The following is a 111,945-nucleotide window of genomic DNA, read 5'->3' as shown; positions in this document are numbered from 1 at the left end:
CACGTCGAGGTGTGCGCGGCTCGCTCCGGCACGGTTCGGCCTGGTGGGGTTCGGTCTGCTCTGCGATCGGCGGGTTCGCGCGAGCCGGACCGGTTTTGCCCGATCCCGGTGTCTTCGAGTTGGGTGAGGTGGCCTCGCTCGGCGCGCTGTACGCGCTGGCCGGCGCGGCTTCTTCTGTCGAATTCGCCACGGGCGGACCGGGATCGGGCATATCCCGGCGACCGTACACGGCGACGAGGTCGGTGTAGCGGCGCTGCTCGTCGTAGTAGGAGCTGCTCCAGTCGGTCAGCGGTGACGGCGGGCGGTAACGGTCGAGGCGGAAGGCTTCGTCGTTGCGGTACGGGGCGTACCGGCGGAGGAAGTAGCCGAAGGCGATGAGGGCGAGGAGAGCGGCGAGGGCAGTCATAACGGATAGCCTGCACCCAACTGGCCTTGCCATTGAATATCCACTCGGTGAATACTGGACCGTATGGCGACGAGAGTGATCGGTGCGAGCAGTCTGGCTCGGGATCTGGGCAGCTGGCGCACGGTCGGCGAGGGCGGCGAATCCGGTGAGCACCGCAAGCCGTCGCGCCCGGCGTATCTCGCACTGGCCGAAGGAATTCGGCTGCTCATCCACGACGGCCGCGCCCCGCTCGGCGTCGCCCTGCCGAGCGAACGGGATCTGGCGACCATGCTCGGGGTCAGCCGGACCACCATCACCTCCACCTACGCGCTGCTGCGTGAGCACGGCTATCTGATCAGCCGTCAGGGCTCGCGCAGCACCGTCGCGCTGCCCGCCGCGCTGCCGAACGACGGCAACCGGCCTGCCAGGGGCATCATGGCGACGATGCCACAGTCCGAGCTGCCGACCATCGATATGACCTATGCCGCGATGGCCGCTCCGATGGAGATGCAGGACGCGTATTCCGCTGCACTGGAAGGGATTCCGGCCTACCTAGGCACCCACGGCATGGACCCGGTCGGTGTGCTCGCGCTGCGCGAGGCGCTGGCCCGCCGCTATACCGAGCGCGGCCTGCCCACCGATCCCGATCAGATCCTGGTCACCCTCGGCGCCCAGCACGGCCTGCGGCTGCTGCTCAATGTGCTCACCGCTCCGGCCGCCCGCGTGCTCATCGATCATCCGAGCTATCCGAACGCGATCGAGGCGATCCGCGATGTCGGCGCGCGCCCCGTCCCGGTGCCGCTGCGCCCGGAGACGCCGGATTCGGGCTGGGATCTGGACGGAATCCGCAGCGCCGCAAGGCAAACCGCGGCAACGCTGGCCTATCTCGTACCCGACTACAACAACCCGACCGGGCTGCTGCTCGACGATAGCGGCCGCGCCGAACTGGCCGCCATCGCCCGCGACACCAGGATGACCATCGTGATCGATGAATCGATGGCCGATCTGCACCTGACCGACAACCCGGCACCGCTGCCGGCGGCGTCGTTCGCCAGGGGCGCCGAGATCGTCACCATCGGCTCGGCCTCGAAATCCTTCTGGGGCGGCCTGCGCGTCGGCTGGATCCGCACCAACCAGTCGTTGATCACCAAGCTGCTCGGCATCCGCGCCACCGTCGACCTCGGCACGCCGGTGATGGACCAGCTGGCAACGGTTTTCCTGCTCGAGCACGCCGACACCATCCTCGCCCGGCGCCGCGAGCAGTTGCGCGATCAGCGCGCCGCGCTGCTGTCGGCGCTGGCCGAGCAGCTGCCGGACTGGCGGGTCAGCGATAGCGCGGGCGGCATGTCACTGTGGGCACAGCTGCCCGCCCCTGTCTCCACCGCGCTGGCCGCGACCGCGCCCAACCACGGCGTATTGCTCGCCGCCGGACCACGTTTCGGTGTTCAGGGCGCCTTCGAACGGTTCCTGCGCCTGCCGTTCACCCATCAGGAGCACGATCTGCGCCTCGCGGTCAAGGCGATCGCCGCCGCCTACGAGGGCCTCACGCCGCGTGCCGCCGACCCGCTGATGTCGCGAACGTTGTACTGAGCGTTCACATTCCGCTGCGCCGTCCGACGCCGTTGAGCAGTGTGTCGATGACCCGGCTCGCGAGGATATCCGGGTCGGTGAGGTCGTCGGCGGTGCGGCCGTGCACGGATTCGGCGATCAGCGCCAGGTAGACGCGGCGGACCCAGGCCAGGTCGGCGTCCGCGCCGATGCTGCCCGCGGCCTGCGCTCGGGCGAGCACCGCATCGCATTTCGCGAAGACATCCGCCTGTAGTCGGACGAGTTCGCCGTCCTCGGGGTCGGCGCGGTCGAGGGCGAAGGCGGCGCCGTATTTGATCTCGATGACGTTCGCCGTTGCCTGATGCAGCGCGACCAGTGGCGGCGCGGTCTGCGGCCGGGCCGCGTCGACCGCGGCGTCGATGCGCCGCCAGCTGGAGATCGCCATGGTGCGCACCAGATCCTCGCGGTTGGCGAAGCGCCGGTGCACCGTCGTCCTGGCGACGCCCGCGGCCTCGGCGATCTGTTCGAGTGTGGCGCTGGGATTTTCGCCGAGTACCCGTTCCGCCGCGTCGAGGATGGCGCGCACGGTGCGTTCGGCGTCGGCGCGCAGCGGGCGCCCTGAGGTGGTCGGCATGGATGTCCTCTTCGTCGCGATCGTAGAGACATAGTACATCGGGCGAGCTATTTCAGAACTAACCGCTACATGACTGTTGCAGTTATCGAAAATTGAGCTACTCTTGTGTTGCACACCAACCGAAGGAGCTCACCATGACCCACTCCGGCAAGACCGCACTCGTCACCGGCGCATCCGGCGGAATCGGCGCCGAATTCGCCAAGGCGCTGGCCGCGCGCGGCGACAATCTTGTGCTGGTGGCGCGTTCCGTCTCGCGCCTGGAATCCCTTGCCGCACAACTGCGTACCGAACACGGCGTGCGGGTGGAGGTGATCGCGCACGATCTCAGCGCCCCCGACGCCGCCGCCGGCGTGATGAACGAGCTCGCCGCCAGGGAACTTTCGATCGACACCCTGGTCAACAACGCGGGCTTCGGCAGCGCGGGCCGCTTCGAGGAGCTGGACGCGGACCGCGAACAGGATCAGCTGATGGTGAATGTCGTTGCGCTGGCGGCACTGACCCGCCGCATCGTCCCCGGCATGCTGGCTCGCGGTGGCGGCGAGATCGTCAACGTCGCCTCCACCGCGGCATTCCAGCCGTCCCCCTACTTCGCGACGTACGCCGCGGGCAAGACCTTCGTCCTGAATTTCAGCCTGGCCCTGTGGAGCGAATACCACGACCGCGGCATCAAGGTCCTCGCCCTCTGCCCCGGACCGACCGAAACCGAATTCTTCGACGTCGTCGGCACCCGCGCCGCGGGCATCGGCGGCAAATTCGGCACCCCGGCCGCCGTGGTGGACACCGCCCTGCGCGCCCTCGCGCGCAACAAGGGCTACGTCGTCGCTGGCCCCAACACCTTCGCCGCCGCCCACCTGATGCCACGCCGCCCCCGCACCCTGGTGGCCCGCATGGCGAAAATGGTCACCCGCACCGTCGCCGACGCCGCGAGCCCGACGCCCGCCGCGGTCTGAGGATCCGTGGACGAGGTGAACTCGGTGGACTGCGCAGGCGGGTGTGATGGCTCGCATTCGACGACGAGCTCGGCAGGTGTTCGCCCCACACAGGTTTCGTGCGGGTGGTAACGACGGCGCGCCGATATCGACCGGCGCGCCGTCGGAAGGTCAATCCGCCCAGACGGATTCGATGGGGGTGGCGACCTCGGGGGGTGGGGTCGGGGTACCGGCCGGGGTGCGGGAGAAGCGGGGGGCCGGTGCGTGCTGGATGACGCCGTCGATATCGATGAGGCCGGTGCGGGCGACGATGTGGGGGTTCTGCTCGGCCTCGGTGAAGGTCAGGACCGGGGTGGTGCATGCGTCGGTGCCCTCGAAGATCGCGGTCCACTCGTCGCGGGTCTTGGTCTTGAACTTCTCGGTGAACAGCTTCTTCAGGTGATCCTGGCCCGCCGGATCGATCTGCATCGGCAGGCCGTCGGGATCGATCTCCAGGCCCTTCAGCAGTTCGGCGTAGAACTGCGGTTCGATCGCGCCGACCGCCATGTACTTGCCGTCGGCGGTCTCGTAGGTGTCGTAGAACGCCATACCGGTGTCGAGCAGGTTGGTGCCGCGCTCGTCCGACCACAGGCCGACGCCGCGCATCCCCCAGATCATGTGCGAAAGGGCAAGTGCGCCATCGATCATCGCGCTATCGATGACCTGGCCCTTACCGGAGTTCTGCCGTTCGACGAGCGCGGCGAGCACGCCGAACACCAGGAACATCGAACCACCGCCGAAGTCGCCGACCATGTTCAGCGGCGGCACCGGCCGCTCGCCCTTGCGGCCGATCGCGTTGAGCACGCCGGTCAGCGAGATGTAGTTGATGTCGTGTCCGGCACGGTCGGCCAGCGGGCCGTGCTGGCCCCAGCCGGTCATCCGTCCGTACACCAGCCGCGGATTGCGGGCCAGCGCCGCCTCCGGACCGAGCCCCATCCGCTCGGTGACGCCGGGCCGGAAGCCCTCGATCAGCACATCGGCCTTCTCGATCAGCCCGAGCACCTTCTCGACATCCGCCGGATCCTTGAGGTTCGCCTCGACGATGGTGCGGCCGCGCCACTGCGGGCGCTCCATGAAGCCGGGCAGCATATTCGCCCGCTGTACCCGCACCACATCGGCGCCGAGGTCGGCGAGCAGCAGTGCCGCGTGCGGGCCGGGGCCGATGCCGGCCAGCTCGACGACCTTGATGCCCGCGAGCGGGCCCTGCTTGGCGGTGGATGGTGTGCTCACGCCTACCTCGGTTCCTCAGGTGATTTCGCGCACCGGCCGGAGCCGGTGTTGACAGTATGACAATAGCGAACGGCCACTAACATCCGGCCCGCGCGCATGCCTGGTCCGTGCGCCGGACCCGCGGATGCGCCAGAATTCGAGCAGCGGATACGAGCGGAGGAGCCGTTAAGTGAATACGTGGGGCGAGGTCGTCGTCGGCCTGGTAATTCTCGTCGGTCTGCTCGGCGTCATCGTGCCGATCCTGCCCGGCGTCATCCTGATCTTCGGCGCGATCCTGGTCTGGGCGATCATGACCGGCGGCGCCACGGCGTGGACCGTATTCGCCATCAGCACAGCGCTTCTCGTGCTCTCCGGCGTCGTCAAGTACACCTGGCCCGGGAAGAACATGAAGGAAGCAGGTGTCTCCAACCGAGCGCTGTTCTTCGGCGCGGTGCTCGGCATCGTCGGCTTCTTCGTGATCCCCGTGGTCGGGCTGTTCCTGGGATTCGTTCTCGGCGTTTATGTTTCGGAACTGCACCGGCTGCGCGCGCACAATCAGGCCTGGCCCGCGACCGTGCACGCGCTCAAAGGCGTCGGTCTGTCCATGCTGATCGAACTGTTCGGCGCCCTGCTCGCCACCGGTGTCTGGGTGGCGGGCGCGCTCATCACCTGAGCTATTCGATGGCCGGGAACGGAATAGTATCCGTCACTTCGACTTTCGGCAGCTGATCGCGGCGCAGCGGTAGCGTCGGCTGGTCGGCGCCGCGCAACGGGAGGGTGGGCCGCGGATCGGCGGGGACCGGCCGTTCGCGGACCGGCAGCCGATAGCAGGCGCGCGCGTTGTCCTCGAGCACGGCGAACATATCGCTGCCGACGACATCGCAGATCAGATCGACATCGGAGTCACGGAACGGACGGCCCGCCCTGGTGCCCGGCAGATCCGTACCGAACATGAGCGCGCCGGGATTGACCGCGTGAATCCGGCGGATGGTGTCCGCGACGTTCATCGACACCCGCCCGAAACCCGTTGCCTTGACCCGGGTTCCGCGATCGACCAGATCCAGCAGATAGGGCAGGCCCTCATCGGACATGCCGAGATGATCGATGGTCAGCGCGGGCAGTTTCGAGATCACCGGCTGCAACGACGCGAGCATCTGGCCGTCGATGTACAGCTCGACATGCCAGCCTGCCAGCTCATGGGCGCGCAGCGCGAGCAGCGTCATGCCGGTGATGTCGGCGGCCGCGCGCTTGAGGTTGAACCGCATCGCGCGCACGCCGACCCGGTCCAGCTCGGCGATCTCCTCGTCGGTCGCGTCCAGGTGCAGATTCGTCACCCCGACCCAGTCCGTGCCCAGCTCGGCCAGCGCCGCCTTCAGGTAGCTCTGATCGGTGCCCTGGAAGGAGCCGCTGACCACCGCGCCACCGACAACGTCGAAGCGCGACATGCGCTTTCGGTAATCGGCCAGGGTGTAGGGCTCCGGCAGGTATCCGTCGTTCTCGACCAGCGGGAACCGCGGATCGATGATGTGGACATGGGCATCGAACACTTGTACAGAATGCCACGGTGTGCGGTCTGCCGCTCCCTCGTCGCGGCGTGTTCGCCGCCCCGGGAGTGGTGCGTCAGACCTTGTGCGGCTCGCTGGCGCGCAGCATGTCTTCGCGCTCCACGACCTTGACCCGCTCGCGGCCCTCCGGCTCGCCGAGCGCGCGCTCGTGCGCGTCCAGGCGGTACCAGCCGTCCCAGGTGGTGAACGGAATGCCCTTGGACTCCAGGAATTCGGTGACGGCCTCGAGTTCGGGCTTCGGCGCCGGGGTGAAGTTCGCGCTGTCGTCGAGCAGGCAGGCCACCGTCTCGTTGGCGTCGCCCTTGGTGTGGCCGATCAGGCCGACCGGGCCGCGCTTGATCCAGCCGGTGACGTAGGTGGCGGGCATGTAGCGTGCCGCGCCGTCGGCGTCCTCGTCGCCGATCACGCGACCGGCCTCGTTCGGCACGGTGCCCGCCTGCTCGTCGAACGGCAGGTTGGTGATGTTCTGCGACAGGTAGCCGACCGCGCGGTACACGGCCTGGATATCCCACTCCTTGAAAACGCCTGTGCCCTTGACGTTTCCGGTGCCGTCGAGCTGGGTGCGCTCGGTGCGCAGGCCGACGACCTTGCCGTCCGCGCCGAGCACCTCGGCGGGCGACTCGAAGAAGTGCAGGTACAGCTTGTGCGGCCGGTTGCCCGCATCGCGAATCGCCCACTGCTCCAGCGTGTTGGCGACCATGTCGACCTGCTTGGAGTGGCGGCGCGCTGCCTCGGAGCCCTCGTCGTAATCGATGTCCTCGGGGTCGACGATGACCTCGATGGTCGGCGAGTGGTCGAGCTCGCGCAGTTCCAGCGGGGTGAACTTGGCCTGCGCGGGACCGCGGCGGCCGAACACGTGCACCTCGAGCGCCTTGTTGGCCTTGAGGCCCGCGTAGACGTTCGGCGGGATCTCGGTGGGCAGCAGTTCGTCACCGGTCTTGGCCAGCACGCGCGCGACGTCGAGCGCGACGTTGCCGACGCCGAGCACCGCGACCTTCTCGGCCTCGAGCGGCCACTCGCGCGGCACGTCCGGGTGGCCGTCGTACCAGGAGACGAAATCGGCGGCGCCGTGGCTGCCGTCCAGGTCGATGCCCGGGATGTCGAGTGCGCGGTCGGCGTTCGCGCCGGTCGAGAAGATCACCGCGTCGTAGAACGTGCGCAGGTCGTCGAGGGTGATGTCGACGCCGTAGTCGATATTGCCGAGCAGGCGGACCTGCGGCTTGTCGAGCACCTTGTGCAGTGCGGTGATGATGCCCTTGATGCGCGGGTGGTCCGGTGCGACGCCGTAGCGGATCAGGCCGAACGGCGCGGGCATGCGCTCGTACAGGTCGATGCTCACCTCGGCGTCGGACTTCATCAGAGCGTCGGCGGCGTAGATACCGGCCGGGCCTGCGCCGACAATCGCGATGCGGAGCGGTCGGGTCCCTGCGGTCTGTTCGGTCATCTTTTACGCGCACCCTTATGGTCGAGAAAGTTAATGGCGTCCGTCTTAGCTTAGGCTAAGTTGGCGCACCGCTTGCTTGCACCTGACGATGCGGACGCTGGTGAATGCTGGCTCGTGGCTACGGTCCCAGGTCGCCGCGGTTGTGAGCTGTCGTTATGGCTATGACAGCAGGCCGTGGTCTCGCGATTCTATCGGTGGTGTCACATACCTACTACCGCGGTGCGGTGAACTGGGTGGATGCCATGCGCCATCATCGACGCATGACCGAGCAGCAGCCGACCCCCGAGGACGACGAAGTCATCACCGTCGACCAGACCGACAAGCGCAGTATCGTGCCGTTCATCGCCGCCGCGGTGCTCGCCGTGGTCGTGCTCGGCGCCATCGTGGCGGGCGGGCTGCTCTCGCCCGCTGAGAAAAATGTCACAGAATCGGACAAGATCACCGCCGCGGTGCGGAATTTCGTCGAGGGCAGCAATACGACCGACCTGGTGCCGCCGCCCGGCACCGGCTGCCAGGGCTTCGATCCGAAGCGTTCACCGCTGGCCGGGCGGCCTGCCGGAAAGACCGTCGAGATCACGAAATTGGAGAATCCGGCGGTCGACGGCAATCGGGGGAAGGCCACCGTCACCGTGAAGATCGATGGCGCGGAGACCACCTCGACCTGGAATCTGACGCGCTCGGGCGACAAGTGGCTGGTCTGCAACTGAGTATTCCCGCACTTTGAGAGGGCGTTTGACACGGCGGCACTCGTCGTTGCAATCTCAACCGAAGGTCATGAGTGCCAGTTCCAAGCCCCGGCTAGCTGGTCGGCAACCCTCCTCCGCGGTGGGGTGCTCCGGGTGACGACCTGGCCGTGCGCCGAACCCGGGCGCGGCAAGTGCGGATTCCACAGGAGGTCCACATGAGTGACCATTACACACTCCTCGCTTACTCGTCTCGAACCATCAAATGCACGCCTTCGACGCAAGGCGAGTCGCGTCTCAAGGAGGTCGTGCAGTGAGTTATGCCGGTGACATCACCCCGCAGCAGGCCTGGGAGCTATTGCGGGACAACCAGGAAGCCGTCCTCGTCGACGTGCGCACCGAGGCGGAATGGCGCTTCGTCGGCGTGCCCGACACCAGCTCGATCGAGCGGCCCACCGTGCTGATCGAATGGGTGGACGGCACCGGAACGCGCAACGGCGCGTTCGCCGAGCAGCTCAGCGAGGCGCTCGACGGCCGCGACAAGGAGGCGCCCGTCGTCTTCCTGTGTCGTTCCGGTCAGCGCTCCCAGGGGGCGGCCACCGTCGCGACCGGGCTCGGATTCGGCCACTCCTACAACGTGCTAGAGGGTTTCGAAGGCGGACTCGACGCCTCCGGGCACCGCGGCGGCACGGGCTGGCGCGCCATCGGGCTGCCGTGGCGGCAGTCATGAGCAACGTGTGCTGTTCGTGCTCGGCCGATAGGAGCCAATCGTGATTACCGGTGGTGCGTTCGACAAGCCGCTGCCCGAAGGCGTCGGCCCGGCGACGCTCGGCGTCCGAGGCGGCTTGCGCCGCTCCGGATTCGAGGAGACCGGCGAGGCGCTGTACCTGACCTCCGGCTTCGTCTACGAGAGCGCCGAGGCGGCCGAGGCCGCGTTCACCGGCGAGATCGAGCATTTCGTCTACTCCCGCTACGGCAACCCGACGGTGGCCATGTTCGAGGAGCGGCTGCGCCTGATCGACGGCGCCGAAGCCTGTTTCGCGACGGCGAGCGGTATGTCGGCCGTATTCACCGCGCTCGGTGCGCTTTTGGGCGCGGGCGATCGACTTGTCGCCGCGCGCAGCCTGTTCGGCTCGTGCTTCGTGGTCTGCAACGAGATCCTGCCCCGGTGGGGAGTCGAGACCGTCTTCGTCGACGGTGACGATCTGGACCAGTGGGAGCAGGCGCTTTCGGTGCCGACCCAGGCCGTGTTCTTCGAGACGCCCGCCAACCCGATGCAGACACTCGTCGACGTCCGCCGGGTGACCGAGCTGGCCCATGCCGCGGGCGCGAAAGTGGTGCTGGACAACGTCTTCGCCACGCCATTGCTGCAGCGCGGCTTCGAGCTCGGCGCGGATGTCGTCGTCTACTCGGGCACCAAGCACATCGACGGCCAGGGCCGGGTGCTCGGTGGCGCGATCCTCGGCGCGCAGGACTACATCGACGGTCCGGTGAAACAGCTGATGCGCCATACCGGTCCGGCGCTGAGCCCGTTCAACGCGTGGACCTTGCTCAAGGGCTTGGAAACCATGCCGCTGCGGGTGCGCCATGCCACCGACTCCGCGCTGCGCGTCGCGCAGTTCCTGGAGGGCAACGACGCGGTCTCCTGGGTGAAATACCCGTTCCTGGAATCACATCCGCAATACGACCTGGCCACCAGCCAGATGAGCGGCGGCGGCACCGTGGTCACCTTCGAGCTGAACGCGCCTGCGGACGAGGCCAAGAAGCGTGCCTTCGAGGTGCTCAACCGGCTGCGGATCGTCGACATCTCCAACAATCTCGGCGACTCCAAAACCTTGATCACCCACCCGGCCACCACGACGCACCGCGCCATGGGCCCGGAGGGTCGCGCCACCATCGGTCTCACCGACGGCGTCGTCCGCATCTCGATCGGCCTGGAAGACGTCGAGGACCTCCTCGGCGACCTCGACCACGCTCTGAGCTAGCCACCGGTTTCGTCGAAGGCGCGGGTTCCCTCGGGGCCCGCGCCTTTCGCGTCCTGCTGGAATCGCGCCGATTACCCTTGTGACATGCGGATATCGGTAGCTGTGGACGAGCGAGTCGGGGTGGCCGAGGAACTGGTCGCCGAACTCGGCAAGCGCGGGCACGAGGCGGTGTTGCACGGTGCGCTGTCCGAGGACGAGCGCGACGATTGGGCCTGGGCCAGTGCGGCGGCGGCGCGCGATGTCGCCGAGGGGCGGGCCGAGCAGGGGATCGTCTGCTGCTGGACGGGTACCGGCGCCTCGATCGCGGCGAACAAGGTCGCGGGTATTCGCGCCGCGCTGTGCGCCGATGCCGCCACCGCCGCGGGCGCTCGCAAATGGAACGACGCGAATGTGCTAGCCCTGAGCCTGCGTTCGACTTCCAGCGCCGAACTCACCGAAATCCTCGACGCCTGGTTCACCACAGCCCCGAGCTCGGATGCGGACGATCAAGCCAACATCACCCACCTCGCCGACCTCGAGCGCTAGCCCGTCGCCCGATCATTGACAGCATGCTGTCGAATATGACAGGATGCTGTCATGATGAAAACGGTGCACATGGCGGTTTACGACACGCTCGCGGATTGGGAGGTCGGTGCGGCGGTCGCGCACATCAACAATCGGGCTTGGCAGCGGGAGCCGGGGGCGTTCCAGGTCAGGACGGTTGGGTTGACCTTGGATCCGGTGGTGACGATGGGTGGGGTTCGCATCGTGCCGGATCTGGCGGTGGCCGATCTGGCGCCGGAGGACAGCGTGATGCTGATTCTGGCGGGGGCGGAAACGTGGATGGGCGAGGAGCTGGTTCCGTTCGCGCGTAAGGCGCGGGAGTTCGTCGAGGCCGGTGTGCCGGTTGCCGGAATGTGCGGCGCCACTTTCGGTCTGGCGAAGGAGGGGCTGCTCGACGAGCGCAGGCACACCAGCAATGTCGCCGAGTATCTGCAGTACAGCGGGTATGCGGGCGGTGCGAACTACGTAGACGAGCCCGCGGTCACCGACGGTGACGTGATCACGGCAAGCGGCACAGCGCCTTTCGACTTCGCGCGCGAGGTGCTCGGCAGGCTCGGCGTCTACGAATCGCATGTGCTCGACGGCTGGTACCGGCTCTACGCGAACTCCGATCCGGCGGGGTACGCGGTGCTGGCGGAGTACGAGGCGCGGCAGCTGGCGGCCGCGCAGTGAGGCGCGGACCTGTGTGGTATTCGACGATCGCGGCCATGGATCATTGCGGCATGAGCGAATCGGCAACGGAGCGCGGCCGTGAGTGACGCCCGCGAACAGGAGCTGTTCAGTACGGCGGCGATCACCTCATTCCGGCTCAACGGCCAATTCCTCGCCATCGCAGAGGAATTGGCCGCTCCGGCCGGCCTGACCGCCGCCTGGTGGCAGGTGCTCGGCGCGGTATTGCGCGAGCCGCTGCCGGTCTCCGGCATCGCCCGCGCGATGGGCATCACCCGCCAAAGCGTCCAGCGCATCGCGGACCTGCTGGTGGACAAGGGCCTTGCCGAATACCACCCCAATCCGGCCCACCGCCGCGCCAAACTCGTCGCCCCCACCGCGGCGGGCCGCGAAGCCATCGCCCGCATCGACCCCCAGCACGCCGTCGTCGCACAGCGTTTGGCGAAGGAGCTCGGCCCCGAGCAACTGGCCCGTACCGCGGCAGCACTCACCACCCTGTCGGCCGCGCTCGACGCCATCACCGCCGACCCGAGGCTGACCGGCTAGAACAATGCAGGCGGCGCAGACCGGAGCCGCCACCCCTCGGGGCCTGGTGCCGCACACCATAGACGTTGGCGCGGACAGGTTTTGGGCTGCTATCCACTGGTCCCAGATAGTCGGGGCGTGGGTTACTTACCGAAGGGGGCTTCGGTGCGGCCGACGAGGTCGGCGACCGAATCGACCACCAGGGTCGGGCGGTACGGGTACTGCTCGACGGAGCCGAGGGTGGAGATGCCGGAGGTGACGAGGATGGTGCGCATGCCCGCCTCCAGGCCGGCGACGATATCGGTGTCCATGCGGTCGCCGATCATCACGGTGGACTGGGAGTGCGCGCCGATACGACGCAGGGCCGAGCGCATCATCAACGGGTTCGGCTTGCCGACGTAGTACGGGTCGCGGCCGGTGGCGCGGGTGATCAGCGCGGCCACCGAGCCGGTCGCGGGCAGTAGGCCGTCGCGCGACGGGCCGGTCGGGTCGGGGTTGGTGGCGATGAAGCGGGCGCCGCGCTCGACGAGGCGGATCGCGGTGGTGATCGCCTCGAAGGAATAGGTGCGGGTCTCGCCGAGCACCACGTAGTCCGGATCGCTGTCGGTGAGCACGTAGCCGATCTCGTGCAGCGCGGTGGTGAGCCCGGATTCGCCGACGACGTAGGCGGTTCCGTTGGGCCGCTGATCGTTGAGGAAGGTCGCGGTGGCCAGCGCCGAGGTCCAGATGGCCTCTTCCGGGATGTCGAGCCCGGTGTGGCGCAGCCTGGCCTGCAGGTCGCGCGGGGTGCGGATGGAGTTGTTGGTGAGCACCAGGAACGGCGTGCCGTTGTCGCGCAGTTCGGCGAGGAATTTGTCGGCGCCGGGGACCAGGTGGTCCTCGTGCACCAGGACGCCGTCCATATCGGTGAGGTAGGACAGGATCGGCTCGTTATCTGCGGTCACCAGCCAATTATCCGCTATCGAGTGAGTTGGGCGATCGTACAGTGTCACGGGGCGGCCGAATCGACTCGGCTACCCGGACACTTTCCGCCGCTATCGCCGGATTTCGGGGACAAACAGAGCGAAAAGTGTCCGTGGGGCAGCGGTCCTTACAGCGCCAGTGTCGCCGTCGACGGATCGACCGAACTCCGCGTCAGCGCCTTCGCCTTGGTCCGGATCAGCGCCTCGCGCGGCGCCCGGGCGATATCGCTCGTGACGGCGGCCAGTGCCGCGGGCAGCTCCGCCAACGGCACCACCTCGCTCACCAGGCCGAGCCGCAGTGCCTCCGCCGCATCGATCTCGCGCCCGGTCATGCACAGGTACCGCGCGGCGGCCCCGCCGATCAGATCGTGCAGCGGCCCGTACACCACATCGGCCCAGGAATGCTCGGGATGGCCGAATCGCGCTGTGTCACTGGCGATCCGGATGTCGCACAGCGTCGCGAGATCGAATCCGCCCGCCAGCGCCGGCCCGTTGATCGCGGCGACGACGGGCAGCGGGAAGCGCAGCACCGTGTGGTGGAATCGATCGCTGGACGGCCAGAGTGCCTGCTGCACTTCGGGATCCGACGAGCTGAACTCGCGCAGGTCGAAGCCCGCGCTGAATACCGCACCGGCGCCGGTCAATCCGACGACCTTCACCGATTCGTCGGCAGCCAGCGCGTCCAGCGCGTCGCTGAGCTGATCGCGCAACTCGATGGACAGGGCGTTCTTCTTCTCCGGCCGGTCGAGGGTCAGCGTGACGACGCCGTCGACGATGGCGGAGATGTCGATCATCTGCACCAGGGAATCTTCACTCGCCCAGCGGCGGTTGGCTAGTCTCGGAAAGTAAAAGCTGCTGTGGCGGACGAACCTCGAGGAGCAAGCATATGGGCGTACTGAAGCTCGGATACAAGGCATCGGCGGAGCAGTTCGGCCCGCGTGAGCTGGTCGAGATCGCAGTGTCGGCCGAGGAGCACGGCCTGGACAGCGCGACCGTGAGCGATCACTTCCAGCCGTGGCGGCACAAGGGCGGGCACGCGCCGTTCTCGCTGGCCTGGATGGCCGCGGTCGGCGAGCGCACCAAGCGCATCCAGCTCGGCACCTCCGTGCTCACCCCGACCTTCCGCTACAACCCCGCGGTGATCGCGCAGGCCTTCGCCACCATGGGTGTGCTGTACCCGAACCGGGTGATGCTCGGCGTCGGCAGCGGTGAGGCGCTGAACGAGATCGCCACCGGCTACACCGGCGAATGGCCGGAATTCAAGGAGCGGTTCGCGCGGCTGCGCGAATCCGTCGACCTGATGCGTGCCCTGTGGACCGGCGAGCGCACCGATTTCGACGGCCAGTACTACCGCACCGTCGGCGCCTCGATCTACGACGTGCCCAAGGACGGCATTCCGGTCTACATCGCCGCGGGCGGTCCGCTGGTGGCCCGCTACGCGGGTCGCGTGGGTGACGGTTTCATCTGCACCTCGGGCAAGGGCATGGACCTCTACACCGAGAAGTTGATGCCCGCGGTCGTCGAGGGCGCGGCGAAGGCGGGCCGCACGCTCGACGATATCGACCGGATGATCGAGATCAAGATCTCCTACGACACCGATCCCGAACTGGCGCTGGAGAATACGCGCTTCTGGGCGCCGCTGTCGCTGACCGCGGAGCAGAAGCATTCGATCACCGACCCGATCGAGATGGAGGCGGCCGCCGACGCGCTGCCGATCGAGCAGATCGCCAAGCGCTGGATCGTCGCCAGCGATCCGGACGAGGCCGTCGCGCAGATCAAGCCCTATCTCGACGCGGGCCTCAACCACCTGGTCTTCCACGCGCCCGGCCATGATCAGAACCGGTTCCTCGACCTCTTCCAGCGGGATCTGGCGCCGCGGCTGCGCGCGCTGGGGTAAAGGCGTCTTTGCAGTGCCCTGAGGTTTGACGGCCCCGAAGGTGTTGTGCTGGAGGGGCATCCGGGGAAAGATCCGGTCGTGTGATCAACAGACGAGTTCACGGAGTCATGCTGCTCGCCGCGTCCGCGGCCGCGGCGGCGTTCATTCCCGTCACCGCCGCGCCCGCCGGCGCGGCGACGACGTTCAAGGTCCCCGAGGTCAGCTTCGCGGGCACCGCGGCGGGCACGGTGACCGCGACCCTGCGCAATCCGAACGACCGCGGCCGCTGCTGGGCCGAGGCCGGTATCGGCCCCGACAACAACCACCGGTTCTTCGGTGACGGCAGCCCCGATTCGCTGGCCAATCCCGGCCAGACCATCAAGATCTCGATGACCGGCCTCGAGCCGGGCACCACGATCACCGCGCGCGGCGGCTGTGCCAACGACGCTCCCGGCGAGTACCTGCTCGGCGACACCGTCACCGTCACCGTGCCCAAGGACAAGCCGGCCACCGGCAGCTTCGGCTTCTGATCCGAAGGGCGACATGATCAGTAAACGAATGCCGGGAGCCCTGCTCGTCGTGTCCGCCGCGGCGGTGCTGTTCGCCCCGGCCGCCAACGCGATCGAGGACGGCGCGACGAACCCGCTGCAGACCCCCGAGGTCAGCTTCGCCGGTGCCGGACCGGGCGCCGTCACGGCCACGGTCCGCAACCCGAACGACCGCGGCGTGTGCTGGGCGCTCGCCGAGAACGGCCAGATCTTCGGCGGCGACCAGTCGCTGGCCGGTCCCGGCGCGACCATCAAGGCCACGCTCGAGGGCCTGAAGCCGGGCAGCACCATCCAGGCCACCGGCATCTGCGCCTACCGCTATCCGGTCGAAAAGGCCGACTACTCATGGTCGCTGGCGCCCATCACCGTCAACGTCCCCGACAAGAAGCCCGCCACCGGCAGCTTCGGCTGACCTGTTCAGACCTCGACCGGCGTCAATGTCCAGCTGCCGCCGCCGTCGAGCTCGAGCCGCTGCGTGTGGTGCCGATCGACCGTGCTGCGATGCGCGACGCTGACCAGCACGGTCTTCGGCGTTTCGGTGCGGACCAGGTGATACAGGGTGTATTCGAGGCCCTCGTCGACCGAGGATGTCGCCTCGTCGAGAAACGCCAATTTCGGTGCGAGCAGCAGGATTCGGGCGAACGCGACGCGTTGCTGCTCACCGGGCGACAGGGTGGCCGCCCAGTCGGCCTCCTCGGCGAGCCGGTCGGTCAGGTGCCCGAGGTTGACCTTGATCAGCGTGTCGCGCAAGGCGTCCTCGGTGACGATGTCGGGTGCGGCCGGATAGGTGATGGCGGTGCGCAGATCGCCGAGCGGCAGATACGGCCGCTGCGACAGGAACAGCGTGTCGTTGCCGAGCGGGCGGCGCACCTGCCCCTCGGTGTAGGGCCACAGCTCGCCGATACTGCGCAGCAGTGTCGTCTTCCCGACGCCCGAATCTCCTTTCACCACAAGCGCATCGCCCGGTGTGAGCCGCAGGTGCAGGTCCGTGATGAGCGGGGTGCCGTCGGGTTTGCTCACCCGGACACTGTCGAGTTCGAGCCCCTCGGCGAGCTCGCTGGTCGAAATCGTGGGCAGCTCCCTGGACTGCCGGTCGGCCTTCAACATGCCGTCGAGCCGGACCAGTGTCGATCGGTAATAGGTGAACGCGTCGAACGACATCTGCGGCATCGACAGTGCGTTCTGCACCTGGGTGAACGCACTCGCGGCCTGCTGCAGATCGCCGATGGTCGTGGTGCCGGTGAACACCCGGGGGCCGAGCAGCAGCACCGTGAAGATGGCGGCGGTCTGATTGGTCACCAGATTCCAGCCGTAGAACTTCAGCAGCCGGTACACCCGGGCCCACATATTGGCGATGACCGCGCCGAACCTGGCGAACAGCCCGGCCCGTTCGACCTGCTCGCCGTGATAGAACGCGACGCTCTCGGCGTTCTCGCGCAACCGGACCAGCGCGTAGCGATAGTTCGCCGTGAAGCGCTGGAACAGGAAGTTCAACTTGATCAGCGGGTACACGATCCAGAACGCCATCCCGGTGGCGAAGGCGATCCACAGGAATGCCGCGAATACCAGCGCCTTCGGGACCTCCCAGTCGAATAGGTGCAGCGGGCCGGACAGCCGCCACAGGATCGGGGTGAACGACACCAGCCCGAGCCCGCTGCCGATGACGCCGTTGCCGCTGACCGAATACGGGCCGACATTGCCGCCGAAGCACAGCGCGAACGAGCCGTTCACGAAATCCTGCGCGTCCTGCTGAATGCGCTGATCGGCGTTATCGATGGTGGTGTCGATGAAGCGGCCCCGGTAGTAGGCCTTTCCGGCGGTCCAGTCGTCCAGCAGGCGGTTGTTGACCCAAGTCCACCAATGGATTTGGAAGGCGTTGTTGAGCCAGTAGGTCACCATGCCCATGACCACGGTGATCGTCGCGAGCACCCCGAAGACCCGCAGGCTGTGCCAGAACATCGCCTCGGCATGCGCGGTGGCCTCGCTGCCCTTGTTCTCCACCAGCGCCTGCACGCCGAGCTGTAGCGAGGTGTACAGATCGTTGTAGAAGTAGGTGACCAGCACCGTCATTCGCACGCTGTACACCGCGAGCAGCAGGACAACGGCGAACAATGCCCAAGCCCGCCAGCTCTGCCTGCCGACGAAGTACCCGCCGGTGATCCGCCAGAACATCCGCCCCCACTCGGTGAACCGCAGAATCCCCGCGGTAACCACCAGGAAGACCAATGCCGTGATGACAAAGGCCTTCCCGATCCACCACGCGCTGAGTACGGTCTCGTTCCCCCAATCGAGCCCGGCAGCCACCACCATGCGCGGAGTCTAAGCGCAACCCACCGGCAACCCGCCGGCCGAAACGCCGGAATACCAGCCGATATCGGCCGAGCCAACCGGCGCGCCATGGAGTTGTGTCCTGTAATGGCAGGCCATGGACGGCCGATCTCACGATTGAGCGACCCAGCGCTGGCTGGGCGTCGAACATCGGAGTGCACAGTGCCATCCCGGATCGGCTTTCTGACTTCCGCCGTCATCGGTGCGAGCGCGCTGTCCCTGGTCCTCGGCGGTTGTGCAGCGCCGCGGGAATCTCAGACCGATTCTGCCGCAACAACACTCGGTTCTACCGCGCCCATAACCGCAACACCCTCGGTGACTTCGGCACCTTCGACGAACACCGCGCCCGCGACCAACACCGCATCGACGACGAACGCGGGACCTCCAGCAAACGCGGCGTCGTGGGCGACGATGCGTCCCGCTGCCGCGCACACCGCGGTCCCGTCACCGACCCGGCTCCGGCACCGTCGCCCGCTCCGGCGCAGCCCGCGCCCACTGCACCCGCACCGCTGGCCGTTCCGCCACCGGCTGCCCCGCCACCGGCGGCCGACCCGGCGCCCTCCTGCGGACCGGACTCCTACATCAACTCCGATGGCGTCTGTGTCCATCGCCCCGCGCAGGCTCCCGGCCCGCCGTCCGGCGCCACCGCCAAATGCCGGGATGGCACCTATTCGTTCAGCCAGCACCGCAGCGGCACGTGTTCGGGCCACGGTGGTGTCGCCGCCTGGCTGTAGACCTGCTCAGGCGCGGGTGAGGGTGAAGATGCGGAGGTCGCGGGTGGTGCGGGAGCGGTAGGCGTCGTAGGCGCCGGTGATTTCCACGAAGCGGCTGAAGAGGGCGGCCTTTTCGGTGGGGTCTTCGATTCTGGTCGCGGTGACGGCGATGCGCTGGCCCGCGATGGCGACCGTGGCGGCCGGGTTGGCCAGGAGGTTCGCGGTCCAGGCGGGGTGTTTGGCCTGGCCGAAATTGCTGCCGATGACGTGCAGTTTGTCGCCGTCGTGCACGTAGAGCAGCGGCTGGGTGCGCGGTTCGCCGGATTTGCGGCCGATGCTGGTCAGCAGGATGACCGGGGCGCCGATCGGGCCGAGCACGGTGTACTTGGCATCGGTGCGTTCGAGTACCGCGCGATCCAGCGGAGTCAGCTTGCGAACGACCCAGGAGCCGGGTTTGGTCGCCGCGAACTTGTTCGCCACGCGGGAAAGGACATTCGTGCGCGAACCCCAGATCTGGTTCGGGAACTGCTCGGCCATGCACCGAACTATAGGCGGCGGCTCTGCGCCGCGCGCCGAGATCACACCCCGTCCCTACTCCGCGGTAACCGGTTGCTAACTAAGCTCTCGGATATGGCCGATCATGCTCCGTCCACCGTGTACATCGCATCGCCCGAGGGTGACACCGGCAAATCGACGGTTGCGCTCGGTGTGCTGCAGATGCTGTGCGCGACCACCGCGCGGGTCGGGGTGTTCCGGCCCATCACCCGCTCGACCACCGAACCCGACTACATCCTCGAACTGCTGCTCGAGCACAGCACCGCCGATATCGACTACGCACAGGCCGTCGGCGTCACCTACGAGGACGTGCACGCCGACCCGGACGCCGCGATCAGCGAGATCGTGATGCGCTTCCACGAGGTGGCCAAGGTCTGCGACGCGGTGGTGGTGATCGGCACCGACTACACCGATGTGGCCAGCCCGAGCGAACTGCGCTACAACGCCCGCATCGCGGTGAACCTCGGCGCGCCGGTGCTGCTGGTGGTGCGCGGTTCGGGCCGCACGCCGGACGAGGTGCGCCATCTGACCGAATTGTGTGCGAGCGAACTGGCATTGGAGCACGCGCAGCTCGCTGCCATCATCGCGAACCGCTGCGACCCGGAGCAGCTGGACGAAGTCTGTTCCGCCCTCGGCGGTTTCGATGTTCCCTCGTGGACGCTGCCCGAGGTGCCGCTGCTGATCGCGCCGACCATGGCCGAGCTGTGCGGCGCCATCGACGGCGAAATGTACAGCGGTGACCCGGAACTGCTGCAGCGCGAGGCGCTGAAGATCATGGTCGGCGGCATGACCGCCGAGCACATCCTGGAGCGGCTGGTCGACGGCGTCGTGGTGATCGCGCCGGGTGACCGCTCGGACGTGCTGCTCAGCGTGGTGAATGCCCATGAGGCGGAAGGGTTTCCGTCGCTGTCGGGGATCATCATGAACGGCGGCATGCTGCCCCATCCCGCGGTGGCCAGGCTGATGACCGGCCTGAAGCCGAAGCTGCCCATCCTCACCACGGGCCTGGGTACCTACGACGCCGCGAGCGCCGCCTACCGCACCCGCGGCCGGATGTCGGCGGGCAGTCCGGTCAAGGTCGATACCGCGATCGCGGTGATGGAGCAGCGGGTGAACGCGGGGGAGCTGTTGCGCCGCTTCGCTGTTCCCCCGAGCAATGTGGTGACCCCGCAGATGTTCGAGTACCAGCTGATCGAGCGGGCGCGGTCGGACCGCAAGCGCATCGTGCTGCCGGAGGGCAACGACGACCGCATCCTGCGCGCGGCGGGCCGGGTACTGCAGCGCAAGATCGCCGATCTGGTCATTCTCGGCGATGAGGCGACGGTGCGCGCCCGCGCCGCCGAACTCGGTGTGGACATCGCCGACGCGCAGGTGCTCGATCCGCGCAACTCCGGCTACCTCGAGGACTTCGCCGCCGAATACACCGAGCTGCGCAAGCACAAGGGCATGACGCTGGAGCGGGCCCGCGAAACCGTCTCCGATATCTCGTATTTCGGCACCATGATGGTCTACAAGGGCATCGCCGACGGCATGGTGTCCGGCGCCGCGCACACCACCGCGCACACCATCCGGCCGTCGTTCGAGATCATCAAGACGGTGCCCGGCGTGAACACCGTCTCCAGCGTGTTCCTCATGTGCCTGGCCGATCGCGTGCTGGCCTATGGCGACTGCGCCGTCGTACCGGATCCGAGCTCGGAACAGCTTGCCGATATCGCCATTTCGTCGGCGGGCACCGCCGCCAGGTTCGGCATCGAGCCCAGGGTGGCGATGCTGTCCTACTCGACCGGCGAATCCGGCAGCGGCGCGGATGTGGACAAGGTGCGGGTGGCCACCAAGCTGGTCCGCGAGCGCGAGCCGGACCTGTTGGTGGAGGGCCCGATTCAGTACGACGCGGCGATCGAGCCGACCGTGGCCAACACCAAGCTGCCCGACTCGGAGGTGGCCGGTCGCGCGACGGTCTTCATCTTCCCCGACCTCAATACCGGCAACAACACCTACAAGGCCGTGCAGCGCAGCGCGGGCGCCATCGCGATCGGCCCGGTGCTGCAGGGCCTGCGCAAGCCGGTCAACGACCTGTCCCGCGGCGCGCTGGTCGCCGACATCGTGAACACGGTGGCCATCACCGCGATTCAGGCCCAGGGCGACTAGGTGAGTTACGAGACATGGGCGGCGTGATGCGGAACAAGCGCGCGACCGGCGCGGTTGCCGATCGTGTACGGATTACGGCTCTGAGCAGGGAGGCAGCATGAGCGAGGATCTGGTCCTTGTGATCAATTCCGGCTCGTCGTCGATCAAATACCAGCTGCTCGACCCGGAAACGAGCGCGGTCGCCGCCTCCGGGATGGTCGAGCGGATCGGCGAGGCCGAGGGCGGCATCGAGCACAAGGCCGACGGCAAGACCGTCGAGCATCGCGGGCCGATCGCCGATCACACCGCGGGGCTGCGCCTGGTCTTCGACATGTTCGCCGAGACCGGGCACGACCTGGCGAGCGAGGGCGTGCACGCGGTCGGGCACCGGGTGGTGCACGGCGGCGAGGTGTTCTACCGGCCGACGCTGATCGACGACGGAGTCGTCGAGGCCATCTCGGAGCTGTCTTCGCTTGCACCGCTGCATAATCCGGCCAATGTCGCGGGCATCGAGAGCGCGCGTGAGCTGCTACCGGGCGTGCCGCAGGTCGCGGTGTTCGACACCGCGTTCTTCCACGGACTGCCCGCCGCCGCCAAGACCTACGCGATCGACGCGAAAGTCGCCGCCGCGCACGGTATCCGGCGCTACGGCTTCCACGGCACCTCACACGAGTACGTCTCCGGCCAGGCCGCGGCGCTGCTCGGCCGCGATCCGGGTGCGCTGAATCAGATTGTCTTCCACCTGGGCAACGGCGCGTCGGCCTCGGCCATCCGCGGCGGCAACCCCGTCGACACCACCATGGGCCTGACCCCGTTGGAGGGCCTGGTGATGGGTACCAGATCCGGCGATATCGATCCCGGCATCGTGGCGCACCTGGTGCGCTCGGCGCGGATGGACATCGATCAGGTCGACGAACTGCTCAACCGCGATTCGGGCATCAAGGGCCTGTCCGGCGTCAACGACTTCCGCGAACTGCAGCGTCTCATCGATGCGGGCGATCCCGCGGCCCGCCTCGCCTACGACGTCTACATCCACCGCCTGCGCCGCTACCTCGGCGCGTACCTGATCGAATTGGGCGGTGTCGACGCCATCACCTTCACCGCGGGTGTCGGCGAGAACAGCCCGCAGGTCCGCGCCGACGCACTCGCCGGACTGACCCGATTCGGCATCGCGGTCGATCCGGACCGCAACACCGCGAAAGACCGCGCCGCCCGGCGCATCTCGCCGCTGGACGCCGAGGTCGCGGTGCTGGTGGTGCCGACCAACGAGGAGCTCGCGATCGCCCGCGCCGCGCGCGAGGTGGTCGCGGCGGGCTGACGCTTCACGAAATTTTCACGATGGCCGCGCCAAGATGGGTCATGGATCAGGTTCGCGGCGCACCGAAGACCATCGGGCCCAAACCATCCGCGCAGCACAGGATGACGATGACCCTCGCACGTCCGATGGTGCTGTCCCGGACTGCCCTCTGGACAGCCCGCGCGGATTCGATGGGGGAGCCCGCGGTGTGCCACTGCCTCAGCGACTGATCCACAGCCCCGGCCGGCCTCCCTCCCGGCCGGGGCTGTTCCGCCTCTCCGCGACTTGTGCCGGTCGTTGGCGGCGGGGTGGGTGCCGCGGCGGGACGGCGGCGTGTTGCCCGGTTGGGAATCCCGTGGTCGACCCGTGCGCCAGGTGATCAGACCCAGGTTTTCGCGCGGATGGTGTTGGCGAGGTCCACCAGCGCGTAGCGGTGTTTGCGGCCTGGGGCACTGCGTGCCAGGGCGCGCAGGCCCGCTTCGGTGCCGGTGCGGAGGTCGCGTTCGGTGAAGGGCTCGCCGAAGAGGGTGGCGTCCGGGCGTTTCGGGGTGTTGTCCGCCTGCAGCCAGGCCAGTGCGGCGCCGAGGACGAGGGTGCGCATCTGCGTCGCCCGGTGCTCACCGGCAGGCAGGCCTGCCACCCGGGACGCGGCGATATGCAGGGTGGATTCCTCCAGCTCGCCGACCGGCGCCGCGGTGAGCAGCAGCCATACGGCGGTCATCCGCGCCGTGGTGTAGTGGCGCGAGGTAGCGGGCACCTCGTCCAGCGCGTGCACCGCGTCGCCGACCCGGCCCGCCGCGGCGAGCTGCCTGGCCAGGCCGAAGGCGGCGCTGACGGCCGCGCGGTCGGTGCGCCACACGGTGTCGTAGAACCTCTCGGCGAAGCTGCGCCACTGTTCCGGATCGGCGGATTCCCAGTGCTGTAGTACGAGTTCCGCGGTCGCGGCGAGCGCCAGCTTGGGCGCGATCTCGCCGGGGAGCACGCGCAGCACCTCGTCGAAGCTGGCGTAGGCCTTCTCGTAATCCAATTCCAGCAGCCTGGCCTGGCCGTTGAACCAGTCGACCCGCCAATCGCGCTCGACCGGCATGCGCGAAAGCAGGTGCTGTACCGCGGCGGATTCGCCCATATCGAGCCGGATCCGCGCCTCGGCCAGTGTCAGCTCCAGATCCAGTGTCTCCGGGGCATTTTCCGGATCTGCCGCGGCGCGTTCGCGTGCCTCGCGCAGCGCGTCGAGCGCCTGTGCCGGTTCGGGAAGGACGGATGCGGCGAGCAGCGGCGCGGCGGGATCGGTCGGGTCGAGCAGCGGAACAGGCAGCGCGGCAACGACATCGCGCGCTGTCAGCAGTTTGCTGCGGGCGATGCCGTCGGCATAGGCATCGGTCTGGCTGAGCAGCTCCTCGGTGCCGAAGCTGGCCCGCATCGGGCTGAACACGGTGGACAGCTGGGGATGTTCGGCGCCGGTATCCATCGCCAGTATCTCCCGCAGCACGCCCGCCATCTGCGCGGACATCGCACGGGCCGAGGGGAATCGGCGCGCGGGATCGGGATCGGTGGCGCAGAGCAGCAGCCGGTGGAAGAACCCGTAGCGCTCGAGCAGCGGATGTTCGGCGGGGTCGGGAATGCCGTCGAGGTAGCGGCCCTGCTCCATCGGCATCCGCAGCGTCAGCACCGCGAGGGTGCGGCCGACGGTGTAGATGTCCGAGGCGACGGTCGGGCCGGTCTTGGCGATCTCGGGCGCCTGGAAACCCCTGGTGCCGTACAGGTTTCCGTACGATTCCACCGTCGCGACGGCGCCGAGATCGATCAGTTTCACCTGATCCTCGGTGACCATGATGTTGTCCGGCTTCAGGTCGTTGTAGGTCAGCCCGATGGAGTGCAGATAATCCAGCGCGGGCAGGATCTCCAGCACATAGGCGATGGCTTCCGCGACCGGCATCCGCTCCGGGCGCGGATAGGCGTCGAGCAGATCGCGCAGCGACTTGCCGCCGACGTATTCCATCACGATATAGCCGACGGCGGTGCCGTCCGTTCCGGTGTGCTCGACGAAGTTGTGGATCTTCACGATGCTGGAATGCGCTACCTCGGCGAGGAATTGGCGTTCGGCGACGGCCACCGCCTGCGCCTCCGCGTCGCCCGCGTGCAACAGGCCCTTGAGCACCACCCAGCGGTCGCTGACATTGCGGTCGATCGCGAGGTAGATCCAGCCGAGCCCGCCGTGCGCGATACAGCCCTGGATCTCGTACTGGCTGGACACGACATCGCCCTCGTGCAGCGACGGCCGGAAGTCGTAAGGCGCACTACAGGTTTCGCAGGTCCCCGCGGTCGTCGCCGGGCGCGTGGCCGTCGCGCGCCCGACCGGACTGCCGCAGCGCCAGCAGAATCGCTTGCCCTCGCTGACCACGGGATCGTCCAGCACCGCCGTGCGCGGATCGGTGGGCGGCACCGTCGGGATCTGCACCAGCCCGGCGCCGAGCCTGCGCACCGAGGGCCGCGAGCGCGCCGTGCGCACGCTGCGCCCCGAAGTGCGTACCGTCGCACCGGAATTCTCCGCGGCGTCGGTGCGCCAGCCGCCGCCGACGGTGAATCCGGCCGCCATGGTGCCCGCCGCGGCTTCGGCGGCCGTGGCGTCCTGCCTGGTGACCAGGGAGGTCTTCTCGATGACTTCCGCACCGTCGGGCTGGTCGGTCGACTTGCCCGCCGGCGGTGGCGGTTCACCGGATGTCTCGGAATGCTCCGTCCCGGAGGCGGATTCGGCGGATTCCTGGCTCGGCCGTTCAGACATCGAGCCGTCAGTCCTGATACGTGGGGGTCGGCGGACCGGAGGGTCCGAGCACGGGCTGTAACCACTGCCGGTAGAGGCGATTCCAGGTGCCGTCGGCCCGGATGCGCTCCAGCGTGCCGTTGACGAAGCGCACCAGATCGTCGTTGCCCTTGGGAATGCCGATGCCGTACGGCTCGGGGCTGATGCTGTCGCCGACCACCTCGGTGTACGGGTCCTGCGCGGCCATGCCCGCGAGGATCGAATCGTCGGTGCTCGCCGCGTCGACCTGCCGCTGCTGCAACACCACGAGGCAGTCGGCCCACGTGGTGACCGTGAGAATCGAAGCGGCGGGCTGATATCGGCGGATGTGGTCCAGCGAGGTGGTGCCGCGCACCACGCAGACCTTCTTGCCGGCGAGATCGGCGATGCCGCTGATACCGGAGTTCTTCACCACGAGCACCCGCTGGTTGGCGCGCAGGTACACCGTGGAGAAGGTGACCTTCTGCCGCCGTTCACAGGTGATGGTCATGGTTTTGGCGACGAGGTCGACCATGTGGTCCTGCAGCGCCTGCTCCCGGTCGCCCGAGCCGAGGTTGCGGAATTCGATCAGGTCGGGGTTGCCGACCAGGTCGCGGGTGATCTCGCGGGCGATATCGGCATCGAAGCCGACGATGGCGCCGCTGATCGGATCGCGGAAGCTGAAAAGGTTGCTGCCCGCGTCCAATCCGACGATCACCCGCCCGCGGGCGCGGATGGCGTCGACGGTCGGCCCGCCCGCGGACGAGGGGCGCAGGCTCGCTGTCGGATCGCCGCACTGCGCCTGGTTAGTCGACGGTAGCGGTGAATCCGTCACCAGCGGAACGGCTTTGGCGGGTAGTGGCGGTTCGGTGTACTTGGCGGTTCTGGTACCGATCGGCACGTTGTCGTCCGCGGCGGTGCAGCCGCCGAGCAGCGCGACCGCGGCGACGACGAGCGCGGCGTAACCGCGCGCTGCTCTCATCGGTACTCCCGTAGTCGAGGCCAGAGACCGATCCCGACGCTCACCGCGGCGAGTATGCCGAGCCCCATCGCGCCGGGCGCCAGGAAGTCCAAGATCCGCGCCGCCTGAGAGATATTGCCGCGCAGGTTGTTCCGTGTCGTGATGATGCCCTGGTCCAGCGCGTTGTCGAGCGCGTTCACCTGCGCGTCGGCGTCCGCGGCGCCGGGGCCGGTGGCCACCAGTGACGCGCCGACGAAGTCGCCCTTCGCGAGGGTGTCGTTCATCCGCTGGTGCGCTACCCGCCAACGGTTCAGTGCCGCACGGGCATTCGTGACGGCATCGGCGGCGGGCGCATCCTTGGGGTAGCCGCTGAGCAGCTCGTTCACCCGTGCGACGCTCGTCTCGTAGGTCCGGTCGTAATCGCCGGTGGCGTCGCGGCGGGCCAGCTTCAGTGTCTCCGCCGAGCGGGCCTGCTGGGTCAGGATGCGGCTCTCGGTCAGTCGGGAGGCGGGCACCGCGCCCTCGTCGCGGCCATCGATCATCGCCGCCGCCGAGATGGTGCCCGCGATCACCGTCCATGCCAACAGGATCAGCATCGCCGCCGAGGCGACGAGCAGCCCGGGATTGAGCACCCGCCGCCAGCGCCGCGCCAGCTCGAACTGCACCCAGGTCAGTGCGCCGAGGGCGAGGAGAAGCAGCGCGATCGCGGTCCACGGCGGCTGCACGTGGTGGCGCTGTGCCGCATCGACCGCCGCCGAGCGGTGGTTCTGCAGATCCTCGGCCATCGGCAGCAGCGTCGCCTGCATCTGGTTCGACGCTTCGCTCAGATAGGCGGCGCCGACCGGATGTCCGCTGCGGTTGTTCGCCCGCGCCGTCTCGATCAGGCCGGTGTAGACGGGCAGGCCGGTGGCGATCCCGGTGCGCAGCCGGACATCGGCGTTGCCGGGCCCGGTGCCGTGTCCGGGCTGGGTGACCAGTTCGGCGGCCGCCTCGCCCACCGCCTGGGCGTACCGGTCGCGCACGCCTTGGGGCTCGAGCCCGCCCGCGATGAACGCGGTGCTCGCCGCGGCATCGGCGATGGACAGCGAGGTGTAGAGGCGGTGCGCGGAGTTCGCGTCCGGTTCGGTGTCGTCGAGCAGGATGTCGAGCGCCTGCTGGCGGTCGCTGACCATCGCGGCGGTCACCGAGCCCGCGGCGAAGCAGACCCCGATCAGCACCAGCGCCATCACGATCAGCCTGCCCGGCGAGGACAGCGCGAACGCGCGCACATCGGCCAGGTCGAGACGCTCACGCGCGGTGGCTCGCAGACCACCGGGCTGCTCCCGGGTGGCCGGCGTCTGCTCGATGAGCGCCATGTCCACCCCTCCAGTCTGGGCCGATCGCCGGTGTTTCTCAGAGCCTAATGTCACAGCCGTGCGCAGACCGGCAATAGCCATCGGCACGGCTGAGGGGAGCCGCATATTGTGGGTCCTGGTGGCAGCGCTGGACGAAGGTGGACGACATGCGTGGTGACGGTGACGGCTGGTCGCGTGGTCCGGACGGGCTGCGGCACTGGGGCCGTTTCGGCGCCGCCGGACTCCTGTTGCGCGCACCGCTCACCGGCGGCGGATCGGCGGTGCTGCTCCAGCATCGGGCCCCGTGGAGTCATCAGGGCGGGACGTGGGCGCTGCCCGGCGGCGCGCGCGACAGCCATGAGACCCCGGTGCACGCCGCGGTGCGCGAGGCATGGGAGGAGGCGGGCATCCACCCCGCCGACGTGCACGTGCGCGGCGAACGGGTGACGTTGTCCGCGCTGAGCGGCTGGACCTACACGACCGTGATCGCCGACGCCGTGATGACGCTGCCCACCGTGCACAACGGTGAAAGTACGGAACTGGCCTGGGTTCCCGAGGACGAGGTCGACGCCCGCCCGCTGCATCCCGGCTTCGCCGCCTCCTGGCCCGCGCTGCGCGCCGTCCCCGCCCGCATCGATCTCGCCGACCTCGACGATTCGCGCGCGCTGGCCGCCGCACTCCCGCGCACGGTCGATCTCGCCGAGCAGGGTTTCGTCTGGCTGCACTCGGACCCCGACGGCCCGGGCGGCTACGCCCGCCTCGTCGAATCCGAACCGGCCGTTCAATCCGCGGCGCCGTCCCCCGTTGCCGTCGTCGCGCTCACCCGCGGGCAGATCCTCTCCTGACGCTCTCGACGATCAGCCGTTCGCGAGCACCGCGGCCTTGAGCTCGCGCGCCGCGGCCTCCGGATCGCGTGCCTCGGTGATCGCCCGCACCACGACGATGCGGTCGGCGCCCGCCGCGAGCACATCCGGCACCCGTTCGAGGTCGATGCCGCCGATGGCGAACCACGGCCGGGTGGGGTGCGCGTCGGAGGTCGAGCGGATCAGGTCGATGCCCGCCGCCTGGCGACCCGGCTTGGTCGGGGTGGTCCAGACCGGGCCCGTGCAGAAGTAATCGATGTGTTCGTCGATCGCGGCGAGCCCGGCCTGTGCGCGATTGTGGGTCGAGCGGCCGATCACCACATCGGGGCCGAGGATGCGCCGCGCGTACCAGGGCGGCAGATCGCCCTGCCCGAGATGGAGGACATCGGCGCCCGCGGCCAGCGCGAGATCGGCGCGGTCGTTCACCGCGAGCAGCGCGCCGTGCCTGCGTGCGGCGGCCTTCAGCTCCGCGAGCGCGCCGAGTTCCTGGCGCGCTTCCAGCGGTCCGAACTTGGCCTCGCCCGGCGATCCCTTGTCCCTGAGCTGGATGATGTCCACCCCGCCCGCGAGCGCCGCCTCGGCGAACTTGGCGAGATCGCCCTTCTCCCGTCTGGCGTCGGTACATAGGTATAGCCGCGCGGTGGCCAGGCGTTCTCTGGGTGATACGGGCCGGTAGGGGTGGGACGGTTGCACGTCTTGAACCGTAGCCGCGCTACCGTGGGGATGCGAATAGGAGACGCGATCCGCGGCGTGAACGCGCAGCGTAGGTGTCGTGAGGCAGGTGGAACGAATGCGGAGTCTGGCCGTCGTCGGTGGCGGCGTCATCGGGCTCGCCGTGGCGTGGCGGGCGGCCGAGGATGGCTGGTCGGTCACCCTGTTCGATCCGTCGGTCGGTTCCGGTGCGTCGTGGGTGGCCGGTGGGATGCTTGCGCCGCTGTCGGAGGGCTGGCCCGGTGAGGACGCCGTCCTCGCCTTCGGCGCCGCCTCGCTGGCCCGCTGGCCGGAGTTCGCGCGCCGGATCGAAGCGGGCACCGGCCGCTCGGTATTCGTCGCCGACGCGACGCTGACCGTCGCGCTCGACGCCGCCGATGTCGCGGATATGCGCACGGTGGCCGAGTGGCTGCGCGGGCGCGGCCACGACCTGCGGCTGCTCGACCGCGCGGGTGTCCGCGCACTGGAACCGACGCTGACCCGCACCGCGCGCACCGGTCTGCTCGCGCCGACCGAACCCGCCATCGACAACCGCGTACTGGTCGGGGCGCTGCGTCAGCTGGCCGAGGCGGCGGGCGTCCTGGTGCTCGCCGAATCCGTCGAGTCCCTCGATCTCTTGCCCCACGATCAGATCGTGCTCGCCGCGGGCGCGCACTCGGCGAGTCTGTGGCCGGACCTGCCGGTGCGGCCGGTGAAGGGCGAGATCCTGCGGCTGCGCAGGCGCCCGGGCGCGACGCCGGTGCCGGGCAGGGTTATTCGCGCCAGGGTGCACGGCCGCTCCGTCTACCTGGTACCGCGCGCAGACGGAATCGTCGTCGGCGCAACACAATACGAGGCGGGCTTCGATACCGCCGTCACGGTGGCCGGCGTGCGCGATCTGATCGCGGACGCCGAAGAGGTGCTGCCCGGCATCGGCGAGTACGAGTTGGCCGAGGCGGCGGCGGGTTCACGCCCGGGCAGCCCGGACAACCTGCCGCTGATCGGCCGCCTCTCCGACCGGGTGGTCTCGGCCACCGGCCACGGCCGCAACGGCATGCTCGCGGTGCCGCTCACCGTCGACGCGGTGCTGAGCCTGCTCGCGGGGGCCACGCTGCCCGACGCGGAAGCGGCCGACCCGCAACGTCTTTCATCCCAGCTGGCGGTGCGAGCGACGGGCCAGGAGGCGACAGCGCGGCGTAACCACGGAGGGCCCCGTGAGCGCCGCCAATCAAGTACAGGAGGAGTTCGATGACCGCAACATCCATTCCGATCGGTGTCACTGTCAACGGGCAGGATCACGAGTTCGCCGAATCGCTCACCGTGCGTGAGTTGTTGGAGCGGCTCGAGTTGCCGACCCAGGGTGTCGCCGTCGCCATCGATGGCGCGGTGTTCTCGAAGTCCCGGTGGGACGAGCCGGTCGGGCGCGGCTGGGAGATCGAGGTCCTGACGGCGGTCCAGGGTGGCTGAGGCACTGGCACCGCTGCGGATCGCGGACCGGGAGTTCGGCTCCCGGCTCATCATGGGCACCGGCGGCGCGGACAATCTGGCCGTGCTGGAGGAGGCGCTCGTCGTCTCCGGTACCGAGCTGACCACCGTCGCCATGCGCCGGGTCGACGCCGTCGGCGGCACGGGCGTGCTCGATCTGCTCAAACGGCTGGAGATCATGCCGCTGCCGAATACCGCGGGCTGTCGCACCGCGGCCGAGGCCGTGCTCACCGCGCAGCTGGCCCGCGAGGCACTCGGCACCGACTGGGTGAAGCTCGAGGTGATCGCCGACGAGCGCACCCTGCTGCCCGACCCGATCGAGTTGCTCACCGCCGCGGAACAATTGGTCGACGACGGCTTCGTCGTGCTGCCCTACACCACCGACGACCCGATCCTGGCCCGTCGTCTGGAGGACGCGGGCTGCGCCGCCGTCATGCCGCTCGGCGCACCGATCGGCACCGGACTCGGCATCGGCAACCCGCACAACATCGAGATGATCGTCGCGGCCGCCGGCGTGCCGGTCATCCTCGACGCCGGCATCGGCACCGCCAGCGATGCCGCGCTGGCCATGGAGCTCGGCTGCTCGGCGGTGCTGCTCGCGACCGCCGTCACCCGCGCGCAGCAGCCCGCGCTGATGGCCGCCGCCATGCGCGACGCGGTCACCGCGGGCCATCTCGCGCGGCACGCGGGCCGCATTCCGAAACGCTTCTGGGCACAGGCTTCGTCTCCGGCGCGCTGAGCAAGGGTTGCGTCCCTCGTGTCGGGGTTGTGGTCATACTCAGGGATGACGGAACAAGACACTTTGTATTGACGCGCGCGGCCGCGTTTTACGGAAAGCTGGTCATCATGATCGAGCTGAGGGGCCTGACCAAGCATTTTGGCCAGACCGTCGCGGTTCAGGATCTTTCCTTCACCGTTCAACCCGGACAGGTGACGGGGTTCCTCGGGCCGAACGGTGCTGGCAAATCGACCACCATGCGGATGATCCTCGGGTTGGACAAGCCGACCTCGGGCACCGCGCTCATCCAGGGCAAGCGCTACCACGAGCTGTCGCATCCGCTGCGCGTCGTCGGTTCGCTGCTCGACGCCAAATGGGTGCATCCGAATCGCTCGGCGCGCGCGCATCTGCAGTGGATGGCCGCCTCGAACAACATCCCCAAGGCGCGGGTGGAGGAGGTGCTGCGGCTGGTCGGCCTGTCCGAGGTGGCCGGTCGCGCCGCGGGCGGTTTCTCGCTCGGCATGTCCCAGCGGCTCGGCCTCGCGGGCGCGCTGCTCGGCGATCCGCCGGTGCTGCTGTTCGACGAGCCGGTCAACGGCCTCGACCCGGAGGGCATCCTGTGGATCCGCCGGTTCATGCAGCGCCTGGCCGCCGACGGCCGCACGGTACTGGTGTCGAGCCACCTGCTCTCCGAAATGGCATTGACCGCCGAACATCTGGTGGTGATCGGGCGTGGCCAGCTCATTTCCGACTCCACCACCCAGGAATTCATCGAACGCGCCTCGGAATCGACTGTGCGCGTGCGTAGTCCGCAGCTCGACCAGCTGCGCAGCCTGCTCACCTCGAACGGGATGACCGTGCGCGAGGACGGCTCGGGCCAGGACGGACCCGCGCTGGTGGCAACCAACGTGACCAGCGACGCGATCGGAAAGCTGGCCGCCGCCAACGAGATCACGCTGTTCGAGCTCTCCCCGCAGCGTGCCTCGCTGGAGGAGGCGTTCATGCGGATGACCGGTGGCGCGGTGCAGTACCACGGTGAAGGTCTCGATCAGGTGATGGGAGGTGCGCTCTGATGGGAGTGCTGACGGCCGAACGAATCAAGCTCACCTCGACCCGCTCGCCCTGGTGGTGCGCGGCGCTGACCATTGTCTTCGCGCTCGGTATCACGGCACTGTTCGCGCTGCTGCTGAACGTGTCGATGGACGCGTGGCAGAAGGATCCGACGCTGAGCCAGGAGCCGCCGCGGGCGGAGAACGTCCTGGCCGGGCTCGGCATCACCGGCGTCGCGCCGATCATCCCCGGCTTCGGCTACATCCTCATCATGATCCTGGCCGCGCTGTCGGTGACCAACGAATACCGCTTCGGCACCATCAAGGTCACCTTCTTCGCGACGCCGAACCGGTCGCTGGTGCTGCTCACCAAGGCGGGCATGATCGCGGTGGGCGCGGCGCTGCTCTCCGCGGTGCTGACCTTCCTGAGCTTCTTCATCCTCAAGGGGCTGACGACCAGTGAGGTCGGCCGGAACCTGAGCCTGAGCACCGGTGATCTGAAGATCTTCTACGCCATCCCGATCTTCGTCGCGCTGACGGTGTTCCTCGCCGTCGCCGTCGCGGCACTGCTGCGCCAATCGGCGGGCGCGCTGACGCTGCTGATCGTGTGGCCGGTGCTGATCGAGCCGATCATCGGGGCATTCGGCAAGTACGGCAAGAACATTCAGGTGTTCCTGCCCTTCCAGAACGCGGGGCGTTTCCTCGGCACCGTCGAGGATTCCAGCTACTGGCACTGGGGACCGATCGCCAGCCTGGTCTACTTCGCGGTCTTCATCGCCCTCGTGTTCGGTGTCGCGCTCTTCGTGGTGAACAAGCGCGACGCATAACTCAAAAGCGACCCGAGTTGCCCTCCCTCGCCACTCGGGTTCGGGGTGCACGGCCTTGTCGGGAGGTCCGTGCGCCCCATCCACCGCCAGCCACTGCCCGGCGGCGGTGTGGCCACCGGCCCGGTGTGATCCCCTTCACGCCGGGCCGGAAGTGCGCACGCCCGCATTCGCTCCGGCCGTTCAGGTAAACATCGCAACAACTGTGCGGCGGCGTCCTTCCGTCCGGAATCAACGCTGACTAGCCTGTGTTACAGCAACCAACGCGTTACCCATCGGCGGACCCAACGGCGTGCCCGCTCCGCCCGATGAGAGGTGCAAGGTGGCGATCATCAGTAACTCACCGGCCGCTGACGGGCTGGGCTACGCTCGTGGGCGTGAGCGAGGCGCAGACGGACCCAGCGCACTGGCGAACGATGGAGCCGAGCGTCAGCGAGATGAAGTCGTGAGTCAAACACCTTCCGGTGGTGCAGAGCCGGGGGCGGAGCCGGAAGTCGATGGCGGCGTGCCGCCCGAGCTTGTCATCCCACTTGTGCCCTCGGACGAGCCGGAATCCGGCCGCCGCCGCGGCGCGGGGTTTCGCGCACGGCCGTTCTCCGCTCTGGTGAACGCCGCCAATCAGCGCCCGGATCTGATCGGTGTGCTGCGCAAGGCGCGCGAGCAGCTGCCGGGTGATCCCTCGTTCGGCGACCCGCTGTCGGTGTCCGGGCCCGGTGGCGCCCGCGCGGTGGCGCGCGCGGCGGACAAGCTGGTCGGTGACACGCCGAGCGCGGCCCGCGAGATCGGATTCGGCGCGCTCCAGGTCTGGCAGGCCGCGCTGGAGCGAGTCGGACGCGGAAAAGGTAGCGAAGAAGTAACTGTCATGTTCACCGATTTGGTGGCCTTCTCCCGATGGTCGCTGTCCGCCGGTGACGAGGCGACCCTCGAACTGCTGCGCCGGGTGGCCAAGGCCATCGAGCCGCCGATCGCTGAACGCGGCGGCCAGGTGGTCAAGCGGATGGGCGACGGCGTGATGGCGGTGTTCCCCTCGGCCGATCGCGCGGTCCGCGCCGCGGTCGCGGCCAAGGCCAATCTGGCCGATGTCGACGTGCGCGGTTACCGCCCGCAGATGCGCATCGGACTGCATACCGGCTCACCGCGCGAGATCGGCGGCGATTGGCTCGGTGTCGACGTCACCATCGCGGCGCGGGTGATGGAGGCGGGTGGCAATGGCAACACCATGCTCTCCGAGGCCACGCTCCAATCGCTGAAACCAGAAACACTCGAGCAACTCGGCTACGCGGCCAAGCCCTACCGTCGCAGCTTCTTCGCGGCCCCGCTCAGCGGGGTGCCCGAAGACCTGCGCATCTTCCGCCTGTCGTCGAACTAGCGCGCCGAGCGCAGTCGAATGGCCTTGCGACACGCCGCAATCGAGGGCCATATGACTGCGCTCGACGGATTCCGGCTACCTCGGCGGCCGGGTAGCGGCACCGGCTAGCGCAGCCAGAGGATGGCGCCCGCGGCGGCGAGCACCGCGCAGGCGCCGAGGGAGATCGACAGCCAGCGCAGGGTCTTCCAGGTGCTGTAGGCGCCGCCGATCAGGAAACCGGCGAGGGCGAGCAGCAGGATCGGGGCGGCACTGGACGACATTCCGCCTATTCTGCCGTGCCTTGCGCCTGGTCCGGCAGGCCGGTGCGGTGCGCGGCGCCTGCCCACTGCCGGACCGCCGCGGGGTCGACAGAGCCTTGCCACCCACCGGTGCGCACCGCGCTGCCGGTATGGAAGGCGCGCACTCCGGCATCGCGCAGCGGGGGGATGTGGGCCAGGCGCAGGCCGCCGCCGACGAGTAGCGACACCGGCGCAGCCGTGCGCGCGCTGATTTCCCGCGCGGGTGCGGACAGGCGGGCGTTTGCCGGAAGGTGTGTGGCCGCATGGAAGGGCTCCCAGGCCGCCGCGCGGATCAGCAGATCCCACCCCGCGTCGATGCCGTCCGCACTGCCTGCGGAAAGGATTGTGTCGCAGCCGAGTTCGGCCGCATCCGACCAGGCCCGCGCGATATCGCCCGCATTGTCGACGGCGCGGTGGCAGGTCCACCGGCACCCGTCCAATTCGGTGAGCAGTGCCTTGCACGCGCCGCTGTCGAGGGTGCCGTCCGCGGTGAGGAACCCGAGCACGAACTCGCTCGCGCCCGCCTCGCGCAGCGCGACGGCGTCGCGGCGCAGCCGGTCGAGGTCGGCGGGCGCGAACCCGGCCTGGTCGCGCAGCATCACCCGCACCGGAATGTCGACGGCGGCGAGCACGCTGCGCAGGGTGGCCACCGAGGGGGTCAGGCCGTCCGCCGCGATATCGGCGACCAGTTCCAGCCGATCCGCCCCGCCGGCCTGCGCGGCCACGGCATCCTTGGTATCGAGCGCGATGATCTCCAGCAACTGCCCCACGGCGATAACCCTAGTGGCCGCGTCCAGGCCAGCTGAGAGCAATTAACAAGCACGCGTGCTTGCTTTTTTCGAGATCGAGTGTGATGCTGAACCCCGAACGTGGACCCGCTGTGCAAAGCACGGCCAAGGAGGCATCCCCGCTGATGAAAGCGCTATCCGCCGATCCGGAAGTGATCCGCATCGGCAACTGTTCCGGCTTCTACGGTGATCGGCTCAGCGCGATGCGCGAGATGCTCGAGGGTGGGCAACTCGACGTGCTCACCGGCGACTATCTCGCCGAGCTGACCATGCTGATCCTCGGGCGCGACCGGATGAAGGACCCGAGCCTCGGCTACGCGAAGACCTTCGTCCGGCAGATCGAGGAGTGCCTCGCACTGGCGCTGGAGCGCAACGTGCAGATCGTCGCCAACGCGGGCGGTCTCAATCCGGCCGGGCTGGCCGAGCGGCTGCGCAAGGTGGCGGCCGACCTCGGGCTCGAGGCCAAGATCGCGCACGTCGAGGGCGACGATCTGCTCGGCCGCGCGAGCGAACTCGGGCTCGGCGCACCACTGACCGCGAATGCCTACCTCGGTGCGTGGGGCATTGTCGAATGCCTGAACGCTGGCGCGGATATCGTTGTCACCGGCCGGATCACCGACGCCTCGGTGGTCGTCGGCCCGGCCGCGGCCCATTTCGGCTGGGGCCGAACCGATTACGACCGGCTGGCGGGCGCGGTGGTGGCGGGCCACGTGATCGAATGCAGCACCCAGGCCACCGGCGGCAACTTCGCCTTCTTCACCGAGCTGGCCGATCTGGGCAGGCCGGGCTTTCCGATCGCCGAAATCCGCAGGGACGGCAGCAGCGTCATCACCAAGCACGCGGGCACCGGCGGCGCGGTCACCGTCGACACGGTCGAAGCGCAGCTGATGTACGAGATCCAGGGCGCGCGCTACGCCGGACCGGATGTCACCTCGCGGCTGGACAGCATCGAGCTCGAACAAGCAGGTCCGGACCGCGTGCTGATCAGCGGGGTGACCGGCGAGGCGCCACCGCCGCGGTTGAAGGTGTCGCTGAATACCCTCGGCGGGTTCCGCAACGAGATGGAGTTCGTGCTCACCGGCCTCGATATCGAGGCGAAAGCCGCGCTCGCGCAACGACAACTGGAGGCCTGGCTGCCCGCGCGGCCCGCCGAGCTGAGCTGGACGCTCGCGCGGCTCGACCGGCCGGACGCCGACACCGAGGAGCGGGCCAGCGCGCTGCTGCGCTGCGTGGTGCGCGATCAGGACCCGAACAAGGTCGGGCGCGCGTTCGCCAACGTGGCGGTGGAACTGGCGCTGGCCAGCTATCCGGGCTGCACCTTCACCACCCTGCCCGGCAACGGCGGTCCGTACGGCGTGTACACGCCGGGATACGTCGATGCCGCCGAGGTGCCGCACGTCGCGGTGCTGCCGGGCGGTGACCGGATCGACATCGCACCGGCCTCGGAAACCGTTGAACTGGACGAGGTTCCGGAGCCAGCGCTGCCGGAACCGTTGCCCGCAAGCGAGACCCGACGCGCACCACTCGGCGCCATCGCGCTGGCTCGCAGCGGCGACAAGGGCGGCAATGCCAATATCGGCGTCTGGGTGCGCACCGACGACCAATGGCGCTGGCTCGCACACACACTGACCGTGGCGCGGCTCAAAGAACTGCTGCCCGAGACCGCCGCCTGCACCGTCACCAGGCATGTACTGCCGAATCTGCGCGCCGTCAACTTCATCGTCGAAGGCCTGCTCGGCCAGGGCGTGGCCTATCAAGCCCGTTTCGATCCGCAGGCCAAGGGACTCGGCGAATGGCTGCGTTCCCGACACCTCGATATTCCGCTGGAGCTGCTTTCATGACCAAACCGTGGGAAACCCCCGAGCGGCGCGCATTGCGCGCCACCGTACGAGGTTTCGTCGAACGCGAGGTGCTGCCCTACCTGGACGGCTGGGAGCGGGCCGGTGAGATCCCGCGCGAGCTGCACAAGAAGGCGGGCGCGCTCGGACTGCTCGGCGCCCAATTCTCGGAATCCGTCGGCGGATCCGGCGGCGACGGTATCGACGCCATGATCGTCTGCGAGGAATTCCATCAGGCCGGCGCCTCCGGCGGCCTGTTCGCCTCGCTGTTCACCTGCGGTATCTCGGTGCCGCACATCATCGCCGCCGGCAATGCCGCGCAGATCGAGCGCTGGGTGCGGCCGACGCTGGCCGGCGAGAAGATCGGCTCGCTGGCCATCACCGAGCCCGGCGGTGGCTCGGATGTCGGGCATCTGCGCACCACCGCCCGCCGCGACGGCGACCACTACATCGTCAACGGCGCCAAGACCTACATCACCTCCGGCGTGCGCGCGGACTACGTGGTCACCGCGGTGCGCACCGGCGGCGAGAGCTCCGGCGGCATCTCGCTGCTGATCATCGACAAGGACACACCGGGTTTCACGGTCAGCCGCAAGCTGGAGAAGATGGGCTGGCTGGCCTCCGACACCGCCGAGCTGTCTTACGTCGACGTCCGCGTGCCGGTGGAAAACCTGGTGGGCCAGGAGAATTCGGGCTTCTATCAGATAGCTGGCGCCTTCGTCAGCGAGCGGGTCGGGCTTGCGGTGCAGGCGTATTCGAGCGCACAGCGCTGCCTGGAGCTCACACTGCGCTGGGTGCGCGACCGGGAGACCTTCGGCCGCACGCTGATCAGCAGGCAGGCCGTGCAGAACACGATCACCGAAATGCACCGGCGCATCGACGTGGCCCGCGTCTACACCCGCGCCATCGCCGAGCGTGCCGCCGAGGGAGAAACCGATCTGATCGCCGAGGTGTGCTTCGCCAAGAACACCGCCGTCGAGGCGGGTGAGTGGGTGGCCAATCAGGCCGTCCAGCTGTTCGGCGGCCTCGGCTACATGCGGGAATCCGAAATCGAGCGCCAGTACCGGGATATGCGCATCCTCGGCATCGGCGGTGGCACCACCGAGATACTCACCGGCCTGGCCGCGAAGCGATTGGGGTACCAGTCATGACAGCGCTGCGCACGACAGTGGATACCGAAAGCCCGGAATACCGGTCGGCCGCCGAGGCGATGACCGCCAAGCTGACCGAGATCGATGCCGAATTCGCCAAGGTGATCGCGGGCGGCGGCCCGGACAAGCTGGCGCGGCATCGCAAGCGCGGCAAGCTGACCGCGCGCGAGCGCATCGAACTGCTCATCGACGAGGATTCGCCGTTCCTGGAGCTGGCGCCACTCGCGGCCTGGGGCAGCGACTTTCACGTCGGCGCCAGCGTCATCGCCGGTATCGGCATCGTCGAGGGCGTCGAATGCATGATCGTCGCACCGGATCCCACGGTGCGCGGCGGCACCTCGAATCCGTGGACGCTACGCAAGAACCTGCGGATGAACGATATCGCCATGGAGAACCGGCTGCCGGTGATCGGCCTGGTCGAATCCGGCGGCGCGGATCTGCCGACGCAGAAGGAGGTCTTCGTCCCCGGCGGCCGGATGTTCCGTGACCTGACCCGGCTTTCGGCCGCGGGCATCCCGACCATCGCGCTGGTCTTCGGTAACTCCACCGCGGGCGGCGCCTACATCCCCGGCATGTCCGACTACACGGTGATGATCAAGGAGCGCTCCAAGGTGTTCCTCGGCGGCCCGCCGCTGGTGAAGATGGCCACCGGCGAGGAGTCCGACGACGAATCGCTCGGCGGCGCCGATATGCACGCCAGGGTCTCCGGTCTGGCGGATTACCTCGCGGTCGACGAGCAGGACGCGATCCGGCTCGGCCGCTCGATCGTCAAGCGGCTCAACTGGGCCAAGCGGGGGCCGCTGCCGCGCGCCGAGGTGCGCGAGCCGCTGTTCGATCCGGAGGATCTGCTCGGCATCGTCCCGCCGGACCTGAAGATCCCGTTCGATCCGCGCGAGGTGATCGCCCGTGTCGTCGACGGCTCCGATTTCGACGAGTTCAAGCCGCTCTACGGCAGCAGCCTGGTGACGGGATGGGCCGAGCTGCACGGCTATCCGGTCGGGATACTCGCCAACGCGCGCGGCGTGCTGTTTTCCGAGGAGTCGCAGAAGGCCACCCAGTTCATCCAGCTGGCCAACCAGAAGAACACGCCACTGCTGTTCCTGCACAACACCACCGGCTACATGGTCGGCAAGGAGTTCGAGCAGAAGGGCATCATCAAGCACGGCGCGCAGATGATCAACGCGGTGTCCAATTCCAAGGTGCCGCATATTTCGGTGCTGATGGGCGCGTCCTACGGCGCCGGGCACTACGGCATGTGCGGACGTGCCTACGATCCGCGCTTCGTCTTCGCTTGGCCCAGTGCGAAATCCGCCGTCATGGGCGGTGCGCAGCTGGCCGGTGTCATCTCGATCGTCGGCCGGGCCGCCGCCGAGTCGAAGGGGATGCCGTTCGACGAGGAGGCCGACGCCGGGATGCGCGCCATGATCGAGGCGCAGATCGAGGCCGAATCGCTGCCGATGTTCATGTCGGGGCGGCTCTACGACGACGGCGTGATCGACCCGCGCGATACCCGCACGGTGTTGGGAATGGCGCTGTCCGCCATCCACAATGCCCCGATCAAGGGCGCCGATGGCTTCGGCGTCTTCCGGATGTGAGGCCGCGATGATTACTACTGTCTTGGTAGCCAACCGCGGTGAGATCGCCCGGCGCGTCTTCGCCACCTGTCGCCGGATGGGGCTCGGTACCGTCGCGGTGTATTCCGACGCCGATGCCGCGGCACCCCATGTCGCCGAAGCCGATGCGGCCGTGCGCCTTCCGGGCAACACACCGGCGCAGACCTACCTGCGCGGCGAGCTGATCATCGAGGCCGCGCTGGCCGCGGGCGCCGACGCGATCCACCCCGGCTACGGATTCCTTTCCGAGAACGCCGAATTCGCGAAGGCCGTGCTGGCGGCCGGGCTGGTCTGGATCGGCCCGCCGGTGGAAGCCATCGAGCAGATGGGGTCGAAGGTCGCCTCGAAGAAGATGATGGACGCGGCCGGTGTCCCGGTGCTCGCCGAGCTCGACCCGGCCGAGGTCACCGAGGCGCAGCTGCCGGTGCTGATCAAGGCATCGGCGGGCGGCGGTGGCCGCGGCATGCGGGTGGTTCGCGCGCTCGCCGACCTGGAATCGCAGATCGAGGCGGCCCGGCGCGAGGCCGAATCCGCGTTCGGCGATCCGACGGTGTTCTGCGAGCGCTACCTCGAGACCGGCAGGCATATCGAGGTGCAGGTGCTGGCCGATACGCACGGCGCCATCTGGGCCGTCGGCGAGCGGGAATGCTCCATTCAGCGCCGCCACCAGAAGGTGGTCGAGGAGGCGCCGTCGCCGCTGGTCGAACGCACCGATGGCATGCGAGCGCGGCTGTTCGAGGCGGCACGGCTGGCGGCGGGCGCGATCGGCTACACCGGTGCGGGCACGGTGGAATTCCTCGCCGACGAGGCGGGCGAGTTCTTCTTCCTGGAGATGAATACCCGCCTGCAGGTGGAACATCCGGTCACCGAATGCACCACCGGGCTCGATCTGGTCCGACTGCAACTGGAGATCGCCGCCGGTGGCGAACTGCCCGCCGAACCGCCTGCCATGCACGGGCATTCGATTGAGGTCCGGCTCTACGCCGAGGATCCGGCGCACGACTGGCAGCCGCAGAGCGGCACCGTGCATCGCATCGACATCCCGCTGGTGGCCACCGAATTCGACCTGCTCGACCGGCCCGGCGTGCGGCTCGACTCCGGCGTGGTCGACGGTTCGGTGGTCGGCGTGCACTACGACCCGATGCTCGCCAAGGTCATCTCCTACGGCGAAACCCGGGGCGAGGCAGCGCGATTGCTGGCCGCGGCATTGCAGCGTGCCCGGATCCACGGCCTGGTGACCAACCGTGACCTGCTGGTCCGCGTGCTGCGCCACCCCGCCTTCCTGGCCGGTGAGACCGATACCGCGTTCTTCGACACCCACGGATTGGCCACGCTGGCAGCCCCTTTGGCGGCCGAGGCCGACGAGGCGCTGTCCATCGTGGCCGCCGCACTGGCCGACGCCGCGGCCAATCGTGCCGCGGCGCGGGTCGGCGGCGGCCTGCCGAGCGGCTGGCGCAATCTGCCCGCGCAGCCGCAGCGCAAGTCCTACGAGAGCCGAACCAGCGGTGTGCACGAGGTCGACTACCGGTTCGGCCGCAACGGGGTCGAGGTGGCAGGCCACGAGGGTTTGACCGTGCTCGCGGCCGCGCCGGATTCGGTGGTGCTCGCCGTCCCGGGTGAACGCGGTGCGGTCCGTAGGCAATTCGGCATCGCTCGCTACGGCGATCTGGTGTGCGTCGATTCGCCGCTCGGCCCGGTGTCGGTGCGGCGGTTGCCGCGCTTCAGCGATCCGGCCGATCATGTCGCGAGCGGGTCGCTGCTCGCGCCCATGCCCGGCAGTGTGATCCGGCTCGGTGCCGAGGTCGGCAGCCGTGTCGAACAGGGGCAGCCGATCCTGTGGCTGGAGGCGATGAAGATGGAGCACACCATCGCCGCACCGGCCGCCGGTGTGCTCAGCGCGCTCAATGTCACTGTTGGCCAGCAGGTCGACATCGGTGTGGTCCTTGCCGTCGTCGACCCCGACAACGCCGTCGAAAACCAGGAGAACTAGATGTCGTTCATCGAAACCGAAGAGCAGCAGGCGCTACGCGCGGCGGTGGCCGCGCTGGCCGCCAAGTACAACTATCGCGACTACGTGCTGCCGAAGGCGCGCAACAACGAGCCGCTCACCGAATTGTGGGAGGAGGCGGGCAAACTCGGCTTCCTCGGGGTGAACCTGCCGGAGGAGTACGGCGGCGGTGGCGCCGGCATGTACGAGCTGTCGCTGGTGATGGAGGAACTGTCGGCGCACGGTGCGGGCCTGCTGCTGATGGTGGTGTCCCCGGCCATTTGCGGCACCATCATCACCAGGTACGGCACCGACGAGCAGAAGCAGCAGTGGCTGCCCAAGCTCGCCGACGGCACCGGGAAGATGGTCTTCGGCATCACCGAGCCCGATGCCGGATCCAACTCGCATCAGATCACCACCACCGCCCGTCGCGACGGCGACGACTGGATCCTCAACGGCCGCAAGATCTTCATCTCCGGTGTGGATCAGGCCGAGGCCGTGCTCATCGTCTCGCGCACCGAGGATCACAAGACGGGCAAGCTCAAGCCCGCGCTGTTCATCGTCCCGACCGATGCCGAAGGCTTCCACAAGACGCCGCAGGACATGGACATCATCGAGCCGGATCACCAGTTCACGCTGTTCCTCGACGATGTGCGCCTGCCGTCGAATGCCCTGGTCGGCAAGGAGGACGCGGCGCTGATGCAGCTGTTCGCCGGTCTCAACCCGGAGCGCATCATGGGCGCGGCGATGGCGGTCGGCGTCGGCCGCTACGCCATCGACGCCGCCGTCGCCTATGCCAAGGAGCGCACGGTGTGGAAGACGCCGATCGGTGCGCACCAAGGCATTTCGCATCCGCTCGCCCAGGTGAAGATCGAACTGGAGCTGGCCAAGCTGATGATGCGCAAGGCCGCGACGCTCTACGACGCGGGCGACGAGATGGGCGCGGCCGAGGCCGCGAACATGGCGAAATACGCTGCGGCGGAGGCCAGTATCAAGGCGCTGGATCAGGCGATTCAAACGCACGGTGGCGCGGGCCTGACCAAGGAGTACGGCTTGGCCGCGATGCTGGCCGCCGCGCGCATCGGCCGCATCGCGCCGGTCAGCCGGGAGATGGTCCTCAACTTCGTCGCCCAGTACTCGCTGGGCCTGCCCAAGTCCTACTAGGAGACGCCGTGACGGAGCCCTACGTGCGCTACGAGGTGGCCGACGGTTTCGCCGTGCTCACCTTCGATTCGCCGCACAACCGGAATGCGTTGTCGGCCAAGCTGGTCGCCGAGCTGCTCGCCGGATTGGATGCCGCTGCCGCCGATGACGCGGTGCGCGGCATCGTGCTCACACACACCGGCAACACCTTCTGCGCGGGCGCGGATCTGTCCGAGGCGAGCAACGCCGACCCCGCGGTGGCCGCAGATGAGCGCACCCGCGTGATGATCGGCGTGCTGCGCAGGCTGATCGCCACGCCCAAGCCGGTGATCGCGCAAATCGATGGCAATGTGCGCGCGGGCGGTATGGGCATCGTCGCCGCCTGCGATATCGCGGTGGCCGGGCCGACCAGCAGCTTCGCCCTCACCGAGGTGCGGATCGGGTTGGCGCCGTTCATGATTTCGCTGACCCTGCTGCCGAGGATGACCTCGCGCGCGGCGAGCAGGTACTACCTGACCGGGGAGAAGTTCGGCCCCGATATCGCCGAGCGGATCGGGCTGATCACGATCAACGCCGACGATCCGGCCGCCGAGGTGAAGCGGCTGCGCGCGGAGCTGCGCAAGGGCTCACCGCAGGGCCTGGCCGAGGGCAAGCGCCTCGCCAACGCCGCCATGCTCGCCGGATTCGACGCATCGGCCGAGGAACTCGCGCAGCGTTCGGCGAGCTTCTTCGGTACCCCCGAGGTGTTCGAGGGCATGGCGGCCTTCCTGCAGCGCCGCCCGCCGAGCTGGGCAGAATAAAACCCATGGCGACACCCAACGAACCCAAGCAGGACCGCAGCCGAGCCACCCGGCAGCGCCTGCTCGAGGCGACCATCGACTGTCTCGCCGAGATGGGCTGGGCGGCGGCGACGGTGTCGGTGGTCGCCGAGCGGGCCGGGGTGTCGCGCGGTGCGGCGCAGCATCATTTCCCCACGCGGGAGGAACTGATCACGGCCGCGCTCGAGTACATGTTCGACAGCCGGACGGGCCAGTCCAAGGAGGAGGCGCTCGCGGTCGCCGAGATGGCCGAGGGGCTGGCCCGTACGCAGGCGGTGGTCTCCGGCCTCGTCGATTCCTACACCAGCCCGCTGTTCAAGGCGGCGCTGCAGGTGTGGACCCATGCCGCCGCCGATCCGGCGCTGCGGGAACACATCGTCCCGCTGGAGGCGCGGTTCGGGCGGATATCGCATCGGCGCGCGATCGAGGCACTCGGCGTGGACGATGCCGATCCGGTCACCCACCACCTGGTGCAGGCGACGCTCGACCTGGCTCGTGGGCTCGGACTCGCCGACGTACTGACCGACGATTCCGCGCGGCGCAAGGAGATCGTGCAGCAGTGGGCGGCGACATTGCACGCCGCACTCGACGCACGGCGCTGAGCCGTCGGGTAGTGCCATTCGTTAATTTTTGACCGATCGGTCTCGATGAGACTATGCTACTGGCATGGCAAGGGCGAAGGAGTTCGATCCGGACGAGGCGCTACAGTCCGCGCTGGAGCTGTTCTGGGCTCGCGGCTACGAGGCGACGTCGATGTCGGATCTCGTCGCGCACCTCGGCATCGCCAAGGCGAGTATCTACGGCACCTTCGGTGGCAAGCGGGAGCTGTATGCCAAGGCGATGCGCCGCTACCTGGAGCTGACCGATCCGAAGATCGTCGAGGAGCTGTCCGGGCCCGGTCCGGTGCTGCCGTCGGTGCGCGGCCTCGTCGAGCGTTTCATCGGCGAAGCCGCTGGTGACGAACGCCATTGGGGCTGCATGGTCGTCAACACCGCGGTCGAGATGGCCGATCGGGATCCCGAGCTGGCGCGGCTGGTCGAGTCGAGCTGGTCGAATCTGGAGACCGCGCTGACCTCGGCGCTGCTGCGGGCACGGGCGCAGGGTGAACTGTCCGAATCCGCCGACCCGAGGGCGCTCGCGCGCCTGCTGCTCGTCTTCTTCCAGGGCGTGCGGGTACTCGCGCGCACCGCCGATCCCGGCGTCCGGCTGCGCGACGCGTCCCGTGTTTTGCTCGCGCTGCTGAGCTGAAGTTTTGCCTTAATTCAAGACTGATCGTTCTAGTTATAAGGAGTGCTCATGACGACTCGCTTCGACAACAAGGTCGTGCTCATCACCGGCGGCGCGGGCGTGATCGCGCGGACCACCGGGCAGGCCTTCGCCGAGCGCGGCGCCACCGTCGTGCTCGCGGGCCGCGACGAAACCAAGCTCCGCGAGGCCGCCGGGCAGATCGTCGCCGACGGCGGCAAGGTCGACTGGGTGCTGGCCGATGTCGCGGATTCCGGGCAGGTCGCCGAGCTGATCGCCGAGGTGGTGCGCAGGCACGGCGGCCTGCACATCGCGTTCAACAGCGCGGGCATCTTCGGCAAGGGCGCGCCCGTCGCCGATCTCGACGAGGGCGTGTGGTCGGCCGTGCTGAACGTCAACCTCACCGGAATCTTCCTGAGCATGAAGCACGAGATCGCGCATATGCGCGCCAACGGCGGCGGCGTCATCGTCAACATGTCGTCGAATATCGGCGCGCACGGCCGCCGCCCCGGCATGGCCGCCTACGCCGCGTCCAAGGCGGCCGTCAGCGTCCTCACCCAGACCGCCGCCCGCGACCACATCGGCGACGGCATCCGCATCAACGCCGTCAGCCCCGGCGCCAGCGATACCCCGATGTCCTTCCGCCCCGGTGAAACCAGGGCCGACCGCGATGCGCGCGTCGCGACCACCGTCCCCGCGGGCCGGGTCAGCGAACCCGCCGAGGTCGCCGCCACCGTGCTGTGGCTGGCCTCCGACGACGCCAGCTTCGTCGTCGGCCACGACCTCGTCGTGGATGGTGGCGCCACCGCGTAGCGGCCGTGGCGCGCATCACATGTCACACTCGTGCGCCCTGCGTCGTCGACTCCATGAACGCGGAACGAATCCGCTGAAGCCGACGATGAGGAGTAGCAATCATGACCACGACCAAGAAGATCGCGGTGGCCGGAGCGACCGGGCGTCTGGGCAAGCATGTGGTCGACGTGCTGACCGAGCAGGGCCACGAGGTGGTCGCCTTCTCCCGCGCCAACGGCGTGAACATCGAGACCGGTGCGGGACTGGTCGAGGCGCTCGACGGCGTGCAGGTCGTCATCGACGCGTCGAGCACGCCGTCCGCCGATAAGGACATCGCCACCGAATTCTTCCTCGCCGCCGCGAAGAACCTGCACGAGGCGGGGCGGAAGGCAGGGGTGGCGAAGCTGGTCGTGGTCTCCATCATCGGCATCGACAACACCGTCGCCGGGTACAACGCGGCCAAGCTGGCGCACGAGAAGGCGTTGCTGGAAGGCCCACTGCCGGTGCAGATTCTGCGCGCCGCCCAGTTCCACGAGCTGGTCGAGGTGATGACGCAGTGGGGCACCCAGGGCGACGTCGCCTACCTGGCGAACATGAAAACCCAACTGGTCGCGGCGCGTACGGTCGCCGAGGCGCTGGTGGACTTGGCCGTGGCTCCGCTGCCGGAGTCGCTGGACGGTCCGTTCCCCGAGATCGCCGGTCCCCGTGCGGAAACCATGGCGGGCGCCGCCGCGCTGCTCGCCGCCCGTCGCGGTACTCCCGCCGAAATCCGTGAGGTGAGCGACCCGGACAACGCCGACCGCGAAATCTTCGAGGACGGCACCCTGCTCGCGAGCCCACATGCGATCCTCGCGGGTCCCACCTTCGCCGAATGGGTCGACGCCACCGAACCCGCCGCGAAATAACGCCCATGCCTCGGTGACTCCGATGTGGTGTCCGAGCCGCCGAATCAGATCGGCCCCGGTGTCGAAAAGCGAAGCCGGGGCCGATCTTTCGCACCCCGTCGCGGCTGACCACCGCGGCGGATCCGGCGGTTCGGTGCCGAACCGTCATCCGAAGAAGAGATCCGCACCGGTTCGCTGAACCACCGAGCCGGTGCGGGTCTTTGGCGTTCACCGGCGCATGCGACAGTGCGGCGTCGGTTTCTAGCGATGCGTTTCGAGTTGTGTGCTTGCCGGCGCATACGTGCGGTCGCTGATCCCCCGGGCGAAGCGGCCAGGGGAGGTGCCACGCCATTGTTTGAAGGCGTTGGAGAAGCTCGGTGCGCCGGAATAGCCCATCCGGTAGGCGACATCCTCGACCGTGAGCCCGGTCGCCAGCAGTTCCTCGGCGAGGGTGCCGTAGATATCGACGCACAGCTCGCGGTAGGACGTGCCCTCCTCGGCCAGCCGCCGCCGCATCGTGCGCAGGCTCATGTGCAGCGTCGCCGCCACATCCTCCTGGGTGACCCGGCCGTTCAACCGGTGCAGCAGCACCTCCCGCACCGAACCCGACGTACCGCGCATCAGACCGCGGCGGCGCAGCAATTCCGTGCACTGCTCGTCGAACAGCGCGGCGGTCAGCGCGTTGGCCTGCGGCATCGGCTTATCGAAGGCGCTGGTGTCGAATACGGTGATATGCGGGCCCTCGCAGTCGGTCGCCGGTACCTCGAATCGCTCGAGGATCGGCGCGAGACGTGGGCGCAGGCCGCCGCCGATCTCCATCCGCAGCACCGGCGGCGGGAACCCGAACACGCGCAGCCAGTTCGACTGCACGAACGCCACATCCCGCTCGAGCAGGAAGCCGCGGAGCCGATAGGGCAGCTCGTGGTCGTCGACGTAGAGCCACAATTGGTTGTCCCGGTACAGATGCCAGGCGCGCGACAGCGAGACCATCAGGCTGAAATACCGCATCGCGATGTCTACCCCGGCCCGCCTGGTCGGACTGCTCAGCAAGGCCATGGCGAAGATCCCCGTCGCGGTGACGGGCGTGTGCGCACCGGCCTGCAACCCGACGCCGGGCCGATCGCCGAGCGCGTCGACGATATTGCGCGCCAGCGCCATCTCCTGCGCCGCGGTGATCTCCGCGCCCGGCGTCTTCAGCAGCAGCGGCTCGATACCGGTATCGCGTAGGCACTCGTCGAGTGTCAGCCCGTGATCCGCCGCCACCTCCATGAGGATCGCCGAGAACGTCACTGATCGCCGCCACTCCCAGGAGGCCACCTAGTCATCGTTGTTGACGCTGGCCCAAATCCGCAAGATTTTGGCCGGACTCCGCAAGATCGACGCTGATCGGTGACCGGTGCCGATCGCGCTGCCGCGCACTGATCGCGTCGCCGCGCTGCGAATATCGCGTGATTCGGTGCGCGGCGTCGAGATGGCCGCGCACCGGCGCAACCCGCACCGGCCTGTCGAGGCGGGCCGGTGCGGGTTCCGCGGTCAGTGAGTGGTCAGGTTGTAGAGGGTGACTCCGTCGACGGTGGTCGGGGTGAAGTTCTCGGTCACCCACTGCGTGATCTGGGCGCTGGTGGAGGTGGTGTTCGCGCCGTTTCGGCCGGCGCCGCGGCCACCGGCGATGAAGTAGTGGATCTTTCCCTGGGCGACGTAGTCCTTGAACTGGTCGAGGGTGGGGGATGGGTCGCTGCCGTTGAAGCCGCCGACCGGCATGACCGGGAGTTCGGTGGCCAATTGGAAACCGGCGGCGCTGTTCGAGCCGACGGCGGCGGCGACCCAGGTGTAGTCGGTGCCGTTCTGTTCGAGCAGCCGGACGACCTGGTCGCTGGGACGCGCGGCGTTCAGCAGACCGCCGATGGCGCCGGGGCCTTCCTGGCCGCCGAACCCGTTGGGCCCCTGCGTGCCCGGTGGCATCTGCTGGCCGCCAGGGCCACGCTGCGGTGCCCGGCCATCTTGCTGCCTGCCGTCGGCGCCATCGCCCGGCCCGCCCATTCCTGGACCATCGGGACCGAATTCGCCATTGCCCCAAGGCATTCGGCCGTGGCCGACGTTGGGTCCGGCACTCGGCATCGCGCCCGCGTGGGAGGTGCCGATGGCGTCGACCGCATAGGCGACAGGTCCGCTGAACGCCACGAGCGCGGCGGCCGAGGCGGTGACGACCGCCAGCTTCCGCGGTGCGGGAATGGCGACCGCGATGGTCGCGACGATGCCGACGACGAGCACGGTCCAGCGCAGCCACGGCAGGAAGGATGCGCTGCGGCTCAACAACATCCACGCCGTCGCCGTGGTGAGACCCACCGCGAGCGCCATGGCGAGCCGTGCCCACAACCGGTGCCGTTCCCGCCACAGCAGCACCGCGCCCGCGCCGACCAGCGCGGCGACCGCCGGAGCCAATGCCACCGTGTAGTACGCGTGGAAGATGCCCGCCATGAAGCTGAACACCAGGGCGGTCACCACCAGCCAACCGCCCCACAGGATCAGCGCCGCCCGCCGGCGATCGGTGCGATCGGCCTTGCCGCACAGCACGATTCCCGCGATCAATGCCACCAGTGCGGCCGGGATCAGCCAGGCGATCTGACCGCCCTGCGCCGGTTCGAACATCCGGGTGATACCGGTGCTGCCCCACATGCCGCCCCCGCGAGCGGGCAGATCGCCGCCGCTCGGGCCGACGCTGCCGCGTTCGTTGCCGTTGAGCCTGCCGAGCCCGTTGTAGCCAAGGGTGAGTTCCAGGATCGAATTGTTGTGTGAGCCACCGATCCACGGCCGCGAGGAGGCGGGCCACAGCTCGACGGCGAGCAGCCACCAGCCCGCCGCCACCACCATCGCGAGACCAGCGGCGAGCAGTTGCGCGATGCGCTTGCCGAGCTTCGGTGGACCGGCGACGAGGTAGGTCAGCGCGAGCGCGGGCACCACGAGCAGCACCTGCAATTGTTTGGTGAGAAAACCGAAGCCGATGAAGACGCCGGTGAGCACCAGCCAGCGGGTGCGGCCGTCGTCCACCGCGCGGGTCATCGCCCAGGCCGCCGCGACCATCAGGAAGACGAGCAGCGCATCGGGATTGTTGAAGCGGAACATCACCACCGCGATCGGCGTCACCGCGAGCGCGAATCCGGCGAGCAGTCCGGCCGCCGGTCCGAACGGCCTGCGTACCGTGGCCCACAGCAGCGCGACGGCGCCGACCGCGAGCAGCACCTGCGGCACCAGGATGCTCCAGCTGTTGAGCCCGAACGCGCGCACCGACAGCTCCATCAGCCACAGCGAGGCGGGCGGTTTGTCGACGGTGATCGAATTCGCCGCATCCGACGAACCGAAGAAGAACGCCTTCCACGACACCGAACCAGCCTGTACCGCGGCGGAATAGAAGGAGTTGCCCCAGCCGTTCGCGCTCAGGTTGATCAGGTAGGCGACGGCGGTGCCGATCAGAAGTGCCGCCAAAGCCGGGTATTCCCAGCGGAGTTCGCGCTTCGGCAGCGGCTCGGGCGACATTGTCGCGGTGGGCGCACTCACGGTCGTGGTCATCGCTGCTTGTCTTCCTGTCCGTTCCGCTCGGCGGTCGTATCGATCGCCCCAACGGTCATTTCCATCGCCTCCGACAGCGCCGCGACACCCTGCCTCCGCTCGCCCGCATTGCGGAACACCCAGCGCAGGCCGACGAAGCGGAGCAGCGTGGCCAGCAGATTGGCGAGGATCAGCACCGCCAGTTCGAGATGCACCGCCGCATCGGGCGCCCAGTGATGCAGCGCGAAGAGCGATCCGCTGGTGAGCGCCAGCCCGACACCGAAGATCACCAGCCCCTGGAACTGCTGTGCAACAACGCCACTGGAGCCGCGCACACCGAAGGTGAAGGCGCGGTTGGCCGCCGTATTCGCCACCGCCGTGATCAGCAGCGCACCGAAGTTGGCGATCTGCGCCCCCGTGAACGGTTGTAGCACAACGTAGAGCAGCAAATAGGCCAGCGTGCTCAGCACGCCGACGATCGCGAACCGCACCAGCTGCCCGACCATGCCGAGCGGCACACCCGGCACCAGCGGTTCGCGCCCGACCGCGCCGCGCAGCTCGTCGAGCGGCAGCGCGCCGGTGGCCAGCGCGCGCAGCAGCCGCCCGATACCGAGCAGATCCTTACGCGCGGTGTCCACGATGTCGACCCGGCTGTCCGGATCATCGATCCAGTCGACCGGCACCTCGTGGATCCGCAGCCCGGCCCGCTCGGCGAGCACGAGCAGTTCGGTGTCGAAGAACCACTCCCCGTCGCGCACCAGCGGCAGCAGCCTGCGCGCCACATCGCCGCGGATCGCCTTGAATCCGCATTGCGCGTCCGAGAAGTGGGCCTGCAGCGCGGCTTTCAGCAGCAGGTTGTAGCAGCGCGAGATGATCTCGCGCTTCGGCCCGCGCACCACCCGCGACGAGGCGCTGAGCCTGGTGCCGATCGCCAGATCCGAATGCCCGGTGATCAGCGGCGCGACCAGGGGCAGCAGCGCGTTCAGATCGGTCGACAGGTCGACGTCCATATACGCGACCACCTGAGCGTCGGAGCGCTCCCAGGCCGCGCGCAGCGCGCGCCCCCGTCCCTTGGCGTCCAGGTGCACCACCCGCACGTCGTCGAGCTCGCCGGCGAGCAGCCGCGCGACCTGGAGCGTGGCGTCGGTGCTCGCGTTGTCGGCGATGGTGATCCTGGCCGGGAACGGGAACCCGGTGCGCAGATACTCGTGTAGCCGACGGACGCAGACGCCGAGGTCGGTTTCCTCGTTGTAGACGGGGATCACCACATCGAGCACGGGCGTGATCACCGCTTCGGTGGATTCCGCCTGGTCGATGGCGGTAGCGGTATCGGTCATGGCTGCGCCTCGCTGGCGCTCGGCTCCGCCATACCCTCGAATCGGGCTGTGTTGTCGATTCCCTCGCTGCGCTCGGTCATGCCGATAACCCTCGATGCCCCCGCTGGCTCCGAGCTGGGCCTCAGCTGTGAGGTTCCTGGGTGTGCCGATCCGCTACCACTCCAGGCCGTACCGGTCCCGTGCGGCTCTGCGGGTCCACCGGTAGAGCGGTGCGCCCAGATCGGCATAGCTCGCGCCGAGGACGCGGGGGAGCAGATCGAATCCCCTGGCGTCCGCGCCGATCAGTACCCGCGCCTTGTTCTTCTCGACGCCGCGCAGGATGATCCGCGCTGCCGAGCTCGGCTTGGTCAGCGCCATCGCATCCCATCCGCTGCGCAGCAACTCGATATCGGCGCTTTCGGGGATGCCGCGTGCGTGCACGGCGATTTCGGTCTTCACCCCGCCGGGATGGACGCAGGTGACGCCCACCGGATGACCGTTGATCCGCATCTCCTGCCGCAGTGCCTCGGTGAAGCCGCGCACCGCGAATTTCGCCGCGTTGTAGGCGCTTTGGGACGGCACGCCGATGAAGCCGAACACCGAGGACACATTGACGACATGCCCGTCGCCCGAGGCGATCAGATCGGGCAGGAATGCCTTGGTGCCGTGCGCGACGCCCCAGAAGTTGATGTTCATCAACCAGTCGAAATCCGCCCACTCCATATCTTCGACGTAGGCGTTCAACGCCACACCCGCGTTGTTGATCACCAGGTTCACCTGGCCGAATTCACCGCGCACATCGTCGGCGTGCGCGTATACCGCCGCTCGGTGCGCCACGTCGAGCTGGTGCGCGATCGCGGTGGCGCCGAGCTTCTCGCAGCGTCCCGCGGTATCGGCCACGGTGTCGGTGTCGATATCCGACAGCGCGAGTTTGGCTCCGCGTCTTGCCAATTCGAGGGCCAGTGCCCGCCCGATACCCGCGCCCGCACCCGTGATGACGGCGACCTTGTTCCGGAAATCCCTCATCGCAGTTCCTCGGCTCGATTCGGCGGCGCGGCGGGGAATGCCTGCGCGGGAACGTCGTCCAGCACGATGGTCGGCCGCACCCCGTGGCTCGGGCGTGGACCGAAGAATTCGTACTCCGCCGGATCGAGCCGCCGGGTCCGCAGCCAGTACTGCCAGGTGAAGCCGGACCACAGGGTGCGGTTGTTGCCGTGCTCGTCGAGATACCAGCTCTTGCAGCCGCCGGTGCTCCACACCGATCGGGAAAGTCCGTGCTGCAGCCGGGCATTGAACCGGTCCTGGGCCGCGCGCCGCGGCGCCAGTGCGGCGGCGCCTTGGCTCTGGGCCAGCCGAATCGCCTGCAGCACATAGTGGATCTGTGACTCGATCATGAAGACCACCGAGTTGTGGCCGAGTCCGGTATTCGGGCCGAGCAGGAAGAAGGCATTCGGCATATCCGCCACCGTGATACCGAGGTGTGCCTGCACGCCCTCGCGGCGCCACCGCTCGCTCAGGTCGATCCCGTCGCGGCCGGTGATGGCGACGTTGACATAGGAGTCGATGACGTGGAATCCGGTGCCGTAGATGATCACATCGACCGGCCGCGTGACACCGTCGCCGGTGACGATGCCGTCCGCGGTGAGGTGGTCGATGCGCGCGGTGACCAGTTCGGTCTTCGGATCGGCCAGCGCCGGATAGTAGGTGTCGGAGCCGAGCAGCCGCTTGCAGCCCGCCCGGTAATCCGGCGTGACCAGCGCGCGCAGCTCCGGATCGGCGATCTGGTGCGCGATATGCCGCCTGCCGACCCACTCCATCCCTTTCAGCAGGTCCGGCCGCCAGTTCATCGCGTAGGCGCCGAGTTCGGCGCCCCAGTAGATGGCATTGCGCAGGGCGAAGCGCAGGCCGGGTATCCGGCGCAGCCGATGCCGGAACTGCTCGGAGAATTCGACGTCGGCGCGCGGCATCACCCACGGCGCGGTGCGCTGGAAGACGGTCAGTTCCGCCACCCGGTCCACGATTTCCGGCACGAATTGGATTGCGCTGGCGCCGGTTCCGATCACCGCGACCCGTTTGCCGCGTAGCTCGACCGAGTGATCCCAGCGCGCCGAATGGAAGGCGGGACCGTCGAACGTCCCGGGAAGTTCCGGGATATTCGGCACGTGCAGCGCGCCGACGGCGGAGACCAGGAACTGTGCGACATACTCCTGGCCGTCGGCGCCGAACATATGCCAGCGCCGCGCCTCGTCGTCCCAGTGGCCGCGCTCGATCCGCTCATGGAACCGAATGTGTTCGCGCAGACCGTATTTGTCGGTGACCTCGAGCAGATAGTCCTGGATCTCCTGCTGCCCGGAGAACAGCCGCCGCCAGCCCGTGCGCGTTTCGTAGGAGTAGGAGTACAGGTGCGTCGGCACATCGCAGGCGCAGCCGGGATAGGTGTTGTCGCGCCAGGTGCCGCCGATCTCACCGGCCTTCTCCACGATGAGGTAATCGGAAATGCCCGCCCGGTCCAGTGCGATACCCATGCCGAGCCCGGAGAATCCGCTGCCGACGATCAGCACCCGAGTATGGATGGCAGGCGAATTGTCCTGTGCCATGGCATATTCCGTCCTCGCTGACGAAACCATCGGTACCCAATACCGTCGGTCCCGCGTATATTCACGAGTGTGTGCCGGGTCGCACCCGATGTCAACGGCGAAGTCGCGGACATCGAGCGGGAGAATCCGGCGCCGCCGGTGACAGGTAGCATCCGTTGGTTATGACACGCAAGGGCAGAGAGCTGGACCGAGTGCCGCCCAAGCGCGTCGACGCCCGCACCGAGCGCTGGCGCGAACATCGGCGCAAGGTCCGCGACGAATTCGTCGACGCGGCGTTCCGCGCGCTGGACCGGTTCGGGCCCGAGGTAAGCATGGGCGATATCGCCAAGGAGGCCGGCGCGGCCAAACCCAAGCTGTACCGGCATTTCGAGGACAAGACCGATCTCTACAACGCGATCGTCGACCGGGTGCGCGACATGCTGTGGGAGCGCATCATCGCCTGTATCGACCTGACCAACGATTCGGCGCGCGCGCTGGTCCGTCGTGCCGCCGGGGAATACGCGCTGGTGGTCGGCGAGCATCCGAACGTCTTCCGCTTCATGCTGCACAGCCATTTCGCCCAGCAGGCCAGCGACACCGAGCGCGCGCTGCAGTCGGCGCGCCAGTCGGCCAGGCGGGCCGCGGAGCTGTTCACCCAGGTGCTGCAGGATGATTCGGTCGAGGTGGCCAGCGTCGAGCTGGTCAACTACTCGATCTTCGGCGCCGTCGCCTCGGCCACCGATTGGTGGCTCGGCGTGAATCGCGCGCAGCCCCAGGCGATGCCGGTCGAGCAGTTCGTCGACTATCTCGCCGAGATCATCTCCGCACTGGCCGAGGCCAACTCCCGGCTCAACGGCATCACCGTCGACGCGGATCTGCCACTGCGCCTAGCCTTTACGAAGGAGTAGCCGTTACGAAGCAGTAGCGCGCAGGCGCCACAGCGGCGACACCGGGCCGTGGCCAGCGCCGAGGTCGTAGGACGCCTCGAGGCAGCGCCGCGTCCACTCCTTCGCGAACTCCACCGCATCCGGCACCGCGTACCCGTTGGCCAGCGCGCAGGCGATGGCCGCGGCCATCGTGTCACCGCCGCCGTGGTCGTTGCCGGTGGCGATGCGCGGCGCGGTGAACTCCAGGAACCGGTCACCGTCGAAGAGCAGATCGGTGCTGACGGCCGAGGAGCGCAGGTGCCCGCCCTTGACGATGGCCCACCGCGGGCCGAGCTTGTGCAGCGCCTCCGCGGCGCGGCGGGCCGTGGCGTCATCGGTCACGTCGATGCCGGTGATCAGGCGCACCTCGTCGAGGTTCGGTGTCACCACGGTCGCCAGCGGCATCAGCGTGTGCCTGACCGCGTCGAGCGCCTCCTCGTGCAGCAGCGGATCGCCGTGCATGGACGCGGCCACCGGGTCGACCACCAGCGGAATGGTTCCGTCGCGCCCGATGCCGACCTCGCCGCACACCTGCGCGACCGCTTCGATGATGGCGGTGGAGGCGAGCATGCCGGTCTTGGCCGCGCCGATGCCGATATCGCCGACCACCGCGCGCACCTGATCGGCCACGATCTGCGGCGGGATCTCGTGGAACCCGCTCACCCCGACCGAGTTCTGCACGGTCACCGCGGCCACCGCGACACACGCGTGCACCCCGCACAGCGCCATGGTGCGGGAATCGGCCTGGATCCCGGCACCGCCGCCGGAATCGGTCCCGGCGATGGTCAAGACGCGGACCGGAGTCTGCCCGTCGGGCGTAAGTGGCAGCAGCTTCACAAGTACAGACCCTACGACGCGCATCGCCCGAATCGGACACGACCGCACCTCCGGGGAATTGGAATCTGGGGGATTGCATCCCTGTGCCCAGTGGTTCCGCTCCGGTTCGATCGGACGAATGTCTCTGACTTTCCACTGGTTTCTGCCCACCAACGGCGACAGCCGCAATGTCGTCGGCGGTGGTCACGGTGCGAACGCCACCTCCTCCGCGGGCGATCGCCCACCGAGCGTGCACTACCTCGGCCAGATCGCCGCGGCCGCCGAGGCGGTCGGCTTCGAGGCGGCGCTGACCCCGACCGGAGCATGGTGCGAGGATGCCTGGCTGACCACGGCGATGATCAGCCAGAACACCGAGCGGCTGAAGTTTCTCGTCGCCTTCCGTCCCGGTTTCGTCGCGCCGACGCTGGCCGCGCAGATGGCGAGCACCTATCAGCGTCAGACCGGTGGGCGGCTGCTGCTGAACGTGGTCACCGGTGGGGAGTCCCGCGAGCAGCGCGCCTTCGGCGACTTCCTCGACAAGGACGCGCGATACGTGCGGACCGGTGAATTCCTCGATGTCGTGCGCAGGCTGTGGGCGGGCGAGACGGTGAACCTGACCGGCGAGCACGTGCGGGTCGAGGACGCGGCGCTGGCCCGTGTGCCGGATCCGGTGCCGCCGGTCTACTTCGGCGGCTCGTCGCCGATCGCGGGCACCATCGCGGCCAAGTACGCCGACGTCTACCTGACCTGGGGCGAACCGCCCGCGCAGGTCGCGGAGAAGATCGCCTGGGTTCGCGGGCTCGCCGAGCGCGAGGGCCGCACCGTCCGCTTCGGCATGCGACTGCACGTCATCACCCGCGACACCGCTGAGGCGGCATGGGCGGAGGCGGACCGGCTGCTTTCCGGATTCGATCCGGCCGCCGTCGCCGAGATCCAGGCCTCGCTGGCGCGCAGCGAATCCGAGGGGCAGCGCCGAATGCTGGCACTGCACAACGGAAGCAGCGACCGGCTGGAGATCTATCCGAACCTGTGGGCCGGTATCGGCCTGGTCCGCGGCGGCGCGGGCACCGCGCTGGTCGGCAGCCACGACGAGGTGGTCGACCGGATTCTCGAGTACCACGACCTCGGCATCGAGGAGTTCGTACTGTCCGGCTACCCGCACCTCGAGGAGGCGTACTGGTTCGGCGAGGGCGTGCTGCCCCGGCTGGCGGCGCGCGGACTGTGGCGGCATCCGGCCACCGCCGCGCCCGCGAATCTCGTGTCCGCGCCGATCGCGTCCGCCCGTGGTGGTCGCGCGGTCGCGGCGCTCTAGCGTCATGGATGTTCACACCGAACGTGCGTTCGCCGCTGCCTCGGCCGAACGGAGTCTTCCCGGAGCCGCACCGAGCGCCCGAGCATCGGAATCGACCGCGAAAACCGGGCGGCGTCGACCGCGGGTGAGCCGAATCCTGTTGCCGCTGTTGTCGCTCGCGGTCTTCCTGGTGGTGTGGCAGCTGGTCGCCGTCGCCGGTATCTGGAACGAAACCTTCGTGCCGCGCCCGATCACCGTGTGGCACGCGGCGATTCAGGTGTCGACCACCCACGACGGCGTGCGCGGTTATCAGGGGTACCTGCTGTGGGAGCACCTGTATATGACGCTGCGCCGGGTGCTGGCCGGTGTGGTGGTCGGTGTCGCCGCCGGTGTCGCGCTCGGCGTCGCCATGGGCACCGTCGGCTGGCTGCGCAGCATCCTCGAGCCGTGGCTCACCTTCCTGCGCACACTGCCGCCACTGGCCTACTTCTTCCTGCTGGTGATCTGGCTCGGCATCGACGAGGCGCCGAAGGTGACGCTGCTCGCGCTGGCCGCGCTGCCCGCCGCCGCGATCGCGACGACCACGGCCGTCGCGGCCGCGCCGATCGGGCTCGTCGAGGCCGCGCGGGCGCTGGGAGCGACCCGCGCCCAAGTGATTCGGGATGTCGTCGTGCCCGCCGCACTGCCGGAGACCTTCACCGGTATCCGGCTCGCGATCGGCATGGCGTACTCGTCGGTGGTCGCCGCGGAGCTGTTCAACGGCCTGCCGGGGGTCGGCGGCATGGTCAAGGACGCCTCCAACTACAACAACACCCCCGTCGTGCTCGTCGGAATCGCCGCCATCGGTAGCTCCGGTCTGCTCATCGACGGTCTGCTGCGCGCGGTGGAAACCCGCGCGGTCCCATGGAGAGGAAAGATATGAGAACCCTGGTGAACGCGCTGCGCGTCGGGGCGGTCGCGGTCGCGGGCGCGGTGACGCTCGCGGTGGCCGGGTGCGCCGTCGACCACTCCGGGACCGATGCGGGCAAGCCGACCATTCGCCTTGCCTACCAGACGTTTCCGAGCGGCGATCTGATCGTCAAGAACAACAGGTGGCTGGAGCGGGAGCTGCCCGGCTACAACATCAAGTGGACCAAGTTCGATTCCGGCGCCGATGTGAACACCGCGTTCGTCGCCAAGCAATTGGATTTCGGCGCACTGGGTTCCAGCCCGGTCGCACGCGGATTGTCCGCGCCGCTGAATATTCCGTACCAGGTGGCCTTCATCCTCGATGTCGCCGGCGACAACGAGGCGCTGGTCGCGCGCAACGGCACCGGCATCGAGTCCATCGGCGATCTGCGCGGTAAGCGCATCGCCACCGCCTTCGCCTCGACCGCGCACTACAGCCTGCTCGCCGCCCTGGATCGAAACGGGTTGAGCGCGAACGACGTCAAGCTGGTCGACCTGCAGCCGCAGGCCTCGCTGGCCGCCTGGGAGCGCGGCGATATCGACGCCGTCTACACCTGGCTGCCCACCCTCGATCAGGTGCGCAAGAACGGCAAAACCCTCATCACCAGTAAGGAACTCGCGACGGCAGGCAAGCCGACGCTCGATCTCGCCGTGGTGGCAACGGATTTCGCCAAGGCGCATCCCGATGTCGTCGAGATCTGGCGCAAGGTCCAGGCGCGGGCGCTGCAGACCATCCAGGACAAGCCCGAGGACGCGGCCAAGGCGGTCGCCGCCGAGATCGGCACCACCACCGCCGATGCGGCGCAGCAGCTGAAGCAGGGCGTCTTCCTCACCAAGGACCAGCTCACCTCCGGCCAGTGGCTCGGCTCGGAGGGGTCGGTCGGCGAGATCGCGGCCAGCCTGCAGGCCGCGGCCGAATTCCTCGCGGCGCAGAAGCAGATCGAGGCCGCACCCGGCGTGGCGAAGATCCGCGAGTCCATCTACGTCAAGGGACTGCCCGGTGGTCTCGGCTGAGCTCGCCGCGGCGACCGCACCCGTCGGCGGGGTCGGAAGCATTCGGGTAGACCAGGTTTCGCACCGGTATGGCCGCGGCGCCGACGCGGTGACCGCGCTCGGCCCGGTCGACCTCGCGGTGCCGCCCGGCGAATTCCTGGTGCTGGCCGGCGCTTCCGGCTGCGGTAAGAGCACGCTGCTGCGGCTGATCGCCGGATTCGAGACGGCCACCGAGGGACGGATCGAGGTGTCGGGTACCGCGCCGGTGCCGGGGCGCACCTCGGGCCTGGTGTTCCAGCAGCCGCGGCTCTTCCCGTGGCAGAGCGTCGGCGGCAATGTCGACCTGGCGCTGAAATATGCTGGCGTGCCGCGTGATCGGCGCGCAGAGCGGCGCGAGGAGCTGCTGCGCCGGGTCGGGCTGGACGGCACCTCGGGCCGCAAGATCTGGGAGATCTCCGGCGGTCAGCAGCAGCGGGTCGCCATCGCCCGCGCGCTGGCGGCCGACACCTCGCTGCTGCTGCTCGACGAACCTTTCGCCGCGCTCGACGCGCTCACCAGGGAGCGGTTGCAGGAGGATCTGCGCAGGGTCGGCACCGAATCGGGGCGCACCGCCGTGTTCGTCACGCACAGTGCCGACGAGGCCGCCTTCCTCGGTTCGCGGGTCGTTGTACTCACCAAGCGGCCGGGCCGGGTCGCGCTCGATCTGCCGATCGCGCTGCCCCGCACCGGCGTCGACCCCGATGACCTGCGGGTATCCCCGGAGTACCTGGCGCTGCGGCGAGAGGTGGCGCTGGCCGTGAAATCGGCGGCCGCCTGACCCCGCTCGGCTCCGCTAATTGAAAACCATTATCATTAGCGGCATGCCCACTTCATCGCTGCCCGTCACCGTGCTGTCCGGCTTCCTCGGCGCGGGCAAGACCACGCTGCTCAACCACATCCTGGCCAACCGCGAGGGCCGCCGGGTCGCGGTCATCGTCAACGACATGAGCGAGGTCAATATCGACGCCGCGCTCGTCGCGGGTCACGGACACCTGGATCGCACCGAGGAAAAGCTGGTCGAGCTGACCAACGGCTGCATCTGCTGCACGCTGCGCGAGGATCTGATCGAGGCGGTGGCACAGCTGGCCCGCGCGGGTCGCTTCGATCAGCTGGTCATCGAATCCACCGGGATCTCCGAGCCGATGCCGGTGGCCGCCACCTTCGACTGGGAGTTCGAGGACGGCTTCCGGCTCGGCGCCCTCGCCCGGCTCGACACCATGGTGACCGTCGTCGACGCCTCGACCTTCCTCGGCGAGCTCGCGCGCGGTCAGGCATTGGCCGAGCGTGCGTTGGCGGCGGGCGAGGGCGATGCGCGCACCATCGCCGATCTGCTCGTCGATCAGGTCGAATTCGCCGATGTGCTGCTCATCAACAAGACCGACCTGGTGAGCGAGAACGCGGCGGGCACCGTCGAGGCCACGGTGCGGCGGCTCAATCCGCGGGCCAGGGTGCTGCGCACCGCCGACGGCGTCGTCGACCTGGCCGAGGTGCTCGACACCGGCCGGTACAACCCGGTGGTCGCCGCCGAATCCGCGGGCTGGGCCGAGGAATTGGCGGGCGGGCATACGCCGGAGACCGAGGAATACGGCATCAGCAGCCTCACCTACACGGCCGAGCGTCCGTTCCATCCAGGTCGGCTGGCCGATGCGCTCGCGCAACTGCGTGGCATGTTGCGCAGCAAGGGTTTCTGCTGGCTCGCCAGCCGTTCGCGGCTGGCCGCCGTCTGGTCGCAAGCCGGGCCGAATCTCACCTTCGAGCCCGCCGCCTGGTGGGCGTCGCTGGAAGTTCCGCCCGGACAGGAGATCGTGTTCATCGGAGTGAAGCTCGACGGCGACAGGGTGCGCGCGCTGCTCGACGGTGCGCTGCTCACCGATGCCGAATTTGCTGCGGGACCGGATGTTTGGGCTGGTTACGCCGATGAATTCCCCGAATGGGGCGGGCTGCACGAACATGCCTGAGCACCGTGATCTGCCGAAATGCCTGTCGCTCACGGCATGTCATGGCTTCGACGGGTCGAAGCGCCGGGTGTGATCGCTGCATTGTTGCTCACAATTTGATGAATGTTGTTGCGGCAAAACCGCTTCGTCCGATGCTCAGCTTGGTTATTGTGTGGCGCCGCGGTGTTCGGGGTTGACCGTGGAACGCACGGCGACCCACGCACCCCGAACGGGGCGTGGGTCGCGCGTGCGTAGGCCGATGGCGCCTGCTCGACACGGATTCCCCCGCGTCAGTTGGAGATACCCGGCGCCTGCTTGATGTAGGTGGTATCCGACAGCTGCTCGAGCATGAAGGCGGCGATATCGGCGCGGGCGATCTTCAGTGCGAGCCCCTTCTCGTTCGGCCCGAAGCCACGGCGGAAGGTGCCGGTGCGCGGCCCGTCGGTGAAGGCGCTCGGCCGCACGATGGTCCAGTCCAGCGCGCTGGTCCGCACGTACTCCTCCTGCTTGACGTGATCGGCGTAGGCCGGGCGCAGCAGCATCCCGAACATCACGTACTTCCACAGGAAGTTCAGGTTGGGCTTGCTGTCGCCGACGCCGAGGGTGGTCTGGCAGATCAGCCGCTTCACGCCGGTCCGCTCCATCGCCTCGATCGCGGCGCGGGTGCCCTCCGCGCGGACGACGCCCTTGCGGCCGTTGCCGAGCGAGACCAGCACCGCGTCCTGCCCGATGACCGCACGCTCCACCGCCGCCGGGTCGAGCACGTCGCCCTCGATGATCCGCAGCCGGTCGTGCCGCGTGCCGACGCCCGCCGCGTTGCGGGTGAAGGCGGTGACCTCGTGGCCCTGTGCCAGTGCCTGCTCGACGACCAGACGGCCGACCGTGCTTGTCGCGCCGAAAACGGTGATCTTCATGGTGTTCTCCCTGTGTTGAAAGCTGTTGAGCTGTTGGTGAATCCAGTACATCAACCGGGAGCGAGACGAACCATCGCCGTGCGTCTCGTACACATAAGCGACTGTCTACGAGACGGCGGAACATGCGAAACCGGCGCCCCTGAACCAGGGGCGCCGGTCGGTTGTGCTGGTCAGCGCAGTCGATCGAAGAACTGCCTGATATCGCCGACGAGCAATTCGGGCGCCTCCTCGGCCGCGAAGTGACCGGGGGCGTCGTTCGGGCCGCCGACCACCGAGCCCGCGTCGTAGGAATTCCAGCCGACGATCTTGCTGTGGTCCCGCTCGGCGAACCGGCGGATCGACTGGAAATCGCCCTTGAACATGGCGAGCGCGGTGGGCACGGTGGTCGGGGCGCTCGGCTGCTCGGTGGTGTGCGCCGCCTCGTAGTAGTACCGCAGCGAGGACCCCGCGGTGCCGGTCAGCCAGTACAGCGCGACATTGCCGATGACGAACTCCGGATCCAGGCTCTCGCCGAAAAGCTGTGCGTTCCAGCCGAGTAGCCCGATCGGTGAATCCGAGAGCGCGTACGCCACCGTTTGCGGCTGCTGGCTGCAGAAGACGTTGAACGCCATCTTGTTGTCCTGGAACCACTTCAGGTGTTCGAGTGCGGCGTAATCCTCCCCGTCGAGGTTCTCGAATTCGGCCGGATCGCCGGACGGGAACGAAAACAGTTGCGTCACATGCACACCGATCACCCGGTCCGGCGCGATCCGGCCGATCTCCGGGGAGATCATCGAGCCGCCGTCGTTGCCGATGGCGGCGAAGCGCGCGTAGCCGAGCCGATCCATCAGCTCGAGCCAGGCGCGCGCCGTGCGCGGAATGTTCCAACCGGCGCTGCGGCTGGGGCCCGAGAAGGCAAAGCCGGGCAGCGACGGGATGACCAGGTGGAACGCCGGTGCGTCCGGTGATTCCGGCTCGGTCAGCGGCGTAACGGCATTCAGGAATTCCAGGATCGATCCCGGCCAGCCGTGGGTGAGGATCGCCGGGATCGCATCGGCGCGCGAGGACCTGATGTGCAGGAAATGGAGGTCCTCGCCGTCGATTTCGGTGCGGAACTGCGGGTAGGAGTTCAGCCGCGCCTCCACCTTGCGCCAGTCGAAGGAATTCATCCAGTACTCGGCGAGCGCGCGGACCCTGGCACCGGGAACGCCATAGGAATCGCCGACATCGGGCAGCTCGCTCGGCCAGATGGTGCGGCGCAGCCGATCCGCCAGGTCGTCGAGCTTGTCTTGGGGAACATCGATGGTGAAGGGGCGGATGCTGGTCATGGCAGACTCCTCGGTCGATCTCGTGTCGCTACTTCTGGTGGATCGGTGTCCGTGCGGCACCCGGGAAACGATGCCGGGTGCCGCACGGGGGCGCTATCGGGCGAATGCCCGGTGATTCGGGGTGTTTCAGCGGTACTGCGCGAAGAATTCGGTGATCTCGTTCGCCATCAGCTCCGGCGCCGAGTGGTGCAGGTAGTGGGTGAAGACGTCATGGGTCTTCCAGGACACGATGTTTCGGTGATCGCGGTCGGCGAAGCGGCGGATGCCGTGGAAATCGCCGTTGGAGCCCGACAGCGACAGCGGCACCGTGGTCGGCTCGGTCGGCTGCTCGGCCCTGGCCTTCTCGAAGTAGTGCCGGATCGCCGAACCCGCTGTGCCGGTGAGCCAATGGATCGCGATATTCGTCAGCACGAAGTCGTCGTCCAGATTCGGATCGAGCAGCTGACCGTTCCAGCCGACGAGCCCGGCGGGTGAATCCATGATCGCGTGGGCCAGCGTCTGCGGCTGCTGCGACTGCAGGATGTTGAAGCCCATCTTGTTCTTGACGAACCAGTCCAGCGTCGCCAGCGACTGCTGCTCGTCCTCGGTGAGATCGGCCAGCTCGGCGGGATCGCCGGTCGGGAACGAGTACACCTGCGAAACCTGCACGCCGACAACGTTGTCCGGCGCCACCCGGCCGACCTCGGGGGAGATCTGCGCGCCGCCGTCGTTGCCGACCGCGCCGTAGCGGGTGTACCCGAGGCGGCTCATCAGCTCGGCCCACGCCTTGGCGATGCGCTGGTCGTTCCAGCCGGATTCGGTGGTGGGGCCGGAGAATCCGTAACCCGGCACCGACGGGATGACCAGATCGAAGCCTGCGTCGGTCAGCGGCTCGATCACGCCGAGGAATTCGACGAAGGTGCCCGGCCAGCCGTGGGTGAGGATCAACGGAAAGCTGGTGTCTCGCACCGACTTCACGTGCAGGAAGTGAATGTTCTGCCCGTCGATCTCGGTGGTGAACTGCGGGTACGCGTTCAGCTTCGCCTCGACCTTGCGCCAGTCGAACCCGTCGCGCCAGTAGTTCACCAGGTGCCGGACCCGATCCACACTCACGCCGTAGGTGTCACCCGAACCGTCGATCTGATCGGCCCACCGGGTGCGTGCCAGCCGGTCCCGCAGGTCGTCGAGATCGGCCTGGGCGATGTCGATGGTGAAGGGGGTGATGGCGCTCATGTCGTTCTCCTTGTGAAACGGAATGCTTCGTTCTGTTTGAAACAGTAGCAGAACGGATCATTCCGTTTCAAGTGGTAATCTGGGTTCATGTCGAAGATTGCCGAATCCTCAGCTCAGAAGGGCCTGTCCGGCCGCAAGGCGCAGGCGGCCCGCAACGACGGCCTCATCCTGGAGGCCGCCAGGGCCGTATTCCTGGCCGATGCGGGCGCGCCGATCGCCGCCGTGGCGGAGCGCGCCGGTGTCGGCATCAGCGCGCTGTATCGCCGGTACCCGAGCAAGGAGGTGCTGCTGCGCACCCTCTGCCACGACGGGCTGCGCCGCTACAACACCGAAGCCGATGCGGCGCTTGCCGATCCGGACGGGTGGTCGGGCTTGGTCGGCTTCCTGGAGCGGGTGGTCGACGCGGACGTGCACTCGCTGACGGTCCATCTGGCGGGCACCTTCTCGCCGGACGAGTCGATGCTGCCCGACGTCACGCACTCGGGGGAGGTCACCGAGGAACTCGTGCGCAGGGCGCATGCCTCCGGGCGGCTGCGCGCCGAGGTGAATCCGCAGGACCTGGGACTGATACTCGAATCATGCGCCGCGATCACCGTGCCCGATCCGACCCGCACCGCGCAGCTGCGCCGCAGGACGCTGGCACTGCTCATCGACGGCCTGCAGGCCGACGGTGGACTGCCGGGGCCACCGCCGCAACCGGGCGAGTTCGCGTGGCGCTGGCAGCGTCGTCAGTGACTGCCGCCGATGAATTCGGCGGCGCCGTCTCGTCTGCACGGGTAGGGATAGCTCTGTCCGCACACCGAAGGAACTCGCCATGAACTGGACGCTCGAAGTCGTCATCGTTCCGGTCTCGGATATCGACCGGGCCAAGGATTTCTATTCGCGCCAACTGGGTTTCGCCGTCGACCACGACACCGTGATCGGCGACGAGATCCGCATCGTGCAGCTCACCCCACCCGGCTCCGGCTGCTCCATCGTCATCGGCAAGGGCGCGGTGCCGAAGATGGAGCCGGGCAGTCAACAGGGCCTGCAGCTAGTTGTCGCCGACCTGCGCAAGGCGCATGCCGAACTCGTCTCGCGCGGTGTCGAAGTCGGCGAGATCCAGGTGCTCGGCGCCAACCCGAGGCCGGTGCCCGATCCGCTCGACAACGTCGGCTTCTTTTTCTTCACCGACCCGGACGGCAACGGCTGGGGCGTCCAGCAGATCTCCAGCCGCGCCTAGCGGTTGCCCAGGTAGAGCGTCTGGGTGCTGCGCCCGAGCGGGCCCTTCTCGTCGAACAGGGCGGATTCGGCCATGCCGATGCCGTGCGGCTGGGGATAGGTGACGGCGTCCAGGCAGATCCATTCGCCGACCGGCTGGCGGTGCAGCGTCACCGTGAGATCGGTGTTGATGAAAAGGTAACGCTCCCAGTCCAATACCGCGCTGACGCCGTTCCCGGAGTCGGCGGCCGCGAGCGTGCGCTCCAGCGGGCTCGGGGTGGTGCCCGCGACGATCGGGTACTTCAGCCGGATCCAGCAGATGGCGGGGCCGGGTTCGTCGAAAGATCCGGTGACGAACCGGTATTCGATACCGGTGTGGAATCCGATCGGCTGGCTCGAGGGGAACGGGGAAGGGCCCGAAGCGTGCTCGGGGCCGGGGCGCGCGCCGGTCGGCAGGAACCGTTCCGGCACTTCGAGGTCCGGTTCGGACAGCTTGAAGCGCCAGGCGTTGGCCCGCATCACGGGCCCGCGTTCGGTCGACAGTGTCGCCTCGATCAGCTCCACGCTGCGGCCCGGCCGCGCCAGCCTGGTCTCGACCGTCAGCGGCGCCAACGGCACCGGGCCGAGTATCTCCACCGCCACTCGGCCGACCTGGAAGCCCGCGCGCGGCTCGCAGCGCTCGATGGCATGGCCGAGCAGCGCCGACGGCGGCCCGGCGTGCTGGGCATCCGGCGACCACGGCCCGCGGGTCAGCTCGGTGGATTCGAACCGATTCGGGTCAGCGGGATCCGGCAGGTAGAAGGCGTCGGCCACGTGTTCGTCCGTCCATGACGCCCGACAGCTGCGTCGGGCAACGAATTCTTCGGTCCGGTAACGAAGGTACGCGTGCCCTTCCGATCGGCTGGAACCCCCTCGGTATCCGTCCGGTCCGCGCGGAGACGCGCCGCGGGCCGTGGCCGCCGCGATTGCGGGCCGGCTCAGACGCGGCCGAATGCCAGGGCCACGTTATGGCCGCCGAAGCCGAAGGAGTTGTTGAGCGCGTAGTCCATGCGCTGTGCACGGGCGGTACCGGCGACGATATCCAGCTCGATCGACGGGTCCCTGTTGTCGAGATTTAGTGTCGGCGGCACGATTTGGTCGCGCAGGGTGAGCATGGTGACGATCGATTCGAGGGCGCCGACCGCGCCGATCGAATGGCCGAGCGCGGATTTCGGCGCGTACACCGAGGCGCCCGGCGTGACGGCGGCGATGGCGTCGGCCTCGGAGGCGTCGCCGATCGAGGTCGAGGTGGCGTGCGCGTTGACATGCTCGATATCCGAAACCTGAAGTCCCGCAGTGCTTATTGCCTTGCGCATGGCCCGTGCCGCGCCCGCGCCACCGGGCTCCGACGCGACGATGTGATAGGCGTCGGAGGTGATGCCCGCGCCGAGTACCCTGCCGTGGATCTCGGCGCCCCTGGCGCGCGCGTGCCGCTCCGATTCGAGGACGAGCAGCGCGCCCGCCTCGCCGAAGACGAAGCCGTCCCGGTCGCGGTCGAACGGGCGCGACGCGCGCTCCGGTTCGTCGTTGCGGGTACTCATCGCCCGCATCATGGCGAAGCTCGCGATGGGCACCGCGTCGATGGGCCCCTCCACGCCGCCCGCCACCACCACATCGGCCTCGCCGGTCATAATCAGCCGCCAGGCGTGCGCGATCGCCTCGGACCCGGAGGAACACGCCGATACCGGCGCGAAAACGCCTGCCTTGGCACCGATTTCGAGGCCGACCGTGGCGGCGGGCCCATTCGGCATGATCATCGGCACCGACATCGGCGACACCTTCCGGTAGCCGCCCGCGCGCATCGCGTCGACCGCGCCGACCAGCGCGTCGCCGCCGCCGAGTCCGGTGCCGACGGCCACGGCGAGCCGTTCCCCTTCGACCTCCGGTGCGCCCGCCTTGCGCCAGACCTCGCGGCCGAGCACCAGGGCCAGCTGTTCGACGTAGGAGTGCCTGCGCTGTTCGATGCGGGTCAGCTGGGCGGCGGGCGAGGACTTCAGCTTTCCGCCGATGCGCACGGGCAGGTCGTATTCGGCGACGAAATCGTCGTCGAGCACGCCGATGCCGGTGCGGCCGGACAGGAGGTCGGACCAGGTCGCGTCCATATCGGCGGCGAGTGACGTGGTGGCGGCGTACGCGGTGACGACGACCGAGGTCCGAGTTTCTGAAGCGATTGTTACAGTCACGATGACATGGATACCTGTACCAATCGCTACAGTCAACCAATGGCCCGCCCACTCGACCACGCCAAACGCGCCGCACTGCTCGCCGATGTGGTGCGGTACATCGCCGATCACGGCCTCGCGGACCTGTCGCTGCGCCCGCTCGCCGCCGAACTCGGCACCAGCTCCCGCATGCTGATCTACTACTTCACGACCAAGGAAGAGCTGCTCGTCCAAGCGCTCACCACGCAGCGCCCGGACATCCAGGCGATGTTCGCCGACGTCGCCGATGCCGCGGCGCTGCGCGAGCGGCTCGCGGACTTCTGTTCCGCGAGCATGGCGGGCGAGGGCACCACGAGCGTGCGCGTACTGCTCCAGGTCCTCGGCGCCGCCTGCGCCCCGCACAGCCCCTACGCCGAATACGCCAACTCCGCGATAGCGACCTTCATCGCCACCCTCACCGCAGCCCTGCGCCGCCTCGATATCGACGACACGGAAGCCGTTGCCACCCTTCTCGTTTCGGGCCTGCGCGGCATCATCCAAGACCGCCTGATCACCGGCGACAGCGCGCGCACCGACCGTGCCGCCCGCCTGTTGATCGACCAAACCATCCGCTGACCCGCGTCCCCTCCTGTTCCTGTCCGGAGGTATCCGTGTGCGCCTGCCCGGGGGCTGTGCGCATACGGGCGGATCGCATCGCGTGCCGATGGTCGCTCGGTCCGTGTGGTGCTGCCCCTGGTCGGACAGTCGCGCTCCCGTGGGCACGGCTCGCGTGCGTGGAAGCGCGAGCCCGGATGCCCGCGGCGAGTCCGTGCGTTCGTGTGGTCGGCGTGGATTCGACGCCGCTTCGGCTCGGTAACTTGATGTTTGCTTCAGGCCGGGTAATGCTGGCTTGGTTCGGTCGGGCGAGCGAAGGGGCACTATGTCTGTGAGTTTGCCGAAGTGAGCGAGCCGGTGCCGACGGTCGGCGGCACGCGCTGGGTGATGCTCGGGGTGCTGTGCGCCAGCCTGCTGCTGGTGGCGATGGACGCCACGATTCTGAACGTCGCGCTGCCGTCGCTGATCGATGATCTTCAGGTCGGTGTGCTGGAGCAGCTGTGGATCATCGACGTCTACGGCCTCGTGCTCGGCGGGTTGCTGATCACCACCGGCGCGGTCGGTGATCGGGTGGGGCGCAAGCTGCTGTTCCTCGGCGGTTTCGTGCTGTTCGGGGTGGCCTCGGTGGTCGCGGCGACCTCGCACAGCGCCGGGCAGTTGATCGTGGGGCGGGTGCTGCTCGCGATCGGCGGCGCGATGGTGATGCCGTCCACGCTGTCGCTGATCCGCAATATCTTCACCGATGCCAGGGAACGCACGCTGGCCATCGGCATCTGGGCGGCCGTCGCCGGTGCGGGCGCGACCATCGGCCCGGTGGTCGGTGGTTTCCTGGTCGAGCGGTTCGGGTGGGCGTCGGCCTTCTGGCTGAATGTGCCGGTGGTGCTGATCACGGTGGCGGTCGGTGTCTGGCTGCTGCCCGAATACCGTGCGCCGCAGTCAGGTTCGCTCGACTGGTGGTCCGCGGTGCTGTCCATCGCGGGCATCGTCAGCCTGGCCTGGGGCATCAAACATGTCGCCAAAGGTGCTGCCGCCCCGGTGGATTGGGTGATTCTCGCGCTTGCCTTCGTGCTGCTCGCCTGGTTCGCCCGCCGCCAGCTCCGCGCCGCCGATCCACTGCTCGACGTCCGGCTCTTCCGCAACGGGCCGTTCCTGGCCGCCGCACTGGCCACCCTGCTTGCCATGCTCGCCATCGGCGCCGCGCTGTTCCTGATCTCGTTGTGGCTGCAATACGTTCACGGCTACTCACCCTCGGAGGCCGGTCTGCGCACGCTACCGTCGGCGGTGACACTGTTGGCGGCCTCACTGACCACCCCGTGGCTCATGCAGCGCATCGGTGTCCGCCCGGTACTCGCCATCGGCCTCGGCGCACTCGCCCTCGGCTTCCTCGTACTCGCCCTGAGCCCGGAGCCGACAACGTATCCCTATGTGGCCCTTGTCCTCGCCGCCATGGGCCTGGGCGACGGCCTCGCCATCACCGCGGCCGCCGCCGTCCTCGTCTCCGCCGTCCCACCGGAACGCGCGGGCCAAGCGGGCGCCGTCTCGGAAACCAACTACGAACTCGGCATCGGCCTCGGCGTAGCCCTACTCGGCAGCATCCACGCCCGCATCTTCACCGACAACATGACCAACCTCCCCCTGCAGGGCGCCGAACTCGACCAGGTCCGCGGCTCAGTAGGCGGCGCCGTCGAAGTAGCCACCAACCTCGACGCCGCCCGCTCCACCCAAATCCTCACCACCGCATCCCACGCCTTCGATCAAGCCCTCACCACCACCTCCTACATCTCCGCCGCCCTCGTCGCCACAGTCGCCGTCATCGCAGTCCGGCTGGTACCCAGCGGTTTCCGCATCACCGGCTCGCATTGACTCCTGTTCATGATCATCAGGAACTGAGGTAACTGTCTTCTCGCGGTTTACTTACCTGAGTTCCTGATGATCATGACGTTTCGCGTGTTCGGCGGCGTTTCATGCGCGAAGAGGCCGTGCCCCGGTCAGTCGACGACGGTTTCGGGGTGCAGGTGGTCGAAAACGCGGTGGAGCAGGCCGGTGAGTTGGGTGCGCTCGTCAGGGGTGAGTGGCGCGAGGAGTTCCTCGCGGACTTGTCGCGCTTCCTTGTGCAGCGCTCGCAGGGTGCCGCGGCCAGGTTTGGTGATGCACACCGAAAACCGGCGGCGGTCGGCGGGGTCGCGGGTGCGCTCGGCCCACTCGGCGGACTCCAGGTCGTCGACGATCTTGGCGACGTCGCTCGGGTGGATGCCGAGGCGGTCGGCTAGTTCGCGTTGGGCGTGGGGGCCGAAGTCGGCGAGGGCGGCGAGGACGGCCATGTGCCACAGGCGGAGTCCGCGGGTGGCGAGGCGGTCGCCGAAGCGGGCGCGGGCGGCCTTGCCGATGCGGGAGAGCAGGTAGGTGTCGAGCTCGAGCAGGCTCGGTGGCAGAGCGCGTCCGGCGTCCATGGGGCATATTCTAGGTGTAGACCTATGATAGGTCTGCACCTACTAATTGGAGAGCGATATGGACGCATTGCACCCACGGCTTCTCGTCGATCGGTTCGCGGAATGCTTCGGCTTCTATCAGGCCGTGCTGCCGACATTGCTCGGTGCCGAGCTGATGAAGGGCAATGCCGATGGCCCCTATGCCAATTGGGATGTCGACGGCCAAGCGGTGCTCGTGCTCTTCGATCGTGCCGCCATGGCCGCGGTTGTCGGTACGGGTGGGCTACCCACGCTCGCTCAGGACGCCGTCATGTTCGTCTGCCGGGTCGATGACGTCGATGCGGGTGCGGATCTCTGTGTGCGCCATGGCGCGACGCTCGCCGTCGCCGCCACGGACCGCCCGGACTGGGGGCCGAATCTGCGCACCGCACACCTGCGCGATCCGAACGGCACCCTCATCGAACTCCAGTCCTACTGAACCGCGCGGGAATTGGTGGCGCTCCCTCTCCGCGCAACGCCGCCACCAATTCCCGTTCGCCGGAACCTCGGCGGGCTCTGCCCACCGCCGGCCGCATCCGCATCGCGCCATGGTCGGTGAGGACCGGCACCATGTTTCGCCGCGCGTCGGCAGTGGGCGACCCCAGCTTCGCCTCTGCTCAGCGGCATTCGGACGCGCCGTGTTCCGGATCGCACACGGCGGGAGCGGCGGCACCCAGAACCGTTCGCTCCCGCCATGGGCGAAACCTAGGAGACCACCGGCAGATACACCGCGTTGCCGTGGTCGGCGAACTCCGCCGACTTGGCCGCCATACCGGCCTCCAGCGCCTCCACGTCGGTGAGCCCCTGCCGCTCGGCGTATTCGCGCACATCGGCCGAAATGCGCATCGAGCAGAACTTCGGCCCGCACATCGAGCAGAAGTGCGCGGTCTTGGCCGGCTCGGCGGGCAGGGTTTCGTCGTGGTACTCGCGCGCGGTGTCCGGGTCGAGCGACAGCGCGAACTGGTCGAGCCAGCGGAATTCGAAGCGCGCCTTGGACAATTCGTTGTCCCGGTCCTGCGCGTGCGGATGCCCCTTGGCCAGGTCCGCCGCGTGCGCGGCGATCTTGTAGGTGATCACGCCGACCTTGACGTCGTCCCGGTTGGGCAGGCCGAGGTGCTCCTTCGGCGTGACGTAGCAGAGCATCGCGGTGCCCGCCTGGGCGATGATCGCGGCGCCGATGGCCGAGGTGATGTGGTCGTAGGCGGGCGCGATATCGGTGGCGAGCGGGCCGAGGGTGTAGAACGGCGCCTCCTCGCACAGCTCCTCCTCGAGCCGCACGTTCTCCACGATCTTGTGCATCGGCACGTGGCCGGGGCCCTCGATCATCACCTGCACGCCATGGGATTTCGCGATCTTCGTCAGCTCGCCGAGGGTGCGCAGCTCGGCGAACTGGGCTGCGTCGTTGGCGTCGGCGATGGAGCCGGGGCGCAGGCCGTCACCGAGGGAGAAGGTCACGTCGTACTTCGCCAGGATCTCGCAGAGTTCGGCGAAGTTGGTGTAGAGGAACGATTCCTGGTGATGTGCCAAACACCATGCGGCCATGATGGATCCGCCGCGCGAGACGATCCCGGTGACGCGCTTGGCGGTCAGCGGCACGTAGCGCAGCAGTACGCCCGCGTGCACGGTCATGTAGTCCACGCCCTGCTCGCACTGCTCGATCACGGTGTCGCGGTAGATCTCCCAGGTCAGCTTCGTCGGATCGCCGTTGACCTTCTCCAGCGCCTGGTAGATCGGCACGGTGCCGACCGGAACGGGGGAGTTGCGCAGGATCCACTCGCGGGTCTCGTGAATGTTCTTGCCGGTGGACAGGTCCATGATGGTGTCGGCGCCCCAGCGGGTGGCCCACACCATCTTCTCCACCTCCTCGGCGATCGAGGAGGACACGGCCGAGTTGCCGATATTCGCGTTGATCTTCACCAGGAACTTCTTGCCGATGATCGTCGGCTCCAGTTCCGGATGCTTGTGGTTGGCCGGGATCACCGCGCGGCCGGCGGCGACCTCGTCGCGCACCAACTCCGCCGAAACCCCTTCGCGCACAGCGATGAAGCGCATCTCGGGGGTGATGATGCCCTGGCGCGCCCAGGCCAGCTGGGTGCGTGGGCCGTCCACGTCGGGCTTGGTCCATCCGTCGCGCAGCTTCGGCAGGCCGCCCTCCAGATCGATGGTCGCCGCATCGTCGGTGTACGGGCCCGAGGTGTCGTAGACATCGAAGTGCTCGCCGTTGGTCAGGTTGATCCGGCGCACCGGAATCCGCAGGCCGTCGACCTCGTGATAGTGCTTGACGCTGCCTTCGATGGGACCCGTGGTGACGGTGTCGACAGGCGTGGCTGTAGCCATGGTCTTTCCTCCCTACGCCGGCATTACCCGGTCAGGTTCATACGGTCGACGGCCCTAGCCGTCCTCTCAGCCCGCTGGTGCGAGCCCCCGTTGGCGTTCTGAATTTTTTCTCGGCCGACCATACCTGCCCGCGCGGTACCCCCGCCCGGTGATGACGGTAAATCGCACAATCGACCAGTTTGTCCTGGTGTGCGGCGCCGATGTGCTGTAGAAATTGACAAATGTAACTCCAGTCACATCTATCACAGGAGTGTGCGATGAGTTGCTCGCGAGCTGGGCGAATGGCATTGACGAGCGTCGTGCTGGCCGCCGCGCTGCTGACCACGGCGGCCGTCGGATCGGCGACGCCGTCGGGCCTGGTCGATGCACCGGTGGCGCCGACGCAGCTCATCGCCGCCGCGAAGAAGCAGGACGCGAACCTGCCTGTCTTCGGCGCCAACGACTGGACCTGCAAACCCTCCGCCGCGCACCCGCATCCGGTGGTGCTTGTCCACGGCACGTTCGCACCGCCCGCCGCGGTGTTCGCCGACCTGGCCCCGCTGCTGAAGCTGGACGGCTACTGCCTGTTCGCGCTGCACTATGGGCTGGCGCCGATCCTCGGCGAAGTGCTGCCGGGCGTACAGAAGATCGATCAGGTCGCCGAGGAGCTGTCCACCTACGTCGACGGCGTGCTCGCGGCCACCGGCGCGAAGCAGGTCGATATCGTCGGGCATTCGCTGGGCGGCATGATGCCGCGCCAGTACCTGCGTTTCAACGGCGGCGCCGCGAAAGTGCGCACGCTGGTAGGTATTTCACCCACCAACTACGGCACCGAACTGTTCGGTATCAACCGGCTGGCCCAGCTGCTCAGCCCGGTCCGTGACGGCGTCACCGCGCTGTGTCCGGCGTGCACCGATCAGCTCGACACCTCCGAATTCATCGAGCACCTCAACGCGGGCGGCGATACCGAGCCCGGCGTGGCGTATACGGTGATCGCCTCCCTGCTGGATCAGGTCGCCCAGCCCGCGGTGAAGTCGTCTTTCCTGCGCGACGCCAATCCGAAGGTCGACAACATCCTGCTCCAGGACGTCTGCCCGATCGCCATCGACATGCATCAGACCACCTCGCTGAACCCGCTGGTGATCCGGTTGGTGCGCAACGCGCTCGACCCCGATCACGCGACCGGGGTCGACTGCACCAACCTGATCAACCCGTGACGGTCTTGCCGTCGTAGGCGTCGCGCATGGCCGATCCACCTCCTCCCGGCTGTCGCGGTTCGCACGCGACGGCCCCCGACTGGTCCGGTTCCAGTCGAGGGCCGCGCGGGCGGGTGGTTCGGTCAGCGTTCTCGGGGGCCGATCGGGAAGCCGAGGGCGCCGAAGGTGGCGTTGAGGTTGATTTCGATCTGGGAGAGCAGGGCGTTGAAGTCGGCGAGCATCGAGACGACGTCGTCGGTGCGGCAGCCGATCTGGTCGGGGGCGTTCGGGGCGAGGCGGGACTTCAGCCAGTTGAAGGTCTGGGCCATGCCGAGGGAGGGCAGGGTCAGGTGCTCGCTGAGGTGGTCGCGGGTGTACTGCACCGACGCGCCGCCGGCGCACCAGCGCTGGGACAGCCGATCATTGGTCCACACCGGGACCGCTTCGTCGAAGACGCCCTGGTACAGGAAGATCGGCGCGGTCGGGATGTTGCTGCCGAGCACGGTCGCGTCGAAGACCTCCTTGATCTCCGGCAGTGCGAGGAAGTCGGCGATCGGAAGGGTCAGCAGCCGTTGATAATCCACGAACATCTGGGTCAATGCGTTGCGCGGCAGGCACTGTGCGTTGGTGCGGTCCATCAGCGCCTGCCCCTCGGGGGTCAGGTGCGCGTAGGTCGCATCGTGGAACTTGGGGTACGCCTTGGACAGTGAGGCGATGCCGATGCCGATCAGGCTGGCGAACATCGACCCGTTGACGTGCAGCAGCGACACCACATCCGAGGTCGGCGCACCGAGCGCGATCCCCTTGACGTTCAGTTCCGGCGCATAGCTCGGCTGCATTTCCGCCGCCCAGCCCGAACCCATGCCGCCGCCGGAATAGCCCCACATCGCGACGGGTGTCTCGGCCCCGGCCAACCCGAGTGGCTGGAATCGCTCCGCCGCGCGGATACCGTCGAGCGTCATGTAGCCGGGCTCCTTGGCCACGGCCAGATGTCCTTGCAGGCCTTCGTAATCCGGGATCGAGACGGCCCAGCCCTGGCTGATCAGCGCCGCGAGGGCGATGAGTTCGCTCTGCGAGTGGATGCCCTCGACGCCGGGCAGTCCGGCGCCCTGTTGCAGCACGAACGACGGCGCGCAGTCCGGGCTCGCGCTGTCGTAGTAGAACTGCAGCGACACCAGCGGCCGCGAGCGGTTCGGATCCGCGCCCGCGGGCAGGATCACGGTGCTCACCGCGACCGACGGCTGATCGAAGAGATCGGTGGTGCGGTACATCAGCTGCCAGGACCGCACATTCAGCGGCAGCACGGTCAGCACCGCGAGGCGCACCTCGCGTGAGCGAAGGACGGTGCCGGGTTCCTGGGCTTCGAAACCCGCGGGCGGTTGATAGAACGAATCCTGCGACGGCGGTACCACCGCAGCGGCCGGCGCGGCGTTCATGCCGCCTGCCAGCAGAGTTGTCGCCGTGGCGACGGCCATCCCCACCGCGGCCGCGAGCACGCGCAATCCCTTGTGGCGGGTCCGATCTCCAGTGATCACAGACACGTCGGTCCTTCTTCCTCATCGGTGTGCCAGTGATTACAACACGACATACAGTTATCAACAAGAGCTCTTGTTGAAGTTGCGCCCGCTATGGTCGAAATATGACCCGCAGCAAATCCGCCGCGCGGCCCGACGCGGCCACGGTGCGGCGCCGCATTCGCGGCCTCGACGCCGAGCAGCGCAGCGCGCAGCGGCGCAGTCAATTGTTGGATGCCGCCACGGAACTGTTTGCCGAGCAGAGTTATTCGGGCACATCGATCGAACAGATCTGCCAGCGCGCCTATGTCGGGACGAAGGGTTTCTACGATCACTTCGAGAGCAAGGAAGCGTGTTATATCGCGCTGCTGGAACAGATCACGGTGCAGATTCAGCAGCGGGTGATGGCCGGCGCCGCGGCCGTGGAGGGCCAGGAGTGGCCGCAGCGCGCGCATGCCGTGATCGAGGCCTTCGTCCATGCCATCGCCGACGATCCGCGCCTGGCGAAGGTGACCTTCGGTGAGGCGGGCGGCATCTCGACCACGGTCGACAAGCAACGACGCAGCAACCGCCGCTGGTCGGCGGCCTTCCTCGATCAGCAGTGGTCGGGCACCGGTGACCGTGCCGGTATCGCGCTCGCGCTCGCCACCATCGGCGGAATGTTCGAGCTGGTGGTGGACTGGCTGCACCACCATGACGACGGCGGCGCCCCCGATGCGGTCGCTACGCTGGCCGAAGACCTCAACCGCTTCGTCGATGCGGTCTACGTCGGCCGCGCGGCGATCGCCGCGAAATAGCGAAAAACGGGCCGGTCCTTTCGGACCGGCCCGCCTCGATTGATCAGGCGCCTACTTCGCGCCGCCACCCTTGGACGAGCCCGTGCTGATCGCGCTGAGCACGTCGACGAGCACCTTCGCCAGGCCGGAGCTGCAGGTCGGCGGCTGGGCCGAGGTGCAGCCGCCGGAGCCGGAATCGGCGACCGCGGCGGGCGCCTCGGCTGCGGCGGAGGCCGAGGTGGCGGAGACGAGCTGGCCCGGAACGAGCAGAGCACCGGCCAACACGATTCCTGCGATAGAGCGCTTCATAGATCCTTCTTCTCGATATCCCACCCGACGGTCGTCTCCTCGGAGAGGACGGTAATGCGTCGAAGGTTCTCTCTGAAGCCCTCGATTCCGGGGTTACCGATGCGTCAATGCCGGATGGATCCGGCCCCTGACCTCGCCCAATCCGATACGCGCCAGATCGGGGCCCGGCGCCGTCGCTGTGATGACGACCTCGTCGCCGTCCTCCAGGAAGGTGCGGTGCTGTCCGTTCACCGTGACGGGTTCGGAGCCACCCCACGACAATTCGATGAACGAGCCGCGCTGGTCCCGCTCCGGGCCGGAGATGGTGCCCGAGGCGTAGAGGTCGCCGGTGCGGGTGGCGGCGCCGTTCGCCGTGAGATGGGCCAGCATCTGCGCCGGTGACCAGTACATGCGCGAGAACGGCGGATGCGCGACCGTCTCACCGTTCCAGGACACCGTCAGATCGATGTCCAGCCCCCACTCCTGCTTGCCTTGCAGGTAGGGCAGTGGCTCCGGCGACTGCTCCGGTGTCGGCACGCGGGCCGCGTCGAGCGCGGCGAGCGGCGTGATCCACGCCGACATCGATGTCGCGAACGACTTGCCGAGGAACGGCCCGAGTGGCTGGTACTCCCACGCTTGGATGTCACGGGCGGACCAGTCGTTGATCAGCGCGACGCCGAAGACGTGCTCGGCGAAGTCGTCGGTGTCGATCGAGGTGCCGAGTTCGGAGCCCGCGCCGATCACGAAACCGAGTTCGGCCTCGATGTCGAGCCGCCGCGACGGCCCGAAATCGGGTGTGCCCGAATCCGTTCGGCGCTGGCCGCGCGGGCGCACGATCCGCGTGCCCGACTCGACCACCGTGCCAGCCCTGCCGTGGTAGCCCACCGGCAGATGCCGCCAGTTGGGCAGCAGCGGCTCCGAATCCGGGCGGAAGAGCCTGCCGAGGTTCGTCGCGTGATCGATGCTGGCGTAGAAGTCGACGTAATCGCCGATCTGTACCGGCAGCATCATCCGCACATCGCCGAGCTGATGCAGTGCGGCGGAACGGATTTCGGTATCGACGAGCTCACGTACCCGCTCGCGGACCTCACGCCAGCGATCCGGGCCCTGTGCCAGAAAGGGATTCAGGCTCGGCGCGGTGAACACCGGGTCTGTCAGCGCCATCCCGAGATCGATGACCTGCTCGCCGATCCGCACGCCGACCCGCGGTTCGCCGTCCACCGGCGCGAACACACCGTAGGGCAGGTTGTCCGGGCCGAACAGCGAATCCGCCGGTACTTCGATGCGAGTCTTCACGCGGGCCCCCGTCCCGACCATGTCCACGCGTAGGCGGGGTCCTCGCAGGCCAATGCGCCCTCGCCGAGTTCGAGCGGGCGGAAGGTATCGACCATGACGGCGAGCTCGTCGAAGTACTCCAGTCCGATGCTGCGCTCGTAGGCGCCGGGCTGGGGGCCGTGCGCGTAACCGCCGGGATGCACCGACACCGAACCCTGTTCGATCCCGGATCCCTTGCGCGCCTCGTAGTTTCCGCCGCAGTAGAACATGATCTCGTCGGAGTCCACGTTGGAGTGGTAGTACGGCACCGGGATCGACAGCGGGTGGTAATCGACCTTGCGCGGCACGAAGTTGCACACCACGAAGTTGGTGCCCTCGAAGACCTGATGCGCGGGCGGCGGCTGGTGGATGCGCCCGGTGATCGGCTCGAAATCGGCGATATTGAAGGTGATCGGATACAGGCAGCCGTCCCAGCCGACCACGTCGAACGGATGGGTCGCGTAGATCATCCTGGTGCCGACCACTTTTCCGCCGGGCCGATGCTTGACCAGCACCTCGACATCGGTGCCGGTGGCGCTCAGCGGTTCGGCCGGTCCGTGCAGGTCGCGTTCGCAGTAGGGCGAATTCTCCAGCAGCTGACCGAATTTCGACAGATAGCGCTTCGGCGGGGTGATGTGGCTCGATGCCTCGATGACGTAGGCGCGCAACGGTTCCGGACCGGCGGGCAGCCAGCGGTGGGTGGTCGCCCGCGGGATCAGCACCTGGTCGCCCTGACGCGCCCGCAGCGCGCCGAACACCGTCTCGACCACGGCCGCACCGGATTCCACGTACACCAGCTCGTCGCCGATGGCGTTGCGGTACAGCGGTGAGGCGCCCTTGGCGACCACGTAGGAGATGCGCACGTCGGCGTTGCCGAGTATCAGTCGCCTGCCGGTCACCGGGTCGGTGGTGGACGGCGTATCGCCGGGGAACAGCTCGGGCAGCCGCAGATGCCGGTGCCGCAGTGGATGATTGGGGGTCGTCGTCTGATCCGGCAGCTCCCACACCGTCGAATCCACGATGGCGGGCGGCAGCCCGCGGTGATAGAGCAGCGAGGAATCCCCGGAGAATCCCTCCTCGCCCATCAGCTCCTCGTAGAAGAGCTCCCCGTGCTCGTTGCGGTGCTGGGTATGCCGCTTGGGCGGCACAGCGCCGACTTGCCGGTAAAAAGCCATGGCTCTACCTTCCGCCAGATCAATGGTCGGATGATCCGATTCGCATCCTAGGCTGGGCGGATCCGCACGGGGCCCGCTTTCGGCCCCGCCCGGTTCACCCCGCGCGTACCCCACGGTCCTACCGTGTCCGGCCACGCGGACGCACCGTGTCCGCCACTTGCTGCGCACTGTGCCTAGCCCGCCGCGATCGAGTGCGCATTTTGCGAGGCAGGATGCGCACCTGCCCTCGCGTATTGCCTATGCGGTGCCCGAGTCGATGTTCAGGCGTGGCGCAGCGCGCGGAAGACGGCGGCGCCGACGAACGCGCCGAGCGTCTGCGGCGTCCAATCGCCTTCGCCGCCAAGCAGAGTGCGCACCGCGCCCTCGCCGGCGGAGACCCATAACTCGACAAGCGCGGGCAATTTGTGCTCGGCGTTCTCGGTGCCCCAGGCGCGCAGCGTCGGCCGCAGCAGCTGCGTGCAGCGTTCGACGGCGAGCGTCCGTCCACGGCCGAACGAATCGGCAACGGCCGGATCGGGATTGCCGTACAGCAGCCGCCAAGCGTCGGGGCGTGCGTCGACCTTCTCCAGCAGTGCGCGGAAGCCATCGATGAATACCGCCTCGCCTGCGTCGACATCGCGGTGCAGCAGTACCGCGCGCAGGCCGTCGATCAGATAGCTCTCCTCGCGGTGGATCAGCGATTCGATCAGCTCGACCCGGTCGGCGAAGCAGGCGTACACCACCGGGCGGGTGACGTTCATCCGTTCGGCGATGGCCGCCATGGTGACCGCGGCGATGCCGTCCTCCACCGCGATGGCCAGCGCCGTATCCAGCACCTGCGGGCGGCGGCGCTCCGGGCCGAGATGCTGTGCCCGCTGGCGTGGCTGCACGGCCGACTCGCTACCCATGGCATCCAACATATCAGCGCCTTTGCCCGGATTATGGCTGGTCTCCGGGGTGAAGATCAGCTTCCTACGTCATCGTATAATAATGCTACATTGCTGAATGAAACCGTTCCGGCGACGTTGCCACGGCCGAGGAGCCACCGATGACCGAAACCCTGTTCAACCCGAAGACCTGCGAGTTCGCCGAGTTCGACGCGGAGACCCGCAGGCTGCTGCGCGCGACGGTCGACTGGTTCGAGGCGCGCGGCAAGGCGGCGCTGAAGCGGGATGACCGGGAGCGGATCTGGTACGCCGAGTTCCTCGACTTCGTGAAGCGCGAGCGGGTGTTCGCGACCTTCCTCACCCCGGCGGCCGAGGCGGGCGGCGACCCGAACAAGCGCTGGGACACCGCGCGGAACGCGATGCTCAGCAAGATCCTCGGCTTCTACGGGATGTCCTACTGGTACGTCTGGCAGGTGACGATCCTCGGCCTCGGCCCGATCTGGCAGAGTGGCAACGCCGCCGCCAAGCGCAAGGCCGCCGCCCAGCTCGATTCCGGCGAGATCTTCGCCTTCGGCCTGTCCGAGAAGGAGCACGGCGCCGACGTGTACTCCACCGATATGGTGCTCGAGCCGCAGCCGGGCGGCGGTTACACCGCGACCGGCGGCAAGCACTACATCGGCAACGGCAATCTGGCGGGCATGGTGTCGGTGTTCGGCCGCCGCGCCGACAAGCCGATCATCGACAGTGCCAAGGCGCTGGAAAGCAAGCCGACACAAGAGGATTACGAGGGGTACCTGTTCTTCGTCGCGGACAGCAAGCACAAGAACTACAAATTGCTGCGCAATGTCGTCGACAGCCAGATGTACGTCGCCGCATTCGATCTGGAGCAGTACCCGGTCGCCGAGGAAGACATCCTGCACCGTGGCGAGGAGGCGTTCCATGCCGCGATGAACACGGTCAACGTCGGCAAGTTCAACCTCGGCTTCGGTGCGATCGGCGCCTGCGAACACGCCTACTACGAGGCGATCACGCACGCCGAGAACCGAATACTGTTCGGGCACCGGGTCACCGAATTCCCGCAGGTGCAGGCGCTGATGACCGACTCGTACGCGCGGCTGGTCGGCATGAAGCTCTACAGCGAGCGGGCCATCGACTACATGCGCTCGGCCAACCCCGAGGACCGGCGCTACCTGCTGTTCAACGCGATCGAGAAGATGACCGTCACCCGGCAGGGCCAGAAGATCATCGAGGACCTCGCCGACGTGGTCGCCGCCCGCGGCTTCGAGAACGACATGTACTTCCCGATGGCCATGCTCGGCCTGTTCGGCCTGCCGCGCCTCGAGGGCACGGTACACGTGAACATGGCGCTGTCGCTGAAGTTCATGGCCAACTACATGTTCCACCCGGCCGACGCCGGACTTGCCGCGCTGCGCTACCTGCCAGGAGTCGCACCGAAGGGCGCGGTGCGCGCGGTGTCCGGTGCGCTCAGCTGGTCGAGCCGCAAGCTGGCCCCGCGTGCGGGCGCGGCGGTGCCCGCACTGGCGAAGGAGCTGAAAAACGCCTCCTATCAACCGGTTCCGACCCGTCGCGACGGCGCCGACGACGAATTCCTGTTCCGCCAGGGCCCGAGCAGCGGCCTCGGCCGAATCCGCTTCGTCGACTGGCGCCCGATCTTCGAAAAGTTCGCCCACATACCGAATGTCGCGGTGTTCCTGGAGCAGGCGCTCGCCTTCCAGACGCTGCTCGCCGCCGCCTCGCCCACCGCGGCGCAGCAGCGCGACGTCGACTTCCTCTTCGCGCTCGGCGAGCTGTTCACCGCGCTGCCCTACGCCCAGCTCATCCTGGAACAGGCCGAGATCGAGGGCACGAGCGCGGCCGTACTCGATCAACTCTTCGACGTCTTCGTCCGCGAATTCGCCAAGAACGCACTGACCTTGCACACCAAGCCCGCGGCAACCAAAGCTCAGCAGACTCGTGCCCTCGACTTGGTTCGCCGCCCGGTGGCCGATCGCGCGCGGTTCGATGCCGTGCTCGCCGAGGCCCGCGCCCACGCCGGCGCTTACGAGATGAATCCTTAGATCCCTGCGGCCGCGCCCCGACCCTGTCAGGGTGCGGCCCGTACCTACATCTGGGAACGTCTTCAGCGTCGGCGCTCCGAACGGCAGCGTTACCACGGTGTTGGACACGGGCCCGTCGGTGGCGATCACGAAGCCCGCACCCGCCACACCGAGCGCTCAGTCGGTGAATTCGGCGATCACCGGGGCGTGGTCGCTGGCGCCCTTGCCTTTTCGTTCGTCGCGGTCGACCATCGCGTCTTTCGCGCGGGCGGCGAGGGTGGGGGAGGCAAGGATGAAATCGATGCGCATACCCTCTTTGCGGGGGAAGCGCAGTTGGGTGTAGTCCCAGTAGGTGTATACGCCGGGACCGGGGGCGAAGGGGCGCATGACGTCGGCGAAACCGGATTCGGTGAAGGCGTGGAAGGCGTCGCGCTCCGGCTGGGAGATATGGGTTTTGCCTTCGAAGAATTCGACGGACCAGACGTCGTCGTCGGTCGGTGCGATATTCCAGTCGCCGACCAGGGCTATCTGGTCCTCCGGGTGGTCGGCGAGCCAGCGGGCGCCGTTGGCACGCAGGGCGGCAAGCCATTCCAGCTTGTAGGCATAGTGCGGATCGTCGAGCGCGCGGCCGTTCGGCACATACAGGCTCCATACACGCACGCCGCCGCAGGTGGCGCCGAGCGCGCGCGCTTCGACAACCGGTGTGCTGAGCAGTGATTCGCCCGCGTCCTTGTCGAAGCCGGGCTGATCGGGGAAGGCCTGCTCCACGTCGGTGAGCCCGATGCGCGAGGCGATCGCGACGCCGTTCCACTGGTTCAGCCCGAAATGGGCGACCTCATAACCGAGTTCGTCGAAGCGCTCATAGGGGAACTGGTCGTCGCGGCATTTGGTCTCCTGGATCGCGAGCACATCGATGTCCTGGCGGTCCAGGAACTCCGCGACCCGGTCGATACGGGAGCGGATCGAGTTGACGTTCCAGGTCGCGAGGCGCACGACAGACCTTCCTTCGCATGGGTTATAGGACTTTTCTACCGGAGCCCGGCTGGTTCAGCGAGTGCCCTCCGGCGTGGCGTAACGGTACGAGTGGTGTTCGATGAACCCCAGGTCGCGGTACAGCGCGAGCGCGCCGGTGTTGTCGGCCTCCACCTGTATATAGGCGTGCGTCGCGCCGCGGTCGCTGCCCCACCGGAGCAGTTCGGCGCACACCAGCGTGCCGAGCCCGCGCCTGCGATGCGCCGCGCCGACCGCGACGCAGGTGAGCCCGATCCATGTGCGGCCGTCCGGCGCGGTGGTGAGCGCGCCGCGCCCGATCGCGATCGGCTCGGGCAGCCCGAGCGAGGCGAAACCGAGCACGCCGTTGTGCACCGACGTGAGCACCTCGATATCCGGAACCTCTTGTCCCGCAGGGTCTTCCCCGCCGTAGCGCTGCATCGCCAGCCAGGCGGCATCGGGCTCGGCGGCGATGCGCACCATCGACGGCCCCTGTGGCAGCACGAAATTCTCGATATCGATGGCGAGCAGGACCGTCTCGCGAAAGCCGCGCCAGCCCGGCGGGATCGGCGCGAGGCGATCGGGCAGCGCGAGCTGCACCGGCAGCCCGTGCGCGGTATACCACTCGCCTATCCGGTGCAGCGTCTCCGCCGCGATCACCGCCGGTCCATCGGAGCTGCCAAGCGGCACAGCGGAATTGGCGCGGCTGGTGTAGCCGCGCCCGGCGCGCAGCAGCCAGCCGTCGATCCACGCCCGCTCGAGTCCCGGCCAGCCGTCGGCGGCGGCGGCCTCGACGGCCCGGATCTCCCGTATGCGAATCGGCCTCGGCCCCAAGGCCTTCAGCGCGACAACCCGGTCCGGCGCGACTGCGACGACCTGCCCGTCGGCGCCGCGCACGGTCGGCGGATCGAGCGAGACGAGCTCGCCGATCACATCGGTGAGCGGCTGTGGATAACCGGCGGGCAGCCGATAGCGCAGCACCACCCGGCGGCCGAGCGGAATGTCCGGCAGCGACACCGGTTCAGTCGTCGTGCCCGAACGGGTCGGGCACGGTGCCCGGGATCCAGCTGAGTCCCGGTGCGCCCCAGCCGTTTCGCTTGATCGCCTTCTTGGCCGCGCGGGCATTGCGGCCGATCAGCACGTCCACGTAGAGGAAACCGTCGAGGTGCCCGACCTCGTGCTGCAGCATCCTGGCGAAGAAGCCCTTGCCCTCGATCTCGACCGGGTTGCCGTGCTCGTCGGTGCCGGTGACCTTGGCCCAATCGGCGCGGCCGGTGGGGAACTGTTCGCCGGGGACCGAGAGGCAGCCCTCTTCGTCCTCGTCCGGATCCGGCATGGTCTCCGGCAGGTCCGAGGTCTCCAGTACCGGGTTGATCACCGCACCGCGCCGCCGCGTCGCGGTGCCGTCCGCCGCGACGTCGGGGCAGTCGTAGACGAACAGCCGTAGCGGGACGCCGACCTGGTTGGCGGCGAGGCCGACGCCGTGCGCCTCGTCGAGGGTGTCGTACATATCCGCGATCAGCTCGGCCAGTTCCTCCGGAGTCTGGCTGACCTGTTCGGTGGGATTGTGCAGAACGGGGTCACCAACGATCACGATAGGGAGGATTGCCATGGGGTAATTATGGCCGCGCCCGTCGTCGCGGTCGCGACACACCCCCTACCTGCCGGTAACCGAACACGCCGAGCGGGTGGCCCGGCAATCCGAGCGGCCCGTGGTTGAATGATCCGCGACGTACAAGCATCATTTTTCGTCTGGTGGTTACTCGGCGAGGGAGCAAGATGGACGGCGCAGCGGCACGGAATCTTTCCGCGATCCAGGACGGTCCTTCCGCGAACGACGACGAAGCCACGGTAGGGGGCTCGACAGTGGTGGGCGACCTATCGGCGCAGGCCGATACCGAGGACGGTGACGGCCTCAGCCGTCGCGAACACGAAATCCTGGCCTTCGAGCGGCAGTGGTGGAAGTACGCCGGCGCCAAGGAAGAGGCCATCCGCGAGCTGTTCGGCATGTCGCCGACCCGCTACTACCAGGTGCTCAACGCGGTCGTCGATCGGCAGGAGGCCATGGCCGCCGACCCGATGCTGGTGAAACGGCTGCGGCGGTTGCGGGCGAGCAGGCAGAAGTCCAGAGCCGCGCGGCGTCTCGGCTTTCAAGTCTGAGTTGCGACTAGGGTCATTAGAGTGAGCTACCCGAATTCCACCTCCGGTGGACCGCCATTGCGCGCGCTCGCGATGGTGTTGATCGCGCTTGCCATCGTCTTCGGTGGTCTCGGCGCGATGTCGTTGTCGAGTTCCGATTCGGACAGCAACGGAGCGGGCTCCACCAGCACGTCGGGTACCGCGGCGCCGCAGGTGACGGCGCCCGCCAAGACCACCGTCGCGGCGCCGCCGGTCACGGGCGCCCCGAGCAGCGCGGCGGCCAGTACCCCGCCGGTGACAAGCACCACCCCGCCGGTAACCACCACTGCCGCACCCACGTTGCCGCCGACGACCACGAGTGCCGCTGCGACGGTGAATCATTCGATTCCGGTGCGGGTGCTCAACAACAGCCTGGTGGTCGGCCTCGCGGCGCGCACCGCGAGCCAGCTCAACGCCAACGGCTGGAGCAATACCCAGACCGGTAACTATCCCGGCGAGAACGTCGCGAAAACGACTGTGTACTACGGCAACTCACCTGGTGAACGGGAAGCGGCACTGGAGATCGCGAGCGAACTCGGCGTCACCGCCGAACCGCGCGGCGCCGGGCTGTCGGATCAGGGTTCCGGCGTCATCGTCATCGTCACCGGCAACTGAGGTCACCGGCGCACGGCGTGTCCGATGCAACACGGCCCTGTCATGGTCTGACACGGCAGGCGTGGCATCATCTTGTCCGGTAATGATCGTGCCCACGTAGCTCTGCTCGTAAGCTTGGTACTCGTAAAGGAGTTCCCCGATGGCCCCGTCCACAACTCGTCGCCCGTCCTGGCGGACTGTGACCCCGGTGCTTGCGGTCGCGGTCTTCGGCCTCGCTGCCTGTTCGAGCAGCCAGGAGTCGAGCGACGTCAAGGGAACGAACCCGCCGGTCTGGACCGGTGCGGCCGCGCCGCCCTCCGCCGAATTCGGCAAGGAGAAGGGCGACGCCTTCGCGAACCCGGGCGCCAAGGTCGACCTGAAGGACGCCGCCGGCGCCTCGGTCGGTACGGCGAACATCACCAAGGACGGCAACTTCCTCAAGGTCGCCGTCACGGCGAACGGCCTGCGCCCCGGCTTCCACGGTCTGCACTTCCATCAGATCGGCAAGTGTGAGGCCAATTCGGTGGCCCCCACCGGCGGCGCCGCCGGCGCGTTCCTGTCCGCGGGTGGACATCTGCAGGTCGGCAGCGCCAACGCGCACCCGGCCAGCGGTGATCTGACCTCGCTGGAGGTGCGCCAGGACGGCAGCGCCCAGCTGGCCACCACCACCGACACGGTGACGCTGGACGATCTCAAGGGCAAGGCCCTGATCATCCACGCCGACGCCGACAACTTCGGCAACATTCCCAACCGCTATGTTCGCGCCGACGGCGTCGCGGGCCCCGACGATACGACGCTAGCCACGGGCGACGCGGGCGGCCGCGTCGCCTGCGGTGTCGTGCAATAGGTAGGTCCACATGACCGGGGCAAAGATCGAGTCGGTTCCCTTCAAAGGCTCGCCCCGGCCCACGATCGGTATCGAATGGGAGATCGCGCTTGTCGACAAGGTGACGCGCGATCTGTCCAATACCGCCGCAGCCGTCTTCGACGTGGTCGGTGATCGGCGCGCCCATGACGGCACGCCGCAGGTGACGAAGGAATTGCTGCGCAATACCGTCGAGATCGTCACCGGCGTGCACAGCACCGTCGGTGAGGCGGTCGAGGATCTGCACGGCACCATGGACGCGGTGCGCCGCGCCGCGGATCCGCTCGGGGTCGATTTGTTCTGCGCGGGCACGCATCCGTTCGCCCAGTGGTCGGCGCAGCAGCTGACCCGCTCCGAGCATTACGACGAGCTGATCGAGCGCACCCAGTGGTGGGGTCGCCAGATGATGATCTGGGGCGTGCACGTGCACGTCGGAGTCTCGCACCGGGACAAGGTCTTTCCGATCCTGAACGCGCTGTTGTTCGCGCATCCGCACCTGCTCGCGCTGTCCGCGTCCTCGCCGATGTGGGCGGGCTCGGACACCGGTTACGCGAGCAACCGCACCCTGATGTTCCAGCAGCTGCCGACGGCCGGGCTGCCGTTCCAGTTCGAAAACTGGATCCAGTTCGAGCATTTCGTGCACGACCAGCTGAAAACCGGTGTGTTCGAACAGCTCGGCGGTATGCACTGGGATATCCGGCCCGCGCCCAAGTGGGGCACCATCGAGGTGCGCATCTGCGACGGCCTGTCCACCCGCAGCGAGCTGGCCGCGATGGCCGCGATGATCCACTGCCTGATCGTCGATCTGGACCGCAGGATCGATAACGGGGAGAAGCTGCCGACACCGCTGCCGCCGTGGCATGTGCAGGAGAACAAGTGGCGGGCCGCGCGGTACGGCCTCGACGCGATCATCATCACCGATGCCGACAGCAACGAGCGATTGGTCACCGAGGATCTCGACGAGCTGCTGAACCGGCTGGAGCCGACCGCCGAGCGGCTCGGCTGCGCGAAGGAGCTGGCATTCGCCGCCGAGATCCCGCGGCGCGGCGCCTCCTATCAGCGCCAGCGCAAGGTGGCGGCGGCCGCGCAAGGCGACCTGGTCGCGGTGGTCGACGCCCTGGTCAAGGAGCTGGACGAGTAGCTCCCCGGACCGTGCAGGTCGGCTTTCGTTCAGCTGGCCAGGGGGATGACGTTCACCGCCCGTTTACTATGGTCGGATGCTTGTCGAAGACCCGGGATCGAGAGTAGGCGGCGCCGCCCAGCGGGTGCGCGCGCCGGGTCGCCGGATCTGGGGCGCCGCCGGAATCGCCGCGGTGCCGGTGCTGCTCATCGCGTTGCAGCTCGGTTCGATCGGTAACGATTTCGAGGGACCGCTCGGCAGCCTGTGGCACGACTACGTCGGCACCCCCAAATCCATGTCGGTGCCGTGGGCGGGCCTGGTACTGGCGCTGGTGGGACTTCCCATGCGGCGCAGGCTGATCGCGCTCGGCATCGCCGTCGGCATCGACGCGGTGTGGCTGGGCATCCGGCTGCTCGCCGATCAGCCCTTCGCACTCGGCAACGGCCCGACGATCGTGCTGACCGGTATCGCGGTGGTCGCCGCGCTGCGCTGGCACGGCGCCGAGCGGCGCAACGCGCTGCATGCCGCCGCGCTCGGCGCGCTGCTGGTCCTGGCCACCAAGGTCGGTGACGTCTGGCTGCACATCACCATCGTCACCAGGCCGAAGGTGTACGACGCCTATGTGGTCCTCGCCGATCACGCGCTCGGTGATCCGTCCTGGGTGATGGGCCGCGTCCTCGACGCGCTCGGCCCCGCCGTCTACGCGGTACTGCACTGGGTGTACATCGAACTGCCCGTCGCGGCCATCGTGGTCGCCGTCTGGCAGCTGCGCCGGGTGGTGCGCAGCGGCGTCTGGCCGAACCACTACCTGGTGCGCACGTTCCTCGTGCTCGGCCTGCTCGGCCCGGTCGTCTATGTGATCTTCCCGGTGGTCGGTCCGATGTTCGCCTTCGGGCCCGACGGCCACGGCCTGCAGCTCGGTAACTTCTGGCCCGGCCTGCTGCCGCCCATCGACCACACCCCGGCGCCGATGTCCTTCGATACCGTGACCCCGCGCAACTGCATGCCCTCCATGCACACCGCGTGGGCGCTGTCGGTATTCCTGCACACCCGCCGCGACACCGACGGCACCCTGGCGCCCTTCTGGTTGCGCGCCCTCGGCACGTTCTGGCTCCTGGCCACCTTGGCCGCCACCCTCGGCTTCGGCTACCACTACGGCGTCGATCTCGTCGCGGGCGCGGTGCTGTGCCTCACCATCGAGTCGGCGCTGCGCGCACCCGACCGCGGCTGGGGCTGGTTCCGCATCCGGCTGATCGCATTGGGCACGGTGATACTGGCCGTGCTGCTGCTCGGCTACCGCTACCTCGCCGTGCAGATGGCCGAATACCCGGTGCTCGCAGGCACTATCGTGCTCGCGCTGCTGGCAGGCCTGGCCGCCGCCTTCCACGCCACCTGGTTCGCGCGCCACCCCCACGGCGTCGCGCCGAGCCGGGAAACCGAGCACGCGACGCACTGATCAGCCGAGGTCGTCGCCCAGTTCGTTGACGCGGAGGAGGCCGTCGCGGTCGCGTTGTTCGCGGTAGGCGGTGCGGCCGATGAGGTGGGCGATGACCGGTGCGGTGAGCAGGGTGAACAGGCCGACCAGAGCGAGGGCCCAGATGTTGCCGTGCCCGCGCAGCTGGATCATCGCGCCCGCGAGGATCAGGATCAGGCCGATCACTTGGGGTTTGGTGGCGGCGTGCATGCGCGAGAGGGTGTCGGGGAAGCGGACGATCGCGATGGCGGCGGTCAGCGCGAGGGTGGCGCCGGTCAGGATCAGCCCGCCGGATATCCACTCCCACACCGTTTCTCCCGCGCTCACCGGTCGTCCCTGACGCGGAAGCGGGAGACGGCGGCCGAGCCGAGGAAGCCGACCAGCGACAGCGCGACGATGGCAGGCACGACCGTGGCGTCATCGCTGTAGGCGGCCCAAACGGCAAGGCCGGCAGCGGCGATGGCGGTGAGCGAATCGATGCCGACGATGCGATCCAGCGTGCTCGGCCCGGCGAGCACGCGGTAGCTGGTCAGCCCGGCCGCGCCGAGCAGCAGGACACCGGCCACTACCGCGACGACCGTCATTGCTGTGCCTCCTGTGTCATGACCGCTAGGCCTGCGTGGTTACGCTGCGCTGCCGGCTCCGGCCCTGACGCGGTCATGACGGGACCTCCTTCTGCCACGCCGACTCGTCCCATTCGGCGGGACGCTCGAACGAGGCGATGAGTAACTGCTCCAAACGCTTTGTGGTGCGGTAGAAGTGCTGCACCGCGGCATCGCTGCCGACATCGAGGACGTGCACGTAGACCAGCCGACGCTCGCGGTCGATCTCGAGCACCATGGTGCCGGGGATGACGTTCAGCAGATCCGAGCACAGCACGAGCACCAGATCGGATTTGATCTCCAGCCGGACCCGCAGCACGCCGGAGATCGGCGGCGGCGCGGGCCGGATCGCGAACCAGGCGATCTGCAAACTGGATTCGAGCGCGTAATAGGCGCTCAGCGCGATCAGCCTGACCAGCGACAGCAGATGAACGCGCCCCGCCACCGGCACCCGTGGCAGCGGCAGGGCGAGCATGATGATCGCGCCGATGACAAGGCCCGCAACGATATTGGCGACGGACAAGTCACCCCACAGCGCCACGTAGACGACGGTGAGCCAGATCAGCACGCCCACCTGGACCAATCGTTCCCGGCTCACCTTCATGGCTTGCCGCCCGAATCGCCCAGCACCGCACCGACATACACCGACCGATCGAGCAGATCATCGGCCGCGCGGTCGGCGACGCCGAGTATCGGCCCGGCCAGCACGGTGAGCCCGAGCCCCACCGCGACGAGCACCGCGGTGGACGCCAGCATCAGCGCGGGCATCCGCCCCGGATCGTCGCGCTCGTCGTAGAGCATGTCGGTGTCGTCCTCGACCAGCGTCGGCAGGGTAGCGGCGGCGAGGTGGCCCTCGGGCGCGTCGGCGCGCGGGCGCCAGAAGGCCTTGCTCCACACCCGCGCGACGGCGTACAGCGTCAGCAGGCTGGTGAGCACCGACCCCGCCACCAGCACCCAGGCCAGCACGCTGCCGTCCGCCGCACCGGCCTCCAGCAGCGCCATCTTGCCGATGAATCCCGAAAACGGCGGAATACCACCGAGATTCAGCGCCGGAATTAGGAAGAGCACGGCGAGTACCGGGCTCACCGCGGCCAGCCCGCCGAGCCTGCGCAGCGATGCCGAACCCGCCTGCCGCTCGATCAGCCCGACCACCAGGAACAGCGCGGTCTGCACCAGAATGTGGTGCGCCACATAGAACACCGCGCCCGCCAGCCCCTGCTCGTTGGCGAGCCCGATGCCGAAGATCATGTAGCCGATATGGCTGACCAGGGTGAACGAGAGCAGCCGCTTGATGTCGTTCTGCGCGATCGCGCCGAAGATGCCGACAAGCATGGTGAGCAGGCCCGCCGCCATCAGGATGTCGTCGAAGCGCCCGTCGGCGAACAGCAGCGTGGTGGTCCGCATGATCGCGTACACACCGACCTTGGTGAGCAGGCCCGCGAACACCGCGGTGACCGGTGCGGGCGCGGTGGGGTAGGAGTCGGGCAGCCAGTTCGACAGCGGGAAGACCGCGGCCTTGATGCCGAACGCCACCAGCAGCACCGCGCAGATGGCGGCGCGAATTCCGGTGGGCACGTCGTCCATTCGCACGGCGAGCTGCGCCATGTTCAGCGTGCCCGTCGCCGCGTAGGCCATGGCGATGCCGCACAGGAAGATCAGCGACGACACCATCGACACCATCACGTAGGACACGCCCGCCCGGATCCGGTCCCTGGTGCCGCCGAGGGTGAGCAGCACGAACGACGCGCCGAGCAGAATCTCGAAGCCGACGAACAGGTTGAACAGGTCACCGGCCAGGAAGGCGAGCGAAATGCCCGCGCTCAGTACGAGATAGGTGGGCTGGAAGATGGAGGTCGGCTGCTTCTCGCCGCCGTCGCTGATGTTCTGGCCGGTCGCGTAGACCATCACGGCGAGCATCACGATCGCCGAGACCACCAGCATCGACGCCGAAAGCCGGTCCACCACAAGGGTGATGCCGATCGGTGACTCCCACCCGCCGACTTGCAGCACCGAAATGCCGTGCTGGTCGGCCAGATACAGTTGCAGCCCGCTGACCACCACCTCCGAACTCAGCGCGAGCAGCGTGATGCCGCGCTGGATGCGCGGCCTGCGCCCGGCGATCAGCGTCACCGCCGCCGCGAGCAGCGGAACGAGCACCGGCAGCGGTGTCAGCTCGGTCAGCACATGCGGAGACAGCATCATTCTTCTGGATCCTCCCGCTCACGCCTGGTCGCGACCTCGGTGTCCTCCGGATCGTTCTCGACCTGGTCGGTGGTGGTGAGCATGTAGGAGCGGTAGGCGAGCGCGAGCACGAACGCGGCGATGCCCATGGTGATCACGATGGCGGTGAGCACCATCGCCTGGGCGAGCGGATCCGACATCCGCTCGTCCGCGGGCTCTGTCGCGCCGAGGATGGGCGGGCGCCCGTCCGGCCCGCCCATGGTGATGATCAGCAGGTTCACCGCGTTGCCGAACAGGATCATGCCGAGCAGCATCTTCGACACCGCGCGCTCCAGGATCAGATACACCCCGCACGCGACGAGCACGCCGATCACGATCAGCAAGGTCAGGTTGGCGCTCATCGCGAACCATCCTGCGCCGCAGTGGTTTCCGGTAAGGGTTCCAGCTCCGAGCCGAGCCGGACGCCGAGGCTGCGCAGCACATCGAGGACCAGGCCGACCACGATGAGGTAGACGCCGAGATCGAAGAAGAGCGCCGTCACCAGCTTCACCTGGCCGAAGACGGGCAGCGTCAACTGGACGATGGCCGAGGACAGCGGCGGCGCACCGAGCAATACCGAGGCGGTTCCGGTACCCGCGGCGAGCGCGAGTCCCGTGCCGAGCAAATGGCCCGCCTCGATCGGCAGCGCCTCGGCGAGCTCGTAGCGCCCGCCCGCGAGATAGCGCAGTACCAGCGCGAGCCCGGCGGTGAGCCCACCGGCGAAGCCGCCGCCCGGTGCGTTGTGGCCGGAGAAGAAGAAGTACACCGAGAGCACCATGACGGTCGGGAAGACCAGGCGGGTGGTGATCTGCAGGACGATGGAGCGATAGCGCCGCTCGAGCAGCCGCCCGGCGGGCAGCCAGCTCACCAGATCGGGCCGGTAGTGCGGTGATTCGACCGCGCGCGGCAGGCTGCCGAAGCGGCGGCTGCGGAACATCAGCGAGGCAACGCCCGTCGCGGCGACGACGAGGACCGAGATCTCGCCGAGGGTGTCCCAGGCGCGGATATCGACGAGCAGCACGTTCACCGCGTTCTTGCCGCCACCGAATTCATAAGCGGCAGGCGGGATCCGGTGCCAGATCGGCTCGGTGGAGCGCGCCGACGTCGCGAAGGCGGCCAGCCCGGTGACGACCGCGCCGACGAGCACGGCGAGCAGCGCCCTCGGCGCGTGGAACGCGGTGGCGCGGCTGTCGTCGATCTCCGCGGGGAAGGCGCGCAGCACCAGCACGAAGATCACCAGAGTCAGTGTCTCCACCAGGAATTGGGTCAGCGCCAGATCCGGCGCGCCGTGCAGCGCGAACAGCACGCCGCAGCCGTACCCGGTGACGCCGACGAACAGCACCCCGGCCAGGCGGTTGCGCAGTATCGTCGCGCCGAGCGCCATCACAACCATGATCGCGCCGATGGCCGCCTGCAGCGGCGAATCCCACAGGCGTAGTTCGACTCCGGTGCGGGTGCCGAGCGCGAGCATGACCGTCGGCAGGATGATCAGCGTGATCAGGATCGTGGTCTGGCTCAGCGGCAGCGAGCCGCGCTGGGTGGCGCGGGTCATCCGCAGCGACAGCCGATCCATCGCGGCCAGGGTGGCGTCGTAGGCGCGGTCGGCATTGCCGAGCCGTGGCTTCGCGGATTCCACGATGCGCCCGCGCAGCAGGAACAGCGCGATACCGAGGACGATCACGAGCGCGGTCAGCCCGAGCACCGGCGTGACGCCGTGCCACAGCTGAAGATGCGAATCCAGCACTCCCGGCAGGGTTTCCGCATAGGGGCGCAAGAGGCGATCCATGCCCGACGCCGCCAACCCGGCGGCGAGTGACGCCACTGCCAATATCGCAGGCGGAGTGAGGAACATCAGCTCCGGCGCATGCCAGCCGCCATCGAACCGTGCATGCGGATCCGGGCTGCCCACATCGTGCGTTCGCCCGATGTCCCGCCGCGCCGCGCTGTCCCCGCCAACGCCGGGATCCACTGCCGTCCCCCGGCTTTCGCGAGGAAGAGGAAGGTGGGGAGAACTCACGCCAGAGGTGCCGGGAGAATCCACGCCGTAGGTCCGGGGCGATCGCGAACCGAGGTGCCCGGTGGCGTGCGTGCTCGACACGCGATCGCCCTTGTCCGCGAACGCGCCCCAGAGGAACCGCGCGCTGTAGCCGACCGTCAGTGCCGACCCGAGCACCAGGCCGACGACCAGCAGTACCCGGGCGGGCGCGGCCAAGTTGTCCGCTTCGAGCATCGCACCCAATGCGCTTTCCTTGCCGACGAATCCGAGCATCGGCGGTATGCCCGCCATGCTCAGCGCCGCCAATACCGCGGTGCCGCATAGCCAAGGCGCCCGCCGCCATAATCCGGACAGTCGCCGCAGATCACGCGTCCCCGCCCCGTGATCGATGATCCCGACCACCATGAACAGGCTCGCCTTGAAAAACGCGTGCGCCACGATCATCGTCACCCCGGCCAGCGCCGCGTCGGGGGTGCCGAGGCCGACCAGCACCATCAGGAAGCCGAGCTGGCTCACCGTGCCGAACGCGAGCACCAGCTTGAGATCGACCACCTGCAGCGATCGCAATCCGGCAAGCAGCATCGACGCGAGCCCGAGCGTGAGGATCATCGGATGCCACACCGGATTGCTCGCGAACGCGGGCGCGAGCCGGGCGACCAGGTAGATACCGGCCTTCACCATGGCCGCCGCGTGCAGATAGGCGCTGACCGGCGTCGGCGCGGCCATGGCGCCGGGTAGCCAGAAGTGCAGCGGCACAATGGCCGATTTGCTGAGCGCGCCGACAAGCAGCAGCGCGACGCCGGCGTTCACCGTCATCCCGTCGAGCGGTTGCGGCCGCGCGAGCAGGTCCGAGAGCAGATAGCTGTCGTTGGCCTCGCCGACGATGATGATCCCGACGAGCATCGCCAGCCCGCCCGCGCCGGTGACGAGCAGCGCCTGGATCGCGGCGCGCCTGCTCGCCGCCTGCTCGGCATTGTGGCCGACAAGCAGGAACGACAGCACCGTCGTCGTTTCCCAGAACACGAAGAGCAGCACCATATTGTCGCTGGTGACCAGCCCGAACATGGCGCCGGCGAAGCCGACCATCTGCGCGGCGAACACCTCGAGCCGCGGTTCGTCGTCCTCGAAATACCGGCCGCAGTAGGCCAGGATCAGCGTGCCGATGCCGAGGACGAGCGCGGACATGATGGCGGCGAGCGAATCGAAGCGCAGGTCGATGTTCAGCTCGATGCTCGGCGCCCACTCGAGCCGAACCTGTTGCGTACTACCCCACTTCGCGATCACCCAGCCGAGGCCGCCGAGCGGTACCAGCGCGAGCGGATAGAAAGCGTTGCGCCCCAGCGCCCGCACGCACCACGGCGCCAGCAGTGCGGCGATCGCGTGGGCGAGCAGGATTATGAGCAAACTTCACTCCGTCGGTGGTAGCGGCGCGGTTATGCCGCACAATCGTAGGGACGAGCCAGGGGTTTTCGCGCTTCGAGCCGCTATGGCGTTCGCTATAGCGGCGCCGATGTGGCTATGTGTCCGCAAACGTTTCATCCTCCGCCTCGACGGCGGGCCTGCTGCGGCTGCGCGGCCGAATCCGGTACAGCACAGCCAAACCCACCGCGCTGCAGAGGGTGACGGCCAGCGCCGCCGTGCCGGGTGTGCCGGTGTGCTCGCGCAGATCGTGGCTCGGCCAGCCCTGGTGGACGAGCGGCATCGCGGTCACTATCGACGGCAGGTACAGCGCGGCGAGTGCGAGTACCGCGCTCGGTGCGTACCTGGGATGGACTGTGCTGCAGCAGTATCCGGCGACGGTGGCGAGCACGCAGCCGCCGGCGACGAAGACGATCGCGTTGTCGTGCGTGGTGCGGAAGATGGCGAGCGCGCCGACTACGCCGATCACCGTGATCGCGAGCGTGTAGGAGGGGAACCGGATTCCGGCGGCCAGCCCGACCGCGGTGAGCGCGATCATCCCGAGCACATTCCAGGTCGGCCTGGTGGCATCGCCGAAGGCGTCCGCGGTGGTGATCAGGCTGACGGCCAGGTAGACGCCCGCACCGTCACGGCCGGGCAGCAGCATGGCCGCCGCGGTGGCCGCGAGCACCGTCGCCACTACGGCGAGCCCGACATCGACACCGTGCCCGATATCCGGCGCCTGTTCGTATTGGCGGGCCAGCCATTCGAAGACCGAAAGCATCACCAGGCCGAGCACCATGGCGGCGAGGATCGGGGTGATGGGCAGCTCGACAGCGACCCGCCACGCATTCGGTTCCTTCGGCGTCGACCGGTTGTGGCAGGCGCCGAGGAACAGCATGATCAGCGCGACGACGATGAGCCAGCGCGGCGGCGCCTCCAGCACCGCGTACGGGTCGTTGTCGGCGATCTCCAGCAGTTCGGCGACATCGCTGAAGATCAGGAAGCTCGCGGTGCCGAGCGCGAATCCCATGGCGGGCACCGGCCTGCGCAGCACCGCCGCGCCGAGCGCGCCGAGCAGTGCGCCCGCGCACACCGCGTCCACGTAGTTCTGGGTGGTCAGCATCTCGGCCGAGGAAACATGGCTGCCGGCAATGTGATTGATCAGCAGGCCGCCGCCGCCCACCAGCGCGAGCAGCCATCCGGTCACCGGGCGGCCGAAGGTGGTCACCACCACCGCGACGGCGACACCGACGATCATGCCGAGCGCCGCGCCGCGCGGGACGCTGTTGATCAGGCTGGCGACGCGATACGGAGTGCTGTCCGCGGGCCAGCTGAAGGTGATCGGCAGGAACAGGGCGATACCCGCGACCGCGGCGCCAAGGAAGGCCGCCATCGCGTCGACCACATCGCCTATCCGTCGCACCTGCCGAACATACCTGCGCCGGACCCGCGAACCTGTGATTGCCATCACTTTGCCGAGTCATGTCGGAAAGGTTTTACGGCCAGGAAACTGGTGATCACCGGGTGTTTGCCATCGTGTTCGTGTTTGCCGCGGTGTCGTGTTCGCGCGGCGGCGGGCCGGTCCGGCCTAACCGCGTTGTTCCGCGTAGCGCCGCAGCGATTCGACCTGTTCGGCATCCAATGACGGCCGCACCACCGCCTTGGCCGCGGCCACATCGGCCGCGGTGACATCGGCGGCGGCCACATCGCGGCGCATCGCGGCGAGCGCGGCCTCGCGCAGCAGCGCCGCGCAGTCGGCCGCCGAATAGCCGTCCAGCTCGCCGGCCAGCGCGCCGAGGTCGACGTCGTCGGCCAGCGGCACCGACGCGCCCGCCGTATCCAGGATCGCCCGCCGCGCGTCCGCGTCCGGCGGCGGTACGAAGATCAGCCGTTCCAGCCGCCCCGGTCGCAGCAGCGCGGGATCGATCAGCTCCGGCCGGTTGGTCGCGCCGAGCACCACCACATCGCGCAGCGGCTCGACGCCGTCCAGTTCGGTCAGCAGCGCGGCGACCACCCGATCGCCGACGCCGGAGTCGCCGCTCTGCCCGCGGCGCGGCGCGAGCGCGTCGATCTCGTCGAGGAAGATCAGTGAGGGTGCGGAATCCCGTGCGCGCTGGAACAATTCGCGCACCGCACGCTCGGAGGCGCCGACCCACTTGTCCATCAGCTCCGCGCCCTTCACCGCGTGCACGCTGAGCTGGCCGGTACCGGCCAGCGCACGCACCAGGAAGGTCTTGCCGCAGCCGGGCGGCCCGTAGAGCAGCACGCCGCGCGGCGGTTCGATGCCGAGGCGCGCGAACGAATCCGGATGGCGCAGTGGCCACAGCACCGATTCGGTCAGCGCCTGCTTGGTCTCGGCCATATCGCCGACATCGTCGAGCCCGAGGCTGCCGATCGCGAGTTCCTCCATGCCCGAACGGGAGAGCGGCCGGATAACCTCGAGCGCGCCGAGCAGATCCTGCTGCGTCAGCCGCGGCTCCGACTGCTGTTTGCTGGCACGCGATGCCGCGCGCAGCGCCGCCTCCCGGCACAGGGCCGCCAGATCGGAGACCACGAAACCCGGTGCACGCGCGGCGATCTCGTCGAGCTTCAGCTCCTCGGTCGGCACCTTGCGCAGCAGCTGTTCCAGCAGCGCCTTGCGCACCGTCGCGGTGGGCAGCGCCAGCGCGAGTTCGCGGTCGCACAGATCCGGTGCGCGCAAACGGGTGTCGATACCGGCCGGATGCGCGGTGGTCGCGAGGAAGGCGACACTCGGCTCGGCCACCGCGGCGCGCAGCTGGTCGAGGATCAGCGTGGCGACCGGTTCGGCCTGCGCGGGCAGCAGCGCGTCGATATCGGTGATCAGCAGGATCCCGCCCTGGCCCGAGCCGATATCGGCCACCGCGGCCGCGACCTCGCGCAGCCTCGCGCCGCTCTCCGCCGCGCCGACCGTCGGCCCGTCCAGCTCGACGATGCGGCGCGGCGCGGTCACCGCGCGGGCCAGCGTCGCCTTGCCGACGCCGGCCGGTCCGGTGATCAGCACGCCGAGATGTGGTCTGGCGCCGAGGGTTTTGAGCAGCTCTGGCTCGTCGAGCGCGAGCCGCAGCCACTCGTCGAGCTTCGCGGCCTGGCCGCGCACGCCCGCCAGATCCTCCACCGCGACCGGCGCCGTCCACTCACCGCTTCCGGCACTGCGGCCCGGTGCGACGGTCGCGTCGGCGGAGCTGCCGTCGGCCATGGCCAGCGCATCGATCGCGATCGCGTTGGGCAGTGTCTTACCGGTCGTCACCGATTCGGTCAGCGCCCGGTCGGCGGCGTCGCGCGCGGCGACGACGCCCGCGCCCCACACCACCGAGGTATTGGGCTGCACGCTGACCGGGCCGCGACCGGGATCGATCGCCGTCACCGTGAGCAGCTCGGTGGTCCACGCGATGCCGAAGGTGCGCGAGAGCGCCTGACTCGCGGCGGCCGAGCTGATGTCGGGGCCGAGATCGCGCGGCAGCAGTGAGACCGCGTCGCCTACCGTCACCACCTTGCCGAGCAGCGCTTGGCGCAGCGTCGCGGCGGGGATGGTGCGGGTGGCGTGCACCGAACCGCTCACCGAAATCTGCTTGGCGCCGTATACGGTCACCGGCGCGATCACCACGGTCGCGTTCTCGCGCAGCCCGGCATTGGACAGCGTGACGTCGTCGAGCAGTGCCACCCCGGCGGGTGTGCCCGCGGGCGCGACCCCGGCCACCGCCGCGGTGCGCCGCGACCCGATCAGCGCGATACCGTCCCACTCGCGCAGCCCGAGCGCGGCGAGCGCCTCGGGATGCAGCCGCACCATCCCGCGCCTGGCATCGGCCGCGGACGGATTCAAACGGGCGGTGAGTGCGAGATCTGCCACCGTGTCATTCTGCCCGGGTGACGCGGCGCGCGCGGTGGGACCGGTCGGCTTACTTGTCCTTGGCGATACCCGCCGCCACCGCGACCGGCGTGTCGGCCACCGAGGAGGACAGGCAGACCAGTTTCGCGGTGCCGAGCGCGACATTCGGGCTGCCGTCGAACGGGCTGCCCGGGTTCTCCGCCAGGATCTGCTCGATCAGCGTCTTCTCGGCCGCGCTGTCCAGCTTCTTGAATTCGGCACAGGTGGTCTTCGATGCCGCGCCCGCCGCGGCGGGCTTGCCCGGCGTCGTCGACGCGCCCGCGCTCGGCGTGCTCGCCGGGCTCGCGGTCGAGCTGGTGCTCGGCGTGCCCTTGCGCAGGCCGTTCGCGTCGGTGGACTCGTCTTTGGACTGGCCGCAGCCGGTCAGCGTCAGAGCTACCGAAGCGGCGGCCAGAGCGATGACGAAATTACGCTTCATATCGTGGGTTCCCCGGTGGTCGAGACGCGCCGGAGCCTCCGGCGCGTTGGCAGCGTACCGGGTGCTCCGCCGACGTTGTGATCAGAGCCTCAATGTAAATATCGGTCGCAGACATTCCCGCGCAACCGATTCCAGGATCGGTTGCGCGCCTTGGCGTCCGCCAATCGATGGCTGAAGGCCGTCAGTGGATGTGGTCCTGCCAGTCGGCCGGTACCCGGCCGCGCGGGCCTGGCACGCCCTGATCCTCGGGGTGATGGGTCGGCGCGGCCAATTCCGGTCCGCCGTTGTACATTTCCTCGCTGCGGAAATCCCAGAACCAGTCCTCGCCCGGCTCGAAGCTCTGGATGAACGGGTGCCCGGTGTCCTTGGCGTGCTTGCTCGCGTGCTGTTCGGGCGAGGTGTCGCAGCAGCCGACGTGCCCGCACTGGGCGCACCGGCGCAGGTGCACCCACCAGCCCTGTGCCGCTTCGCATTCCATACAGCCCGGTCCGCTGGGCGGTACCGACTGATCGATCCCTTCGAGTTCCCGCGTCATTGCTGGCCTCCTGCTTCGGGTGCTGCCCCGGTGTCGTCTGGACGGTTCAGCGGCAGCCGGACGATGAATCTGGTGTCGCCTGGTTGGGAATCTACGTGGATATCGCCGCCGTGCTTGTTCACCACGATGCGGAACGAGATATCCAGGCCGAGCCCGGTGCCCTCACCCATGGGTTTGGTGGTGAAGAACGGCTCGAACACCCGCCCGCGCGCCGCCTCGGGGATGCCGGGGCCGGTGTCGCCGATTTCCACGACCGCGCAGTCGTTCTCGTGCCTGGTGCGGATGGTCAGCCTGCCCTCGCCGTGCATGGCGTACACCGCGTTGTCGATCAGGTTGGTCCACACCTGATTCAATTCCGCCGCGTAGCAGGGCACCTGGGGCAGCGCGCGGTCATACTCCTTGACCACCGTGATGCCGTCGCCGATCTTGCGGCTGAGCATCACCAGTGTGCTGTCGAGCAGATCGTGGATGTCGACCACCTGGAAGGGGGCGCGGTCCATCTGCGAATACTGTTTGGCCGCATCGACGAGCGAGGAGATCCTGGTGGTCGAGTCGGAGATCTCGTTCATCAGCAGCTCGGTCTCGATGGTGTAGTTGAGCCAGCGGATCGCGCCCTCGAACACCTTGTTCGGACAGCCCTCCAGCGTGCCCCACACCCGCTCCAGCCAGTCGACGTCGAAACCGGCCTGCACGAAGTTCGGCGCCAGATTCCAGCCGTCGGCGATCTCGTGCTCCTCCAGCCATTCGCCGAGCAGGTCCTCGCGATCGGCCGCCTCCATCGGCGTCAGCTCGGGCGCCTTGGCCACCTGGGCCGCGGCCTCCTCCTGCAAACGCACCAGCGTGACAAGCACTTCCGGCTGGAATTTGCCCTCGGCCATCATCGCGAGCTTGTGCCGCATACCGGCGACGCGCTCGCGCAGGCCCGAGGTGGCCCGCACCGCGGCGGCCGCCGGATTGTTCAGCTCGTGGGTCAGGCCTGCCGACAGCGAGCCGAGCGCGAGCAGCCGTTCGCGCTCGCCGATGCGGGCGTTGGTGTTCCTGTTGCCGAAGAAAGCGCCCTCCAGCAGGTGCACCGCCATCGGGAACCACTCGTTCATGATCCGCGCGAAGGTCGGCGCGTCGAGCACGAAGAACCGGGATTCGCGGGTCACATACATTGTGCCGCTGTAGGTTTGCTCGACCTTGTCACCGATGTAGGCCATCCAGGCGCCCGAGTAGGCGCCGTGATGATCGGTGCGCACCATCTCGATCTCGGCGCCGCTGGAGATCTTGGTCAGCCGTACCTCGCCGTCCATCAGCACGTAGAAGCACGTCGCCGGATCGCCCTCGCGGAAAACCAGTCCCGGCGCGATGGTTTCGACCCGCCCATCCCTGCACAGCTCCTCGAGCTGTGCGTCGGTGAGCTTCTCGAACAGGAACAGGCTGCGCAGTTCGTCGGGATCGCACACCAGCCTGCTGTGGCGATCGGCCTCGGCATCAGTCGAATTCATCATCCAAGCCTTTCGGTTATGCCAGGTAGCGGTGCACGAGCATGACGGCCATCGCGCCCTCGCCGACCGCGGAGGCGACCCGCTTGGCCGAATCGGCGTGTACGTCACCGGCGACGAAGACGCCGGGGACGCTGGTCTCCAGGTGATGCGGCGGTCTCGGCAGCTCCCAGCCCGCGGGCCTGCCGCCGTCGACCACCAGGTCCGGCCCGGCGAGCACATAGCCAGCGGCGTCGCGCTTGACCACGCCGTCGAGCCAGTCGGTCTGCGGCGCGGCGCCGATGAACAGGAACAGCCGCTCCGCGTCCGCCTTCTCGTCGGCTCCCGTCTCGTTGTTGCGCAACACGATTCGCTGCAGGTGATCGTCGCCGTCGGCGGCGGTCACCTCGGTGCGGGTGTGCACCTTGATATTCGGAATCTGCGCGATCTGCTGAATCAGGTAGTGCGACATGGATTTGTCCAGCGAATCACCGCGCACCACCAGGTGCACCGTTCGCGCGTTGCGGGACAGGAACACCGCGGCCTGCCCGGCCGAATTCGCGCCGCCGACGATGTAGACGTCGTGATCGGCGCATTCGGTGGCCTCGGTCATCGCCGAGCCGTAATAGACGCCGCGCCCGGTGAAGTCGTCGACGCCGGGTGCGGGATGGCGGCGGTAGTCGACGCCGGTCGCGATGATCACGGTGTGCGCGCACAGCTTCCCGCCGTCGGCGAAGCGCACCGTGCGGGCCGACCCGTTCACCTCGAGCCCGACCACCTCGCGGGTGGTGATCACCTCGGCGCCGAATTTGGCCGCCTGCCGCCGCGCACGGTCCGCCAGCTGCGCGCCGGACACCCCGTCGGGGAAGCCGAGGTAGTTCTCGATGCGCGAGCTCTGCCCGGCCTGTCCGCCGGTCGCGGTGCGCTCCACCAGCACCGTGCGCAGCCCCTCGGACGCGCCGTACACCGCGGCGCCGAGCCCGGCCGGGCCGCCGCCGACCACGATGAGGTCGTAGAAGTCGCCGGTGGGCATCGTGGTGAGCCCGACGTTCTCGGCCAGCTCACCATCGGAGGGTTGGACCAGCGCCTGCCCGGTCGCGGTGATCACCACCGGGCAGCGCTCGGCATCGGTGCCCGCCGCCTCGAGCAGGCGCGCGCCCTCGGGCTCGTCGGCCAGGTACCAGCGGTAGGGCAACTGGTTGCGCGCCAGGAACTCCCGCACCTGCGAGGAGCGCGGCGACCAGCGGTTGCCGACCACCTTCGTCTCGGTGACCGGGCGGTGTTCGCTGCCGCGCCAGGCCTCGAGCAGCGTGTCGAGCACCGGATACAGCTTCTCCTCCGGCGGATCCCACGGCTTGAGCAGATAGTGGTCGAGGTCGACGACGTTGATCGCGTCGATCGCGGCGCTGGTGTCGGCATAGGCGGTCAGCAGCACACGCCGGGCGTACGGGTGCAGGTCCATCGCCTGCTCCAGGAATTCGATGCCGTCCATGCCTGGCATCCGGTAATCGGCGATCAGTACCGCGACCGGCTGGCCGCGCAGTTTCATCTCACGCAGTGCCTCAAGCGCCTGTGCGCCCGATTCCGCACGCAGAATCCGGTAATCGGCCCCGTAGCGGCGGCGCAGGTCACGCACGACGGCGCGGGAAACCCCTGGATCGTCGTCGACGCTGAGGATGGCCGGCTTCGTAGCAGCGGGTGAAGTCACCTCACGAGTATGGAGCCTCGGTGATCTCTGTGTCGCGGCCGTTTCAGACCTGCCGATGCCGGACCATATCCAGTTCGCTGGGCGTTAGCAGGCGTTCGAGCCGTTCTTCCTGCGCGGGCTTGGTGCGTAGGGCGAAAGTGCCACGGAGGGAAAGCCCGTCTTCGGGTTCGACAGCGGGAAGCACGGGAACCTGATCCGCCGGGCGGCGGTGGAGGAGGGAGCGCAGTTTCACGGCCGATCACCTCACGTTGGACGGGAAAGCTGGTGGCTGTGTCTGATGCTTCGTCTATAAGTAATTGTGCGCTCGGTATTACAGAGGCCGAAGTGCAACATGCGAAAATGTGACGTAACTGTCTTCCCGATTAATAATGTCCGATACCAGCAGTCACATCAATCGGAGGCACCGTTGCCGAACACACTCGAAGCCACCATCGATATCTCGGCGCCGCCGGAGCAGGTCTGGGCGGTGGTCTCCGACTTCAAGCGGGTCTCCGAATTCAGCCCGCACACCGTCAAGATGGTTCCGCTCGGCACCCCGAAGGCGGGGACATGGACCGTCAACTGGAACAAGGACGGCAAGAAGTACTACCCGACCACCTCGCGCATCGTGCGCTATGAACCCAACCAGGCCTTCGCCTTCCGGATGAACGAGAACTTCACCGTCTGGAGCTACACCCTGGAGCCGACCGCGACCGGTACCAAGCTCATCCAGCGCCGCGATGTGCCCAACGGCGTCTCGCTACCGGTACGCAAGGTGATCGACGCGGTGCTCGGCGGCGAGCAGTCTTTCGAGGCCGATCTCGTCGACGGCATGCAGGTGACCCTCGGCCGGATCAAGGCCGCGGTGGAATCGCGCGGCTGAGGTCGCCACGCGCGCACGCTGATGCGCGTAAGTTCCGGCTATGCGACCAATGACGCGTGGTGCGGCGGCCATCGCCGCCATAGCGGGTACCGGCCTGCTGCTCACCGGATGTGGCTCCGCCGACGGTGGCGCCGACCGTGATGTCACGGTGGTCGGCACCGGCAAGGTGCGCGGCGCCCCGGACAGCCTGAATGCGGATATCGGCGTCGAGGTGACCGCGGACAACGTGTCCGCGGCCATCTCCGGCGCGAACGAGAAGTCGAAGGCGATGACCGACGCGATGGTGGCCGCGGGCGCAAGCCGCGAGGACATCCGCACCAACGACGTCGCCATCCAGCCGCAGTACGCGAACGGCCCGGACGGCGGCAACACCGTCATCGGCTACCGCGCCACCAACATGGTGCACGTCGTCGTGCGCGACCTGCCGAAGGCGTCGGCCGTGCTCGACGGCGCGATCAAGGCGGGCGGCAACGAAACCCGCCTGCGCGGTGTGTCTTTCGCGCTCGACGACAATTCCAAACTGCTCTCCGACGCGCGGGCCCGCGCCTTCGCCGACGCGAAATCGCGTGCGGAGCAGTACGCGGTGCTGGCCGGGCTGAAGCTGAAGGACGTCAAGACCATCAGCGAGGCCAGCAACCGCGACGACATCAGCAACGCGAAGGTCGCGGGCTCCGCCCCCGATGCGTTCGCGCTGGAACCGGGCACCCAGACGGTGACGTTCAGCGTGAAGGTCACCTGGTCGCTGGGTTGAAGTTGAATGAGCTGAGATCTACTTCCAGTTGGGCAGATTGACGACCTGTGCGGCGTAGGAGAGACCGGCGCCGAACGCGATGAGCAGCGCGGTATCGCCCGGCTTCGACTCGCCCTTGCGCAGCAGCGCCTCCATGGCCAGCGGGATCGAGGCGGCCGAGGTATTGCCGTTCTCCTCGATGTCGTTGGCGAGCGCGGTGCGCTCCGGCAGCTTGAGCACCCTGGCCATGATCTCGATGATCCGCCCGTTGGCCTGGTGCGGGATCATCGCGTCCAGATCCTCGGTGGACAGCCCGGCGCGGTCGATCGCGTCGCGGCACACCTTCTCCAGCGAGTGTGCGGCCCAGCGGAATACCGCCGTGCCCTCCATCGTCAGGTAGGGCCGCACCGCGTCCAGGCCCTTCTCGTCGATCTCGGCGAAGAACTCGATCCAGTTCTTGTCCTGCCGGATCGCGTGATGCTGGGTGCCGTCCGAACCCCAGACCGTCGGGCCGATGCCCTGGGTCTCGGACGGGCCGACGACGACGGCGCCCGCGCCGTCGGCGAACAGGAAGGCCGTCGAGCGGTCGGCCGGGTTGATGGTGTCGGTCAGCTTCTCCACGCCGATGACGAGCACGTGCGCCGAGGTGCCGCCGCGGACCAGATCCGATGCGAGCGCCAGCGCGTGACAGAAGCCGGCGCAGCCCGCCGAAATGTCGAATGCCGCAGCGCCGTTCATGCCCAGTTCGGTCGCGATCTGTGGCGCGGCGGCCGGTGTCAGCAACAGATGTGAGGACGTAGCAACGATCACGCAATCGACCTGATCGACGTCGACCCCCGACGATTCGAGCGCGCCGCGCGCGGCCGCCACGCTCATGCTCTGAATGGTCTCCGACTCCGACGCGAAGCGCCTCGTCTTGATTCCGGACCTGGTTCGAATCCACTCGTCGCTCGAGTTGATCGGGCCCGCCACCTCGTCGTTCGTGACCACCCGAGCCGGGCGGTATACGCCGAGCCCGAGGATCGCGGTGTGCTCTGGCCCTGTGGTCTGGGCGATTCGAGCAGCCATGGTCCGTCTCCTATGTACCTGCGGCGGCGCCGCCGGGTTGTACCCCGAAGCCTCGGAAATGATTCCCTCATCCGACCCGATACCTACGATTCCGTAGACATGAGGCCCCCTCATATTAGCCCCCGGGTCGCCGGATGCGAGTGCGTATTCTCACATTGCGCGGGTACACCCCCGTTAGCACGTCACCGGCTCAATGGTGGCGTGTTCCCAACTAGTGATGCGAGGACACCATGCTCGGTCTGGGGATTATCGGGTGGATCATCATCGGCGGACTTGCCGGCTGGATCGCCAGCAAGATCATGAAGACGGATGCGCAACAGGGCATCCTGCTGAACATCGTGGTGGGCGTGGTCGGCGGCCTGCTCGGTGGCTTTGTCTTGAAGTTGTTCAACGTCGATGTGGAGGGCGCCGGCCTGTGGTTCAGCTTCTTCACCTGCCTCGGCGGCGCGGTGATTCTGTTGTTCTTGGTGAAGCTCGTGATGGGCAGCCGGATCAGTCGTTGACCGGTCACTGAGAAGAGGGCGGCCACGGGCTCCGTCCCGTAAGGTGTGATCGCTTGCGCTGGACCTATCGTTGAGGGGCGCAATCCATCTGCACCGAGCACGAAAGAGGAGCCTGTGGCACGCCGTCCCACCCCGCCCGGCACGCCCGAACGCACCGGAATCGGCCATGTCGCCGATCTGGTCCGCAATGCGATTCCCCCGCTGCACCCGGCCGGGCTGCCGTTCGTCGCCGCGCCGCTGGCCATCGCTGTCGTCGGCGGCAAGCGCAAGTGGGTGCGGCGCACCGGCCTGTTCGCCGCCGCGGCATGCGCGACCTTCTTCCGGCACCCGCACCGGGTCCCGCCGAACCGTCCCGGTGTGGTCGTCGCGCCCGCCGACGGTGAGGTCGCGCTCGTCGACACCGCCGCTCCGCCCGCGGAATTGGGCCTCGGCGACAAGCCGCTGCCCCGGGTGAGCATCTTCCTTTCCGTGCTCGACGTGCACGTGCAGCGCACCCCGGTCTCCGGTGTGGTGCGCCAGGTCCTGCACCAGGCCGGTCAGTTCCGCTCGGCCGATCTGCCCGAGGCCAGTTCGGTCAACGAGCGCAACAGCATGGTGCTGGAGACCGAGGCCGGTCAGCAGATCGTCGTCGTGCAGATCGCCGGACTGCTGGCGCGTCGCATCGTCTGCGATGCCAGGCCCAATGACAAACTGACCATCGGCGAGACCTACGGGCTGATCCGATTCGGCTCCAGGGTCGACACCTATTTCCCCGCGGGCACCACCCTGCTCGTACAGCCCGGCCAGCGCACCATCGGGGCCGAGACTGTTTTGGCCGAATTGAACTCTCCTGGTTCAACGCGGGCCGGTTCATCAACCACCGACTCATGATGGAGGCGGCACTGCCAACGCCGAAGCGACGACCGAGACCCATCCGGCTGCTACCGAGCATCGTGACCATCCTGGCGCTATGCGCCGGGCTGTCCGCGGTGAAGTTCGCGCTGGACGGCAAGCTCGATCTCGCGCTCGCCATGATCGGCGCGGCCGCGGTGCTCGATACGCTCGACGGCAGGCTCGCCCGCATGCTCGACGCCACCTCCAAGATGGGCGCCGAGCTGGACTCGCTCTCGGACGCAATCTCTTTCGGCGTCGCGCCCGCGCTGGTGCTGTACGTGACCGTGCTCGATCGGGAGAGCGCGGGCTGGATCATCGCGCTGCTGTACGCGGTGAGCATCGTGCTGCGGCTGGCCAGGTTCAATACGCTGCTCGACGACGACACCAGGCCCGATTGGTCGCGTGAGTACTTCGTCGGCGTGCCCGCGCCCGCGGCCGCGCTCATCGCGCTGGTGCCGATCGCGCTGCTCAAGCAGTTCGGCGACGGCTGGTGGGTCGGCTTCTACGAGTGCGCGGTCTGGACGATCTTCGCCGCGGCGCTCGCGGTGTCCACGATTCCGACGCTGGCCATGAAATCGGTGTCGGTGGCGCCGCAGGCAGCGGCGGGTCTGCTCGTGCTCGTCGCGGTCGCGGCGGCCGCGCTGGTCACCTTCCCGATCGTGCTGCTGCTCGTGCTCGTCGCGCTGTACCTGGGCCACATTCCGTTCGCCTGGCGCTCGCAGCGCTGGGTGGCCGCGCGCCCGGAAACGTGGCAGCACAAGCCTTCCGAGCGCAGGGCGCAGCGGCGGGCCGATCGGCGCCGTCCGGTCATCCGCCGTCCGGTGATCCGCGATTCCGGTGCGCGCCTTCGGTTGCGCCGCCCCGGCGGTAAGCAGCGGCAGCCCGACGAGATCCAACATTGATCCGAACTGCTGGCCTTCCTTAAGGTTTCGCTAAGAATGGCGGCGGACGCTCGGGTGATATGAACACTCTTGCGGCACTCGGGGGGTTCGGGCTCGGTGAATTCGAGCTCGGGGGATTGCGGCTGTGGCGGTGGTTCGATGCGGGCCGGTTCGCGAGTGTGCTGCTGGAGCACCCGCGCGCGCGATCGATTGTGAGCGGTACGGTCATCACGAGCGAGCGAACGCGGGAGAGGGTACCGGTGGAAGAGGATGGACTGCGCGTCTTTCAGACGCATCGGCCTCGCTTGTTCGCGCTGGCCTATCGGATGCTCGGCTCGGCGACCGAGGCCGAGGACGCGGTGCAGGAAACGTATCTGCGCTGGGACGGCGCCGAGCGCGCCGAAATCCGGTCCGCCGAGGCCTGGCTCACCACGGTGCTGGTGAATCTGTGCCGCAGCTGGCTGGTTTCGGCGCGGGCGCGCAGGGAGAGCTATGTCGGGCCATGGCTGCCCGAGCCGGTGCCCACCGCGCGCGGTCAGCTCGGGCCGCTGGAAACCGTCGAGGAGCGCGAGCTGGTCTCGCTGGCGCTGCTGACCACCCTGGAGCGGTTGAGCCCGGTCGAGCGCGCGGTTTTCGTTTTGCGCGAAGCATTCGGATATGCGCATCGGGAGATCGCCGACATGCTCGCGGTGACCGAGTCGAACTCGCAGCAGATCTTCCGCAGGGCGAGTCTGCGCGTGCGCGAAGGACACTCGCGCTACGACAGGCCGCGGGACCAGGGGCGTGAGCTGATCGAGCGATTCCTCAAGGCCGCGCGCACCGGCGATATCGAGGCGCTGGAGCGGATGCTGGCCGCGGACGCCGTCGCGACGGCCGACGGCGGCGGCATCGTCACCGCGGCCAGGCGGCCGATCCTCGGCGCGCACAATGTCGCGCGCTACGCGGCCGGGCTGTTCCAGCGCGAGATCCCGGGTTTGGAGGTCGTGCTGGAGGAGATCAACGGCGCCTACGCGGTGGTCGCGCGGATCACCGGCACCCCGTTCGGCGTGGTCGGCGTCGAGACGACGGCGGATGTGGTGACCGGGCTGCGGCTCATCCTCAATCCGGACAAGCTCGGGTACCTGAGCCGGGTGTGACCCGGCTCATGCCCGTGGCCTGTCATGGATCGGGTGGCTGTCGAGTCTGAGGTGTGTCGGCAAGCGAAAGGACACATCATGAGCGGACATCGGATCGTCATCCTGGGCGCGGGGTACGCGGGGTTGTCGGCGGCCAAGCGGTTCGCGCGCACCGCGCGGGAGGCCGAGATCACCGTGGTCGACGCGCGCGCCGAATTCGTCGAGCGGGTGCGCCTGCACCAGCAGGCCGCCGGGCAACCGATCGCCTCCTGGGATCTGCGAGAACTGCTCGAGCGCAAGCGGATCCGCTTCGTTCAGGCGCGGGCGACCGAGATCGATACCGAGCGCAAGCAGGTGCTGCTCGATGACGCGCCCGCACTCGGCTACGACACCCTCGTCTACGCGCTCGGCAGCACCGGAGGCACCGGGGCGGTGCCCGGCGTCGCCGAATACGCCTACTCGGTGGCGACACCGGAGGACGTGCGGCGGCTGCCCGCGTCCCTCGGCACCGGGCCGGTGGCGGTAATCGGTTCCGGCGCAACGGGAATCGAGCTCGCCGCGGAATTGGCTGAGGCGCAGCCCGATACGCGGGTGGTGCTGCTCGGCGCGGAGGAGCCCGCCGCCTGGCTCGCACCGAAGGCGAGCGCGCATGTGCGGCGGGTGCTCGAGCGGCTCGGCGTCGAAATCCGTGGCGGCGTCAAGGTTGTCGAGGTGACCGGCGATGGCGTCTGGTTGGCCGACGGTGAACTGGTTGCCGCCGCGGCGACGGTGTGGACCGCCGGATTCGATGTGCCCGATCTGGCCGCGCGCACCGGTCTCGCGGTGGACGGCGGCGGCCGGGTGCTGACCGATGCGTCGCTGCGCTCGGTCTCCCATCCCGACGTGTACGCGGCGGGCGATTGCGCCGTCATCGCCGGACCCGGCGGGCGGGAGCTGCGGATGGCCTGCGCGACCGCTTTGCCGACCGGCATGTACGCGGCGGAGGTGATCAGTGCGCGGATCCAGGGTCGCGAACCGCGGCCGATGAAGTTCCGCTACCTCGTCCAGTGCCTGAGCCTCGGTCGGGACGACGGCCTGATTCAGGTGCTGCATGCCGACGATTCCCCCGCGAAGACCGTGCTCACCGGCCGTTCGGCGGCCTGGCTGAAGGAGCGCGTTGTCCGGTTCGCGGCGGCGGGTGCGGGACTGTCCTAATTCGTCAACCAAGGGTTGACGGCGACCGATCGTCAACCTATGGTTGACGCATGACCTCTCCGCTCCGGCTCGACGATTTGATCGACGCCATAAAGAAAGCCCGACCAGACAGCGCGCTGGATCAACTGTCCGACGCGGTCGTCGCCGCAGGACATCTCGGCGAAGTGGGCGCTCATCTGATCGGCCCCATCGTCGACCAGGCCCCGCGCGCCGGCGCCGCATGGTCCCCTATACGCGTAAACCAGGGTGTCACCCAACAGGGCCCCCCCCAGCCGGTGCTGGCCAA

Annotated in this window: 108 protein-coding genes, 1 pseudogene and 2 riboswitches (1 of these 111 only partly in view); of the genes and pseudogenes, 59 read left to right on the top strand and 50 right to left on the bottom strand. The window is 68.2% G+C overall.

What is annotated here, in order from left to right:
• A protein-coding gene (locus tag ACIG5A_RS20205) for a hypothetical protein (RefSeq protein WP_397242100.1) crosses the window boundary here: on the bottom strand, nucleotides 1–406 show its 5' portion. 104 nt of this gene lie to the left of the window's left edge; only the first 406 of its 510 coding nucleotides appear in the window; it begins with the start codon at nucleotides 404–406; the stop codon falls past the left edge of the window.
• A gap of 63 nt (nucleotides 407–469) precedes the next feature.
• Here ACIG5A_RS20205 and ACIG5A_RS20200 point away from each other — a divergent pair, with 63 nt between their 5' ends.
• Complete coding sequence (locus ACIG5A_RS20200) at nucleotides 470–1,975, top strand: PLP-dependent aminotransferase family protein (RefSeq protein ID WP_397242098.1); 1,506 nt, start codon at nucleotides 470–472, stop codon at nucleotides 1,973–1,975.
• Nucleotides 1,976–1,979: 4 nt separating this feature from the next.
• On the opposite strand, the gene ACIG5A_RS20195 is transcribed toward ACIG5A_RS20200, so the two are convergent.
• Entirely contained in the window at nucleotides 1,980–2,567 is a 588-nt protein-coding gene (locus ACIG5A_RS20195) for a TetR/AcrR family transcriptional regulator (protein WP_397242096.1), read from the bottom strand.
• A 134-nt stretch (nucleotides 2,568–2,701) separates the two neighbouring features.
• Here ACIG5A_RS20195 and ACIG5A_RS20190 point away from each other — a divergent pair, with 134 nt between their 5' ends.
• Nucleotides 2,702–3,517, top strand: coding sequence for an SDR family NAD(P)-dependent oxidoreductase (locus tag ACIG5A_RS20190; protein ID WP_397242094.1), 816 nt, complete (start codon nucleotides 2,702–2,704; stop codon nucleotides 3,515–3,517).
• A 150-nt stretch (nucleotides 3,518–3,667) separates the two neighbouring features.
• On the opposite strand, the gene ACIG5A_RS20185 is transcribed toward ACIG5A_RS20190, so the two are convergent.
• Entirely contained in the window at nucleotides 3,668–4,765 is a 1,098-nt protein-coding gene (locus ACIG5A_RS20185) for a CaiB/BaiF CoA transferase family protein (protein WP_397242092.1), read from the bottom strand.
• Nucleotides 4,766–4,934: 169 nt separating this feature from the next.
• Here ACIG5A_RS20185 and ACIG5A_RS20180 point away from each other — a divergent pair, with 169 nt between their 5' ends.
• A complete protein-coding gene (locus ACIG5A_RS20180) occupies nucleotides 4,935–5,417 on the top strand; it encodes a DUF456 domain-containing protein (protein WP_397242090.1) in 483 nt (160 codons plus the stop codon).
• 1 nt (nucleotide 5,418) lies between these two features.
• On the opposite strand, the gene ACIG5A_RS20175 is transcribed toward ACIG5A_RS20180, so the two are convergent.
• Nucleotides 5,419–6,291 carry an amidohydrolase family protein gene (locus tag ACIG5A_RS20175; RefSeq protein ID WP_397242088.1) on the bottom strand — a complete coding sequence of 291 codons (873 nt, stop codon included), beginning with the start codon at nucleotides 6,289–6,291 and terminating at the stop codon, nucleotides 5,419–5,421.
• 73 nt (nucleotides 6,292–6,364) lie between these two features.
• Complete coding sequence (locus tag ACIG5A_RS20170; RefSeq protein ID WP_397242086.1) at nucleotides 6,365–7,753, bottom strand: FAD-dependent oxidoreductase; 1,389 nt, start codon at nucleotides 7,751–7,753, stop codon at nucleotides 6,365–6,367.
• A 260-nt stretch (nucleotides 7,754–8,013) separates the two neighbouring features.
• Here ACIG5A_RS20170 and ACIG5A_RS20165 point away from each other — a divergent pair, with 260 nt between their 5' ends.
• The 6 genes from ACIG5A_RS20165 to ACIG5A_RS20140 all read left to right on the top strand — a co-directional run bounded on the left by ACIG5A_RS20165 (nucleotide 8,014) and on the right by ACIG5A_RS20140 (nucleotide 12,179).
• Entirely contained in the window at nucleotides 8,014–8,460 is a 447-nt protein-coding gene (locus ACIG5A_RS20165) for a hypothetical protein (protein ID WP_397242085.1), read from the top strand.
• A gap of 63 nt (nucleotides 8,461–8,523) precedes the next feature.
• Nucleotides 8,524–8,639, top strand: a riboswitch (SAM riboswitch).
• A 110-nt stretch (nucleotides 8,640–8,749) separates the two neighbouring features.
• On the top strand, nucleotides 8,750–9,166 hold the full coding sequence (locus tag ACIG5A_RS20160; protein WP_397242083.1) for a rhodanese-like domain-containing protein: 417 nt from the start codon (nucleotides 8,750–8,752) through the stop codon (nucleotides 9,164–9,166).
• A gap of 40 nt (nucleotides 9,167–9,206) precedes the next feature.
• On the top strand, nucleotides 9,207–10,421 hold the full coding sequence (locus ACIG5A_RS20155; protein WP_397242081.1) for an O-succinylhomoserine sulfhydrylase: 1,215 nt from the start codon (nucleotides 9,207–9,209) through the stop codon (nucleotides 10,419–10,421).
• A gap of 84 nt (nucleotides 10,422–10,505) precedes the next feature.
• Complete coding sequence (locus ACIG5A_RS20150) at nucleotides 10,506–10,946, top strand: RpiB/LacA/LacB family sugar-phosphate isomerase (RefSeq protein WP_397242079.1); 441 nt, start codon at nucleotides 10,506–10,508, stop codon at nucleotides 10,944–10,946.
• Nucleotides 10,947–11,000: 54 nt separating this feature from the next.
• Nucleotides 11,001–11,636, top strand: a complete 636-nt coding sequence (locus ACIG5A_RS20145) for a DJ-1/PfpI family protein (RefSeq protein WP_397243916.1) — start codon at nucleotides 11,001–11,003, stop codon at nucleotides 11,634–11,636.
• 78 nt (nucleotides 11,637–11,714) lie between these two features.
• Nucleotides 11,715–12,179 carry a MarR family winged helix-turn-helix transcriptional regulator gene (locus ACIG5A_RS20140; RefSeq protein WP_397242077.1) on the top strand — a complete coding sequence of 155 codons (465 nt, stop codon included), beginning with the start codon at nucleotides 11,715–11,717 and terminating at the stop codon, nucleotides 12,177–12,179.
• A gap of 122 nt (nucleotides 12,180–12,301) precedes the next feature.
• Here ACIG5A_RS20140 and ACIG5A_RS20135 read toward each other — a convergent pair whose 3' ends face one another.
• Nucleotides 12,302–13,060, bottom strand: a complete 759-nt coding sequence (locus ACIG5A_RS20135; RefSeq protein WP_397243914.1) for an HAD-IIA family hydrolase — start codon at nucleotides 13,058–13,060, stop codon at nucleotides 12,302–12,304.
• Nucleotides 13,061–13,248: 188 nt separating this feature from the next.
• On the bottom strand, nucleotides 13,249–13,914 hold the full coding sequence (locus ACIG5A_RS20130; RefSeq protein WP_397242075.1) for an enoyl-CoA hydratase/isomerase family protein: 666 nt from the start codon (nucleotides 13,912–13,914) through the stop codon (nucleotides 13,249–13,251).
• 92 nt (nucleotides 13,915–14,006) lie between these two features.
• Here ACIG5A_RS20130 and fgd point away from each other — a divergent pair, with 92 nt between their 5' ends.
• From fgd to ACIG5A_RS20115, 3 genes are all read left to right on the top strand, one after another.
• Complete coding sequence (fgd, locus tag ACIG5A_RS20125; RefSeq protein WP_397242074.1) at nucleotides 14,007–15,017, top strand: glucose-6-phosphate dehydrogenase (coenzyme-F420); 1,011 nt, start codon at nucleotides 14,007–14,009, stop codon at nucleotides 15,015–15,017.
• 80 nt (nucleotides 15,018–15,097) lie between these two features.
• A complete protein-coding gene (locus tag ACIG5A_RS20120) occupies nucleotides 15,098–15,526 on the top strand; it encodes a hypothetical protein (RefSeq protein ID WP_397242072.1) in 429 nt (142 codons plus the stop codon).
• Nucleotides 15,527–15,539: 13 nt separating this feature from the next.
• Nucleotides 15,540–15,956: a hypothetical protein gene (locus ACIG5A_RS20115; protein ID WP_397242070.1), complete on the top strand. Its 417-nt coding sequence runs from the start codon at nucleotides 15,540–15,542 to the stop codon at nucleotides 15,954–15,956.
• Between the two features lie 5 nt (nucleotides 15,957–15,961).
• Here the strand turns inward: ACIG5A_RS20115 and ACIG5A_RS20110 are convergent, their stop codons facing one another.
• Nucleotides 15,962–17,854, bottom strand: a complete 1,893-nt coding sequence (locus tag ACIG5A_RS20110; RefSeq protein ID WP_397242068.1) for an ABC transporter ATP-binding protein/permease — start codon at nucleotides 17,852–17,854, stop codon at nucleotides 15,962–15,964.
• Between the two features lie 251 nt (nucleotides 17,855–18,105).
• On the opposite strand from ACIG5A_RS20110, the gene ACIG5A_RS20105 reads away from it, so the two are divergent.
• Nucleotides 18,106–18,606 (top strand): DUF3761 domain-containing protein, encoded by a 501-nt coding sequence (locus ACIG5A_RS20105; RefSeq protein ID WP_397242066.1) that lies wholly within the window; start codon nucleotides 18,106–18,108, stop codon nucleotides 18,604–18,606.
• Nucleotides 18,607–18,612: 6 nt separating this feature from the next.
• Here ACIG5A_RS20105 and ACIG5A_RS20100 read toward each other — a convergent pair whose 3' ends face one another.
• The gene (locus tag ACIG5A_RS20100; RefSeq protein WP_397242064.1) at nucleotides 18,613–19,122 is read right to left on the bottom strand and encodes a nitroreductase/quinone reductase family protein; all 510 of its coding nucleotides are present in this window, start codon (nucleotides 19,120–19,122) and stop codon (nucleotides 18,613–18,615) included.
• Between the two features lie 93 nt (nucleotides 19,123–19,215).
• On the opposite strand from ACIG5A_RS20100, the gene pta reads away from it, so the two are divergent.
• Together pta and ACIG5A_RS20090 are read left to right on the top strand one after the other, a co-directional pair.
• A complete protein-coding gene (pta, locus tag ACIG5A_RS20095) occupies nucleotides 19,216–21,288 on the top strand; it encodes a phosphate acetyltransferase (RefSeq protein ID WP_397242062.1) in 2,073 nt (690 codons plus the stop codon).
• A 97-nt stretch (nucleotides 21,289–21,385) separates the two neighbouring features.
• Nucleotides 21,386–22,585: an acetate kinase gene (locus ACIG5A_RS20090; RefSeq protein ID WP_397242060.1), complete on the top strand. Its 1,200-nt coding sequence runs from the start codon at nucleotides 21,386–21,388 to the stop codon at nucleotides 22,583–22,585.
• Nucleotides 22,586–22,943: 358 nt separating this feature from the next.
• Here the strand turns inward: ACIG5A_RS20090 and ACIG5A_RS20085 are convergent, their stop codons facing one another.
• From ACIG5A_RS20085 to ACIG5A_RS20075, 3 genes are read right to left on the bottom strand one after another with little or no spacing between them, the layout of a single operon-like run.
• Entirely contained in the window at nucleotides 22,944–25,346 is a 2,403-nt protein-coding gene (locus ACIG5A_RS20085) for a tetratricopeptide repeat protein (RefSeq protein WP_397242058.1), read from the bottom strand.
• A 7-nt stretch (nucleotides 25,347–25,353) separates the two neighbouring features.
• Nucleotides 25,354–26,325 (bottom strand): glutamate ABC transporter substrate-binding protein, encoded by a 972-nt coding sequence (locus tag ACIG5A_RS20080; protein ID WP_397242056.1) that lies wholly within the window; start codon nucleotides 26,323–26,325, stop codon nucleotides 25,354–25,356.
• Nucleotides 26,322–27,659, bottom strand: a complete 1,338-nt coding sequence (locus tag ACIG5A_RS20075; protein WP_397242054.1) for a hypothetical protein — start codon at nucleotides 27,657–27,659, stop codon at nucleotides 26,322–26,324. The genes ACIG5A_RS20080 and ACIG5A_RS20075 overlap by 4 nt, the downstream gene beginning before the upstream one ends.
• 146 nt (nucleotides 27,660–27,805) lie before the next feature.
• Here ACIG5A_RS20075 and ACIG5A_RS20070 point away from each other — a divergent pair, with 146 nt between their 5' ends.
• Nucleotides 27,806–28,483: an NUDIX hydrolase gene (locus tag ACIG5A_RS20070; RefSeq protein ID WP_397242052.1), complete on the top strand. Its 678-nt coding sequence runs from the start codon at nucleotides 27,806–27,808 to the stop codon at nucleotides 28,481–28,483.
• 12 nt (nucleotides 28,484–28,495) lie between these two features.
• Here ACIG5A_RS20070 and thiE read toward each other — a convergent pair whose 3' ends face one another.
• On the bottom strand, nucleotides 28,496–29,194 hold the full coding sequence (thiE, locus tag ACIG5A_RS20065; RefSeq protein ID WP_397242051.1) for a thiamine phosphate synthase: 699 nt from the start codon (nucleotides 29,192–29,194) through the stop codon (nucleotides 28,496–28,498).
• Nucleotides 29,195–29,291: 97 nt separating this feature from the next.
• Here thiE and thiO point away from each other — a divergent pair, with 97 nt between their 5' ends.
• From thiO to ACIG5A_RS20035, 6 genes are all read left to right on the top strand, one after another.
• Nucleotides 29,292–30,443, top strand: coding sequence for a glycine oxidase ThiO (gene thiO / locus ACIG5A_RS20060; RefSeq protein WP_397242049.1), 1,152 nt, complete (start codon nucleotides 29,292–29,294; stop codon nucleotides 30,441–30,443).
• Entirely contained in the window at nucleotides 30,440–30,658 is a 219-nt protein-coding gene (thiS, locus tag ACIG5A_RS20055) for a sulfur carrier protein ThiS (protein WP_397242047.1), read from the top strand. The genes thiO and thiS overlap by 4 nt, the downstream gene beginning before the upstream one ends.
• Nucleotides 30,651–31,415 (top strand): thiazole synthase, encoded by a 765-nt coding sequence (locus ACIG5A_RS20050; RefSeq protein ID WP_397242045.1) that lies wholly within the window; start codon nucleotides 30,651–30,653, stop codon nucleotides 31,413–31,415. The genes thiS and ACIG5A_RS20050 overlap by 8 nt, the downstream gene beginning before the upstream one ends.
• A gap of 107 nt (nucleotides 31,416–31,522) precedes the next feature.
• Nucleotides 31,523–32,467: an ABC transporter ATP-binding protein gene (locus tag ACIG5A_RS20045; RefSeq protein WP_397242044.1), complete on the top strand. Its 945-nt coding sequence runs from the start codon at nucleotides 31,523–31,525 to the stop codon at nucleotides 32,465–32,467.
• Complete coding sequence (locus ACIG5A_RS20040) at nucleotides 32,467–33,270, top strand: ABC transporter permease (protein WP_397242043.1); 804 nt, start codon at nucleotides 32,467–32,469, stop codon at nucleotides 33,268–33,270. The genes ACIG5A_RS20045 and ACIG5A_RS20040 overlap by 1 nt, the downstream gene beginning before the upstream one ends.
• 271 nt (nucleotides 33,271–33,541) lie before the next feature.
• Nucleotides 33,542–34,636 carry an adenylate/guanylate cyclase domain-containing protein gene (locus ACIG5A_RS20035; RefSeq protein WP_397243912.1) on the top strand — a complete coding sequence of 365 codons (1,095 nt, stop codon included), beginning with the start codon at nucleotides 33,542–33,544 and terminating at the stop codon, nucleotides 34,634–34,636.
• 104 nt (nucleotides 34,637–34,740) lie between these two features.
• Here the strand turns inward: ACIG5A_RS20035 and ACIG5A_RS20030 are convergent, their stop codons facing one another.
• On the bottom strand, nucleotides 34,741–34,896 hold the full coding sequence (locus ACIG5A_RS20030; RefSeq protein ID WP_397242041.1) for a hypothetical protein: 156 nt from the start codon (nucleotides 34,894–34,896) through the stop codon (nucleotides 34,741–34,743).
• Between the two features lie 5 nt (nucleotides 34,897–34,901).
• The gene (locus ACIG5A_RS20025; protein WP_397242039.1) at nucleotides 34,902–35,684 is read right to left on the bottom strand and encodes a copper homeostasis protein CutC; all 783 of its coding nucleotides are present in this window, start codon (nucleotides 35,682–35,684) and stop codon (nucleotides 34,902–34,904) included.
• A 143-nt stretch (nucleotides 35,685–35,827) separates the two neighbouring features.
• Between ACIG5A_RS20025 and ACIG5A_RS20020 the strand changes: the two genes are divergently transcribed.
• The 10 genes from ACIG5A_RS20020 (at nucleotide 35,828) to ACIG5A_RS19975 (ending at nucleotide 47,194) form a co-directional block, all read left to right on the top strand.
• Nucleotides 35,828–37,543, top strand: coding sequence for an acyclic terpene utilization AtuA family protein (locus ACIG5A_RS20020; protein WP_397242037.1), 1,716 nt, complete (start codon nucleotides 35,828–35,830; stop codon nucleotides 37,541–37,543).
• The gene (locus ACIG5A_RS20015) at nucleotides 37,540–38,691 is read left to right on the top strand and encodes an acyl-CoA dehydrogenase family protein (protein WP_397242035.1); all 1,152 of its coding nucleotides are present in this window, start codon (nucleotides 37,540–37,542) and stop codon (nucleotides 38,689–38,691) included. The genes ACIG5A_RS20020 and ACIG5A_RS20015 overlap by 4 nt, the downstream gene beginning before the upstream one ends.
• Complete coding sequence (locus ACIG5A_RS20010; RefSeq protein ID WP_397242033.1) at nucleotides 38,688–40,286, top strand: acyl-CoA carboxylase subunit beta; 1,599 nt, start codon at nucleotides 38,688–38,690, stop codon at nucleotides 40,284–40,286. The genes ACIG5A_RS20015 and ACIG5A_RS20010 overlap by 4 nt, the downstream gene beginning before the upstream one ends.
• A gap of 7 nt (nucleotides 40,287–40,293) precedes the next feature.
• Nucleotides 40,294–42,294 carry a biotin carboxylase N-terminal domain-containing protein gene (locus ACIG5A_RS20005; protein ID WP_397242031.1) on the top strand — a complete coding sequence of 667 codons (2,001 nt, stop codon included), beginning with the start codon at nucleotides 40,294–40,296 and terminating at the stop codon, nucleotides 42,292–42,294.
• Nucleotides 42,295–43,455 carry an acyl-CoA dehydrogenase family protein gene (locus ACIG5A_RS20000; protein ID WP_397242029.1) on the top strand — a complete coding sequence of 387 codons (1,161 nt, stop codon included), beginning with the start codon at nucleotides 42,295–42,297 and terminating at the stop codon, nucleotides 43,453–43,455.
• Between the two features lie 8 nt (nucleotides 43,456–43,463).
• The gene (locus ACIG5A_RS19995) at nucleotides 43,464–44,234 is read left to right on the top strand and encodes an enoyl-CoA hydratase family protein (protein ID WP_397242027.1); all 771 of its coding nucleotides are present in this window, start codon (nucleotides 43,464–43,466) and stop codon (nucleotides 44,232–44,234) included.
• Between the two features lie 5 nt (nucleotides 44,235–44,239).
• Nucleotides 44,240–44,854 (top strand): TetR/AcrR family transcriptional regulator, encoded by a 615-nt coding sequence (locus ACIG5A_RS19990; protein WP_397242025.1) that lies wholly within the window; start codon nucleotides 44,240–44,242, stop codon nucleotides 44,852–44,854.
• A gap of 64 nt (nucleotides 44,855–44,918) precedes the next feature.
• Complete coding sequence (locus ACIG5A_RS19985; protein ID WP_397242023.1) at nucleotides 44,919–45,500, top strand: TetR/AcrR family transcriptional regulator; 582 nt, start codon at nucleotides 44,919–44,921, stop codon at nucleotides 45,498–45,500.
• A gap of 48 nt (nucleotides 45,501–45,548) precedes the next feature.
• A complete protein-coding gene (locus tag ACIG5A_RS19980) occupies nucleotides 45,549–46,310 on the top strand; it encodes an SDR family NAD(P)-dependent oxidoreductase (RefSeq protein ID WP_397242021.1) in 762 nt (253 codons plus the stop codon).
• Nucleotides 46,311–46,411: 101 nt separating this feature from the next.
• Nucleotides 46,412–47,194, top strand: a complete 783-nt coding sequence (locus ACIG5A_RS19975; RefSeq protein WP_397242018.1) for an SDR family oxidoreductase — start codon at nucleotides 46,412–46,414, stop codon at nucleotides 47,192–47,194.
• Between the two features lie 240 nt (nucleotides 47,195–47,434).
• Here the strand turns inward: ACIG5A_RS19975 and ACIG5A_RS19970 are convergent, their stop codons facing one another.
• From ACIG5A_RS19970 to ACIG5A_RS19950, 5 genes are all read right to left on the bottom strand, one after another.
• Nucleotides 47,435–48,490: an AraC family transcriptional regulator ligand-binding domain-containing protein gene (locus tag ACIG5A_RS19970; protein ID WP_397242016.1), complete on the bottom strand. Its 1,056-nt coding sequence runs from the start codon at nucleotides 48,488–48,490 to the stop codon at nucleotides 47,435–47,437.
• A 216-nt stretch (nucleotides 48,491–48,706) separates the two neighbouring features.
• A complete protein-coding gene (locus ACIG5A_RS19965; RefSeq protein ID WP_397242014.1) occupies nucleotides 48,707–50,740 on the bottom strand; it encodes a glycosyltransferase family 39 protein in 2,034 nt (677 codons plus the stop codon).
• A complete protein-coding gene (locus tag ACIG5A_RS19960) occupies nucleotides 50,737–52,056 on the bottom strand; it encodes a glycosyltransferase (protein WP_397242012.1) in 1,320 nt (439 codons plus the stop codon). The genes ACIG5A_RS19965 and ACIG5A_RS19960 overlap by 4 nt, the downstream gene beginning before the upstream one ends.
• A 153-nt stretch (nucleotides 52,057–52,209) precedes the next feature.
• Nucleotides 52,210–53,061 carry an SDR family NAD(P)-dependent oxidoreductase gene (locus ACIG5A_RS19955; protein WP_397242010.1) on the bottom strand — a complete coding sequence of 284 codons (852 nt, stop codon included), beginning with the start codon at nucleotides 53,059–53,061 and terminating at the stop codon, nucleotides 52,210–52,212.
• Nucleotides 53,058–54,632 carry a flavin-containing monooxygenase gene (locus ACIG5A_RS19950; RefSeq protein ID WP_397242008.1) on the bottom strand — a complete coding sequence of 525 codons (1,575 nt, stop codon included), beginning with the start codon at nucleotides 54,630–54,632 and terminating at the stop codon, nucleotides 53,058–53,060. Before ACIG5A_RS19950 ends, ACIG5A_RS19955 begins: the two co-directional genes overlap by 4 nt.
• 161 nt (nucleotides 54,633–54,793) lie before the next feature.
• Between ACIG5A_RS19950 and ACIG5A_RS19945 the strand changes: the two genes are divergently transcribed.
• Nucleotides 54,794–55,519, top strand: coding sequence for a TetR/AcrR family transcriptional regulator (locus tag ACIG5A_RS19945; protein WP_397242006.1), 726 nt, complete (start codon nucleotides 54,794–54,796; stop codon nucleotides 55,517–55,519).
• Between the two features lie 3 nt (nucleotides 55,520–55,522).
• Here the strand turns inward: ACIG5A_RS19945 and thiD are convergent, their stop codons facing one another.
• Nucleotides 55,523–56,374, bottom strand: a complete 852-nt coding sequence (gene thiD / locus ACIG5A_RS19940; protein ID WP_397242004.1) for a bifunctional hydroxymethylpyrimidine kinase/phosphomethylpyrimidine kinase — start codon at nucleotides 56,372–56,374, stop codon at nucleotides 55,523–55,525.
• Nucleotides 56,375–56,492: 118 nt separating this feature from the next.
• On the opposite strand from thiD, the gene ACIG5A_RS19935 reads away from it, so the two are divergent.
• Genes ACIG5A_RS19935 through ACIG5A_RS19915 form a run of 5 tightly spaced genes read left to right on the top strand, consistent with a single transcriptional unit; the run spans nucleotide 56,493 to nucleotide 61,582 of the window.
• Complete coding sequence (locus ACIG5A_RS19935; RefSeq protein ID WP_397242002.1) at nucleotides 56,493–57,665, top strand: LLM class flavin-dependent oxidoreductase; 1,173 nt, start codon at nucleotides 56,493–56,495, stop codon at nucleotides 57,663–57,665.
• Nucleotides 57,666–57,669: 4 nt separating this feature from the next.
• Nucleotides 57,670–58,566 (top strand): ABC transporter permease, encoded by an 897-nt coding sequence (locus ACIG5A_RS19930; RefSeq protein WP_397242000.1) that lies wholly within the window; start codon nucleotides 57,670–57,672, stop codon nucleotides 58,564–58,566.
• Nucleotides 58,563–59,606, top strand: coding sequence for an ABC transporter substrate-binding protein (locus ACIG5A_RS19925; protein ID WP_397241998.1), 1,044 nt, complete (start codon nucleotides 58,563–58,565; stop codon nucleotides 59,604–59,606). The genes ACIG5A_RS19930 and ACIG5A_RS19925 overlap by 4 nt, the downstream gene beginning before the upstream one ends.
• Nucleotides 59,607–59,646: 40 nt before the next feature.
• The gene (locus ACIG5A_RS19920) at nucleotides 59,647–60,402 is read left to right on the top strand and encodes an ABC transporter ATP-binding protein (protein WP_397243910.1); all 756 of its coding nucleotides are present in this window, start codon (nucleotides 59,647–59,649) and stop codon (nucleotides 60,400–60,402) included.
• A 43-nt stretch (nucleotides 60,403–60,445) separates the two neighbouring features.
• Complete coding sequence (locus ACIG5A_RS19915) at nucleotides 60,446–61,582, top strand: GTP-binding protein (protein ID WP_397241996.1); 1,137 nt, start codon at nucleotides 60,446–60,448, stop codon at nucleotides 61,580–61,582.
• Nucleotides 61,583–61,851: 269 nt separating this feature from the next.
• Here ACIG5A_RS19915 and ACIG5A_RS19910 read toward each other — a convergent pair whose 3' ends face one another.
• The 3 genes from ACIG5A_RS19910 to ACIG5A_RS19900 all read right to left on the bottom strand — a co-directional run bounded on the left by ACIG5A_RS19910 (nucleotide 61,852) and on the right by ACIG5A_RS19900 (nucleotide 64,994).
• On the bottom strand, nucleotides 61,852–62,475 hold the full coding sequence (locus ACIG5A_RS19910) for an NAD(P)-dependent oxidoreductase (protein WP_397241994.1): 624 nt from the start codon (nucleotides 62,473–62,475) through the stop codon (nucleotides 61,852–61,854).
• Nucleotides 62,476–62,645: 170 nt separating this feature from the next.
• Entirely contained in the window at nucleotides 62,646–63,782 is a 1,137-nt protein-coding gene (locus tag ACIG5A_RS19905; protein WP_397241992.1) for an epoxide hydrolase family protein, read from the bottom strand.
• A gap of 126 nt (nucleotides 63,783–63,908) precedes the next feature.
• A complete protein-coding gene (locus tag ACIG5A_RS19900) occupies nucleotides 63,909–64,994 on the bottom strand; it encodes an epoxide hydrolase family protein (RefSeq protein ID WP_397241989.1) in 1,086 nt (361 codons plus the stop codon).
• Between the two features lie 87 nt (nucleotides 64,995–65,081).
• On the opposite strand from ACIG5A_RS19900, the gene ACIG5A_RS19895 reads away from it, so the two are divergent.
• Together ACIG5A_RS19895 and ACIG5A_RS19890 are read left to right on the top strand one after the other, a co-directional pair.
• The gene (locus tag ACIG5A_RS19895; protein WP_397241987.1) at nucleotides 65,082–65,729 is read left to right on the top strand and encodes a TetR/AcrR family transcriptional regulator; all 648 of its coding nucleotides are present in this window, start codon (nucleotides 65,082–65,084) and stop codon (nucleotides 65,727–65,729) included.
• 79 nt (nucleotides 65,730–65,808) lie between these two features.
• Nucleotides 65,809–66,216, top strand: coding sequence for a VOC family protein (locus ACIG5A_RS19890; RefSeq protein ID WP_397241985.1), 408 nt, complete (start codon nucleotides 65,809–65,811; stop codon nucleotides 66,214–66,216).
• Here the strand turns inward: ACIG5A_RS19890 and ACIG5A_RS19885 are convergent.
• Nucleotides 66,213–67,007 (bottom strand): thioesterase family protein, encoded by a 795-nt coding sequence (locus ACIG5A_RS19885; RefSeq protein WP_397241983.1) that lies wholly within the window; start codon nucleotides 67,005–67,007, stop codon nucleotides 66,213–66,215. The genes ACIG5A_RS19890 and ACIG5A_RS19885 overlap by 4 nt on opposite strands.
• Nucleotides 67,008–67,171: 164 nt before the next feature.
• Nucleotides 67,172–68,416 carry a KasA/KasB family beta-ketoacyl-ACP synthase gene (locus tag ACIG5A_RS19880; RefSeq protein ID WP_397241981.1) on the bottom strand — a complete coding sequence of 415 codons (1,245 nt, stop codon included), beginning with the start codon at nucleotides 68,414–68,416 and terminating at the stop codon, nucleotides 67,172–67,174.
• Nucleotides 68,417–68,455: 39 nt separating this feature from the next.
• On the opposite strand from ACIG5A_RS19880, the gene ACIG5A_RS19875 reads away from it, so the two are divergent.
• Together ACIG5A_RS19875 and ACIG5A_RS19870 are read left to right on the top strand one after the other, a co-directional pair.
• Nucleotides 68,456–69,010 (top strand): TetR/AcrR family transcriptional regulator, encoded by a 555-nt coding sequence (locus tag ACIG5A_RS19875; RefSeq protein ID WP_397241979.1) that lies wholly within the window; start codon nucleotides 68,456–68,458, stop codon nucleotides 69,008–69,010.
• Between the two features lie 324 nt (nucleotides 69,011–69,334).
• On the top strand, nucleotides 69,335–70,852 hold the full coding sequence (locus ACIG5A_RS19870) for an MFS transporter (RefSeq protein WP_397241977.1): 1,518 nt from the start codon (nucleotides 69,335–69,337) through the stop codon (nucleotides 70,850–70,852).
• Nucleotides 70,853–70,977: 125 nt separating this feature from the next.
• Here the strand turns inward: ACIG5A_RS19870 and ACIG5A_RS19865 are convergent, their stop codons facing one another.
• Nucleotides 70,978–71,439 (bottom strand): MarR family winged helix-turn-helix transcriptional regulator, encoded by a 462-nt coding sequence (locus tag ACIG5A_RS19865; protein ID WP_397241975.1) that lies wholly within the window; start codon nucleotides 71,437–71,439, stop codon nucleotides 70,978–70,980.
• Nucleotides 71,440–71,497: 58 nt separating this feature from the next.
• On the opposite strand from ACIG5A_RS19865, the gene ACIG5A_RS19860 reads away from it, so the two are divergent.
• On the top strand, nucleotides 71,498–71,896 hold the full coding sequence (locus ACIG5A_RS19860) for a VOC family protein (protein ID WP_397241973.1): 399 nt from the start codon (nucleotides 71,498–71,500) through the stop codon (nucleotides 71,894–71,896).
• 266 nt (nucleotides 71,897–72,162) lie between these two features.
• On the opposite strand, the gene thiC is transcribed toward ACIG5A_RS19860, so the two are convergent.
• A complete protein-coding gene (gene thiC / locus ACIG5A_RS19855; protein ID WP_397241971.1) occupies nucleotides 72,163–73,794 on the bottom strand; it encodes a phosphomethylpyrimidine synthase ThiC in 1,632 nt (543 codons plus the stop codon).
• Nucleotides 73,788–73,895: riboswitch (TPP riboswitch) on the bottom strand. Its footprint overlaps the gene before it by 7 nt.
• 180 nt (nucleotides 73,896–74,075) lie before the next feature.
• On the opposite strand from thiC, the gene ACIG5A_RS19850 reads away from it, so the two are divergent.
• Nucleotides 74,076–74,990 (top strand): esterase/lipase family protein, encoded by a 915-nt coding sequence (locus tag ACIG5A_RS19850; RefSeq protein ID WP_397241969.1) that lies wholly within the window; start codon nucleotides 74,076–74,078, stop codon nucleotides 74,988–74,990.
• 122 nt (nucleotides 74,991–75,112) lie between these two features.
• Here ACIG5A_RS19850 and ACIG5A_RS19845 read toward each other — a convergent pair whose 3' ends face one another.
• Complete coding sequence (locus tag ACIG5A_RS19845; protein ID WP_397241967.1) at nucleotides 75,113–76,510, bottom strand: lipase family protein; 1,398 nt, start codon at nucleotides 76,508–76,510, stop codon at nucleotides 75,113–75,115.
• A 98-nt stretch (nucleotides 76,511–76,608) separates the two neighbouring features.
• Between ACIG5A_RS19845 and ACIG5A_RS19840 the strand changes: the two genes are divergently transcribed.
• A complete protein-coding gene (locus ACIG5A_RS19840; RefSeq protein ID WP_397241965.1) occupies nucleotides 76,609–77,280 on the top strand; it encodes a TetR/AcrR family transcriptional regulator in 672 nt (223 codons plus the stop codon).
• Between the two features lie 51 nt (nucleotides 77,281–77,331).
• Here ACIG5A_RS19840 and ACIG5A_RS19835 read toward each other — a convergent pair whose 3' ends face one another.
• The 4 genes from ACIG5A_RS19835 to ACIG5A_RS19820 form a co-directional block, all read right to left on the bottom strand.
• Nucleotides 77,332–77,568 carry a hypothetical protein gene (locus tag ACIG5A_RS19835; protein ID WP_397241963.1) on the bottom strand — a complete coding sequence of 79 codons (237 nt, stop codon included), beginning with the start codon at nucleotides 77,566–77,568 and terminating at the stop codon, nucleotides 77,332–77,334.
• A gap of 93 nt (nucleotides 77,569–77,661) precedes the next feature.
• Nucleotides 77,662–78,864 (bottom strand): fumarylacetoacetase, encoded by a 1,203-nt coding sequence (gene fahA, locus ACIG5A_RS19830; protein ID WP_397243908.1) that lies wholly within the window; start codon nucleotides 78,862–78,864, stop codon nucleotides 77,662–77,664.
• On the bottom strand, nucleotides 78,840–80,036 hold the full coding sequence (locus ACIG5A_RS19825; protein WP_397241961.1) for a homogentisate 1,2-dioxygenase: 1,197 nt from the start codon (nucleotides 80,034–80,036) through the stop codon (nucleotides 78,840–78,842). Before ACIG5A_RS19825 ends, fahA begins: the two co-directional genes overlap by 25 nt.
• 260 nt (nucleotides 80,037–80,296) lie before the next feature.
• Nucleotides 80,297–80,923: a TetR/AcrR family transcriptional regulator gene (locus ACIG5A_RS19820; RefSeq protein ID WP_397241959.1), complete on the bottom strand. Its 627-nt coding sequence runs from the start codon at nucleotides 80,921–80,923 to the stop codon at nucleotides 80,297–80,299.
• A 140-nt stretch (nucleotides 80,924–81,063) separates the two neighbouring features.
• Between ACIG5A_RS19820 and ACIG5A_RS19815 the strand changes: the two genes are divergently transcribed.
• The gene (locus ACIG5A_RS19815) at nucleotides 81,064–82,980 is read left to right on the top strand and encodes an acyl-CoA dehydrogenase family protein (protein ID WP_397241957.1); all 1,917 of its coding nucleotides are present in this window, start codon (nucleotides 81,064–81,066) and stop codon (nucleotides 82,978–82,980) included.
• 156 nt (nucleotides 82,981–83,136) lie between these two features.
• On the opposite strand, the gene ACIG5A_RS19810 is transcribed toward ACIG5A_RS19815, so the two are convergent.
• From ACIG5A_RS19810 to ACIG5A_RS19800, 3 genes are read right to left on the bottom strand one after another with little or no spacing between them, the layout of a single operon-like run.
• On the bottom strand, nucleotides 83,137–83,952 hold the full coding sequence (locus tag ACIG5A_RS19810; RefSeq protein WP_397241955.1) for an exodeoxyribonuclease III: 816 nt from the start codon (nucleotides 83,950–83,952) through the stop codon (nucleotides 83,137–83,139).
• 54 nt (nucleotides 83,953–84,006) lie between these two features.
• Nucleotides 84,007–84,966: a GNAT family N-acetyltransferase gene (locus ACIG5A_RS19805; protein ID WP_397241953.1), complete on the bottom strand. Its 960-nt coding sequence runs from the start codon at nucleotides 84,964–84,966 to the stop codon at nucleotides 84,007–84,009.
• 4 nt (nucleotides 84,967–84,970) lie between these two features.
• Nucleotides 84,971–85,561: a peptide deformylase gene (locus ACIG5A_RS19800; protein WP_397241951.1), complete on the bottom strand. Its 591-nt coding sequence runs from the start codon at nucleotides 85,559–85,561 to the stop codon at nucleotides 84,971–84,973.
• Nucleotides 85,562–85,728: 167 nt separating this feature from the next.
• Between ACIG5A_RS19800 and ACIG5A_RS19795 the strand changes: the two genes are divergently transcribed.
• From ACIG5A_RS19795 to ACIG5A_RS19775, 5 genes are all read left to right on the top strand, one after another.
• On the top strand, nucleotides 85,729–86,109 hold the full coding sequence (locus ACIG5A_RS19795; RefSeq protein ID WP_397241949.1) for a DUF3263 domain-containing protein: 381 nt from the start codon (nucleotides 85,729–85,731) through the stop codon (nucleotides 86,107–86,109).
• 21 nt (nucleotides 86,110–86,130) lie between these two features.
• A complete protein-coding gene (locus ACIG5A_RS19790; protein ID WP_397241947.1) occupies nucleotides 86,131–86,742 on the top strand; it encodes a LytR C-terminal domain-containing protein in 612 nt (203 codons plus the stop codon).
• Between the two features lie 139 nt (nucleotides 86,743–86,881).
• Complete coding sequence (gene sodC, locus ACIG5A_RS19785) at nucleotides 86,882–87,568, top strand: superoxide dismutase[Cu-Zn] (RefSeq protein WP_397241945.1); 687 nt, start codon at nucleotides 86,882–86,884, stop codon at nucleotides 87,566–87,568.
• 10 nt (nucleotides 87,569–87,578) lie between these two features.
• Nucleotides 87,579–88,727 carry a glutamate--cysteine ligase gene (locus ACIG5A_RS19780; RefSeq protein WP_397241943.1) on the top strand — a complete coding sequence of 383 codons (1,149 nt, stop codon included), beginning with the start codon at nucleotides 87,579–87,581 and terminating at the stop codon, nucleotides 88,725–88,727.
• Between the two features lie 76 nt (nucleotides 88,728–88,803).
• The gene (locus tag ACIG5A_RS19775) at nucleotides 88,804–90,162 is read left to right on the top strand and encodes a DUF5933 domain-containing protein (protein ID WP_397241941.1); all 1,359 of its coding nucleotides are present in this window, start codon (nucleotides 88,804–88,806) and stop codon (nucleotides 90,160–90,162) included.
• Here the strand turns inward: ACIG5A_RS19775 and mnhG are convergent, their stop codons facing one another.
• From mnhG to ACIG5A_RS19710, 13 genes are all read right to left on the bottom strand, one after another.
• A complete protein-coding gene (mnhG, locus tag ACIG5A_RS19770) occupies nucleotides 90,163–90,507 on the bottom strand; it encodes a monovalent cation/H(+) antiporter subunit G (protein WP_397241939.1) in 345 nt (114 codons plus the stop codon). It abuts the gene before it with no gap.
• Entirely contained in the window at nucleotides 90,504–90,764 is a 261-nt protein-coding gene (locus ACIG5A_RS19765) for a monovalent cation/H+ antiporter complex subunit F (RefSeq protein ID WP_397241937.1), read from the bottom strand. Before ACIG5A_RS19765 ends, mnhG begins: the two co-directional genes overlap by 4 nt.
• A gap of 73 nt (nucleotides 90,765–90,837) precedes the next feature.
• Complete coding sequence (locus tag ACIG5A_RS19760; RefSeq protein ID WP_397243906.1) at nucleotides 90,838–91,380, bottom strand: Na+/H+ antiporter subunit E; 543 nt, start codon at nucleotides 91,378–91,380, stop codon at nucleotides 90,838–90,840.
• A 2-nt stretch (nucleotides 91,381–91,382) separates the two neighbouring features.
• Entirely contained in the window at nucleotides 91,383–92,984 is a 1,602-nt protein-coding gene (locus ACIG5A_RS19755; protein ID WP_397241935.1) for a Na+/H+ antiporter subunit D, read from the bottom strand.
• Nucleotides 92,981–93,364, bottom strand: coding sequence for a Na(+)/H(+) antiporter subunit C (locus tag ACIG5A_RS19750; RefSeq protein ID WP_397241933.1), 384 nt, complete (start codon nucleotides 93,362–93,364; stop codon nucleotides 92,981–92,983). Before ACIG5A_RS19750 ends, ACIG5A_RS19755 begins: the two co-directional genes overlap by 4 nt.
• Nucleotides 93,361–96,402 (bottom strand): Na+/H+ antiporter subunit A, encoded by a 3,042-nt coding sequence (locus tag ACIG5A_RS19745; RefSeq protein ID WP_397241931.1) that lies wholly within the window; start codon nucleotides 96,400–96,402, stop codon nucleotides 93,361–93,363. The genes ACIG5A_RS19750 and ACIG5A_RS19745 overlap by 4 nt, the downstream gene beginning before the upstream one ends.
• 112 nt (nucleotides 96,403–96,514) lie before the next feature.
• Nucleotides 96,515–97,822 (bottom strand): hypothetical protein, encoded by a 1,308-nt coding sequence (locus ACIG5A_RS19740; protein WP_397241929.1) that lies wholly within the window; start codon nucleotides 97,820–97,822, stop codon nucleotides 96,515–96,517.
• Nucleotides 97,823–97,987: 165 nt separating this feature from the next.
• Complete coding sequence (locus ACIG5A_RS19735) at nucleotides 97,988–100,267, bottom strand: AAA family ATPase (RefSeq protein WP_397241927.1); 2,280 nt, start codon at nucleotides 100,265–100,267, stop codon at nucleotides 97,988–97,990.
• A 49-nt stretch (nucleotides 100,268–100,316) separates the two neighbouring features.
• On the bottom strand, nucleotides 100,317–100,724 hold the full coding sequence (locus tag ACIG5A_RS19730; protein ID WP_397241925.1) for a hypothetical protein: 408 nt from the start codon (nucleotides 100,722–100,724) through the stop codon (nucleotides 100,317–100,319).
• Nucleotides 100,725–100,905: 181 nt separating this feature from the next.
• On the bottom strand, nucleotides 100,906–101,259 hold the full coding sequence (locus ACIG5A_RS19725; protein ID WP_397241923.1) for a UBP-type zinc finger domain-containing protein: 354 nt from the start codon (nucleotides 101,257–101,259) through the stop codon (nucleotides 100,906–100,908).
• Nucleotides 101,256–102,749: an ATP-binding protein gene (locus tag ACIG5A_RS19720; protein ID WP_397243904.1), complete on the bottom strand. Its 1,494-nt coding sequence runs from the start codon at nucleotides 102,747–102,749 to the stop codon at nucleotides 101,256–101,258. The genes ACIG5A_RS19725 and ACIG5A_RS19720 overlap by 4 nt, the downstream gene beginning before the upstream one ends.
• Before the next feature lie 16 nt (nucleotides 102,750–102,765).
• Nucleotides 102,766–104,433: an FAD-dependent oxidoreductase gene (locus ACIG5A_RS19715; protein WP_397241921.1), complete on the bottom strand. Its 1,668-nt coding sequence runs from the start codon at nucleotides 104,431–104,433 to the stop codon at nucleotides 102,766–102,768.
• Between the two features lie 43 nt (nucleotides 104,434–104,476).
• On the bottom strand, nucleotides 104,477–104,665 hold the full coding sequence (locus tag ACIG5A_RS19710; RefSeq protein WP_397241919.1) for a hypothetical protein: 189 nt from the start codon (nucleotides 104,663–104,665) through the stop codon (nucleotides 104,477–104,479).
• Nucleotides 104,666–104,839: 174 nt separating this feature from the next.
• On the opposite strand from ACIG5A_RS19710, the gene ACIG5A_RS19705 reads away from it, so the two are divergent.
• Both ACIG5A_RS19705 and ACIG5A_RS19700 read left to right on the top strand, forming a co-directional pair.
• Nucleotides 104,840–105,295 carry an SRPBCC family protein gene (locus ACIG5A_RS19705; RefSeq protein WP_397241917.1) on the top strand — a complete coding sequence of 152 codons (456 nt, stop codon included), beginning with the start codon at nucleotides 104,840–104,842 and terminating at the stop codon, nucleotides 105,293–105,295.
• A 40-nt stretch (nucleotides 105,296–105,335) separates the two neighbouring features.
• The gene (locus ACIG5A_RS19700) at nucleotides 105,336–106,046 is read left to right on the top strand and encodes an SIMPL domain-containing protein (RefSeq protein WP_397241915.1); all 711 of its coding nucleotides are present in this window, start codon (nucleotides 105,336–105,338) and stop codon (nucleotides 106,044–106,046) included.
• Nucleotides 106,047–106,064: 18 nt separating this feature from the next.
• Here the strand turns inward: ACIG5A_RS19700 and ACIG5A_RS19695 are convergent, their stop codons facing one another.
• A complete protein-coding gene (locus tag ACIG5A_RS19695) occupies nucleotides 106,065–107,093 on the bottom strand; it encodes a beta-ketoacyl-ACP synthase III (protein ID WP_397241913.1) in 1,029 nt (342 codons plus the stop codon).
• Between the two features lie 230 nt (nucleotides 107,094–107,323).
• Between ACIG5A_RS19695 and ACIG5A_RS19690 the strand changes: the two genes are divergently transcribed.
• The 6 genes and pseudogenes from ACIG5A_RS19690 to ACIG5A_RS19665 form a co-directional block, all read left to right on the top strand.
• A complete protein-coding gene (locus tag ACIG5A_RS19690) occupies nucleotides 107,324–107,596 on the top strand; it encodes a GlsB/YeaQ/YmgE family stress response membrane protein (RefSeq protein ID WP_397241911.1) in 273 nt (90 codons plus the stop codon).
• Nucleotides 107,597–107,710: 114 nt separating this feature from the next.
• Entirely contained in the window at nucleotides 107,711–108,466 is a 756-nt protein-coding gene (locus ACIG5A_RS19685; protein ID WP_397241909.1) for a phosphatidylserine decarboxylase, read from the top strand.
• A complete protein-coding gene (pssA, locus tag ACIG5A_RS19680; RefSeq protein ID WP_397243902.1) occupies nucleotides 108,466–109,371 on the top strand; it encodes a CDP-diacylglycerol--serine O-phosphatidyltransferase in 906 nt (301 codons plus the stop codon). Before ACIG5A_RS19685 ends, pssA begins: the two co-directional genes overlap by 1 nt.
• Nucleotides 109,372–109,610: 239 nt before the next feature.
• Nucleotides 109,611–110,486, top strand: coding sequence for an RNA polymerase sigma-70 factor (locus tag ACIG5A_RS19675; protein ID WP_397241907.1), 876 nt, complete (start codon nucleotides 109,611–109,613; stop codon nucleotides 110,484–110,486).
• 78 nt (nucleotides 110,487–110,564) lie between these two features.
• Nucleotides 110,565–111,659, top strand: coding sequence for an NAD(P)/FAD-dependent oxidoreductase (locus ACIG5A_RS19670; RefSeq protein ID WP_397241905.1), 1,095 nt, complete (start codon nucleotides 110,565–110,567; stop codon nucleotides 111,657–111,659).
• Nucleotides 111,660–111,709: 50 nt separating this feature from the next.
• Nucleotides 111,710–111,945 (top strand): annotated as a pseudogene (locus ACIG5A_RS19665) (ATP-dependent Clp protease ATP-binding subunit); the annotation flags it as partial.

This window comes from Nocardia sp. NPDC052566, assembly GCF_044547285.1.
GTDB lineage: Bacteria > Actinomycetota > Actinomycetes > Mycobacteriales > Mycobacteriaceae > Nocardia.
This window is presented reverse-complemented; position numbering and strand designations above follow the sequence as displayed.

What these genes read in the sequence shown, in the direction of transcription:
- ACIG5A_RS20200 (WP_397242098.1), top strand. Translation starts at nt 470, where the DNA reads ATGGCGACGAGAGTGATCGGTGCGAGCAGTCTGGCTCGGGATCTGGGC.
- ACIG5A_RS20195 (WP_397242096.1), bottom strand. Translation starts at nt 2,567, where the DNA reads ATGCCGACCACCTCAGGGCGCCCGCTGCGCGCCGACGCCGAACGCACC.
- ACIG5A_RS20190 (WP_397242094.1), top strand. Translation starts at nt 2,702, where the DNA reads ATGACCCACTCCGGCAAGACCGCACTCGTCACCGGCGCATCCGGCGGA.
- ACIG5A_RS20170 (WP_397242086.1), bottom strand. Translation starts at nt 7,753, where the DNA reads ATGACCGAACAGACCGCAGGGACCCGACCGCTCCGCATCGCGATTGTC.
- ACIG5A_RS20165 (WP_397242085.1), top strand. Translation starts at nt 8,014, where the DNA reads ATGACCGAGCAGCAGCCGACCCCCGAGGACGACGAAGTCATCACCGTC.
- ACIG5A_RS20150 (WP_397242079.1), top strand. Translation starts at nt 10,506, where the DNA reads ATGCGGATATCGGTAGCTGTGGACGAGCGAGTCGGGGTGGCCGAGGAA.
- ACIG5A_RS20145 (WP_397243916.1), top strand. Translation starts at nt 11,001, where the DNA reads ATGAAAACGGTGCACATGGCGGTTTACGACACGCTCGCGGATTGGGAG.
- ACIG5A_RS20135 (WP_397243914.1), bottom strand. Translation starts at nt 13,060, where the DNA reads ATGGACGGCGTCCTGGTGCACGAGGACCACCTGGTCCCCGGCGCCGAC.
- ACIG5A_RS20130 (WP_397242075.1), bottom strand. Translation starts at nt 13,914, where the DNA reads ATGATCGACATCTCCGCCATCGTCGACGGCGTCGTCACGCTGACCCTC.
- fgd (WP_397242074.1), top strand. Translation starts at nt 14,007, where the DNA reads ATGGGCGTACTGAAGCTCGGATACAAGGCATCGGCGGAGCAGTTCGGC.
- ACIG5A_RS20115 (WP_397242070.1), top strand. Translation starts at nt 15,540, where the DNA reads ATGATCAGTAAACGAATGCCGGGAGCCCTGCTCGTCGTGTCCGCCGCG.
- ACIG5A_RS20110 (WP_397242068.1), bottom strand. Translation starts at nt 17,854, where the DNA reads ATGGTGGTGGCTGCCGGGCTCGATTGGGGGAACGAGACCGTACTCAGC.
- ACIG5A_RS20100 (WP_397242064.1), bottom strand. Translation starts at nt 19,122, where the DNA reads ATGGCCGAGCAGTTCCCGAACCAGATCTGGGGTTCGCGCACGAATGTC.
- pta (WP_397242062.1), top strand. Translation starts at nt 19,216, where the DNA reads ATGGCCGATCATGCTCCGTCCACCGTGTACATCGCATCGCCCGAGGGT.
- ACIG5A_RS20090 (WP_397242060.1), top strand. Translation starts at nt 21,386, where the DNA reads ATGAGCGAGGATCTGGTCCTTGTGATCAATTCCGGCTCGTCGTCGATC.
- ACIG5A_RS20085 (WP_397242058.1), bottom strand. Translation starts at nt 25,346, where the DNA reads ATGTCTGAACGGCCGAGCCAGGAATCCGCCGAATCCGCCTCCGGGACG.
- ACIG5A_RS20080 (WP_397242056.1), bottom strand. Translation starts at nt 26,325, where the DNA reads ATGAGAGCAGCGCGCGGTTACGCCGCGCTCGTCGTCGCCGCGGTCGCG.
- ACIG5A_RS20075 (WP_397242054.1), bottom strand. Translation starts at nt 27,659, where the DNA reads ATGGCGCTCATCGAGCAGACGCCGGCCACCCGGGAGCAGCCCGGTGGT.
- ACIG5A_RS20070 (WP_397242052.1), top strand. Translation starts at nt 27,806, where the DNA reads ATGCGTGGTGACGGTGACGGCTGGTCGCGTGGTCCGGACGGGCTGCGG.
- thiO (WP_397242049.1), top strand. Translation starts at nt 29,292, where the DNA reads ATGCGGAGTCTGGCCGTCGTCGGTGGCGGCGTCATCGGGCTCGCCGTG.
- thiS (WP_397242047.1), top strand. Translation starts at nt 30,440, where the DNA reads ATGACCGCAACATCCATTCCGATCGGTGTCACTGTCAACGGGCAGGAT.
- ACIG5A_RS20045 (WP_397242044.1), top strand. Translation starts at nt 31,523, where the DNA reads ATGATCGAGCTGAGGGGCCTGACCAAGCATTTTGGCCAGACCGTCGCG.
- ACIG5A_RS20040 (WP_397242043.1), top strand. Translation starts at nt 32,467, where the DNA reads ATGGGAGTGCTGACGGCCGAACGAATCAAGCTCACCTCGACCCGCTCG.
- ACIG5A_RS20030 (WP_397242041.1), bottom strand. Translation starts at nt 34,896, where the DNA reads ATGTCGTCCAGTGCCGCCCCGATCCTGCTGCTCGCCCTCGCCGGTTTC.
- ACIG5A_RS20020 (WP_397242037.1), top strand. Translation starts at nt 35,828, where the DNA reads ATGAAAGCGCTATCCGCCGATCCGGAAGTGATCCGCATCGGCAACTGT.
- ACIG5A_RS20015 (WP_397242035.1), top strand. Translation starts at nt 37,540, where the DNA reads ATGACCAAACCGTGGGAAACCCCCGAGCGGCGCGCATTGCGCGCCACC.
- ACIG5A_RS20010 (WP_397242033.1), top strand. Translation starts at nt 38,688, where the DNA reads ATGACAGCGCTGCGCACGACAGTGGATACCGAAAGCCCGGAATACCGG.
- ACIG5A_RS20005 (WP_397242031.1), top strand. Translation starts at nt 40,294, where the DNA reads ATGATTACTACTGTCTTGGTAGCCAACCGCGGTGAGATCGCCCGGCGC.
- ACIG5A_RS20000 (WP_397242029.1), top strand. Translation starts at nt 42,295, where the DNA reads ATGTCGTTCATCGAAACCGAAGAGCAGCAGGCGCTACGCGCGGCGGTG.
- ACIG5A_RS19990 (WP_397242025.1), top strand. Translation starts at nt 44,240, where the DNA reads ATGGCGACACCCAACGAACCCAAGCAGGACCGCAGCCGAGCCACCCGG.
- ACIG5A_RS19985 (WP_397242023.1), top strand. Translation starts at nt 44,919, where the DNA reads ATGGCAAGGGCGAAGGAGTTCGATCCGGACGAGGCGCTACAGTCCGCG.
- ACIG5A_RS19980 (WP_397242021.1), top strand. Translation starts at nt 45,549, where the DNA reads ATGACGACTCGCTTCGACAACAAGGTCGTGCTCATCACCGGCGGCGCG.
- ACIG5A_RS19975 (WP_397242018.1), top strand. Translation starts at nt 46,412, where the DNA reads ATGACCACGACCAAGAAGATCGCGGTGGCCGGAGCGACCGGGCGTCTG.
- ACIG5A_RS19965 (WP_397242014.1), bottom strand. Translation starts at nt 50,740, where the DNA reads ATGACCACGACCGTGAGTGCGCCCACCGCGACAATGTCGCCCGAGCCG.
- ACIG5A_RS19960 (WP_397242012.1), bottom strand. Translation starts at nt 52,056, where the DNA reads ATGACCGATACCGCTACCGCCATCGACCAGGCGGAATCCACCGAAGCG.
- ACIG5A_RS19955 (WP_397242010.1), bottom strand. Translation starts at nt 53,061, where the DNA reads ATGAGGGATTTCCGGAACAAGGTCGCCGTCATCACGGGTGCGGGCGCG.
- ACIG5A_RS19950 (WP_397242008.1), bottom strand. Translation starts at nt 54,632, where the DNA reads ATGGCACAGGACAATTCGCCTGCCATCCATACTCGGGTGCTGATCGTC.
- ACIG5A_RS19945 (WP_397242006.1), top strand. Translation starts at nt 54,794, where the DNA reads ATGACACGCAAGGGCAGAGAGCTGGACCGAGTGCCGCCCAAGCGCGTC.
- ACIG5A_RS19935 (WP_397242002.1), top strand. Translation starts at nt 56,493, where the DNA reads ATGTCTCTGACTTTCCACTGGTTTCTGCCCACCAACGGCGACAGCCGC.
- ACIG5A_RS19930 (WP_397242000.1), top strand. Translation starts at nt 57,670, where the DNA reads ATGGATGTTCACACCGAACGTGCGTTCGCCGCTGCCTCGGCCGAACGG.
- ACIG5A_RS19925 (WP_397241998.1), top strand. Translation starts at nt 58,563, where the DNA reads ATGAGAACCCTGGTGAACGCGCTGCGCGTCGGGGCGGTCGCGGTCGCG.
- ACIG5A_RS19915 (WP_397241996.1), top strand. Translation starts at nt 60,446, where the DNA reads ATGCCCACTTCATCGCTGCCCGTCACCGTGCTGTCCGGCTTCCTCGGC.
- ACIG5A_RS19910 (WP_397241994.1), bottom strand. Translation starts at nt 62,475, where the DNA reads ATGAAGATCACCGTTTTCGGCGCGACAAGCACGGTCGGCCGTCTGGTC.
- ACIG5A_RS19905 (WP_397241992.1), bottom strand. Translation starts at nt 63,782, where the DNA reads ATGACCAGCATCCGCCCCTTCACCATCGATGTTCCCCAAGACAAGCTC.
- ACIG5A_RS19900 (WP_397241989.1), bottom strand. Translation starts at nt 64,994, where the DNA reads ATGAGCGCCATCACCCCCTTCACCATCGACATCGCCCAGGCCGATCTC.
- ACIG5A_RS19895 (WP_397241987.1), top strand. Translation starts at nt 65,082, where the DNA reads ATGTCGAAGATTGCCGAATCCTCAGCTCAGAAGGGCCTGTCCGGCCGC.
- ACIG5A_RS19890 (WP_397241985.1), top strand. Translation starts at nt 65,809, where the DNA reads ATGAACTGGACGCTCGAAGTCGTCATCGTTCCGGTCTCGGATATCGAC.
- ACIG5A_RS19875 (WP_397241979.1), top strand. Translation starts at nt 68,456, where the DNA reads ATGGCCCGCCCACTCGACCACGCCAAACGCGCCGCACTGCTCGCCGAT.
- ACIG5A_RS19865 (WP_397241975.1), bottom strand. Translation starts at nt 71,439, where the DNA reads ATGGACGCCGGACGCGCTCTGCCACCGAGCCTGCTCGAGCTCGACACC.
- ACIG5A_RS19860 (WP_397241973.1), top strand. Translation starts at nt 71,498, where the DNA reads ATGGACGCATTGCACCCACGGCTTCTCGTCGATCGGTTCGCGGAATGC.
- thiC (WP_397241971.1), bottom strand. Translation starts at nt 73,794, where the DNA reads ATGGCTACAGCCACGCCTGTCGACACCGTCACCACGGGTCCCATCGAA.
- ACIG5A_RS19850 (WP_397241969.1), top strand. Translation starts at nt 74,076, where the DNA reads ATGGCATTGACGAGCGTCGTGCTGGCCGCCGCGCTGCTGACCACGGCG.
- ACIG5A_RS19840 (WP_397241965.1), top strand. Translation starts at nt 76,609, where the DNA reads ATGACCCGCAGCAAATCCGCCGCGCGGCCCGACGCGGCCACGGTGCGG.
- ACIG5A_RS19835 (WP_397241963.1), bottom strand. Translation starts at nt 77,568, where the DNA reads ATGAAGCGCTCTATCGCAGGAATCGTGTTGGCCGGTGCTCTGCTCGTT.
- fahA (WP_397243908.1), bottom strand. Translation starts at nt 78,864, where the DNA reads ATGGTCGGGACGGGGGCCCGCGTGAAGACTCGCATCGAAGTACCGGCG.
- ACIG5A_RS19825 (WP_397241961.1), bottom strand. Translation starts at nt 80,036, where the DNA reads ATGGCTTTTTACCGGCAAGTCGGCGCTGTGCCGCCCAAGCGGCATACC.
- ACIG5A_RS19820 (WP_397241959.1), bottom strand. Translation starts at nt 80,923, where the DNA reads ATGGGTAGCGAGTCGGCCGTGCAGCCACGCCAGCGGGCACAGCATCTC.
- ACIG5A_RS19815 (WP_397241957.1), top strand. Translation starts at nt 81,064, where the DNA reads ATGACCGAAACCCTGTTCAACCCGAAGACCTGCGAGTTCGCCGAGTTC.
- ACIG5A_RS19800 (WP_397241951.1), bottom strand. Translation starts at nt 85,561, where the DNA reads ATGGCAATCCTCCCTATCGTGATCGTTGGTGACCCCGTTCTGCACAAT.
- ACIG5A_RS19795 (WP_397241949.1), top strand. Translation starts at nt 85,729, where the DNA reads ATGGACGGCGCAGCGGCACGGAATCTTTCCGCGATCCAGGACGGTCCT.
- sodC (WP_397241945.1), top strand. Translation starts at nt 86,882, where the DNA reads ATGGCCCCGTCCACAACTCGTCGCCCGTCCTGGCGGACTGTGACCCCG.
- ACIG5A_RS19780 (WP_397241943.1), top strand. Translation starts at nt 87,579, where the DNA reads ATGACCGGGGCAAAGATCGAGTCGGTTCCCTTCAAAGGCTCGCCCCGG.
- ACIG5A_RS19775 (WP_397241941.1), top strand. Translation starts at nt 88,804, where the DNA reads ATGCTTGTCGAAGACCCGGGATCGAGAGTAGGCGGCGCCGCCCAGCGG.
- ACIG5A_RS19765 (WP_397241937.1), bottom strand. Translation starts at nt 90,764, where the DNA reads ATGACGGTCGTCGCGGTAGTGGCCGGTGTCCTGCTGCTCGGCGCGGCC.
- ACIG5A_RS19755 (WP_397241935.1), bottom strand. Translation starts at nt 92,984, where the DNA reads ATGATGCTGTCTCCGCATGTGCTGACCGAGCTGACACCGCTGCCGGTG.
- ACIG5A_RS19750 (WP_397241933.1), bottom strand. Translation starts at nt 93,364, where the DNA reads ATGAGCGCCAACCTGACCTTGCTGATCGTGATCGGCGTGCTCGTCGCG.
- ACIG5A_RS19730 (WP_397241925.1), bottom strand. Translation starts at nt 100,724, where the DNA reads ATGAAGCGTAATTTCGTCATCGCTCTGGCCGCCGCTTCGGTAGCTCTG.
- ACIG5A_RS19725 (WP_397241923.1), bottom strand. Translation starts at nt 101,259, where the DNA reads ATGACGCGGGAACTCGAAGGGATCGATCAGTCGGTACCGCCCAGCGGA.
- ACIG5A_RS19720 (WP_397243904.1), bottom strand. Translation starts at nt 102,749, where the DNA reads ATGAATTCGACTGATGCCGAGGCCGATCGCCACAGCAGGCTGGTGTGC.
- ACIG5A_RS19700 (WP_397241915.1), top strand. Translation starts at nt 105,336, where the DNA reads ATGCGACCAATGACGCGTGGTGCGGCGGCCATCGCCGCCATAGCGGGT.
- ACIG5A_RS19695 (WP_397241913.1), bottom strand. Translation starts at nt 107,093, where the DNA reads ATGGCTGCTCGAATCGCCCAGACCACAGGGCCAGAGCACACCGCGATC.
- ACIG5A_RS19690 (WP_397241911.1), top strand. Translation starts at nt 107,324, where the DNA reads ATGCTCGGTCTGGGGATTATCGGGTGGATCATCATCGGCGGACTTGCC.
- pssA (WP_397243902.1), top strand. Translation starts at nt 108,466, where the DNA reads ATGGAGGCGGCACTGCCAACGCCGAAGCGACGACCGAGACCCATCCGG.
- ACIG5A_RS19670 (WP_397241905.1), top strand. Translation starts at nt 110,565, where the DNA reads ATGAGCGGACATCGGATCGTCATCCTGGGCGCGGGGTACGCGGGGTTG.